This is a genomic window from Streptomyces sp. WAC03905, from assembly GCF_057371075.1.
Genome location: NZ_JBXYDZ010000003.1, coordinates 1,191,681 through 1,307,023, shown reverse-complemented (window position 1 = coordinate 1,307,023; position 115,343 = coordinate 1,191,681). Strand labels below are relative to the sequence as shown.

Here is a 115,343-nt window from a genome sequence, read left to right as displayed (position 1 = left end):
GTACTGGCGGAGCCGGCTGGACGGCGCCACCGGGCAGCTGTGGCCCGGCAGCGAGGACGTCCACGAACTGCCGCGCACGGTGGAGCGGGTCCTGCCGGACGCACCCGGACAGCTGCGCGCGGTCGCCGACGCGCTGGCCGTCCCGGTCAAGTCCGTTGCGCTGGCCGCCCACCTGCACGCGCTGGCCCGGATCACCGGCCGCCGCCGCGTCACCACCGGACTGGCGATGAACGGCCGGCTGGAACGGCTGGGCGGTACGGAGGTGTACGGGCTGTTCCTCAACACCGTTCCGCTCGTCGCGGAGCCCGACGGGGACGACCTGGCGGCGCTGGTACGGCACGTGCACCGCGAGGAGCTGGACATGATGCCGCACCGCCGGGTGCCGTTCGCCCGGCTGGCCCGGATGATGGCCGACACCGCCCTGGACAGCCAGTTCGGCTACCTGCGCTTCCACGCGCTGGGCCGGCTGAGCGCGGCCCGGATCGAGGACGGCCGGATCGGCTGCGAGCCGACGCTCAGGCACGAGCCCAACAGCTTCGCCTTCGGCGCCTCGCTGATCCAGGACCCGGTGTCGCAGCGGGTGCTGCTGGCGGTGGACCACCAGCGGACGCTGGTGGACGACGCCACCGCCGAGACCTTCATCGACGCGTACGCCGAAGCCCTGGCCCACCTCGCGTCCACCACCACCTGAACCCACCGCCGACCGAGACCCCCCGTGGCCCGGACGGGCTGCCCGCCGTGCGGCTCCGGCCTCCGCCGGACGGGCGGGGTCCCGGAACCGCCGGTCCCCTGCGGGCCGGGCGCCGTCCGGCGGAGGCCGGCCGTCGCGTCCGGGGCGCCGCCCCGGCGGGCCCGTACCGCCCGTCCCGGACCGGTCGGGCACGCCCGCCCCGCGGTGGCCCGCGGGGCGGCCCCGACAGATTGATCAGTCCGCGTCCATACCGATCGACACCCCAGGAGTGCCTCGCATGACCACCTTTGCCGAGCCGTCCGTCCCGACCGCCGTCACCACCGACCTGCTGGCGCGGCTGCGCGGGGTCGTCGAGGCCCATCCCGGGCGCGTGGCCGTGCGGGCCGTGGACGGGCGGCTCGACTTCGCCGAGCTGGACCGGCGGTCCGCCGGGCTGGCCCGTGCCCTGCGGGGGGCCGGAGTACGTCGGGGGGACCGGGTCGGGGTCCACCTCGCCCGGACCGCCGACCTGCCGGTCGCGCTGCTCGCCGTCTGGCGGGCCGGCGCCGCGTACGTTCCCCTGGACCCCGCCTACCCCGCCGAGCGGATCGCCTTCATGGCCGCCGACGCCCGCCTCGCGGCCGTGGTCAGCGCCGATGCCGAGCCTCCCGTACCGTGCGGCGTCCCCGTGCTCCGCCCGGACGCCGCCGCCGACGCCCCCACGGGCGCCGAGGTCCCGTTCACCCCGCACCGCCTCGACTCCGCCTACGTCATCTACACCTCCGGCTCCACCGGCCGTCCCAAGGGCGTGGAGGTCCCGCACGGCGCCGTGGCCGCCCTCGCCGCCGCCCTCGAACGCAGCGGCGCCTACCGCCCGGAGCCCGGCGTCGTCGCGTGGAACGCAAGTGTCTCCTTCGACGCCTCCGTCCAGCAGTGGATCCGGATCTGCCGGGGCGACACCCTGGTGGTCATCGACGACGCGCAGCGGGCCGAACCGGCCCGCCTGGTACGACTGCTCGCCGAGCACGGCGTCACCGACCTCGACCTGACCCCCTCGCACTGGCAGCTGCTCCGCGAGCCGCTGGCCGGCGCCCGCGTCCCGCGCCTGTTCATGGGCGGCGAGCCCGTCCCGTCCCGGACCTGGCGCGAGCTGGCCGACGCCCGGATCGACGCCCTGAACCTCTACGGCCCCACCGAGTGCACCGTCGACGCCATCACCGCCCCCGTCACCGGCCCCGGCCCGCACCTGGGCGAACCGCTGCCCGGCGTACGCGTCCACCTGCTGGACGCCCGCCTCGCCCCGGTGACGGCGCCCGGCGCGGTCGGCGAGCTGTACCTGGCCGGGCCCGGCCTCGCGCACGGCTACCCGGGTCACCCCGGCCCGACCGCGGGCCGGTTCCTCGCCGACCCCTTCGCGCCGGAGCCGGGCGCCCGCATGTACCGCACCGGTGACCAGGCGCGGCGCACCACCGACGGCCTGCTGGAGTACGTCGGCCGGGTGGACCGCCAGGTCAAGCTGCGCGGCTTCCGCGTCGAGCTCGGCGAGGTCGAGCACGCGCTGGGTTCCCTCGACGGGGTCACCGCCGCCGCGGTCACCCTGCACGAGGCCGCCCCCGGGGACCACCGCCTCGCCGGATACGTCACCGGAGCGGCCGCCCGCCCCGCCGACCTGCTGTCCGAGCTGCGCCGTACCCTGCCCGCCCACCTGGTGCCGTCCACCGTGACCGTCCTGGACGCGCTGCCGCTCACCCCCAACGGCAAGGTCGACCACAGCGCCCTGCCCGCCCCGGCGACGGCGCCCGCCGCAGCCGGACCGGCCGCGCGGGCCGGGACGGACGAGCCGGCGGGCGTGGACGAGCAGGTCGCCGAGGTCTGGCGCACCGTGCTCGGCGTCCCCGACGTCGAGCAGAGCGACGACTTCCTCTCCCTCGGCGGCCACTCGCTCGCCGCCCTGCGCGTCGTCCACCTGCTGCGCCGCAAGCTCAACGTCGAGCTCCAGCTGCGCGACCTGCTGGACGCCGCCGACCTGGCCGGCTTCACCGCCGCGGTCCGGCGCGCCGCCGCGGCGGGCCCGGCCGCCCCCCGTCCCACCCTCAGCGCCCGCCGCGAGGCCGTCCGATGACCACTGCCACCCCTTCCGCCGCGCGGACCGCGCGTCCCCGGGTCGAGGGCGACTGGCTGTTCGTCCCCGCGCCCCAGCCCCACCGCCCCGTCAGGCTGTTCTGCTTCCCGCACGCCGGCGGTGACGCCACCGCCTACGCACCGCTCGCCCGGGCCCTGGCTCCCGTGGCCGAGGTCTGGGCACTGCGCCCGCCGGCCCGGGGCGGTCGCAGCCGGCACCCCATGCCACCCGACTTCGACAGCCTGGTTGCCACCGTCAGCGAGGCGCTGACCCCGCACCTGACCGGCGGCGCGGGCGGCCGGTTCGCCTTCTACGGGCAGAGCTTCGGCGCCCTGCTCGCCTACGAGGTCGCCCGCGCCCTGCCCGCCGACCGCCGACCCGAGCTGGTGGTCGCCGTAGGCGCGCCCAGCCCCGCCGAATGGAGCGAGCGCGAGACCAAGGACCTGGACGCCTGCGAACTCCTCAGGCTGACCGGCCTGGACGAGTCGGTCCGGGCCCATCCGGACCTGGCCGAACTCGCCCTTGGCGCCATCCGCGCCGACCTCTCCGTGAGCGCCACCTACCACCACCGTCCGCACGCGCCCATCGCCTCCGCGATCCACGCACTGGCCGGCGCCGACGACCCGATGCTCGCCACCACCGGCCTGACCGGCTGGGCCGCCCACACCCGCGGCGCTTTCGGCCACCGGGTCGTCCCCGGCGGGCACCTGCTCGCCACCGTCGACCGGCCCGGTCCGGCCGAGCTGCTGACCGTGCTCCTGACCTCGCCCGGGACCTCGCCCCAGACGTTGCCCGGGACCTCGCTCCGGCCCTCGCCCCGGCCCTCGCCCCGGCTCTCGCTCCGGCCGTCCGTTCCGCCCGACGCCCCGCCCTCCGCCCCGACTTCCCTCCCGGCGGACCGCCCGGTACCCGCCGCGCCCCGCCTCGCCCCCAGGGAGCACTGATGCCGACCACCGCCACCATGACCACCGCGACCGCCACCGCCGCACCCGCCGGCACCGTCGACCTCACCGACCCCGACCTGTGGGCCCGCCCCGACACCCCCGCCCTGATCGCGGACCTGCGCCGCGAGGCGCCCGTCCACCGCACCGAGACCGTCGACGACGGCCCGGTCTGGTCGGTGCTGACCTACCGGGAGTCGGCGGACGTCCTGCGCAACGCGGCCGTGTTCAGCTCGGAGTCCGGCTCGCTGCTCGGCGCGGGCGAGGGCAACGTGCCGGTCGGTTCGGGCCGGATGATGGCCCTCACCGACCCGCCCCGGCACCGCGAACTACGCGCCCCCGCCAATCCGTTCTTCTCCAAGGGCGGCGTGCGCGGCGCCGCCCGGTCGATCACCGAACGGGCCGGCGAACTCTTCGACCGGGCCGTCGAGCAGGGCGACGTGGACCTCGTCGACGTGGTCTCGGCCCTCCCGCTCGCGGTCATGTGCGACCTGCTCGACGTCCCCGAGAAGGACCGCGACATGGTGGTCCGGGTCTGCGACGTGGCCTTCCTCGGCCGCACCCCGGAGGAACGGCGCGCAGGGCACCAGAAGTTGATCCCGTACCTGATGCACCAGGTGATGCTGCGCCGCTCCGACCCGCGCGACGACCTGATCTCCATGATGGCCACGTACAAGGTCGGCGGACGGCTGCTGCCGATCGAGGACGTCGTGCTCAACCTCGACAACATCGTGGTGGGCGGCGTCCAGACCGTCCGTCACACCGCCGCCATGGGCCTGCACACCCTGGTCCGGCGCCCCGACCTGTGGCGGCAGCTGCAACAGGGCGAGGTGTCCATGGACTCCGCCGTGGACGAACTCCTGCGCTGGACCTCGGTGGGGCTGCACACGCTGCGCACCGCCACGCGGGACATCGAGCTCGGCGGGCGGCAGATCCGCCGCGGCGACCGCGTCGCCGTGTGGGTGTGGTCCGCCGACCGGGACCCGGAGGCCTTCGACCGGCCCGAGGAGATCCGGCTCGACCGCTCGCCCAACAAGCACCTCGCGCTGGGCCTCGGCGCCCACTACTGCATCGGCGCCCCGCTGGCCAAGGCCGAACTGAGCGCACTGTACTCCGCCGCGCTGGAGAAGGCCGCCGTCATCGAGCCGACCGGGCCCGTCACCTACAACCGCTCGATCATCAACTTCGGCCTGGACCACTTCCCGGTCCGCATCACGGCCCGCTAGGCGGTCCGGCAGTGCCGCAACTGCCGCTCACCTGCCGGAGCTTGTGCCGCTCGGGCCGGGACGGCGCCCATACCTTCGAATCGCACCCCAGAGCACCTCTCACTCTACGGAGACCACCATGAGCAACCCGTTCGAGGACGACAACTCCGGCTACCTGGTCCTGGTCAACGACGAGAACCAGCACTCGCTCTGGCCGGTCTGGATCGACGTGCCGGCCGGCTGGACCACCGTCCACGGCGAGGCCCCGCGCCAGGAGTGCCTCGACTGGATCGAGGCCAACTGGACCGACATCCGCCCCGCGAGCCTCCTCGCCACCCTCGACCAGCGGTGAGCGCCGCCATGCCGAACTGGGAACTGAACCCCGGCCGCCCCGCCCTCACCCGCGTACCGGCCACCACCGACCTCGCCGAGGCCTGCGCCTGGCTGCGCGAGAACGAGACCGCGCTGACCGCCGCCCTGCACGAGCACGGCACGATCTTCCTGCGCGGACTGCCCGTGACCCGGGCCGCCGACGTCGCCGCCGTCCGCGACGTGCTCATCCCCGAGCCCACCCCGTACCGGGAGAAGGCCACCCCGCGCAGCGACTTCGGCGACGGCGTCTTCTCCTCCACCGACCTGCCGCCCGCCCAGTCGATCCGCATGCACAACGAGAACAGCTACACCCTGACCTTCCCCGGCCGGCTGCTGTTCGCCTGCCTGACCGCCCCGGAGACGGGCGGCGCCACCCCCACCGCCGATGTCCGCAAGGTCCTCGCCGCGCTCCCCGCCCACCTGGCCGAGCGCGGCCGCTCCTCCGGCTGGACGCTCACCCGCAGCTACTCGGACTACCTCTCGCTCGGCTGGCGCACCGCCTTCGGCACCGAGGACCCCGCCGACGTCGAGCGGTACTGCCGGGAGAACGGCATCGCCTGGGAGTGGCAGCCGGACGGCAACCTGCGGACCAGCCAGCTGCGTTCGGCCACGATCCACCACCCGCAGACCGGCGAGGAGGTCTGGTTCAACCACCTGGCCTTCTGGAACGAGTGGTCCCTCGACCCGGACATCCGCGAGGCCATGGTCGAGGAGTTCGGGCCCGAGGGCCTGCCCTTCAACACCGGCTTCGGCGACGGCGAACCGCTCTCCCGCGAGGACGTGGACGCCCTCAACGCGGCCTACGAAGCCGCCACCGTCCGCGAGACGTGGCAGGCCGGCGACGTGATGCTGGTCGACAACGTGCTCTGCGCCCACGGCCGCGACCCCTTCGGCGGCGACCGGAAGATCGCCGTCGCGATGGGCCGTCCCGTCGACCTCGCCGACTGCCGTCCCACGGTGCGCCCGACGACCGCAGTCCCCGCCTGACCATCCCCACGCCGTGACGTGAGCAGAGGAAGCACCGTGATCCCGGTTTCGTACGCACAACAGCGTCTCTGGCTGATCGACCAGATCGAAGGGCCGACCGCGCTCTACAACCTGCCGTTCGCGGTCCGCCTGCGCGGCACGCTCGACACCGACGCGCTGCGCGCCGCGACGGCGGACGTCGTCGCCCGGCACGAGGCCCTGCGCACGGTGTTCCCGGTGGCCGGGGGAGTCCCGGTGCAGCGGATCCTGCCGTCGGCGGAGGCGGAGATCGCCTTCGAGACGGTGGACTGCGCGCCGGACGAGTACCCCGCCCTGCGGGACCGGGCAGCGGCCCGCACCTTCGACCTGAGCGCCGAACTGCCCATCCGGGTCACGGTCTTCTCCCTCACTCCCGACCGGCTCACAGCCGACCGGCTCACAGCCGACCCGCTCACCCCCGGCCCGCCCGCCACCGGGCCGGCCGGCGAGCACGTGCTGCTCGTCGTGCTCCACCACATCGCCGGCGACGGCTGGTCGCTCGGCCCGCTGTTGCGCGACCTCGCCACCGCCTACGCGGCCCGCCGCACCGGCCGCGCCCCCGACTGGGAGCCGCTGCCGGTCCAGTACGCCGACTACGCGCTGTGGCAGCGCGACCTGCTCGGCGACGAGAGCGACCCCGGCAGCGTGCTGAGCCGGCAGCTCGACCACTGGCGCGAGGCCCTGGCCGGCCTGCCGGAGGAACTGGAACTCCCGACGGACCGCCCCCGCCCGCCCGTCCCGACCGGCGCCGCCGACGCCGTCGCCTTCGACTACGGCCCTGAACTGCACGCCGCGCTGGCGGGTCTGGCCCGACGGCACCGCGCCACCCTGTTCTCCGTCCTCCAGGCCGGACTCGCCGCCCTGTTCTCCCGGCTCGGAGCGGGCACCGACATCCCCCTCGGCACCGGTGTCGCCGGCCGCTCCGACGAGGCGCTGAACGACCTGGTCGGCTTCTTCGTCAACACCCTCGTCCTGCGCACCGACACCTCCGGCGACCCGTCCTTCACCGAACTCCTCGGCCGTGCCAGGGAGGCCCAGCTCGACGCCTTCGCACACCAGGACGTGCCGTTCGAACGGCTGGTCGAGGAGGTCAACCCGGCCCGTTCCCTCGGCCGCCACCCGCTCTTCCAGACCCTCCTGGTGCTCCAGAACCACGAGGAGGGCGAACTGACCCTGCCCGGGCTGCAGACGCGGCCCGAGGAACTCGGCCTGCGGGTGGCCAAGTTCGACCTGAACATCGGCATCACCGAGCGCCGCACCCCCGACGGCGCACCCGCCGGCCTCACCGGATCCGTCGAATACGCGGCCGACCTCTACGACCGCGCCACCGTCACCACCCTGTTCGAGCGCCTGGGCCGGCTGCTGGCCGCCGCGGCCGCCGACCCCGAGGCACCGATCGGCGCCCTCGACATCCTCGCCCCCGAGGAACGCGGCCGCCTGCGCGACGAGTGGAACGCCACCGCCGCGCCCGTCCCCACCGGCTCGCTGCCGGAACTGTTCGAAGCCCGCGCCGCCCGCACCCCGGACGCCGTCGCGCTCGCCCACGACGGCGGCGCCGTCTCCTACGCCGAGCTCGACGCCCGCGCCAACCGGATGGCGCACCACCTCACCGCATGCGGTGTCGGCCCCGAGTCCCCGGTCGCCCTGCTGATGGAGCGCTCGGTCGACCTGGTCGTCGCCACCCTGGCCGTGCTCAAGGCCGGCGGCGTCTACGTCCCGATGCACGCCGGCCTGCCCCCGGAGCGGATGGCGGCACTCCTCGCCGACACCGGCGCCCCCGTCCTGCTCACCGACCGCACCGACCCGGGCTTCGCGCACGACGCCGTCGTGGTCCGCCCCGGCGACGAGAAGGACGCCCCGGAGCACGCCCCCGGCCTCCCCGTCCACCCCGACCGGCTCGCCTACGTGATGTTCACCTCGGGCTCCACCGGCACCCCCAAGGGCGTCGCCGTCCGCCACCGCGACGTCGTCGACCTCGCCGCCGACCGCCGCTGGCAGGACGGCCGGCACCGGCGGATCCTGCTGCACTCCCCGCACGCCTTCGACGCCGCCACCTACGAGCTGTGGACACCGCTGCTGGCCGGCGGCACCGTGGTCGTCGCCCCGCCCGGCAACCTGGACGCCGACGCCCTGCACGCGCTCGTCACCCGGCACGAGGTCACCGCCGTCTTCCTCACCAAGGCCCTCTTCGACCTCGTCGCCGAACAGGCCCCGGAAACCTTCCGCGCCCTGCGGACCGTCTGCACCGGCGGCGAGGCCGCCTCCGCCACCCTCATGCGGCGCGTCCTCGACCACTGCCCCGACCTGCTGCTCGCCCACGTCTACGGGCCGACCGAAGCCACCACCTTCGCCACCCACCACCCCCTCACCGCCGCAGACCTGACCGGCCCCCGGCCACCGATCGGCGCCCCGCTCGACAACATGCGCGCCCACGTCCTCGACACCCGGCTGCAGCCCGTACCGCCCGGTGTCCCCGGCGAGCTCTACGTCGCCGGAGCCGGCCTGGCCCGCGGCTACTGGCGGCGGCCCGCGCTGACCGCCGAGCGGTTCGTCGCCGACCCCCGCACCCCCGGCGAGCGCATGTACCGCACCGGCGACCTGGTACGCCGCCGGACCGACGGCGCGATCGAGTTCCTCGGCAGGATCGACGGCCAGGTCAAGCTGCGCGGCTTCCGCATCGAGCTGGGCGAGATCGAGGCCGCGCTCTCCCGCCACCCCGCCGTCCGCCAGGTCATCGTGGTCCCCCGGGAGGACCGCCCCGGCGACACCCGGCTCGTCGGCTACTGCGCGGTGCTCCCCGCCCCCCTCGACGAGAACCCTCAACTCGACGTCGAAATCAAGCAGTTCGCCGCCACCACCCTCCCCGGTTACATGGTCCCCTCGGCCGTCGTCGTCCTGCCCGCCCTGCCGCTCAACGCCAACGGCAAGGTCGACCGGCGCGCCCTGCCCGCCCCCGAACTCGCCGCGGACACCACCGGCCGCGCCCCGCGCGACGAGCGCGAACGCGCCCTGTGCACCCTCTTCGGCGAGATCCTCGGCATCGACGACATCACCATCGACGACGACTTCTTCGAGCTCGGCGGCCACTCCCTGCTGGCGACCCGCCTGGTCGGCCGGGCCCGCACCGAACTGGGCGCCGAACTCGCCATCGGCGACCTCTTCCAGGCCCCCACCGTCGCCGCCCTCACCGACCGGCTCGCCGCCGGCCCGGCCCGGCCCGCCCTCCTCCCCGAGCCCCGGCCCGAGCACCTGCCCCTCTCCTTCGCCCAGCGCCGCCTGTGGTTCCTCGGCCAGGCCGAGGGCCCCGCCGCCACCTACAACGTCACCCTCGCCCTCCGCCTCACCGGCCCGCTCGACGCGGCCGCCCTCGAAGGCGCCCTCGGCGACGTCGTCACCCGCCACGAGAGCCTGCGTACGGTCTTCGGCGCCGACGACGGCGTCCCGTACCAGCGGATCCTGCCCGCGCCGCCCGGCCCGCTGCTCACCGTCACCGACCGGCCCGCGCAGGAGCTGACCGGGCACACCTTCGACCTCGCGGCCGACGTACCCCTGCACGCGTACCTGCGTCCCGAAGCGCCCGACGAGCACGTCCTGCTCCTCGTGATGCACCACATCGCCAGCGACGGCTGGTCCCTGCGGCCGCTCTTCCGCGACCTCGCCGACGCCTACACCGCCCGGCTCGGCGGCGAGGCACCGGTGTGGGAGCCGCTGCCGGTCCAGTACGCCGACTACACCCTCTGGCAGTACCGGCTGCTCGGCGCCGACACCGACCCGCAGTCCGCGCTCTCCCGCCAGCTCGACCACTGGAGGCAGGCACTCGCCGGCCTGCCGGACGAGCTGCCGCTCCCGCTGGACCGCCCCCGCCCGGCCACCCCCAGCCACCGCGGCGACGTCATCCCCCTGGCACTCGACGCGGACCTGCACGCACGGCTCACCGAGCTGGCCGGCGCCCACGGAGCGACCCTCTTCATGCTGCTCCAGGCCGCCTACGCCACCCTGCTGCACCGCTTCGGCGCCGGCGAGGACCTGCCGATCGGCACGCCGCTGGCCGGCCGCCTGGACCCGGCCCTCGACGACCTGGTCGGCTTCTTCGCCAACACCCTCGTCCTGCGCACCGACCTCACGGGCCGGCCCACCTTCGCCGAACTGCTGGCCCGCGTACGGGAAGCCGACCTGGCCGCCTACGCCCACCAGGACGTGCCCTTCGAGCGGCTCGTCGAGGAGCTCAACCCGGCCCGCACCCTCGCCCGGCACCCGCTCTTCCAGGTGATGATCGCCTTCGACAACACCGCCGGCGGCGAACCCGAGTTCCCCGGGACCCGCGCCGCCCACGAGCCGCTCGGGCTGCCCACCACCGCTTTCGACCTCACCCTGAACCTCTCCGAGCGCCACCACCCGGACGGCGCCCCCGCCGGCATCGAGGGCGGTCTGGAGTTCGCCACCGACCTGTTCGACCGGGCCACCGCCGAACGCCTCGCCGACGCGCTGCCGGCCCTGCTGGCCCAGGTGGCCGCGGACCCGCACCGCCCCGTGGCCGACCTCGACGTACTGGGCGAGGCCGGTCGGACCGAGCTCGCCGGATGGCACGGCACCGACCGGCCGGGCGCGGGGGACGTCCTCGTCCCGCAGGCCTTCGCCGCGCAGGTCGCCGCCACCCCCGACGCCACCGCGGTCGTCTTCGGGGAGACCCGGCTCACGTACGCCGAGCTCGACGCCCGGGCCGACCGCCTGGCCCACGGCCTGGCCGCCGCCGGAGCGGGCCCCGAGGACGTGGTCGCGCTCGCCCTGCCCCGCTCGGCCGAGTCCCTGGTCGCCGTCCTCGCCGTCCTCAAGGCCGGGGCCGCCTTCCTCCCGCTGGACGCCGACTACCCGCGCGAGCGGATCGCCCACATGCTCGCCGACGCCCGCCCCGCGGCCGTCCTCACCGACGCCGGATGGCCGCTGCCCGACGTCCTCGACGGGCTCACCGGTACCACCGTCCTGGACATCGGCGAGCAGAGCCGGGCCGAGCGGCCCGCCGGAGCCCCGCCCGTCCGCGTCACCGCCGCCCACGCCGCCTACGTCATCTACACCTCGGGCTCCACGGGGCGCCCCAAGGGCGTCGTGGTCCGCCACGGCGGGCTCGCCAACCTGCTCGCCTTCCACCGCGACGAGACCATCGCCGCCGCCCGACAGGCCCACCCGGGACGCAGGTTCAGGTTCGCCCAGGCCGCCTCGCTCTCCTTCGACACCGCCCTCGAAGCGCTGCTGTGGATGGTCGCCGGCCACGAACTCCACCTCCTCGACGACGACGTGCGCCGCGACGCCGCCGCCATCGTCCGCCACGCCGAGCGGACCGGCGCCGACGTCCTCGACGTCACCCCCGGCCAGGCCGAGCGGCTGGTCGAGGAGGGCCTGCTCGACCGCTGCCCGCCGGCCCTGCTGATGGTCGGCGGCGAAGCCCTCGGCCAGAGCCTCTCGGCCGCCCTCACCGCCGCCGCGGACACCGTCGTGCTCAACATGTACGGCCCCACCGAGTGCACCGTCGACGCGTTGTACCACCGCCTCTCCGGCGACCCGCGCCCGCTCATCGGCCGCCCGTTGCCCAACCTCCGCGCGCACGTCCTGGACCCCGGCCTGCGGCCCGTACCCCCCGGCGTCCCCGGCGAGCTGTACCTCAGCGGCGCCGGCCTCGCCCGCGGCTACCTGGGCCGGCCCGCGCTGACCGCCGAGCGGTTCGTCGCCGACCCGTTCGCGGCGGGGGAGCGGATGTACCGCACCGGCGACCTCGCCCGGCGCCGCCCCGACGGCCGCGTCGAGTACCTGGGCCGCACCGACCACCAGGTCAAGGTCCGCGGCTTCCGCGTCGAACCCGGCGAGATCGAGACCGTCCTGGCCGCCCACCCCGACGTCCTCCAGGCCGCCGTCCTGCCCTACCGGGACCCCGCGGACGACACGGCCGGGACCCGGCTGGTCGCCCACCTCGTGGTGCGGACCCCGCTCGAAACGGCCGCGCTGCGCGCCCACGTGGCCGCGGCCCTGCCCGACTACATGGTCCCGGCGGCCTTCACCACCCTCGACGCGCTGCCGCTCAACGTCAACGGCAAGCTCGACCGGTCCGCGCTGCCCGCCCCCGACTTCGCGGCGGCCACCGGCGGCCGGGCCGCCCGTACGGCCCGCGAGGAAATCCTCTGCGGTCTGTTCGGCGAGGTCCTGGGACTGACCGGACCGGTCTCGGCCGACGACGACTTCTTCGCCCTGGGCGGGCACTCCCTGCTCGCCACCCGGCTGCTCAGCCGCGTCCGGGCGGTGCTCGGGGCCGAACTCGGCATCCGGGACGTCTTCGAGGCGCCGACGGTGGCGGGCCTCGCCCAGCGGCTGGACGGCGCCACGGCCCGCCCCGCGCTGACCGCGGGCGAGCGCCCCGCACGCCTGCCGCTGTCCTCCGCCCAGCAGCGGCTCTGGCTGATCGACCGGATGGAGGGCCCCAGCGCGCTCTACAACATGCCGCTGGCCCTGCGCGTGACCGGTCCGCTCGACACGGCCGCCCTGGAAGGCGCCCTCGGCGACCTCGTGGCCCGCCACGAGATCCTGCGCACGCTGATCGCCGAGCACGACGGCGAACCCCACCAGCTGGTCCTGCCGCCGTCCGGTGCGGGGCTCCCGGTCGAACGGCGCGACTGCGCACCGGAGGCGGTGCACGCCGAGGTGGACCGGGCCGCCCGCCGCCCCTTCGACCTGGCCGCCGAACCGCCCGTACGCGTGACCCTCCTGCGGACCGGCCCCGAGGAGCACGTCCTCGTCGTCGCACTCCACCACATCGTCGGCGACGGCTGGTCCATGGGCCCGCTGCTGCGCGACCTGAGCGACGCCTACGCGGCCCGCCTGGGCGGCTCGGCCCCCGACCGGCAGCCGCTGCCGGTCCAGTACGCGGACTACGCGCTCTGGCAGCGGGAGCTGCTCGGCGACGAGGCCGACCCCGACAGCCTGGTCGCACGCCAGCTCACCTACTGGCGCGACACCCTCGCCGGCCTCCCGGAGGAGCTCACCCTCCCCGTCGACCGGCCGCGCGGAGCCCGCGCCGACCACCGCGGCGACCGGGTCGCCCTGCCCGTCGACGCGGCCCTGCACCGCGCGCTGACCGACCTGTCCCGCGAGCACCGCGTCACCATGTTCATGACCTTCCAGGCGGCGCTGGCGGCGCTGCTGACCCGGCTCGGGGCCGGCACCGACGTGCCGATCGGCTCGGTGGTCGCCGGCCGCTCGGACGAAGCCCTCGACGACCTGGTCGGCTTCTTCGTCAACACCCTCGTCCTGCGCACCGACACCTCCGGCGACCCGACCTTCACCGAACTCCTCGGCCGGGTCAGGGAGACGGGTCTCGGCGCCTACGCCCACCAGGACGTCCCCTTCGAGCGGCTCGTCGAGGAGCTCAACCCGGCCCGCTCCCTCGCCCGCCACCCCCTCTTCCAGGTGGCGATGGTCCTTCAGTCCAACACCGGAGGCGAGCCGGAGCTGTCCGGCCTGCGCGTCGAGGCGCTGCCGGCCGACACCGGGGTCGCCAAGTTCGACCTCAACGTGACGCTGGAGGAGTTCTTCGGACCGGACGGCGAGCCCGCCGGCCTGGACTGCGCCATCGACTACGCCACCGACCTGTTCGACCGCGAGACCGTCGAGGCCGTCGCCGCCCGCTTCGGCCGGCTCCTGACCGAGATGACGGCCCGGCCCGGGCAGCGGATCGGCCGCGCCGACCTGCTCGCCGACGGCGAGCGCGCCGCCCTCCTCGGCGGCCACCGGCCGCTGCCGGCCGAACTGCCCCTGGTACCGGACGCCTTCGCCGCCCAGGCGGCGGCCACCCCCGGCCTGACCGCCCTCGTCTCCGGGGGGACCCGGCTCACGTACGCCGAACTCGACGCCCGCGCGAACCGCCTTGCCCACGGCCTGGCCGCCGTCGGCATCGGCCCCGAGGACGTGGTCGCGCTCGCCCTGCCCCGCTCGGCGGAGACGGTCGTCTCCCAGCTCGCCGTCCTCAAGGCCGGCGCGGCCTTCCTGCCGCTGGACGCCGAGTACCCGCTGGAGCGCACCGCCCACATGCTGGCCGACGCCCGGCCCGCGGCCGTCCTCACCGACCCCGCGTGGCCGCTGCCCGAAGCGCTGGACGGCCTCGCCGGGACCACCGTCCTCGACGCCCGCGCACAGCACTGGGCCGACCGGCCCGCCGGAGCCCCGCCCGTCCGCCTCACACCGGGCCACGCCGCCTACGTCATCTACACCTCCGGCTCCACCGGCCGCCCCAAGGGCGTCGTGGTCAGCCACGGCTCGATCGCCGGCCTGCTGGCCGCCCACCGGGCCGAGACCTTCGCCGTGCCCGAGCGGGCCCACGGCCGGATGCGCGCCGCGCTGACCGCCTCGCTCTGCTTCGACGCCTCCTGGAACGGCCTGCTGTGGATGGTCGCCGGCCACGAGCTGCACCTGATCGGCGACGACCTGCGCCGCGACCCCGCCGCCCTGGTACGGCACCTGCGCACCGCCGCCGTCGACGCCGTCCAGTTCACCCCCACCTACGCCGAACAGCTCATCGCCGAAGGACTCCTGGACGCCCCCGCCCCGCGTGTGGTGCTCCTCGGCGGCGAACCGATCGGGCAGGCCCTGTGGACCCGCCTGCGCGAGGCCCCCGCCACCACCGGCCACAACCTCTACGGCCCCACCGAGTGCACCGTCGACACCCTGCTCCAGGCGTACGCCGACGCGGAACGCCCCACCATGGGCCACACCGTCCTCGGCACCCGCGCCCACGTCCTCGACGCCTGCCTGAACCCGGTCCCCGCCGGCGTCCCCGGCGAGCTGTACCTGTCCGGGGACAGCCTGGCCCGCGGCTACCTGGGCCGGCCCGCGCTCACCGCGGAACGGTTCGTCGCCGACCCGTTCGCGCCGGGGGAGCGGATGTACCGCACCGGCGACCTGGTCCGCCGCACCCGCGAGGGCAGGATCGACTACCTGGGCCGCACCGACCACCAGCTCAAGATCCGCGGCTTCCGCATCGAACCCGGCGAGATCGAGCAGGCGCTGGCCCTGCACCCGGCCGTCCGCCAGGCCGTCGTCACCCCGCAGGAGAGCGCCGACGGCGACCGCCGCCTGGTCGCCCACTGCGCGGTCGGCGCACCCAGTCCCGAACTCTCCCTCGAACTGAAGCGGTTCGTGGCGCAGTCGCTGCCCGCCCACATGGTCCCCGCCGCCGTCGTCACCCTCGACGCCCTGCCGCTGACCGGCAGCGGCAAGGTCGACCGGCGGGCCCTGCCCGCCCCCGACTTCCAGCTCTTCGCCGGCGGCCGGGCCGCCCGTACGGCGCGCGAGGAACTCCTCTGCGGCCTGTTCGGCGAAGTTCTCGGCGCGGCCGGACAGGTCTCGATCGACGACGACTTCTTCGCCCTCGGCGGTCACTCCCTGCTCGCCATGCAGCTCATCAGCCGGGTCCGTACGGTGTTCGCGGCCGAGATCGGCGTCCGGGACGTCTTCGAGGCGCCGACGGTGGCCGGCCTCGCCCAGCGGCTGGACGGCGCCGGCGCACGGCTCGCCCTGAGGGCCGGCGAACGTCCGGACGGCCTGCCGCTCTCCTTCGCCCAGCAGCGGCTGTGGCTGATCGACCGGATGGAGGGGCCCAGCGCCCTGTACAACCTCCCGCTGGCCCTGCGATTGACGGGTCCCCTCGACCCCGCCGCCCTCGAACGCGCCCTCGGCGACGTCGTCGCCCGGCACGAGATCCTGCGCACGCTCGTCACCGAACAGGACGGCGAGCCCCGGCAGCGGATCGTCCCGCCCACCGAGGCCCGGATCCCCTTCGACCACCACCCCGCCCTGCCCGCCGACCCGGCGGCCGCCCTCGCCGCATGCGCGGCCGTCCCCTTCGACCTCGCCCGCGAACTCCCCCTCCGCTCGCACTTGTTCCCGCTCGCCCCCGAGGAGCACCTCCTCGTGCTCGTCCTGCACCACATCGCCGGCGACGGCTGGTCGATGGACCCGCTGCTGCGCGACCTCTCCGCGGCCTACGCGGCCCGGCTGGGCGGCTCGGCCCCCGACTGGCAGCCGCTGCCGGTCCAGTACGCGGACTACGCGCTCTGGCAGCGGGAGCTGCTCGGCGACGAGGCCGACCCCGACAGCCTGGCGGCCCGTCAACTCGCCCACTGGCGCGCAGCCCTGGCCGACATGCCCGAGGAGCTGTCCCTCCCCGTCGACCGCCCCCGGCGGCCGGACAGCGGCCACCGCGGCGACCGCGTCGTCCTCCCCTTCGACGCGGCCCTGCACCGCGCGCTGACCGACCTGTCCCGCGAGCACCGCGTCACCATGTTCATGACCTTGCAGGCGGCGCTGGCGGCGCTGCTGACCCGGCTCGGGGCCGGCACCGACGTGCCGATCGGCTCGGTGGTCGCCGGCCGCTCGGACGAGGCCCTCGACGACCTGGTCGGCTTCTTCGTCAACACCCTCGTCCTGCGCACCGACACCTCCGGCGACCCGACCTTCACCGACCTGCTCCAGCGCGTCCGGGAGACCCAGCTCGACGCGCACGCCCACCAGGACGTGCCCTTCGAACGGCTCGTCGAGGAACTCAACCCGGCCCGCTCCCTCGCCCGCCACCCCCTCTTCCAGGTCATGCTGCTCCTCCAGGGCGCCGGCCGGGCCGGCAGCCCCGGCGGGACCCCGCTCGACCTGGCCGGCCTGCCGGCCGCCGTCGAACCGGTCGACGGGTGCGTCGCCAAGTTCGACCTCTCCGTCGCCATGGGGGAGTCCTTCGACGCCGACGGCGCACCCGCCGGGCTGGAATGCGCCATCGACTACGCCACCGACCTGTTCGACCGCGAGACCGTCGAAGCCGTCGCCGTCCGCTTCGGCCGGCTCCTGACGGCGGTCGCCGCCCACCCCGACCGGCCCATCGGCGGCGCCGACCTGCTCTCCGCCGCCGAGCGCGCCGAACTCCTCGGCGCGGGCGAGGCGCTGCCCCCGGACGTACCGCTGCTGCCCGCCGCCTTCGAGGCGCGGGCGGCCCGCACCCCCGACGCGACCGCGCTGGTCGCCGGTGACACCCGGCTCAGCTTCGCCGAGCTGAACGCCCGCGCCAACGGCCTCGCCCACCGCCTGACGGCCGCCGGCGCCGGACCGGAGACCCTGGTCGCCCTGGCCCTGCCGCGCTCCGCGGAGAGCGTGATCGCCCTGCTCGCCGTCCTCAAGGCGGGCGCCGCCTCCCTGCCGCTGGACGCCGCACACCCGGCCGACCGCATCGCGGCCGTGCTGGCCGACGCCTCACCCGCCCTGGCGGTGACCGCCGAGGGCTGGCCCCTGCCCGAACTCCTCACCGGCCTCCCCGTCCTGGCCGCGGCCCCCGCCGACGGCCACGACGGGGCCGCGGACAACCCGCCGCCCCGCGCCGCCGCCGACGACGCCGCCTACGTCATCCACACCTCCGGCTCCACCGGCCGCCCCAAGGGCGTCGTGGTCAGCCACGGCTCGATCGCCGCGCTGCTCGCCTCGCACCGCTCCGCGACCGGCCCGATCGGCGCCACCGAATCCCGGCACGGCCGCAGCCGCGTCGCGCTCACCGCCTCGCTCTGCTTCGACGCCTCGTGGGACGGGCTGCTCTGGCTGATCGCCGGACACGAACTGCACCTCATCGGCGACGAGGTCCGCCGGGACGCCGCCGCCCTGGTCCGCCACCTGAGGACGCGGTCCGTCGACGTCATCGAGGTCACCCCCTCCTACGCCGAACAGCTCCTCGACGAAGGTCTGCTGGACGCGCCCGCCCCGCGGGTGGTGCTGCTCGGCGGCGAGGCCGTCGGCCAGGGCCTGTGGGACCGGCTGCGCGACGCCCCCGCGACCACCGCCCACAACCTCTACGGCCCCACCGAGTCCACCGTCGACGCGCTCACCCAGCCCCTCACCGCCACCGGACGCCCCAGCCTCGGCCGCAGCGTCCTCGGCACCCGCGCCCACGTCCTCGACGAGCACCTGAGCCCCGTCCCGCCCGGCGTCCCCGGCGAGCTGTACCTGGCCGGCGCCGGTCTCGCCCGCGGCTACCTCGGCCGCCCCGCGCTCACCGCCGAACGGTTCGTCGCCGACCCGTACGCACCGGGGCAGCGGATGTACCGCACCGGCGACCTGGTCCGCCGCACCCGCGACGGTGAGCTGTATACCTCGGCCGCACCGACGACCAGGTCAAGATCCGCGGCTTCCGCATCGAACCCGGCGAGATCGAGCACGTGCTCACCCGCCACCCCCGGGTCCTCGCCGCGACCGTCACGGTCCACGAGGACCCGGCCACCGGCCCCCGGCTCGTCGCCCACGTCGTCCCCGACGGCCCGCTGGACCCGGCCGAACTGCGCGCCTTCGCCGCCGAGTCGCTGCCCGGCCACATGGTCCCGGCGGCCCTCGTCCCGCTCGACGCGCTCCCGCTGACCGCCAGCGGAAAGGTCGACCGGCGCGCGCTGCCCGCCCCCGACTTCACCGCCGCGTCCACCGGCCGGCCCCCCGGGACCCCGCGGGAAGAACTGCTCAGCGGCCTCTTCGCCGAGGTACTGGGCCTGCCCGGACCGGTCTCCGTCGACGACGGCTTCTTCGACCTCGGCGGCCACTCCCTCCTCGCCATGAAACTCCTCGGCCGGATCCGCACCGCACTCGGCGCCGACCTCGGCATGCGGGCGCTCTTCGAAGCCCCCACCGTGGCCGCGCTCAGCCGGCGCCTCGCCCGCCACCCCGACCCGGCCGCCGCACCCCCGGCCGACGCCGCGCACTCCGCCCGCGGCGCTCTGGACGTACTCCTCCCCCTGCGCACGGGCGGTACCCGGGCCCCGCTCTTCTGCGTCCACCCCGCCGCGGGCATCAGCTGGGTCTACTCCGGGCTGCTGCGCCACCTCGACCCCGACCGCCCCGTCCACGGCCTTCAGGCACGGGGCCTGCGCGGGGGCTCCCCGGCCTCCGTGACCGAGATCGCCGACGACTACGTACGCCAGATCCGCGCCGTCCAGCCCGAGGGCCCGTACCACCTGCTCGGCTGGTCCTTCGGCGCGGTCGTCGCCCAGGCCATGGCCGTGGCCCTCCAGACGGAGGGCCAGGAGGTCGCCCTGCTGGCCCTCCTCGACGGACTGCCGGCCGACCCCGCCCGGTCCGCCGCCGACGGAGCCCCGGCCACCGGCGACCCGGCCGACACCCTCGCGGCGCTGCTCGCCTCGCTCGGCCACGACCCGGCCGACGGCCGCGTCCGGGCCGACCTGAGCGCACTCCTCGGCGAGGCCGCGGCCGTCCTGCCCGACGTCTTCGAGCAGAACGCCAAGCTGATGGCCGAGCACGTCCCCGACCGTTACCGGGGCGACGCCGTCTTCTTCGGCGCCACCCTCGACAAGCCCGCCGACTGGCCCTACGGGCAGGCCTGGGAGCCGTACGTGGACGGCCGCGTCGAGCAGCACCGCGTCCCCTGCACGCACGGCGCCATGACGCAGCCGGAGCCCGCCGCACGGATCGCCGCCGTGCTCGCCGACAAGCTTGGAGCGTGACCCGCCATGACCACAGCCTCCGTGAAGCCGCCGTCGCCCCCGGAGGGCGACGCGCCGCCCAAGAGCCGCTGGGGCCTCTGGGCGCAGGGCAACTTCCGCAAGCTATGGATCGGTGAGACGACCAGCGGCCTCGGCACGGCCGTCGGCAACGTCGCCCTCGCCCTGGTGGCCGTCGTCACCCTGGAGGCCTCGCCGTTCATGGTCGGCCTGCTGACCGCCTCCGCGTGGGTCCCGTGGCTCTTCCTCGGCCTGCTGGCCGGCGCCTGGGTGGACCGCTGGCCCCGGCTGAAGGTGATGCTGATCTGCGACCTCCTGCTGCTGGTGCTGTTCGGCAGCGTGCCGGTGGCCGGCTGGCTGGGCCTGCTGACCATGGCGCAGCTGGTGGTGGTCGCCCTGCTGGCCGGCGCGGTCAAGGTGTTCCTGTCCACCGCGAACAGCGCCGTGCTGCCCGCCCTGGTCGCCAAGCCCGACCTGCTGGAGGCCAACGTCAAACTGCGTTCCGGCGACGCGGCCGCCGAGATCGCCGGCCCCGGCCTGGCCGGTCTGCTCTCCCAGGCCTTCGGCGCCGTCAGCGGCCTGCTCGCCGACGCGGTCACCTACCTGGTGGCGGCGGTCTGCGTCGGGTCCATCCGGGTCGAGGAGAAGCCGCCGCCGGTCTCCGAACGGCGCGGCATCCTCCGCGAGATCGGCGAGGGCGTCCGGTTCCTGGCCCGCGACCCGTACCTGCGCACCCTGGCGAGCTTCGCGGCCGTCGGCAACCTCGGCCTCAACGGCATCCAGGCCGTGCAGACCGTCTTCCTCGTCCGCAGCGTGGGCGTGACGCCCGGCGGTGTCGGAGCCGTCTTCGCGGTGGTCTCCGTCGGCGGTCTGGCCGGCGCCGCGCTCGCCGGACGGATCGCCCGCCGGTTCGGCACGGCCCGCGGCCTGCTGCTCTGCGAGCTGGTGGGGGCGCCGTTCATCCTGCTGCTGCCGATGGCCGGGGACCGGCTGCCGCTGGCGGTCAGCGCGGTCGCCTGGTCGGTCGCGGTCTGCGGGGTGATCGCCGGCAACGTCATCGCCGGCAGCTTCTACCAGGCCTACTGCCCGCCCGCGATGATCGGCCGGATCCGGGCCAGCGCCTCCACCGTCAACTTCAGCGCCATCCCGGTGGGCGCCCTGCTCGGCGGCTGGCTGGGCGAGGTGCTCGGCGCCCGCACCACCCTCTGGATCATGGCGAGCGTACTGCTGTCCGCCGGACTGGTCCTGCTGGCGAGCCCCCTGCGCCGCCTGCGCAACTTCCCCGAGCGCCCGTCGCTCTCCTGACCGGCGCCGCCCGCCGCCCCGTGCACCCTTCCGCCCCGCCCGTACGCCTCCCGGAGCCTTCGATGACCCGCACCGCCCGCCCGCGCCGCTTCCTGATGTGCCGTCCGACCCACTTCGAGGTCTCCTACGCGATCAACCCGTGGATGGACCCGGCCAAGCCGGTCGACACCGGCCTCGCCGTCGCCCAGTGGGAGCGGCTGTACGAGCTGTACGTCGACCTCGGCCACCGCGTCGACCTGATCGACCCGCTCCCGGGCCTGCCCGACATGGTCTACGCGGCGAACGGCGCCACCGTCATCGACGGCAGGGTGCTCGGCGCCCGGTTCCGCAACGCCGAGCGCGCCGCCGAGGGGCCCGCCTACCTGGAGTGGTTCCGGGCCAACGGATTCACCACGCACGACCCCGTCCACGTCAACGAGGGCGAGGGGGACCTCCTGCTGGCGGGCCGTCATCTGCTCGCGGGCCGCGGCTTCCGCAGCGTCAGCGCCGGCCACGCCGAGGCGCAGGAGTTCCTCGGCCGCCCGGTGATCGGCCTGGACCTCGTCGACCCGCGCTTCTACCACCTCGACACCGCGCTCAGCGTGCTCGACGACGACGAGGTCATGTACTACCCCGGGGCCTTCTCCGCGGGCAGCCGGGAGGTGCTGCGCCGGCTCTTCCCGGACGCGGTGCTGGTGGAGGAGGCCGACGCGGCGGTGTTCGGGCTCAACGTGATGAGCGACGGGCTGAACGTGGTGCTGCCGGAGGCGGCGACCGGGGTCGCGGCGAAACTGCGCCGGAGGGGCTTCCGGCCGCTCGGGGTGGACCTCTCCGAGCTGTTCAAGGGCGGCGGCAGCGTGAAGTGCTGCACCCTGCACGTCCGCGAGGCCGTCTGATCACCGGCGACCGTCGGCGGACCCGGTCCACACCCCGGCGGCGCGACACCCGGTCCACGCCCCGGCGGCGCGACACCCGGTCCACGCCCCGTCGACGGCCCGATCAACGGAGCCGATCGACGCACGGTGCTCGTGCGTCGATCGGCTGTTGAACGCGCCTTGCGATGCTTGTCCCATCAGCCCGGAACACGCCGGGAAGAACCGGCCCACCCCCCTTCCCGCCAGGGAAGACGTCCTCAGGAGCAGTCATGGCGAACCCCGCGAACCACACCGTTGCCACCCGGGTCTGCCTGGCCGTCGCGGGCCTCGGTCTCGGCACGCTGATCGCCCTGGGCGCGGCCGGCGCGGCGATGGCCGACGACACCACGGGCACCGGCCAGGGCGGCGGCGGGACCGTCAGCACCAACCAGGCCCCCTCGCCGTCCCCGACCCCGTCCGACGACAAGGACTGGAACAGCACCGGTTCCTGAGCCCCGCCCCCGCCCCCGCCCCTACGCCTCCAGCCCGCAGCTCTCCACCAGGGCCAGCGCCGGCTCCTCCAGCAGACAGGCCACCTCGGCGGCCTCCGGAAGTCCGAGCCGGCAGAAGATCTCGTACGCCTGCCGCAAGCGCGTCCCCGCCTCGGCCCCGCGCCCGAGGTCCGCCAGCGAGCGGCCCAGCACCACCAGCGCCAGGGCCTGGTCCCGCTCGGCCCCCAGCTCCTCGCACAGGGCGAGCGCCTGCCCGGCGTGATCGAGGGCCTCGTCGGCCCGGCCGAGCGAACGCAGACTGTCCGCCAGCCGGTAACGGGCGTGGGCGGCCCGGTCCCGCAGCCCGGCCCCCGTCGCCACCGTCAGGCACTCCCGGAACCAGGTCACGGCCTCCTCGTGCCGCCCCAGCCCGTGCAGCGCCAGACCCAGTACGTACAAGGTGTACGCCCGCCCCGGATCGTCCTGCCGCGTCCGCAGTTCGGCGAGCGCCGCGTGGCAGATCTCCACCGCCTCCTCCGCCCGCCCGCTGCGCACCCGCGCCAGCGCCGCGTTCACGGTCGTCACCAGGGCCCCGGAGCGGTGCCCCAGCGCCTTGGCCAGCACCAGCGCCTCGTCGTAGTGGTCCACCGCCTCGTCGTAGCGGCTGAGGAACTGGCAGATCAGACCGAGGTCGTTGAGCGCCTGACGGAGGATCACCGAGTCACCGGCGGTCCGTGCCGCGTCCACCGCCTGGCGGGCGGCCGCCTCGGCCGCGTCCAGCCGGGTCGCCGCCAGGGCCACGTTCCCCCGCAGGAAGTGCGCGCGCCCGGCAGCCCGTACGTCGCCGTGCCGCACCGCCGCCTCGGCCAGCGCGTCCGCGGTGGTGGCGAGTTGGCGGCTCGGCGGGGTCAGGACGAACGGCGTGAGCGCGATCAGCAGGTCGATCGCGGCCCGCAGTGCCGTCCCCGGTCCGCCGTCGGCCGGGACCGGCCCGCCGGCCGCGCCGCCCGCCGACCCCGCGGCCGCGTCCGCGGCGACCTGGGCCGCCAGCGCCACGGCGCCGGCCCGCTCCGTCGCCGTCCACTCCCGGGCCGCGTCCCACCCGGTCAGCGCCACACCGGGGGAGCGGGCCGGACCCAGCGCGCCCGCCGCCGGGTCGCCCGGCACCGCGTGCTGGAAGGCGGAGCAGGCCGTGGCCAGCAGGTGGTCCAGCAGCCGGTCCCGGGCCGCCACCGCCGCCTCGTTCTCCGCCGCGCCGCAGGCGGGACCCGCCCCTTCGGCCGGACGCCGCCGGGCGAAGGAGCGCAGCAGGTCGTGGTAGCGGTAGCGCCCCGGGAAGGGCGACTCCACCATCGCCACGTCCACCAGGGCTTCCAGCAGGTCCTCGGCGTCGTACTCGTCGAGGTCGAGCAGCGCGGCCGCGGCCGGCAGCCCGATGTCCGGCCCGTCCACCGAGGCGACCAGCCGGAACGCCCGGGCCTGGTCGTCGCTGAGCTGCCGATAACTCAGTTCGAAGGCCGCCGCCACGGCGAGGTCGCCGATCCGCAGCTCGTCGATCCGGCGTCGCTCCACCTGGAGCCGCCGGCTGAGCGTCTCCACGGTCCAGCCCGGCCGGGCCGCGAGCCGGGCCGCGACGATCCGGACGGCCAGCGGCAGGTACCCGCAGGCCACCACCAGCTCCAGCGCCGCGTCGCGCTCGGCGTCGAGCCGGTCCGCGCCGATGGTGCGGCCGAGCAGGTCGAGGGCCTCGGAGGGGTGGAACACGTCCAGGTCGACGTGGACGGTGGCCGGCAGTCCGGCGGGCCGGGTGCGCCCGGTGGTGAGGACCGCGCAGCCGACCGTGCCCGGCAGCAGCGGCCGGATCTGCGCCGTGTCCTTGGCGTTGTCGAGCACCAGCAGCAGGCGCCGTCCGTCGACGACGGACCGGAAGAGCGCCGACCGGGCGTCCAGGCCGTCGGGCACCGCGTCACCGGGCACGCCGAGGGCGACGAGGAAGCAGCTGAGCACCGCTTCCGGATCGGCCGGCACCGGGTCGGAGCCGCGCAGGTCCACGTAGAGCTGGCCGTCCGGGTAGGACTCCCGGACGCGGTGGGCCACGTGCAGGGCGAGCGCCGTCTTGCCGACGCCGCCCATCCCGACGACGGTGGCGATCACCAGCGCCTGCGCGGAGGGGGCGCCGAGTGCCTCGTCCAGCACCCGGACCGGGACCGAACGCCCGGTGAAGTCGGCGGCGTCCGGTGGGAGCTGGGCCGGTCTTGGCGGAGCCGCCGCCGGTCTGGAGGGCGCCTCCCGTCCCGTGTCCTCCTCGTCCCGGTCCAGTTCGGGCGCCGCGGGGGCGGATCCCCGCCCGGCGTCGTGGCCGGAGCCCGTGACCGCGGGCGTCTCGCGCGGCTCGTCCGCGGGCGGCGACGCCGGAGGGATCGGTTCCGGCGCGGCCAGCGCCGGATCGCCCTCCAGGATCCTGCGGTGCAACTGCTCCAGGTCCGACCCCGGGGCGACGCCCAGCTCAGCGAGGAACAGCTGCCGCACGCCGCGGTACACCGCCAGCGCGTCCGCCTGCCGCCCGGCCTGGTACAGCGCCCGCATCAGCAGCCCGTACGCACGTTCGTGCAGCGGGTGCTCGGTGGTGAGGGCGGTCAGCTCCGGGATGCAGCGGGAGTGACGGCCGAGGGCGAGGTCCAGGCCGATCCGCTCCTCCAGCAGCGTCAGCCGCAGTTCCTCCAGCCGCTGGCGGTGCCGCTCCGCGAACGGTCCGGGCACGCCGGCCAGCGGCTCGCCCTGCCAGAGCTCCAGCGCCTGGTTGAGCAGGTCGCGTGCGCGCAGCGGATCGGTCCGCGCGGTGCGTTCGGCCTCGGCGGCCAGCGACTCCGCCTCGGCGGAGTCGACGGCGAGCTTCGGCAGGACCAGCCGGTAGCCGTCGCCCATGGAGACCAGCACGCTCGACGCGGGCCGGTCGCCCGCGGACGCCGCCTCGCCGGCCTCCCCCTTGCCGCCCGCGTCCAGCACCTTGCGCCACCGCCACGCGTAGGTGCGCACGGTGGTCATCGCGGCGCTCGGCGGTTCCTCCCCCCACAGTGCGGTGATGAGGTCGGTCGCGCTCGCCGCGTGCCCCGGCCGCAGCAGGAGGACGGCCAGCATCGCCTGCTGTTGCGGGCTTCCGATCTTGAGCGCGGTGGCGCCCCGATGAGCCCGCATCAGACCGAGTAACGAGAAACGGAGATCGCCCAAGTCCTGCCCCCAGCCCCCAGAACACGGTGCCCGCCCCCGCTGGGCGCCCATGTCTCGATTTGTGTCACCTTTTTAACCACAGCGTCGCACTCGGTGTCGAGAGTCCGTTGAGTCTGTGGTGATCAGGTGTTGAACCTTGCGGTACAGAATCACACCGTGCCGCGGGCACGCCGGAGACCGTCCGGGCTCGCGCCCGCCCCCTCGGTCGCCGGTGGCGCCGGGCCCGACCATACATTCGGAGGCGGACGTCCGTGAACACCCCATTGCTGTACCGGTTGCTCGGCACCGACCCCGCCGCCGGGCCGGCGGAACTGCTGCACCGCGCCCGGTCGGACCGCCATCTGCCCCATCTGGTGCTCTCCGCGCTGGCGGGGGACGGCGTCCGGATGGGCGAGGCGGCCCGGGCCGAGCTCGGCCGCGCGGGCGACCGCGTCGCCCGGTACGCGGACCTGGCGGAGGCACTCGCCCGGTCCACCGGCGTCCGCGCCATCCGCGGCCTGCCGCTCGCCGGGTACTACCCGGCCGGACTGCTGCGTCCGATGGAGGCCCTCGATCTGGTCGCGCCCGACGAGGCGGCCCTGTGGCAGGCCGTGATCCGGCTGGTCACCGACCACCCGGTGGAGCACATCGACGTCTGCCTGCTCGGCGAACGGCCCCACCACACCGCCGTCACCCTCCACTGGCCCGCCGAGGACCCCCTCGCCGACCCCTGGTACCGCGTCCAGGTCTCCACCGCGGCGCTGCCCGGGGACGGGCGGGGCGTGCCCGTCCGGCCCTTCCTGGCCGCCGACGAGCACGTGGAGTGCCTCATCGCGCTGGCCGAGGCCCGACTCATGGGCGGGCCGGACCGGCCGCTCTGTCCGCTGACCGTCCTCGACGTCGCCGCCCTCGCCCGCAGGCCCTTCGAGGCCGCCGAGACCGCCGCGGTCGTGGCCGCCTACCGGCTGGCCCCGGAGGTCGCGGCCCTCCTCGACGTCGCCGCCGAGCACGTGCCGCTGGGGCCGCTCGCCGCCGTCCGCGCCGCCCTCGCCCCGGAACTGGCCGCCGAGCACCGCCGGCGCGGCCGGGCCGCCACCGTCCGGCGCGTCCCGGCCCGTCACGGGGCCCTGCTCCGCCGCACCGTCATCCGCCACAGCTGGGGCGAGGCCCGCCTGGTGGGCCACACCCCTGACACCTGCCTCCTGCTCACCCCCGTCGCGGACTACCTCCTCGCCCCGGCCGCCGCCGACGCAGTCGCCACCCCGGCCACCCGTACCGCCGCCCTCGACGCGCTGCACCGCTGGGACACCCTCTGCTGAGGTGAGGGAATTCCGTATTCCGCCCGCATTTCCGAACCCGCCCAGCAGCTCCGCTAACATGTTCGAGCGAACAATGATCAGGTTGAAATATGAACATCGGCTGAAAAATTGATATCTGCGGTTTTGCGAGTGTTTTCGCGAAAGGGTGACGGAGCCGAGTCCGCCGGGTGGCGCCGGCCGCGCGTCGTGCTGTGGGTCGCGGTGAGCGCGGTGGCCCTCGGGTTCCTCGTCGCGCTGGAGATCGCCGCGCGCGGCTACGGCGTGCGGGGACCGATCACCGACCAGGCGCGCGAGGTGGTCTTCGCCCCCAAGTCGGGCACGGTGCTGTACGCCAGCATGGCCCTGATGCTCGTGGTGCTCACCTGGCGGCAGCGGTTCGTCGCGATCGGCGCCGCGGTCGGCATCGACCTCGTCCTCTGGCTCGTGCGGTGGGTGGCCGGCGCCGAGATGATGTACGGCAGCGGGGCCCTGATCGTCACCCTGGCCTGCGCCGTCATCGCGCTCACGCGCCGCTCCGGCCGCGAGCGGATGCTCCTGCTCCAGGGCGTCGGCCTGGCCCTGCTGCTCGTGACCGGCCGCAAGACCGGCTACACCTGGCTGCTGATCACGTCCAAGACCCGTCCGACGGTGCTCGACCAGTACGTCGCGACCGCCGACCAGGCCCTGGGCAACCCGTCGTGGGTGGCCGGCCGGATCGTCGAGGCCACCGGGACCGCCGGATTCCGCGTCCTCGAGTTCGTCTACATCCAGCTCGCCGTGATGGCGGTCGTCGTGGCGCTGTACCAGCTGCGCAACGTCGCGGCCGAGCGCCGCTTCCCGCGCCACCACCTGGTGCGCACCTTCCTGGCGATCGGTCTGCTCGGGCCGGGCATCTACATGGTCTTCCCGGTGGTCGGACCGATCTTCGCCTACGGCGCCGACGGCGGCCAGTGGGCGCTCGCCGAACTCTGGCCGAACACCCCGCCGCCCGTCACGGCCCCGCAGCCGATGCCCTTCGACGAGTTCACCCCGCGCAATTGCATGCCCAGCCTGCACACGGCGTGGGCCACCGCGATCTTCATCCATTCCCGCAAGGCCCCGCGGGCCCTGCGGTGGGCGGGAACGTTCTGGCTGATCGCGACGCTCGGCGCGACGCTCGGATTCGGCTACCACTACGGCGCGGACATCGTCGCCGGCGTCGTCTTCACCCTCACCATCGACCTCGCGCTGCGCACCCTCGACCACGGCTGGGACCGCCAGGGGGTCCGGCTCGTCGCCCACGGCGCCACGGTGTTCGTCGCGCTGCTGCTGTCGTACCGCTTCCTGTCCGTGCAGATGGCGGACCTCCCGTGGGTCTTCGGGCCGCTGGTCGTGGCCTCCATGGTCTCCGTGATCTGGGGCTACGTACGGATCACCCGGCGGTGGGACCGCCGTACCGAGGCGGTCCCCGTACCGCGGCCCCGCCGGGAACAGCAGCCAGAACTGGTCTGAAACGGCACGCGCGCCCCGGTAGGACGGGGCGCGCGTGGCGGGACGGACGGGCCCGCGGGACGGGGCGGCCGCGGGGTCAGACGATGCCCTCGGCGATCTCCGCCTGCTCCCGGGCGTTGCCGTACGCGGACGGGGTCCCGTACGAGCGCCGCGCCGCGTACCACCAGGCGCTGGCCAGGACCAGGACCACGGCCAGGGCGATCACCGCGTAGTTCATCGAGTCGATGGTCACCGGTGACTTCTGCGGCAGGCAGAACAGCACGGTGACGACCGCCACCCACACGACGGCGGTCCAGCCGATCGGCCTGCTCCAGCGGCCCAGGTTCCACGGACCGGGCTGGAACCGGTTCCCGGCGCGCAGCCGCAGGTAGATCGGGATCGCGTAGGCCGGGGTGATGCCGATGACGTTGATGGCGGTCACCGCGCCGTAGGCCGTCGCGGAGTAGAGCGACGGGAGGGCCAGCACGGCCGCCACGGCGACGGAGAGCCACACGGCGGGGACCGGCGTCTGCGTACGGCTGCTCACCTTGCGCCACACGGCGGAGCCGGGGAGGGCGTTGTCGCGGCTGAAGGCGAAGACCATCCGGCTCGCCGCGGCCACCTCGGCGTTGCCGCAGAAGAGCTGCGCCACGATGACGACGAGGAGCAGGGCGGTGGCGCCGCCGGAGCCCAGCGCGTCGATGAAGATCTGCGCGGGCGGGACGCCGGTGGCGGTGCCCCGCACGGCCGCGTAGTCCTGGATGGCGAAGGTCAGGCCCGCGAGCAGCGCGAAACCGGCGAGCCAGGAGACCCAGATGGCCCGGACGATGCCCTTGGCGGCGGACACGGAGGCGTTGGAGGTCTCCTCCGAGAGGTGCGCGGAGGCGTCGTACCCGGAGAAGGTGTACTGGGCGAGGAGCAGGCCGACCGCGGCCACGTAGAACGGGTTGGCCCAGCCGGTGTCGTTGACGAACTCGGTGAAGACGAACGACGGCGACTGGTGCTGGTCGGGTATGAAGGCCAGCGCGCCCACGATCAGGGCGACGCCGCCCAGGTGCCACCAGACGCTGACGGAGTTGAGCACGCTGACCAGGCGGACGCCGAAGAGGTTGAGCGCGGCGTGCAGCAGCAGGATGCAGAGGAAGATCACGAACGTCAGGCCGGGGGTGGGCACGACGCCGTACTGGAGGTTGAGGAAGGCGCCGGTGAACAGGGCGGCGCCGTAGTCGATGCCCGCGATGGCGCCCAGCAGGCCGAGCAGGTTCAGCCAGCCCGTGTACCAGCCCCAGCGGCGCCCGCCGAGCCGGTCGGCCATGTAGTAGAGCGCTCCCGAGGTCGGGTAGGCGCTGGTCACCTCGGCCAGGGCGAGACCCACGCAGAGCACGAACAGGCCGACGCCGGCCCAGCCCCACAGCATCACGGCCGGACCGCCGGTGCCCAGGCCGAAGCCGTAGAGGGTCATGCAGCCGGACAGGACGGAGATGACCGAGAAGCTGATGGCGAAGTTGCCGAAGCCGCCCATCCGGCGGGCGAGGACCGGCTGGTAGCCGAGCTCCCTGAGCCGTTCCTCCTCGTCCTGCCGGGGCGGGGCCTTGCTGTCCGGGCGGACGGTCGGCGCGGTGCGGGACATGGGGGAGTACCTCCGGGGGTGAGGAGCGGGGGACGGTGGGCGGGGGTGACGTGCGGCAGCGGCGGGCGGGGGCGGCCTGCGGAGACGGTGGGGCGGCGCGGGGGTCGCGGGCCCGGCACGGTGGGCGCGGGCGCCGTCAGTCCCGGGCCGCCAGGCTGCGGGCCCTGGCCCGCAGGAAGACCTCCATGGCCAGTTCCTGGTCGGCCGGGTCGCGGGTCCGGTAGGCCCACGGCAGGGTGGTCCAGTACCGGTCGATCGCGTCGAAGACCTGGGCGGCCTCGCCGAACCGGTGGGCTCCCCACAGTGCGTGGGCGAGGTGGTTCAGGTCGAGCTGCGAGGCCCGCCGCAGATCGCTGTAGCGGAACCAGGTGTCCAGGGCGCGGCCCGCGTCGCGGACGGCGTCCTCGGCGACCCAGTGGAGGTCGAGCGCCTTCTCCTGGCCGCGCTCCCGGCGGTACCGCTCGATGCTCAGGTACAGCGGCAGGAGGTGGACGGGCGACTCCGGCGGGGCCGAACCGGACGCCCAGTGGACGAAGTTGGCCGCCTCGGTCAGCGGGCCGGGCGTGCCCGCGCAGACGAACTGGAGCATCCGGTGGTACGCCTCGCGGTTGTGCGGGTCGCGCTTGTCGACCTGGGCGAGGATGCCCCAGGGACCGCGGGGCAGCATCAGCGCGGGCGGCGGCTGCCGGTGCTCGTCCATCGAACGGTGCTCGTCGAGGAGGGCCAGTGCGAGCAGGCAGACCCACGGCACGGGGTCGGCGGGGCTCAGCTCGGCGGCGTCGCGGCAGGCGGCCCACGCCTCCTGCCACAGTTCGCGCGTACGGGGGTGGCGCGCGCGGTGGGCGCGGACGGCGCGTTCGACGACGACACGGGTGTGCATGACGGACGCGGCGACGCTGCGCGGTTCCTCGGCGCGCCACGCCTGGACCACGTCCGATCCGGCGGCGACCGCGGCGAGCACCTGGGTCCGCTGGGTCCACAGCCCCCAGCCGTCCGTCCGGTCCAGCAGGTGCGCCATCGCCAGCCAGCGGCCGGTGCGCAGGTCCTGCACGGCCACCCGTAAGTCGTTGTCGTGGCCGGCGGGGTGGTAGACGGGCCGGAAGTCGCTGCCCGCCATCACCTCGCCCCGGTCGAACGGTAGCCGGAACGGGCGCGTCTTGCGGTGGTCGTCGTCATCGGTCCTCGCATCGCATGGCCTTCGCGCCTGGTGATCGGCGATCACTATAGAGTGACTATGAGCGTTCGAGTCATGAATCTTTTTCGAATGCAAGTATCAAGCCACATACAAGAGATGAATTCGCGTCAGGCCCGACTCCGCCCCCGTCGATGGATCTTGACGGGGCCGCGTCCGCTGGTGAAGGCTTCCGCAAGACGATCGCGCATGCCGACACCAGGGACGGAGTGGTGATGACGGGCCCGGTGCTCGCTGTGGACCAGGGCACCTCGGGAACCAAGGCCCTCGTCGTCTGTCCCGAACGCGGCGTCATCGGCTCCGCATCCGCCGCCGTACGGCCCCGGTACCTGCCGGGCGGCCGTGTGGAGGTCGACCCCCGCGAGCTGCTGGCATCGGTCCTCGACGCCGGACGCGCCGCCCTGGCCGCGGCCGGTGAACCGGTCGCCGCGGTCGGCCTGGCCAACCAGGGCGAGACCGTCCTCGCCTGGGACCCCGCCAACGGCGAGCCGCTGACCGCAGCGATCGTCTGGCAGGACCGCCGCGCCGAGCAGCTGTGCGCCGAACTGGCCCCGCACGCCGACGCCTTGCAGGAGCGCACGGGACTGCCCCTCGACCCGTATTTCGCCGCGCCGAAGATGGCCTGGATACGCCGTCACCTCACCCGGCGGGGCGTGGTGACGACCAGCGACGCATGGCTGGTGCACCGGCTCACCGGCGCCTTCGTCACCGACGCGGCGACCGCCGGCCGCACCCAGCTCCTCGACCTCGACACCGTCGACTGGTCGCCCGCCGCCCTGGACGCCTTCGGCCTCACCGGAGAACCCCTGCCGGACGTCGTCGGCGCGGACACCCGGGTCGGCACCACCACCGCGTTCGGCCTCCCGCTGCCGCTGACGGGACTGCTCGTCGACCAGCAGGCCGCCCTGCTGGCCCAGCGCGTCACCGACCCCGGAACCGCCAAGTGCACCTACGGCACGGGGGCGTTCCTCCTCGCACAGACCGGCCCCCGCCCCCGCCGCAGCGCCACCGGGCTCGTCGGCTGCGTCGCCTGGCGGCTCGGCGGCGAGACCAGCTACTGCCTGGACGGCCAGGTCTACACGGCCGCTTCCGCCGTCCGCTGGCTCACTGACCTCGGCGTGATCGCCGGCGCCCAGGACATCGACACCGTGGGCGGGACCACCCCCGACGCGGGCGGCGTCACCTTCGTCCCCGCGCTCGCCGGCCTCGCCGCCCCCTGGTGGCGCGGCGACCTGCGCGGCTCGGTCACGGGCCTCGGCCTCGACACCACCGCCGGGCACCTCGTGCACGCGCTGTGCGACGGCATCGCCGCACAAGTGGCCGAACTCGCCGACGCCGTCGCCACCGACCTGGGCGCACCGCTGGCCACCCTCCGCGTCGACGGCGGACTCACCCGGTCCGCCCTGCTCATGCAGGCGCAGGCCGACCTGCTGCAGATCCCCGTCGAGGTGTCCGCGCTCCCGGACGCCACCGCGCTCGGCGTGGGCGCCGTCGCACGCCTCGGGCTCGACCCCTCCCTCACCGTGCCCGAGGCCGTCCCGGAGTGGAAGCCGTCGGCCGTCTACGAACCGAGGGCCGACGCCGCGCAGGCCGCCGAGCGCCGCACCCGGTTCCGGACGGCGGTGTCCGCGCTGCTCGACGGAACCGCATGACCGTCACCCGGCGCGGCCCCCTCCCCGACGGCGCCGAACCCTACGACGTGACGGTCGTCGGCGCCGGCGCGGTGGGCTGCGCCATCGCCCGCGAACTGGCCCGCCTCCCCCTGCGCACCGCCCTCGTCGACGCGTCCGACGACGTCGGCAACGGCACCTCCAAGGCCAACACCGCACTCCTGCACACCGGTTTCGACGCCGTGCCCGGATCCCTGGAAGCCCGGCTCGTCCGGGACGGACACCGACTGCTCACCTCCTACGCCGCCGCCTGCGGCATCCCCGTCGAACCGGTCGGGGCCCTGCTCGTGGCCTGGACCGGGGAACAGCTCGCCGCCCTGCCGGGCCTCGCCGACAAGGCCGCCCGCAACGGCTACCGCGCGGCCCGGATCCTTACCGCCGCCGAGGTACGCGCCCGCGAACCGCACCTCGGCCCCGGCGCCCTCGGCGCCCTCCACGTCCCGGACGAATCCCTCGTCTGCCCCTGGACGACCACCCTCGCCCACGCCACGCAGGCCGTCCGCGCCGGCGTCGACCTGCACCTCAACTGCCCGGTCCGGGCGGTCACTCCGGGGGCACCGCACACCCTCACCACCGGCCGGGGCCCGCTGCGCACCCGCCACCTGGTCAACGCGGCCGGCCTGTACGCCGACGTGATCGACCGGTTCCTCGGCCACGCCGACTTCACCGTCACGCCCCGCCGCGGCCAGCTCATCGTCTTCGACGAACTCGCGCGCGGCCTCGTCCGCCACGTCCTGCTGCCGGTGCCGGACGCCCGCGGCAAGGGCGTGCTGGTCACCCCGACCGTCTACGGGAACGTCATGCTCGGGCCCACCGCCGAGGACCTGGACGACAAGGCGGACACCGCCTCGACCGCCGCAGGGCTCGCCCTGCTGCGGGAGAAGGGCCGGCGGATCCTGCCCGCGCTCCTCGACGAGGAGGTCACCGCCGTCTACGCGGGACTGCGCGCGGCCACCGGGCAGGAGGACTACGCCATCCGGGCGCACCCCGCCCAGCGGTACGTGAGCGTCGGCGGCATCCGGTCCACCGGCCTGAGCGCCTCGATGGCGATCGCCGCCCACGTCGTGGAGCTGCTCGCCGACGGCGGACTCCCCGTCACCGGCGCCCGCGAGCCGGACCCGGTGCGCATGCCCAACCTCGGCGAGGCCTTCCCCCGCCCGTACCGGGACGCCGCGATGATCGCGGCCGACCCGGAGTACGGCCGGATCGTCTGCCACTGCGAGCGCGTGACCCGCGGCGAGATCCGTGACGCGCTCGCCTCGACCGTGCCGCCCGTGTCTCCCGACGGCCTGCGGCGGCGCACCCGGGCCCGGGGCGGCCGCTGCCAGGGCTTCCACTGCGGCGCCGCCGTCCGCGCCCTGTTCGAGGAGGCCCGCCGGTGACCGGTGCGGACGCGCGGGACGACGCACGCCCGACGGGGGACGGCGTGCGCGACGTACGGGCGGACGTCCTGGTCGTCGGCGCCGGCCCGGCCGGACTGGCCCTGGCCACCCGGCTGGCGGAGGCGGGCGCCGGCCGGGTCGAGGTCCTCGACCGCGAGCCCCGGGCGGGCGGCATGCCGCTCCACCTCCGCCACGGGGGCTTCGGCCGCCCGCCGCGCCCCTGGCTGCACGGGCCCCGGTACGCGCAGCGGGCGGTGACGGCGGCCCTCGCCGCCGGCGCGGTGGTCCGTACCGGCGTCACCGCCACCGGCTGGGCCGGCCCGCTCCGTCTGGAGACCACCGGCCCGGCGGGCCTGGAGAGGATCACGGCCCGGGCCGTCGTCCTCGCCACCGGCGCCCGGGAACGCCCGCGCAGCGCCCGGCTCGTCCCCGGCTCCCGCCCGCAGGGCGTGTTCACCACGGGAGAGCTGCTGCGGTCCGTCCACGAGCACGGACTGCCCGTCGGCCGGCGGGCCGTCGTGGTGGGCGCCGAGCCCGTGGCCCGCCACGCGGTGGCCGTGCTGCGCGGGGCGGGCACCGACGTGGTGGCGATGCTCACCGAAGTCCCGCGCGCCGCCGCCGTACCGGGAGTCCCGCTGCTCACGGAGACGACCGTCGGCGCCCTGCGCGGCCGCGGCCGGCTGAGCGGCCTGGCCGTCCACCACCGCGACGGCCGCACGGGCCTGCTCACCTGTGACACCGTGGTGTTCACCGGCGACTGGATCCCCGACCACGAACTGGCCCGCCGCGGCGCGGTCCCCCTCGACCCGGGCACCCGCGGCCCCGGCGTGGACGCCGCCTTCCGCACGGCCGTGCCCGGCGTCTTCGCCGTCGGCAACGCCCTCCGCGGCATCGAAGGCGCGGCCACCGCCGCCGGGGAGGGCGCCGCCGCGGCGGCCCCCGTATTCGCCCACCTCGCGGGCGCAGCCTGGCCCGAGCCCGGGCCGCCGCTGGAGGTCCGGGCGCCGCTCCTGTGGGTGACCCCCAACCGGATCACGGGCCCCGCCGGACGGCCCCTGCTGCTGCGCTCCGGCCGAGCCGTCACCGCCCCCGTGGTCACGGCGACCCAGGACGGCCGGACACTGTGGCGGCGCCGCCTGCCGGGACAGGCGTCCCCGTCCCGTTCGCTGCGCCTCCCCCCGCACTGGACGGCCCGCGTCGACCTCACCGGCGGACCGGTCGTACTGGCCCTCGGCTGACCCGCACAGACCGGCGGTGCCCGATTTCTGTCTGTTCCTCCGAAGGTCACTCCGTGCCCGGATGGTTCGCCGAGCCGGGGGCAGGCGCCCACTGCCGTCACACGCCGCGACTCGGCCCCGCGGGCCCCACGCACAACGGGAGGCAGCACATGGTGTCCAGTACGACATTCACCCCGGGCGCGCTCCCTCCGGGTCTGATCGCCCTCCCGGGTGTGTACCGGCCACAGGCGGACACCCGGTTCCTCGCCGAGGCGCTCGCCCACGAGGACCTGGGTCCCGGCCGGGACGTGCTGGAGATCGGTACCGGTACCGGCGCGCTCGCCCTGCACGCGGCGGACCGGGGCGCACAGGTCACCGCGGTGGACGTCTCCTGGCCCGCCCTGCTCACGGCCCGCCTGAACGCCCTGCGCCGGCGACTTCCCCTGCGCCTGCTGCACGGCGACTTCGCCGCACGCACCGACGGCCACCGCTTCGACGTGGTCTTCGCGAACCCGCCGTACGTCCCCGCACCCGGGGCCGGGCTCCCCGCGCACGGGCCGGAGCGGGCCTGGGACGCCGGCCCCGACGGCCGCGCCGTCATCGACCGGATCTGCGCCAGGGCACCGGCGCTGCTGCGGGCCGGCGGCTCCCTGCTCATGGTGCACTCGGGCATGTGCGGGGCCCAGGAGACCGTCGACCGGCTGTCCGCGGCCGGCCTCACCGCCGGGGTCACCGCGAGGACCGCCGTGCCCTGGGGTCCCGTCCTGCGCGGACGGCGGGCCTGGCTGGAGCGGCGGGGCATCGCGGCCCCGCACGAGGAATGGGAAGAGCTGGTGATCGTCCGTGCCGTGTCCGTCTGACAGCGCCCCGCCCCCCGCCCGCCGGGTGTCCGTGGACCCGCAGGGCCCCGTCCTGGTCGAGGGCCCCGTCGAGATCGCCCTCGACGACGGCACCGTCGTGCGGTCCGACCGGTTCGTCGTCGCGGTGTGCACCTGCCGGCGCAGCCGCGCGTACCCGTGGTGCGACACCAGCCACCGACCCCGCGAACGAGCCGCTTCGCCGAACGAGGACGGGAACCCCCGATGACAGCAGGCAACCACCCGAACACGACGGCGACGGCCACGGCGACCGCCGCGCGCCCGGAGCCCCGCCCCGCCCTGGCCGAGGCGCGGGGCGAGCTGTCCGGCGCGGTGATCCGGGCCCTGCGGTCGGGCGGCCCGCCGGAGTACGCCGCCGGTTCCGTGCTGCGCGCCGACCCGTGGGGCGAGGACCTGCACCTCGCCCTGTACCTCCTCTACGAACTGCACTACGCCGGGTTCGACCGGGTCGACGACGCCCGGGAATGGGACCCCGACCTGCTGCGGCTGCGACAGGACATGGAAGCCCGCTTCCTGCACGCCCTGCGCACCGAGCTGGCCGACGGACCCCGGACCGTCGAGGAGGCCTTCGCCCCGCTCCTCGTCGAGCCCGTGGACCTCTCCGGAAGCCTCAGCCACCGGCTGCAGACCGACGGCGAGCTGTGGCAGCTGCGCGAGTACGCCGCCCTGCGCTCCCTCTACCACCTCAAGGAGGCCGACCCGCACGCCTGGGTCATCCCCCGGCTGACCGGCCGCGCCAAGGCCGCCATGGTCGCCATCGAGTACGACGAGTTCGGCGCGGGCCGCGCCGACCGCATCCACGCGCGGCTCTTCGCCGACCTGATGACCGACCTCGGGCTGGACCCGGCCTACGGCCGGTACCTGGACCGGGCGCCGGCCCCGCTGCTCGCGACCGTCAATCTGATGTCCCTCTTCGGCCTCCACCGGGCGCTGCGCGGAGCCCTCGTCGGCCACTTCGCCTGCGTCGAGGTCACCTCCTCACCCGGCTCCCGCCGCCTGGCCAAGGCCATGCGGCGGTGCGGCGCGGGAGCCGCGGCGGAACACTTCTACGCCGAGCACGTCGAGGCGGACGCCGTCCACGAACAGGTCGTGCGGCACGAGGTCATCGGCGGTCTGCTCGCCGACGAACCGGACCTGGAGGCCGACGTCGCCTTCGGCTGCGCGGCCACCGTCCTCGTGGAGGACCGGCTCGCCGACCACATCGGGCGGGCCTGGGACCGGGGCGACAGCGCCCTGCGCTCCCCGCTGCCGGCACGGTGACCGACCGGGAAGGGGCGCCGGCCGAGACCGGACCGCGTGTGACCGGCCACCCGGCGAACCGACGAGGGGAGAAGACATGTCCGCCTACGGGAACGGATTCGCGTGCGAGGCCGGCGCGGAGGACTTCACCGCCACGGTCCACGGGGGCGACGGGGGCGGCGGCCGCCGGGTCACGGTGAAGGGCACCTGCGCGTGCCGCACCCCGGGCCACCTGCTCCGGCTGGACCCGGCACCACCGCGAACCGTGCCGGTCCCCGGGGAACTCCACCTGGAGCTGACCGAGGTCGCACCGACCGGGACCGTCATCCAGGTCCTCACACCCACGGACGTGGAGGGCGAGTTCGAGATCGGCGACGAGGTCGAACGGGTCCTCATCCGCAACCGGAACATCACCGTGCCGGTCAAGGAGGGCTGAGCCCCCAGCACCTCCCGGGCCCGCCCGCACCGCTGACATCCGGTCAGACCGCACGGCCACTTCGCCTCACTGGGTACCGAATTCACCCGCACGGGTGAAAATGGGGTCCGGGCGCGGACGTGTTGGGGGGCGGCATGCCGGTGTTGCTCGTGCGGGAGGACGGCCGGTTGCGCGACTGGCCCGTCCACGTGGGCGCGGTCGGCCTGGGCGCGGCCGCCCTGGCCATGGCCTCGGTCTGGACCGGCGGGGTGTGGGCCACCGGCATCGGCGCGGCCGTCACCACCCTCTCCTGGCTTGTCGCCGAGCGGCTGCAACCACGACGCCGGGCACCCGAGGGGGAGGACACCGCCCGAACCGGGCCCGGCGCACTGCTGCGCACCGCGTCGGGCCGGATCCCCACGCTGCGGCAGGTGGACCGCCCCGAGCCGGCCGGCGCCCACCACGCGGACGGGCATCCCGCCGACGGCGGCCGGACGCCGGGCGCGGCCCCCGCGTACATCCGCCGCGACGTCGAACCCCGGCTGCGCGACGCCCTCGGCCGGGCCGGATTCGTACTGCTGGTGGGGGAGTCCACCGCCGGCAAGTCCCGGCTCGCGTACGAAGTGGCCCGGGCGCTCTTCCCCCGGCACGCCTTCGTCCGCCCGCTGGGCCGGCCCGCCCTCCCGCAGGCGCTGCGTGTGGCCGGCGGCCGGCGGCGGGCCGTGCTGTGGCTGGACGACCTGGAGGAGTTCCTCGGCGCGGGCGGCCTCACGACGGCCATGCTGGCCGCCCTGTCGGTACCGGTGCCGGGCCGCCGGGTGGTGCTGGCGACTCTGCGCACCCAGGAGTTCCGGCGCTTCGACGCCCGCGAGGAGAGCCGTCTGACGGGCTCCGACCGGGACGCCTGGCGCACCCAGCGCGACGTGCTCGGGCAGGCGGAGGTGGTACGGCTGGACCGGCACTGGTCGGAGGGGGAGCGCCGGCGGGCCGCCGCCCACGCCCAGGACCCGAGGATCGTCGCGGCGCTGCGGGCCGGCGAGCGCTTCGGCATCGCCGAGGTCCTGGCGGCCGGACCGGAGTTGCTCGCGACCTGGCACAACGCCTGGGCACCCGGCGCCAATCCGCGCGGCGCCGCCGTCGTCGCGGCCGCCGTGGACTGCCGGCGAGCCGGACTGCGCGGCCCGGTCAGCCGCGACCGGCTGCGCGAACTGCACCGGCCCTACCTGGTGGAGCGCGGCGGCGGTGACCTCCGGCCGGAACCCTTCGACGACGCCTTGAGCTGGGCCCGCACCGCCGTCCACGCCACCGGCGGCCTGCTCCTCGGCAGCCACACCCAGGGATACACGGCCCTCGACTACCTGCTGGACGCCCCCGGCCTGGCCCCCGTCCCGCAGCACCTGTGGCGGTCCCTCCTTGCCCGAGCCAACGCCGCCGAGGCCTACGACATGGGCCTGCTGGCCCACCAGGAGGGGCGGCCCGGGCGGGCCGCCGAGGCGCTCGCCAAGGCCCGGCTGGGCAGGGTCCCCGGTGCCGACTTCCTGCTCGCCCTGACGATCGGGGACGCGGGCCGGCCGCGCCGGGCCGCGGCCGACCTCGCCGGCATCACCCGGCGGCGCGAGGACCGGCTGGGACCCGGCCACCCCGAGACCCTCGCCGCCCGCCACCAGCTGGCCTTCTTCACCGGCGAGGCCGGCAACCCGCACGCCGCCGCGGGGCGGTTCGCCGCCCTGGCCGCCGACGCGGCGTCCCTTCTCGGCCCCGACCACCCCGACACCCTCGCCGCCCGTCACGAACTGGCCTACTTCACCGGCGAGTCGGGCGCCCCCGCCGAGGCGGCCCGGCAGCTGGCCCGGCTGCTCGCCGACCGGCTGCGGGTACAGGGCCCCGACGACCCCCAGGTGCTGGCCACCCGGCGCGGCCTGATCTGGTACCGGGCCGGTGACCCCGCCCGCACAGACGCCGAGCTGGCCGGGCTGCTCGCCGACTCCGAACGCTGCCTCGGCCCCGACGACCCGCACACCCTCGCCGTCCGCAGCAGCCGCGCCGCCGTCGCGGCCCGGGCCGGCCGCGCCGCGGAGGCGGCGGCCGCCTGGGAGTCGCTGGTCGCCGACCGCACCCGGGTCATGGGCCCCGGCCACCCGCACACCCTCTACGCCCGGCTGGAGTGGGCCCGCGCCCTGCCCTCCTCCGGCCGCCCCGAGGCCGCCCGCGCCCTGCTGGCCCGGACCCTCGGCGACGCGCAGGCCCTGCTGGAGCCGGGGCACCGCCATCTGCGCCTGGCCAGGGAGCTGCTGGCCGGCCTCACCCCGCCGGACAGCCCATGACGCACCCCCGCGCACGGATCACCGTACGATGATCCGGTGACCCACACCCGCCGGCCGGCACACCGACGCCCCACGGCGCGCGGTGCGGCCCTGCCGGTGCTGGTGCTCGCGGTGCTGGCCGGGATCCTCGGCATGCACGCGCTGGGGCCGGCCCCGGCGCGTGCCGCCGTACCCCCGGCCGCCCACCACGCGACGGCCGCGGACCACGCGGTTCCCGCCGCCGGGCCGGCGGGCGAGCACTGCGCGCACCCCGACGGCGGCGGTTCGGGCCATGCCGAGCACGCGGACGCCACGTGCGCCGCCGCCGGCATCGCCTCGGCGTACACGCCGCCGGCGCTCGCCGAGTCGTCGGCCGGCGCACCCGCGGCGTCCCCGGCGGACCCCGCCGCGCCGGTGGGCGCGACGGCCGCCCGGGCCCCGCCCGATCTCGCCGAACTGCAGCTGCTGCGGATCTAGAGGCATCGCTCCCCGATCCCTCTCCATCCGTTCTTCCCGCACGCCCGAGAACCGGGCCGCGGAGCAAGGAGCAGCACCACCATGACCAGCAAGCGTTCCCTCGTCCGCCGCGCCGCCGTCGTCGTCTGCGCGGGTGCGGCCGCCGTCGTGCTCGTCGCCTGCGGCGGCGGCGACGCGGCGGGCGGCCACGACGGCCACACCACCGCCCCGCCCACCGCGACCCCGTCGGCCCCCGTCGGCCCGGGGCAGCACAACGGCGACGACGTCGCCTTCGCCACGGGGATGATCCCCCACCACCGCCAGGCCGTGGAGATGGCCGAACTGGCCCCCGCCCGCGCCGGTTCGGCCGAGGTGAAGAAGCTCGCCGAGGACATCAGGAAGGCCCAGGACCCCGAGATCCGGACCCTCTCCGGATGGCTGACCTCCTGGGGTGCGCAGGTCCCCGCCGCGGGCGCCGGGGACCACTCCGCACACGGCACGGCCGGGATGATGACCGCGGAGCAGATGGACCGGCTCAAGGCGGCCTCCGGCGCGGCGTTCGACACCGCCTTCATGGAGCTGATGATCGAGCACCACGAGGGCGCGGTGGCGATGGCGAAGACGGAGCAGGCCCAGGGCGCCTTCCCCGGGGCCAGGACGATGGCGGAGGCGATCGTCACCTCCCAGTCCGCCGAGATCGCGCAGATGAACGAACTCCTCGGCCGCGGCTGACCCACCGGTCCGGCCGGGGCGCACGACCGCCCCGGCCGGGCCCCCGGGGACGCCAGACCTCTTCCCGACCCCGTTCCCTCCCCGGGCGTGGGGCACGGACGCAAACGAACGGGATCCTGGTGGTCCCCGGGGAGGGCGCCTCCGCCCGAACGTCCCGTGGCCGGCGGCGGGCTGTCGCCCGCCGTGCCCGCTCCCCTACAGTGCGTGATGCCGAAACCGGTCCGTGAGGACCCACCCGCGCACGGCCGTCGACAGCCGCCGAACAGGAGCAGATCCGTGGCCACCCACGCCCGCCCCGGCCCCCTCCCGGTCCCGTCCCGGGGCGCCCGCCCGGTCCCCGAGCTGGATCCCGCCCTCGTCCGGGACTGGCGGGCCGGGGGAGGGGGAGCTCATCGACCTGTTCGCCCAGGCCCGCGCACGGCTCGGCGGGGTCGCCGCGTTCCGGCTCGGTCCGCGCCCGACCGTCCTGGTCACCGCACCCGACGCCGTCCAGCACGTCCTCGCGCTGCGGCCCGACCTGTACGTGAAACGCTCGCACCGGGCCCGGCTGCTGCTCGGCGACGGCGTCCTGTCCGCGACCGGCGACGCCTGGCAGCGCCAACGGCGGCTCCTGCAGTCCCAGTTCACCGGCCGTGGGATGCGCCGCTACGAGCAGCGCATCTCCGGGGCGGCGCAGACGACCGCCGCCCGCTGGGCGGAGTACGCCCGCAGCGGGCAGGTCCTCGACATCGGCGAGGAGATGCGCCGGTTCGCGCTGGACACCATCTGGCGCTCCCTCACCGGACATCCCCTCGACCCGGCCACGGAACGGGAACTGGCCGCCGTACCGGCCGTCGTGGCCGCCCTGCCCAGCCTGCCCGCCGACGGCGTCACCGCCCGGGGTGCCGTGGCCGGTGAACTGGCCCGCATCGACGCCGTGTCGAGCCGCGCCATCGACACCGCCCGCTCCGCCGGCGCGGGACCGCACGGCCCGGGCCTGCTGCAGGTCCTGCTGGACGCCGCCGGGACCTCGCCGGAGTACACCGACCGGCTGATCCGGGACGAGCTGGTCACCCTGCTGGTCGCCGGTCACGAGACCACGGCCGGCACCCTGACCTGGCTCCACCTCCTGCTCGACCGCCACCCGCGGGCGCGCGAACGGGCCCTCGCCGCAGGCACGGACGGCTCACCCGAACGGAGCCGGGCGGTACGGGCCCTCGTCCACGAAACCCTGCGCTTCTACCCCTCCGCGTGGATCCTGCCCCGCCACGCCGACGGCGACGACGTCCTCGCCGGGTACGCGATCGAAGCCGGCACCGAGGTCCTGGTCTGCCCGTATCTCACCCACCGCGACCCGGGCGTCTGGGAGGATCCGGGCCGTTTCGACCCCGACCGCTTCCTCACCCCCGGCCGGCGCCCCGACCGCCCGGGCGCCTACGCCCCGTTCGGCCTCGGCCCGAGGGCCTGCCTGGGCCTGCGGTTCGCCCTGCGGGAGTCCACCGTCCTCCTCGAGCACCTGCTGCCCGCCCACGTCCCGCGCTTGCGCTCGGCGCCGCCCGGGGCCTCCTACGGCCTCACCGTCCGCCCCGCCGGCCCGACCCCCGCCACCCTCGACGCCGTAGCGTGACCGGCCACGTCGGCACGGCGGCAGCGGGGCCACCAGCCGGAAAACACGTGGACCGCCGCGGCGCCCGTACGGGACACTCCGACTCCTGTCCTGCCGGTCCGACTGCACAGGGTTTGGGATGGGATCGCCAACAACGCCCGAAAGCATGCCGAGCAAGGGCTCGGTACTCCTCGCACTCCGCTACTACGGACGGGAACTGGCGCGCCTGCGCCTGGTCACCGCTCCCGCCATGCTGCTCCCGGCGCTGGGCAACATCGGCATCTTCTACGTCGCGCCACTGGTCGTGGCGAAGCTCGTCGGCCGGGTCGCCGAGGACGGCGGCGCCGGCCTCGACACGATGCTCCCCCACGTCCTGGCCTTCGCCGGGGTCCTGCTGCTCGCGGAGACGCTGTGGCGGATCGGCCTGCACTGCCTCAACCGCCTCGACGCCCGCGGCATCGAGCACCTGTACGTCATCGGCATGGACGAACTCTTCGCGAAGGACGCGGCGTTCTTCCACGACAACTTCGCCGGATCGCTCACCAAGCGGGTCCTCAGCTTCGCCTCCCGCTTCGAGGAGTTCGTCGACACGCTGACCTTCTCGGTCATGGGCAGCTTCGTACCGCTGCTGTTCGCGTCGGTGGTGCTGTGGCAGTACGAGCCGATGCTCGTGGTCGGCCTGCTCACGCTGATCGCCCTGACCGCGCTGTGCGTCACCCCGCTCATCCGACGCCGCCAGACCCTCGTCGCCCGGCGCGAGGAGGCGATCGCCCGGGTCTCGGGACACGTCGCCGACAGCCTGATGAACATGGACACGGTGCGGGCGTTCGCCGCCGAGGACCGCGAGGCCGCCGAACACCGCTCCCGCGTCGCCGAGTCGCGCCGGCTGACGCTGCGCTCGTGGGACTACGGCAACCTGCGCATCGACACGCTGGTCGCGCCGCTGTCCGTACTGACCAACGTGCTGGGCCTGCTGCTGGCCATCGCCCTGGGAGCCGGGGAGCACGGGGTGGAGGCGATCATCGTCACCTTCACCTACTACGCCAACGCGACCCGCATCATGTTCGAGTTCAACCAGATCTACCGCCGCCTGGAGAGCTCGATGACGGAGGCCGCGCAGTTCACCGAACTGCTGCTGCGGCCGCCGACGGTGCTCGACCCGGTGACCCCGGAGCCGCTGCGGACCGAGGGCGCCGACGTGCGCTTCGAACGGGTGAACTTCTCCCACGGCGGCGGACGGCCGCTCTTCGAGGGCCTCGACCTGATCGTGCCCGGAGGGTCGAAGATCGGCCTCGTCGGCCGGTCCGGCGGCGGCAAGACCACGCTCACCCGGCTGCTGCTGCGGATGACGGACGTGGACGGCGGCCGGATCCTGATCGGGGGTCAGGACATCAGCCGCCTGCGCCAGGCGGACCTGCGCAGCCGGCTCGCCTACGTCCCGCAGGACCCGGCGATGTTCCACCGCACCCTGCGCGAGAACATCGCCTTCGCCCGGCCGGGGGCCACCGAGGCCGAGATCCGGCGGGCCGCCGAGGCGGCGCACGTCACGGAGTTCGCGGACGCGCTGCCCGACGGCTTCGACACCATGGTCGGCGAACGCGGCGTCAAGCTGTCCGGCGGACAGCGCCAGAGGGTCGCCCTCGCCCGGGCCATCCTGCGCGACGCGCCGATCCTGCTGCTCGACGAGGCGACCAGCGCCCTGGACTCGGAGAGCGAGATCCTCGTCCAGGAGGCGCTGTGGCGGCTGATGGAGGGCCGGACGGCGCTGGTGGTGGCGCACCGGCTGAGCACGGTGGCCACCATGGACCAACTCGTCGTCCTCGACCGCGGCCGGATCGTGGAGCAGGGCACGCACCAGGACCTCCTCACGACCGGGGGCGCCTACGCCAAGCTGTGGAAGCACCAGTCGGGCGGCTTCCTGCACGACACCGACGCCGACGCCGACGCCGACGCCGACGAGGACACCGACACCGGCGCCGGCGAGGACCGCGGCACCGGCGCCGAGGCGGCCGCGGGGGTCCGCGCACCCTCCGAGCCGGGGTGAAACCCGGCCGTGTCCTGGAGGACCCAGCGGTCGCAAATGAATAGTTTGTCCCGATGTGAAGGTCGAAGCTGAAGGTGAAGCAGTCCCGGGCCGGCGGCGGCTGGCCCGGCTGGTCCTGACGGGCGCGGCCGCCGCGGGCGCCGGCCTGGTGGCCGGCTCCGCCCGCGTGCCCATGGCGCCGCCCGTCGGGGGAGGGGCCGGATCGCGGCCCACCACCCCCGAGTCGGCGCTCCGCGAGCTGGTCGCGGGCAACGGGCGCTGGCGGACCTACCACGAGCGCCACCCCGACCAGACGCGGACCGTGCGCCGCACACTCGTCGCCGGCCAGCACCCGTTCGCCGTCGTCCTCGGCTGCGTCGACTCCCGGGTTCCGCCGGAACTGGTCTTCGACCAGGGCCTCGGCGACCTGCTGACCGTACGGTCGGCGGGTGAGGTCCTGGATGAGGCGGTCCTCGGCAGCATCGCCTACGGGGTGCTCGAACTGCGCATCCCGCTGGTCGTCGTCCTGGGACACCAGTCGTGCGGCGCCGTCGCCGCGGCCGTTTCGGCCGCCGAGGGCGGACCGCCGCTCCCGGGCCACATGCAGTACCTGGTCGACCAGATCCGCCCCGCCATCGACCGCGGACTGCGGGGCGCCGCACGGATCGACGCCGCGATCACCGCCAACGTACGGCTGGTGCGCGAGCGGCTGGCCGCCGAGCCCGAGATGGCCGCCAAGATCGTCGCCGGTGCGCTCGCCGTGGTGGGGGCCCGGTACGAACTCACCAACCAGCGGGTACGGCTGGTCCGCTGAGCGCCGCACGACGGAGCCACCCGAATCCCCGTTCGTCAACCGGGAGGGGGTCGCTGCGCACGTCCAGGTGATAGTTCCCCGCGCGGGCCCCTTTCGGCGATCAAGGTGCCCGCGTGACGCGAGAGTTGGTTCATGATCATCGATGCTTCCCCCAGCCCCGAAGCCACCCCCGACCCGGCGGACGGGCACGCTCCGGACCCCGCCCGCCGGCCCTCGCGCCGCACCCTCATCGCCGGGGCGGCCGCGGTCGCGGGAGCCGGCGCCCTCACCGCCGCCTCCGCGTCCGCCGGGACCCCGCAGGCGCCGTCCGGCTCCGCCCGCCCCGACTGGGAGACCTGCCTCACCGTCGCCCGGGCCGTCCTCGTACGGGACGACGACGACCGGCCCCTGGTGCCCGGCTACGCGGACGTCCTCCTCCGCAACGGGCTGCCGCGCTCCCGGATGCCCCGCAGGAAGGTGCTGGTCGTCGGCGCCGGGCCGGCCGGACTGACCGCCGCCCACCTGCTGCGCGAGGCCGGGCACACGGTCACCGTCATCGAGGCCAACGGCAACCGAGTCGGCGGCCGGATCAAGACCTTCCGCACCGGCGGACACGAGAAGTCCGCCGCGGCCTTCGCCGACCCCAAGCAGTACGCCGAAGCCGGTGCCATGCGGATCCCCGACAGCCACCCGCTGGTCACCGGCCTGATCGACAGCCTCGGTCTCCGGCGCAGGCGCTTCCACCTGGTCGACGTCGACGGCTCCGGCCGCCCCGCCCACCGCACCTGGATCTTCGTCAACGGCATCCGGGTCCGCCGCGCCGACTACGCGCGCAGCCCGCAGACCCTCAACCGCTCCTTCGGTGTGCCCGCCGCCTACGAGGGGATCCCCGCCGCACAGATCGTCCGGAGCGCCTTCGCCCCCGTACGCGAGGAGATCGACGGCAAGAAGGACAGGGCGCTCGTCGAGGGCTGGGCGCGCGTCATCCAGCGCTACGGCCACATGTCGATGTACCGCTACCTCACCGAGGAGGCGAAGCTCGACGACCGCACGATCGACCTGATCGGAACCGTCGAGAACCTCACCTCCCGCCTCCACCTCGCCTTCGTGCACAGCTTCATCGGATCCTCGCTGATCAGCCCCGACACCGCCTTCTTCGAACTGCCCGGCGGCACCGCCACCCTCGCCGACGCGCTCTACGCCCGCGTCCGGGACATCGTGCGGCTCGACCGGCGAGCCACCCGGATCACCCACACGGAGGGCGGGGTCACCGTCGACACGGTCTCCGAGGGCCGCGGCGGCCGCCCCGTGCAGCGCGAGACCTTCACCGCCGACGCCGCGATCATCACGGTCCCCTTCTCGGGGCTGCGCCACATCCCGGTCACCCCCGCGCTCTCCTACGGCAAGCGGCGCGCGATCACCGAGATGCACTACGACGCGGCCACCAAGGTGCTGCTGGAGTTCAGCCGCCGCTGGTGGGAGTTCGACGAAGCGGACTGGAAGCGCGAACTGGAGGCCGTGCGGCCCGGCCTGTACCGCGCGTACCAGCTCGGACGGACCCCGGAGGACGGCACGCTGCTGGGCGCCCACTCCTCCGTGGCGCGCAGCGGCATCTCCGGCGCCCAGCGGGCCCACTACGCGGCCTGCCGCAGCCTCAGCCGGGACCAGCCCGAGGCCGCGGGGGTCATCGGCGGCGGCTCGGCCACCGACAACCCCAACCGCTTCATGTTCCAGCCCTCCCACCCCGTCGAGGGCAGTCGGGGCGGAGTCGTGCTCGCCTCGTACAGCTGGGCAGACGACGCCCTGAAATGGGACTCCCTGGACGACGAGGAGCGCTACCCCCGCGCCCTGGCCGGGGTCCAGGAGGTGTTCGGGCAGCGGATCGAGGTGTTCTACACCGGCGTCGGGCGCACCCAGTCCTGGATGCGCGACCCGTACGCCTACGGAGAGGCCTCCGTCCTGCTGCCCGGCCAGCACACCGAACTCCTTCCGCACGTGCGCGGGCCGGAGGGGAACCTGCACTTCGCGGGCTGCCACACCTCCGTCAAGCCGGCATGGATCGAGGGCGCCCTGGAATCCGCGGTGCGCACCGCCCTGGAGGTCCACGCGTCGGTGTGAGCGGCCGCCGGGCCGCCGGGCCGCCCGCCAGGGCCCCGGTGCCTCAGTTCTGGGCGAGCACGACCACCCAGTCGTGCTCGCCGAACCGGATCCGCTGCCGCTTGTCGGGATTGAGCCGGACGCCGTACGCGGGTGCCGTCCCGGTCCCGGCGCGCAGCCGGTAGCCGACGGCGCACTCCCGGCGGCGGCGGGCCGACTCGACCACCGTGGCGAACGCCACCTCCCGGCCGGTCCGGACGTAGTCCGCCACCGGCCGCAGGTAGAACTCGCTCCCCTCGGCCCGGAACAACTCCTCGAAGACGTCCGCGAGATATCCGCTCTCGGAGATCTGCGTCATCAGCAGACTGATCAGACGGCCGCTGACGATGAAGTCGGCGCCGGCCCGGGCGGGCGCGAGCAGCCGGTTGCCGTCGTCGGACATCTCGGTGGTCAGCGGGATCTCGCAGCCCGCCGCCTCCCCGATGGCCCGCAGGTGCAGGAGCGTCACCAGGGTCCTGTCGTCCGTGCCGCTCCCGGTCTGCGGAGCGGAGCCGGGCACGTCCGCGCCGTGGGGCGGGGCGGCCCGGGGCGGGTCCTCGCGGTCCGTCTCCCCGATCACGATCACGCTGTCGTAGGAGGGCACGTCCAGCTTGGCCAGCACGTCCGGGTCGGTGATGTCCCCACCGTGGAAGGCCACTTCGAGACGGCGGCGTCCCGCCGCGACCTCGGTGGCGGACTGCCGCGTCGCGGCGTCGCCGAGCGCCACGACGTCCAGGGTGGTGCCGGGGCTGACGAACTCGTCGAGCTGCTCGACGACGAGCGGAGCGCGCCGGTTCCAGCCGAGGAGGAGCAGCCGTTCGGCGTAGCGGGACCGGGGGCGGGCGGTGACGACGGCGTCCTCGTCGACCCAGGGCCCGGCCGGTTCGGGCACGGCCGTGTCGTCGTCCGCGGAGATCACGATGATCCGGTCGCCCGCGTCGATCCCCGCGCCGGGGTCCGGATTGAGCACGACGCGGCCGTCGGCGCGCAGCAGGCCGACCACCGAGGACGTGGTGAACGCGAGCAGGGCCTCGCCGAAGGTCGCGCCGGCGAGGTCCGGGGCGGTGACGGTGTAGAACTCGTCGCCGTCGAAGTCCAGTAACTCCTGGTAGACGAGGGAGAGCCCGGGCTGCCGGGCGGTCTGCACGAGGAGCCGGGCGATGATGTCGTCGGCGCACAGCACGTGTCCGCCGGGTCCGGCCGCCAGCTTGGCCGTGAGGTGGTTGCGGGCGTCACGGACCGCGGCGACCACCACCGCGTCGCGCGGCCGGGGGAGCGCCGCGTCGAGGGCGAGCAGGGTCTTCACCACGTGGGCGTCACCCGCGTCCCCGTCCGGGGGGAGCACCAGGACCGCCTTCGACGTCCGCGGGCTCACCCGGGCCAGTACGGCCGGGTCGGTGGTGGCGCCGCTGCGGCAGATGATCCGGGTGGCGCCGGTCCCCGTACGCGTTCCCGCGCCGCCGGGGCCGGTACGCGTTCCGGTGCCGCCGGGGCCCGTGCGCGCGGCCGTACCGCCCAGGCCGGTGGCGATCTCGTCCTCCATGTCCACCTTGTCCTTCGGGGCGAGGACGGCGATGGCGGACCGGCGCTGGTTGGCGTTGGCCGCGACGAGCTCGGCGACCACCGGGAGGATCTGGTCGGACCAGCCCAGGACGACGGTGTGCCCGGCCTCCACGACCGTGGAGTGTCCGCGCCGCAGCGCCAGGATGCGCTGGTTGATGCCGGTGGTGATCAGACTGACCAGGGTCGACACGAACAGCAGGGCCACCAGCGCGAGCGTCACCGAGGCCAGCACGTAGAGCGGGGAGCCGACCGCGCCCCCGACCTTGAGGGTCTGCCCGACGCTGACCCATACGGCCGTGAGCCGCCCCGAGAGGGTCCTGGGGGCCGCCCGGTCGGCCCAGACGAGCACCGCGCTCGCCGGGACGACGACCGCCAGACAGGCCACCGCGAGCCAGCCGATGAGCGCGGCGGTGCCGCCCGCCACGAGCCGGTCGAACCGATACCGCAGGCGCAGCCGCAGGGACGTGGTGTGCTGCTGTGCCATGCCCGCTCCTCGTCTCCCCGCGCTGCTAACCCGCCAGGGCCCCGGGAGTTACGGCCTGAACCGGCCTGAACCGGCCGGAAGCGGTCACGGGCGCAGGGCCGCGACCACCTCGTCGGTGGTGGCGACCCTGCCGATGCGGGGGAAGATCTTGCCGAAGGTGTGGGCGTGGGACGCGGCGTCGGTGTCGGCGCAGGCGTCCTCCGGGAAGACCAGGTCGTAGCTCAGCTCCCAGGCCGTGCGGGCGGTGGACTCGACCCCGACGCTGGTGGAGATGCCCGCCAGGACGATGCGGTGGATCCCGCGGCGGCGCAGCTGGAGGTCCAGCTCGGTACCGGTGAAGGCGCCCCAGTGGCGTTTGGTGACGACCACGTCCGCGAGGGCGGCGAGTTCGGCGGGGATCTCGGAGAACGCGGCGGGCGGCGCCGCGGCCGGCCCCGGCCGGTCCACATTGGCGGTGGGGAGGTCCCCGCCGTCCGGCGACCAGGCCACCTTGACCAGGACCACGGGCAGTCGGCGGGCGCGGAACGCCGCGGCCAGCGCGGTGCCCCGCCCCAGGACCTCGGCGGAGGGCCTGGTGGTGGGCAGGGCCAGGATGCCGTTCTGCAGGTCGATGAGGACGAGGGCGGTGTCCTCGCCGAGGACGAGGCCGGTCGGGTCGGCGGGCATGCGCTCTCCTTCGGAGCCGGGTGCGCAGGCACGCCCCGGCGCTCGGGCTGAGGGGAAAGCCTGTCAGACGCGCCCGGCCCCGCCACGGCTGAGCACCGGCATGTCGCCCATGACCGTGCTGCGAGGCCGCCCGGGCCGGCGAAGCCCGTAGAATTCCGAACGTGAGTACGAATGGATCGGAGGCGCGCCCCCTCCTGTCGACGGCGCTGACCGGCGCGGAGCTGCTGCGCTGGTACTGGACCCTGGCCGAACTGAGCGCGCTGGCACGGCAGATGGGCGTGCCGGTGCGGGGCGGCAAGGCGGCCGTCACCGCGCGGCTCGCGGCCGCGCTCGACGGCCGTCCGGAGCCCGCGGCCGCGGCGCCCGCCGCACCGCGCCGCGCGGGCCGGCAGCTCACCGCCCCCGTCGACGGCACCACGGTGATCCCGTCGGGCCAGCGCTGCAGCCAGGTACTGCGGGAGTACTTCGTCCGCGAGGTCGGGCCCGGCTTCCACTTCGACGCCTTCATGCGGGACTACGTCGCCGGACACGCGGGGCACACCCTCGCCGAGGCCGTCGCGCACTGGCACGCGACCCGGGACCGGGCGGCCGAACCCCAGGAGGTCGGCCCCCAGTTCGAGTTCAACCGGTTCCTGCGCGACTGGCACGCCCGTCACCCCGGCGGCCCCCGGACGGAAGCCCTGGCCGCCTGGCGCGCCCACCGCTCCCGCCCCCGAAGCTAGGTCCTGTCGGCAAAGTGGCGCCGGTCAGGCCCGCGGTGTCCGGTGCCGTGCATCGCAAGGCGGAGGGGCGCCCGAGTACTGGACGTACGTGGGCGCCCCGACAACGCGGCGAGGTGCGGTGCCGGGCGCCGCGGGCCAGGTGCAACTTTGACGACAGGGCCTAGGGGCGCCCGTAGCGCAGCTCGACGACCCCGTTGCCGAAGGTGCGGGTGCTTTCCAGGCGCAGGGGCACCACACCGCTGTCGGCCGGCGGGAAGAGGGGTTTGCCGCGGCCGATGCGGACCGGGTGCACCAGGATCCGGTAGCCGTCCACGAGGTCGTGGCGCAGGAACGAGGCGGCGAGGTCCGCGCCGCCCAGTACGAGGTCGCCCCCGGGGGCCGCCTTGAGCGCGGCGACCTCCTGCGGCACCACGTCCCGTACGACGGTGGTGTTCCAGTCGGCGTGCTCCAGCGTGCGCGAGTAGACGTACTTCGGCATGGACCGCCAGATCTCGGCGAACTCCGCCTCCGGACCGGTGCTCTCGGGGTCGGCGTCGGCCGTGGGCCAGTAGTCCGCCATCAGCTCGTGGGTGACGCGGCCGGACAGGAAGCCGCCCATCCGGCGGAGTTCGTCGTTCAGGTACTGGTGGAGTTCGTCGTCGACGACGTGCCAGTCGATCTGCCGTTCGGGGCCCTCGATGTAGCCGTCAAGGGACACCGTGCTCATGAGGATGATCTTCCGCATACCGCCCCACCCTACGTCGCGGACATACTGATCGCCGTGAAGAGCGAACCCGAAACCGACACCGGCGCCCCCTCCGGCGACGACACCGTCCTGATCCACGTCGACGGCCGGACCGGTGTGATCACCCTCAACCGCCCCCGGGCCCTCAACGCCCTCACCCGCCCCATGGTGCTGCGGATCGCCGAGGCCCTCGACGGCTGGGCGCGGGACCCCGCCGTCGGACAGGTCCTGATCCGCGGAGCCGGCGAACGCGGGCTGTGCGCGGGCGGCGACATCCGCGCCATCCACGACGACGCCAAGGCCGGCCGCACCGCCTCCGCCGGCTTCTGGCGCGACGAGTACCGGCTCAACGCCCGCATCGCCCGCTACCCCAAGCCGTACGTCGCCCTCATGGACGGCATCGTCATGGGCGGCGGCGTCGGCGTCTCCTCCCACGGCAGCGTCCGCGTCGTCACCGAACGCTCCCGCGTCGCCATGCCGGAGACCGGCATCGGCTTCGTCCCGGACGTCGGCGGGACCTGGCTGCTCGGCCGCGCCCCGGGCCTGCTCGGGACGCATCTCGCCCTCACCGGTACCGCCGTGGGCGCCGCGGACGCGCTGCTCTGCGGACTCGCCGACCACTGCGTACCCGCAGACCGGCTGCCGGAGCTGACCGCCGCCCTCGCCACCGCCCCCGCCGACGAGGTGCTGCCGCGGTACGCCACCACCCCCGCCGCCGGGGTGCTCGCCGGCGCGCGCCCCTGGATCGACCACTGCTACGCGGCCGGCACGGTCGAGGAGATCGTCGAGCGGCTGCTCGGGCACGGCGAGCCGGCCGCCAAGGAGGCCGCCGAGACCCTCCTGGCCAAATCCCCGACCGCACTGAAGGTCACCCTCGCCGCCGTGCGCCGGGCCGCGGCCCTCGACACGCTGGAGCAGGCGCTGGCCCAGGAGTTCCGCGTCTCCTGCAACGCGCTCACCGCACCCGACCTGGTGGAGGGCATCCGGGCCCAGGTCGTCGACAAGGACCGCACCCCGCACTGGTCCCCACCGACCCTCGCCGAGGTCACCGAAGCCGACGTGGAACGCTTCTTCGCCCCCCTCGGCGAGGACCGCGAGCTGCGTCTGCCCTGACTGCTGTCCACGGGGGCCGCCACGCGCACCGGGTGCGGTCCGTGGCCGCCCCGCTACGCGTCGGCGCCCACGTACTCCCGCAGATGACGGGCGGTCAGCGTGTCCGCCCCGGCCACCAGGGCCGCCGGAGTGCCCTCGAAGACGACCTGGCCGCCGGAGTGGCCGCCGCCCGGGCCGATGTCGATCAGCCAGTCGGCGTGCGCCATCACCGCCTGGTGGTGCTCGATGACGATCACCGAGTTGCCGTCGTCGACGAGCCGGTCCAGCAGGGCCAGCAGTTTGTCGACATCGGCCAGGTGCAGGCCGGTCGTCGGCTCGTCCAGGATGTACGTCGATGACTTCTCCGCCATGCTGATCGCGAGCTTCAGCCGCTGCCGCTCGCCGCCCGAGAGGGTGTTGAGGGGCTGGCCGAGCCGTACGTACGAGAGGCCGACGTCGGCGAGCCGGCCGAGCACGGCCCGGGCCTGGCCGGTGGAGAAGAACGCGTGCGCCTCCGCCACCGACATGTTCAGCACCTCGCTGATGTTCTTGCCGCGCAGCCGGTACGTCAGCACTTCGGGTGTGAACCGCTTGCCGTCGCACTCCTCGCACACCGTGGCCACCCCGGCCATCATCGCGAGGTCCGTGTAGACGAGCCCTAGGCCGTTGCACTTCGGGCAGGCACCCTCCGAGTTGGCACTGAACAGCGCCGCCTTGACGCCGTTGGCCTTGGCGAAGGCGGTGCGGATCGGGCCCAGCAGACCGGTGTAGGTGGCCGGATTGGACCGGCGCGAACCGCGGATCGGCGACTGGTCGGCCACCACGACCCCCTCCCGCCCGGACAGGTAACCGTGGATCAGCGAACTCTTCCCGGATCCCGCGACGCCCGTCACCACCGTGAGCACGCCGAGCGGCACCTCCACGCTGACGTCCTTCAGGTTGTGCAGGTCGGCGCCCTTCACCGACAGGTGGCCGCGCGGGGTGCGCACCGACTCCCGCAGCCGCGCCCGGTGGCCGAGATGGCGACCGGTGAGGGTGCCGGAGGTGCGCAGCCCGGCCACGTCGCCGCTGTAGCAGAGCTGCCCGCCCGCCGTGCCGGCGCCCGGGCCGAGGTCGACGACGTGGTCGGCGATGGCGATGACCTCGGGCTTGTGCTCCACGACCAGCACCGTGTTGCCCTTGTCGCGCAGCCGCAGCAGCAGGTCGTTCATGCGCCGGATGTCGTGGGGGTGCAGGCCGGTGGTGGGCTCGTCGAAGACGTAGGTGACGTCCGTGAGGGAGGAGCCCAGGTGGCGCACCATCTTCACGCGCTGGGCCTCGCCGCCGGACAGCGTGCCCGAGGGGCGGTCCAGGCTGAGGTAGCCCAGGCCGATCTCGACGAGGGAGTCGAGCAGACCCCGCAGGTTGGCCAGCATCGGGGCCACGCCGGGGTCGTCGATCCGGCGTACGAAGCCGGCCAGCTCGCTGATCTGCATCGACGCGCACTCGGCGATGTTCACGCCGTGGATGCGCGAGGACAGGGCGGCCGCGGACAGGCGGGTGCCCCCGCAGTCCGGGCACGCCGTGAAGATCACCGCACGGTCCACGAAGGACCGGATGTGGGGCTGCATGGACTCGCGGTCCTTGGCCAGGTAGAGGCGGGTGATCTTGGTGATCAACCCCTCGTAGGTGAAGCCGTTGGAGCCCGCCTTCACCTTCACGGCGCTCTTGTGCAGGAAGTCGGCCCACTCCTGCTCGGTGAAGTCCTTGAGCCTGGTGTCGGGGGAGTAGAAACCGGAGTTGGCCATGTTCTGCCAGTACCAGGAGTCCACGGCGAAGCCGGGGACGGTGATCGCGCCCTGGTTGAGGGAGAGTTCGCGGTCGACCAGCTGGTCCACGTCGATGTCGGAGACCTCGCCGACGCCCTCGCAGCGCGGACACATGCCCTCGGGGTTGTTGAAGCTGAAGGCGCTGGACGTGCCGATGTGGGGCGTGCCGACGCGGGAGTAGATGATCCGCAGCATGGTGTAGGCGTCGGTCGCGGTGCCCACGGTGGAGCGGGAGCCCGCGCCCATCCGCTCCTGGTCGACCACGATGGCGGCGCTCAGGTTGTGCAGACCGTCCACGTCCGGCCGGCCGAGGCTCGGCATGAAGGACTGGACGAAGGCCGTGTACGTCTCGTTGATCATCCGCTGCGACTCGGCGGCGATGGTGCCGAAGACGAGGGAGGACTTCCCGGAGCCGGAGACGCCGGTGAAGACGGTCAGGCGGCGCTTGGGTATGTCCAGCGAGATGTCGGCGAGGTTGTTCTCGCGGGCTCCCCGGACCTGGATGACCTGGTGGTTGTCTGCGGCGATGTGCACGGAACTCCTCGGATGCGGCGTTTCGGCTTACTCTCTACGCTGTATTTTATACGCAGTACTCTATACGGTGTAGCCAATTAGTGACGAGAAGCTCGGAGGCCGGGACATGGTGAGGGACCGCAGCGGCGCCGGAGACCCCGTCCGCACGCTGGAGCTGCTGTGGCGCGAACCCGGGCAGTCGGCGCAGCCCGTCCGGCGCGGCCCGCGGCAGGGCCTCAGCGTGGACGCCGTCGTCCGGGCCGCGACCGCGCTCGCCGACGAGGAGGGCCTGGCAGCGCTGACCATGCGCGCCCTGGCGCAGCGGCTCGGCGTGACGCCGATGACCGTCTACACGTACGTGCCCGGCAAGGCGGAGCTGCTCGACCTGATGCTCGACGACGCCTACCTCCACATGGAACGCCGGCCGGCCGGTCCGCGGGAACCCTGGCAGAGCCGCGTCACGCGGGTGGCCGAGGACAACCGGGACCTCATGGTCCGCCACCCCTGGATCGCGGACCTGGCCGTCACCCGCCCGCCCCTGGGCCCCGGAGTGATCGGGAAGTACGAACACGAGCTGGCCGCCTTCGAGGGAATCGGCCTCACCGACACCGAGATGGACGCGGCCCTCACTCACCTGCTCGGCTTCGTCCACGCCAACGCCCTGGCCGCGGCCGACGACGCCGACCACAACAGCCGCCAGAGCCAGGAGGACTGGTGGGCCGTCAGCGCACCCCTGCTGGAACGGGTCCTGGACCCCGGGCGCCACCCCCTCGCCGACCGCGTGGGCACCGCGGTCGCCGGATACCACCCCCAGGCCATCTGGTCCTTCGGCCTCCAGTGCGTCCTGGACGGCCTCACCCACCGCCTGGCCTCCCGGCCCGGTCCCGCCGGCGGGTCTTCCTAGGCCCTGTCGTCAAAGTTGCACCTGGCCCGCGGCGCCCGGCACCGCACCTCGCCGCGTTGTCGGGGCGCCCACGTACGTCCAGTACTCGGGCGCCCCTCCGCCTTGCGATGCACGGCACCGGACACCGCGGGCCCGACCGGCGCCTCCTTGACGACAGGACCTAGCGGTAGCCGGTGGTGTCCGCCGGCAGGCCGGGGTCCTGGACCTCGACCAGGTAGCGCCAGGCGTCCGGGCGGCTGCCGTCCAGGTCCGTGAAACCGTAGACCTGCGCCAGCTGTCCACTGGAGAGGGAGCCGCCGTTCCAGCGGGAGACCTCCGGGTCCGCGGCGAGTGCGGCCACCGCGCGGCCCACGTACGCGGGGGTCTCGGAGATCGCGAAGTGCGGGGTCCGCGCCAGCGCGTCCCGCCAGGTCTCCTCCGTCACGCCGTAGGCGTCGAGCATCATCTCCGAGCGCAGCCAGCCCGGCGTCAGTGCCACCGCCGTCGCGCCGCGCGGGCCCAGTTCGTGGCCGAGCGCGAAGGCCATGCGCAGCACCGAGGACTTGGCGATGTCGTAGAAGAAGGACACCCGGTAGCGGGTCGTGTTGTAGTCGGCGGTGCCGTCGGTCATCTCCACCACCAGGCCGCCCGGCGCGCGCAGCAGCAACGGCACCGCGTAATGGCTGGTGATCGCGTGCGTCTCCACCGCCAGCCGCATCAGCCGCAGCCCCTTGTCCAGGTCGTGCTCCCACACCGTGCTGTCCCACTCGAAGAGCAGCTCCCCGCCCCAGATGTCGTTGACCAGGACGTCAAGACGGCCCTGCTCCGCGTCGATCCGCCCCACCAGGGCCTCGACCTCCGCCGGCACCAGATGGTCGGCGGCCACCGCGATCCCCCGGCCGCCCGCCGCGGTGACCAGCTCGGCGGTCTCCTCGATCGTCTCGGGCCGGTCGTAGTCCGAACGCCGGCCCCGCGTGCTGCGCCCCGACACGTACACGGTGGCACCCTGCGCCCCCAACTGGACCGCGATGCCGCGGCCCGCGCCCCGCGTCGCCCCCGCGACGAGGGCCACCCTGCCTTCGAGAGTCATACGGCCGACCCTACGACGGCCCACCCCCGCGCAGTCCGCCGGACACGGCGACCGCCGCCAGCGCCAGCAGCAGTCCGCCCGCGGCCACCCCCAGCGCCGGTCCCGGACCCCACAGCGTCCACGCCGCCCCGAACAGCAGGGACCCCGCGAACCGGGCCAGCGCCTGCGCCGTCTGGAGCACCGCCAGCCCCGTCGTACGCAGCCCCGCCGGAAGCAGCGGCGCCGCCGCGGCCATCAGCACCCCGTCGGTGGCCGCGTAGAACAGGCCGAGCGCCGCCGGCACACCCACGACCAGCGGCACCCCGGCCGGCAGCGGGGCCAGGAGCAGCAGGCAGGCGCCGAGCAGCAGCACGTGACCGGCCAGGAAGACCCGGCCGCGCCCGACCCGGTCGGCGAGCCGGCCCACCGGTACCGCGGCCGCCAGGAACACGGCCGCCGTACCGACGGGCAGCAGCGGGAACCACACGGCCGACAGGTCCAGCCTGCGCTGCAGCAGGAGGTAGAGGAAGGCGTCGCCGACGGTGAACAGGCCGAGCACGCCGGCCGTGAGGCACAGCCGGCGCAGGCCGGCGACCCGCAGGAGGGAGCGGACGGGCGGCGCCGGAGCCCGGCGGGCGGCGGGCTGCGCGGGCGTCCCCCGCACGAACAGGGCGAGCATCACCACGCCCAGGACGGCGACGCAGCAGCTCACGGTGAACACCGCCGCGTACCCGTCCACCGCCACCCACAGCACTCCGAAGGCCGCCAGCGGTCCCAGCAGCGCGCCCGCGGTGTCGAGCGCCCGGTGCACCCCGAAGGCGCGCCCCTGCATCCCGGACGGCACCGACAGCGAGATCAGCGCGTCGCGGGGCGCGGTGCGCAGCCCCTTGCCGGTCCGGTCGGCCGCGAGCACCACCGCCACCGACCACGGGGCGGTGACGGCGAGCAGGGCCGCCTTGCACGCCGCCGAGAGCGCGTACCCGGTGCCGGCGACGAGCTTGTGGCGGTGGGTCCGGTCGGAGATCCGGCCGCCGGCGATGCGCAGCAGAGCGGTGGCGCCCTGGTGGAGACCGTCCAGGGCGCCGAAGGCGAGCGGGGACATGCCGAGTCCGGCCATCAGGTACAGCGGCAGGACGGCGGTGACCATCTCCGCGGAGACGTCCGTGACCAGGCTGACCAGTCCGAGCGCGAACACCGTGCCGGGGACGGCCCGCACGGGGCCCTTGGCGGCCGGGGTGCCCGCGGAGACGTCCGCGGCCCGGCTGGTCGACAGGTACACGGATGCCTCCGGGGCCGGGGTCAGAACCAGGTGACGGTGAGCGGGAAGGGGACGGTGACGGTCGTGCCCGTGGAGTCGGTCGCCGTCGCGGTGACCCGCACCGTGCCGACGGACCAGGGCTTGCCGCTGATCCGGCCGGTGGTCGCGTCGACGCTCAGGCCCCAGGGCAGACCGGTGGCCGCGTACCGGACCGGCGGTCTTCCGCCGGTGGCGCTGAGCTGGACGGTGCAGGACTGGTTGAACTTGCACGTCCGCGGGCCCGGATCGGCGAGCTTCAGATCACCCGCGGTCGGCGTCGGCGTCGGCGTGGGGGTCGGGGTCGGGGTGGGCTCCGTCGAGGTGTCGAACACCTCGCTGATCGGCTGGACGTTGGCCGCGTTGCCGGCGTGCGTGGCCGTACCGAAGAGGTCCTCGAACGTGCGCAGCAGGTGGTGGTGGTTGAAGGCCGTGGCGTACTTGCCCGTCCTGACCTTCGCACCGTGGAAGACGGTCGCGATCTGGTTCGACCCCAGGTAGTTGTCCTCGTCCCAGGTGAGCACCAACAGGCTGTTGTTGGCCTTCGCCCACTGCGCGTAGGCGTCGAGGTTGTTCCTCGTCCACGTGTCCCCGGTGCCGACGGAGCACGAGTGCATGTCGTTGCACTGGTTGGGGACCACGAAGGACAGGTGGGGCAGCGCCGCGAAGTTGTTCTGCGGGAACTGCGTCCACGTCCTGCCCGTGTTCAGCGGTACGTTCCTGAAGGCGAACCACGGGTTGTGCTTCTGCGCGTACTGGCCGTTGGTGCAGGCCGTGGACCCCTCGGCCGGCAGGTCCTCGTTGTACGTCGCGAAGGTCTTGCCGGCGGCGATCAGCTCCTGGCCGAGGTTCGCAGCCGTCATGGACTGCGGGGTGTAGCAGCCGTCGCCCGTGATGCCCTGCGTGGACCCGGAGAAGAGGTTGAAGTAGTTCGGCTGGCTGGGGTGGGTGAGCGCCTTCATGCCGGTCAGGCTCGCGCCGCCGTTCGCCAGCTGGTTGATGTACGGGGCGTTCGCGCTGCCGATGATCTCCCCGTACTGCTTGTTCTCGTACACGACCACCACGACGTGGTCGTAGGAGGGCAGGGCGGCGACCGCCGCGGCCGCCGGAGCGGCCGAACCGTGCTCGGCCGCCTGCGAGTTGACCACGGTGAAGGCGCCGAGCAGGCCGAGCGTGCCGAGGCCGGCGACGGCCGCGGACCACAGGGCGCGGCGTCTCGTGCGCGCGGCCGGTGAGGGTGGACGCGAGGGCATGGGTTCTCCTTGTCGCTGTCGGTGGTGTAGCGGCCGCAGGGGCCGACGGGTCGAGCAGTCCGGTCATTCCTCGCGGCGGGCCGGGCCGGCAACGGCGATGTTCAGGAACCGCGGTACGGGCCGCCCCCGGTCGCGGAAGTCCTCCGCGACCGCGGACCGCACCGCCGCCAGCCGCGCCCGGGGCAGCAGCACCAACAGGCTCCGCCCCGGCCGCTGCCCCGGCGGCCACGCGCTCAGCGCCCCGGCCCGGCGTGCGCAGGACACCGCACGTGCCAGCTCCGACGGGCGGTCCGCGGCCTCGCCACGCACGACCATCAGCACCAGCCGAGCCCCCGACGCCGCCGGGTCGAAGACGACGTACCGCTGCCGTCGGCGCGGCTGCGCGCCCAGCAGCAGGGCCCGGCCGGGCCGGGCGAAGAACACCGCCCGGCGCAGTCCTTCGTCGCCCTGCGGCAACGCCTCGGCCAGCAGCCGGGCGAGCAGGGCCCGGTCCGGACGCCCGCCCGCCGCGTGGACGTCGGCCGCCGCCAGCGCCACCGCGCAGTCGGCCGGCTCCGCCGTGGCCAGTCCGGCGGCCCCCGTGAGCGAGCCCTGCACGTGCAGGTCCGTCCCGCCGCGGCCGTACCCGGCGCGCGCCAGGGCCCGCAGCACGGTGTACGGCCGGACGGCCCAGGCGGGCACGTCGGGCACCGGCCCGGACAGGGTCAGCGGCAGGTCGCAGCTGTCCGCCGGATGCCCGAGGGAACTGAGCCGTACCAGGCCGTCGTCGCGGGGCGCCGCGGCTGCGGCCGTCGGCCAGCCGGCCGCGGCGACGAGCCCGGGGGAGCCGAGCCGGAAGGCGTACGGGGCGCTCCACACCGCGGCCGGGGGCCGGCCGTGTGCGGCCTCCAGGGCGTAGGCGACCAGGCGGAACAGCGGGTCGGCGGTGGCCCGCCGGGCCAGGTCGCCTCCGGCGCGGCCGGCCGGCCCACCCGCGGCGGGGCCGGCGGAAGGGCCCGGTGCCCCCGGCTCCGCCCGGTCCGTGGTCGCGTGGCCGGTGGCGGCGGGGCGGCCGGTCATGGCGTGTCCTTCCGGGCCAGCAGCCGGTAGGCGTTGCCGCCGTCCGTGCGGCGGGCGGCCGCCGTGCGCAGGGTGTCCAGTGCCGCCGCCGCCGCGAAGCACGGCAGCGCGGCCAGCCGTACGGCGTGGGCCCGGGCACGCGTCCGCCGGGTGGCGGGCGGCCCCCACGGCCGGTCCGGGTCGGGTGCCAGGCGCGACGCCGTGAGGGCCACCGCGCCGAAGAAGTCGTTGCCCTGGTGGGCCGGCCCGTGTTCCTCGGCGACGACCGTGAACCCCCGGTCGGCCAGCGCCTCGCGCAGGTTCGCGGCGGGGGCGAGGTGCTGGTGCTGCGGCTGGAACCAGGGCAGCCAGGCCGGACCGAGCAGCCGCGCCATGCGCGACTCCGGGTCGGGCAGCTCGATCGCCAGGAACCCGCCGGGGCCCAGGACGGTCGCCGCCGCGTCCAGTTCGGCGAGCGGTTCCCGGGTGTGCTCCAGGTAGTGGTACATGCTGACCACCTCGTACTGGCCCGCCAGCTTCGGGGCGAACTCCGGGAACTGGCCCTGGTACCCGGTCTCCACCCAGCCGCGCCGCTCCGCCTCCCGGACCCCGTCGCCCATGTCCAGCCCGTCGAACCGGGTCCGCGGCCACACCGCCCGCGCCGCGTTGCAGAAGTGGCCGTGGCCGGTGCCGACGTCGAGCCAGGACACCGGCTCCGCGTGCGGGAGCAGCATCTCGGCGCGCCCGCGGTAGGCGGCGCCCAGCCGGCCGAAGACCGTGCCGGCGCCCTCGCCGCCGCGCCCGTCGTAGAAGTCGCGGTAGTAGAACTCCAGCCCCTCCGGAGTCAGCCGGGGGTTCTGGAACACGTGCCCGCAGTCCCCGCACCGCTCCAGGGTGAACCGGCCGGGCTTGCCCTGGAGCAGGTCCGGCACCCGGACGCGGACCGACAACCGGGCGGAGCCGCACCACGGACAGTCCGGACGGCGTGCCTCCAGGAACCGGTCGGTGCCCGCGGCCAGCTCCTCCCGGTAGGCGGCGGCCCCCGCGCCGTCGGGCGCGCCGTCCCGCGGGGCCGTCCGGGCCGCCCGGGCCGTCCGCAGACCCTGAGCGAGGGAACGCACCGGCCTGGCGGCGGTGGCCCGGGCGAGATCGGCCGGCCGCAGCGGCGATCCGGAGCCGCCCAGCACCAGGTACGGCTGGAGCCAGTACAGCCCGGCGGCGGCCGCACCCCACCGGCCCTGGCGCACGGCGGCACCGGCCAGCAGTGCCAGCCCGCCCAGCTGGGCGGCGGCCAGCGCGCCCGGCGGCAGACCCTGGGCCCGCAGCTCCGCGGCGCGCGCCGGGCCGCCGGAGTCCCCGGAGGCCGCGCAGCTCAGCCCGGGGGCGACGGCCAGCCCCGTCGCGTCGGCGGCGTACTCCTTCAAACGGCGGGTCAGCGCCAGCAGTTCCGCCGGCTCCGGGTGCGGGCCGGCCGGATCCACCCCGGCGCGCTCCAGCACCTCCTCGGTGACCAGGACGGCGAACCCGGCACCGCGCCCCTGGGCCAGCCGGTCCCACCGGTAACGGGCGGGGTCGACCAGACGCAGCAGCCCCAGCGCCCGCTCGGCGGCCAGGTCCGCGGGCAACAGGTCCAGCACCCGCAGTCCCTCCCCCTCCGCGTACGCGCAGGCGGCGAGGAAGGCCGCCGGGTCGGGATCGACCCCGCGAGCGGTCAGCAGCCGCCACCCCGCGGCCCGCGGCACCCCGGCCGGCGTGGGAGGGACGACCGGCAGCACGGGCAGCGCCCGCAGCCGGAGCGCGGCGCGTACGGTGCCCGCGCCGAGGGCGGCCAGTAACACCGCGGAGGTCCAGCGGACCCCCGGGAGCGGAGGGTGCGTCATGTCAGCTTCTCCAAACGGTCGGCCGCGGCGGCGGCCCCGCCCGCCGCGGCGAATGAGGCCTGTATCCGCCGGGCGGCCCGGCGGTGGCCGGGATCGTCCAGTACGGCGGTGAGCGCGTCGCGCAGTTCCTCGGCCCGGGTCCGGCCGAACCGCACCCGGATCCCCGCCCCGGCCTCGACGACCTGGCGGGCCACGATCGGCTGGTCGTCCCGGATGGGCGCGACGACCAGCGGCAGCCCGTGCGCGAGCGCCTCGCAGACGGTGTTGTGGCCGGCGTGGCAGACCACCGCGTCCAGGTGCGGCAGCAGTTCCAGCTGCGGCACGCTCTCCTGGAGCAGCACGTGGTCCGGTACGTCCCCGACCAGGGCGGCGGGAGCCGCCAGCACCAACTGGACCTCGTCGGCCAGTCGTTCGGCTGCGCCCAGGACGGCGGCGTAGAACCGGGCCCCGGCCTCCTGGTTGAGGGTGCCGAGGGAGACCAGCACCCGCCGGCGCCCCGGGTCCAGACGATGCCAGGGGAAGCCGGGCGGGGCCGGGCGGGCCCCGAACGCCGGACCGACGTAGGCGTGGTGCGCGGGGAGATCCCCGCCCGTCCCCACCAGCTCGGGGGTGGAGAAGACCAGCACCAGCCGCTCGGAGAACCGCGGGTCCCACCCCTGCCCTCCGCGCCCGGCGCCGTACTCGGCGAGCAGGCCCGCGATCTGCCCGGCCACCCATTCCCCGACCTTGGGGAAGTCCGCGAAGGGGCGGGTCAGTTCGGCCGAGGTGCTGGCGGACGTCGCCCACGGGACACCGAGCCGCCGGGCGACCAGCGGTCCGGCCAGCGCCTGCTGGTCGGCGACCACCACATCCGGGCCGAAGGTACGCACGGCCCGCTCCACGCCGGGCACCATCGCCCGGGCGAGCGGCACCAGCGCCTCTTCCCACAGGAACCGCAGGGCGCCCACCCCGCGCAGGTCGCGCCACCGCTCGTGGAGTTCCGTGTACGCGCCGCCCGCCTCCTCGCCGGCGGGCAGGATCCGGGCCTGCGCGGGCAGCAGCCGGCCGAGCGCGCCGGCCGGGCCGGTCCAGGCGATCTCGTGGCCCCGGGCGGCGAGTTCGGCGCCCACGGCCACGGTCGGATTGACGTGGCCCGCCAGCGGCGGGACGGTGAACAGCACCCTCACCGGACCAGAGCTCCCACCCGCGACCGGGCCGCGGCGGCGGGTGGTGTCGCCGCCGCCGTCGCCGCGATGTGGGCGAGCACGGCTTCCCGCAGGGACCCGCTGCTCTCCTTGAGGACGTCGTGCCCCAGGCCCGGCAGGATCCGCAGCTCGCCGCGGGGTGCGTGAGCGACCAGTTCGCGCGCCCCGGGCACCAGCTCGGAGTGCTCGCCGCAGACGACCAGGGCCGGGCAGTCCAGCCGGGCGTGGTCGGCGGGGGTGAAAGGGCGGCTCGCGGCGACGTCGTCGATGAGCGACGTCCGGTTGAGGAGCGCGTCGGCGATGGCCGTGAGGTTGGCGGCCTTGCGCAGGCGCAGACCGCGCAGCTCGTCGGGGACGGGGCTGTCCTCCAGGCTGAGGGCGGCGGCCGACAGGGTGTCGACCATGTTCTCCACCCACGCTCCGCCGAGCGGGGGTTCGAGCAGGGTGAGCCCGCTGACCCGGCCGGGCCGCGCCAGCGCCGCGTGCAGGGCGAGGGTGCCGCCGTAGCTGTTCCCGACCAGGTGCACGCGGCGGCGCCCCAGGCCGAGGGCGGCGAGCAGGGCGAACAGGTCCCGCACGGCGGAGCGGCTGTCGTAGCCGGCGCCGGGCCGTTCGGTACGGCCGTGGCCGCGCAGGTCGTAGAGGACGACCTCGTGCCCGGCCCGGGCCACCGGTACGGCCAGGGGGCAGTAGAAGGAGGACAGGTTGTCGACGACCAGGCCGTGCAGGAACACCACGACGGGGCGGTCGGGCGCGTCGGCGCCGGCCGGGGCCGGGAGCCGCTGGACGTGGAAGCGGAGGGAGTTCGCGAGGACGACGGCCATGGCGGGCTCAGCCGGCCGACGCGGACGGTCCGCCCGCCGAGACCCGGGCCAGGGACGTCCGCGTGATCCGGCCGATGTGGGAGACGAGTTCCCCGACGGACATGGCCAGGATGGCGTCCATGTCCTTCTCCGCGAGGAAGCCCATCAGGTCCACGTCGGCGCCGTAGCGGTGGTGGAGCAGCTCGGCGAGCGCGACGAACTCCACGCTCTCCAGGGCGAGGTCCTCGTTGAAGGTCGTCTTCATCGTGACCTCCTCCGCGAGGAGGCACTCGTCGCCGACGATCTCCACGAGCATGCCGGTGATCTCGGCGAGGATGTCAGTTGCCATGACGGGTCTCCGTGAGGGTGAAGGGGACGGCGGGCGGCGCCGCCGCCGCGGTGTGGGGGGTCCAGGCGACGACGTGGACGGGGGGTGCGTCGGCGAGCGGAGCCGAGAGGCCGGGCAGGAGGGTGGTGCGGACCGGGTACGGGATGCCGTCGGGGGACGTCACGACCAGCCCGCCGGGATCCGGGTCGCCGGCCACCCGCCAGTCCCGCGGCCGGCCGGCCAGCCCGGTGCCGGCCGCCTTCGCGGCGGCCTCCTTGGCGCACCACAGCGCGGTCAGCGCGACCGGCAGGCCGGTGTCCCCGTGGACGGCCCGCTCCCCGGCGAGGTGTGCGGCGAGGCGTTCGGCCAGGCGGAGTTCGTCCGGACCGAGGGCGATCCGTACCAGCGCGCCCGGATCGGCGGTCACCGACTCGACGTCGATGCCGACCGGGCGGGTGGGGTGGGCGAGGGCGACCGCGATCCGGTCCTTGTGGGAGAGCGACAGCCGGAAGCCGCGGGTCAGCGGCCCCTCGGCCACCGGCCGGCCGGCGGGGTCGTTGCCGACGGGCACCTCGGCCGGGAACACCGGCCCGGCCCCGCCGTCCCACAGCAGCCCGCGCAGTGCGTCCTTCGCCGCGATCCGGCCCAGCAGCCAGGGCGCCCGGGCCCGCGGCGCGAGCCGCTCGTAGACCTCCCGTTCGGCGGCCCCGAGGTAGCGGCGCATCACCAACTCCTGGGAGGCGGGATCGCTCCAGCGGCGCCGGGCCAGGCACCAGCCCTCGGGCCGGGGCTCTCCGATGCCGCAGACCTCCGGGGTGAACTTCATCGGCCAGACCCGCTCGTCGGCGCCGAACCGGCGGTACGTCCACCCCTCGATCCGCGCCCACACCCCGCCGCCGGGTCGGCTCAGCTCGACGTCCCCGCGCACGCTGAGGTCCTGCACGGCACGGACCCGGGCGGTCGCGGCGAGCAGCGTCCGCGGGGCCGGTGGCGGGCCGTAGAACCGGATGCGGTCCACGGTGGCCGGGAACACCAGCCGGTCCACCGGGAGCCGCAGCTGCATCCAGTGCCCGAAGAGCTGCCCGGCGGCGTCCAGGAGCGCACCCGGGTCGGGCAGGGCCCGCAGCACGCCCCGGATGCCGTCCGAACCGACGGTCCGGACCTCGTGGACCCCGGCGAAACGCGGCCCGTGGAACATCCACCGGTCCCGGTAGAGGGCCGCGGCGCTCACGGGGGCCGGCCCGGCGTCGCGCAGCGGCGTGCCGTCGGGGGCGGGCGGCGGCCCGTACGCCTCGCCGAACAGCACGACCGCGGTGGCGTACGCGCCGAGCGCGACGCGCATCCGTCCGGGCCCGTCGGGACGGACGGAGACCGGGAGGTCGACGGCCGGTTCGACGGCGAGCCAGCGCAAGGCGCGGACGTCCTCGTAGCCGATGACGGCGGAGCCGGGCGCGGCGTGGCGCCGGGCGGCCTCGGCGGCCAGCTCCAGCATGGTCGTCATGGGCACCACGGGGAACCGGTCGGAGTCCTCGGCCCAGCCGTCGGGCTGCAGGTACACGCAGTGGTCCCGTACGTAGGGCAGGGCGGCGAGCGAGTACCGCACCGTCCGCGTCGCCGATCCGGCCTCCGGCCCGGGCCGCCGGCCCGCTCCCGGACCGGTACCCGCGCCGGAGACGGAGGCCGCCCAGGCATCGGTGACGGCGCGGGCGGCCGCGCCGGTGTCGGCGAGTACGGCGTCCAGCGCGGACAGCAGCACCGGCCGGTCCGCACGGGGCTCTGCCGCGGCCGGGGCCGGGCCGAGGAGCCCGGCCAGGGAGGCCCGGGCCGGTTCGCCGAGCCGGACCAAGGGCGATCCCAGGTCCAGGGCCGAGGCCCGGCCCCGCCCGGCGCCCGCGGCGCTCCGCCCGGCCGCCGCCGGGACCGGGGCCGGGCCGGTCCCGCACCCCGCCGGGCCTCCCGCGGGGAACACCGCGTGGCCCTCCGTCCAGAGCGCGGCGCGCGCGCGGTCGAGGGCCGCGAGTCCGCCGAGCCGGGGCGAAGAGGTGGACACCGACAGGTGGGGGCGGTCGCGGAGGGTGTCCTCCACGAAGCCCGGCAGGCTCCCCGGCCCCAGGGTGACGAAGGTCCGCACGCCCTGCTGCTCGTACAGCGCCACGGTGAGCTCGCGGAAACGGACCGGCTCCAGCAGGTGCCGCACCACCAGGTCCCGCACGTCCTGCGGGGCCGACGGGAACGGCGCGCACGTCGTCGCCGACCACACGGGTACGGAGCCCGGCGCGAGCGGCAGCCGGCCGAAGGCGGCACGGACCTGGCCGAGGTAGGGCTCCCACATCGGGGTGTGGAAACCGGAGCGGAACGGCAGCTCCTGCCCCAGGACCCCGTCGGCCCGCAGGCGGGCGACCACGGCCGCCACCTGGCCCGGATCACCGCACACCACCGACTGGTGCGGGCAGTTGTCGTGGCTGACCACCACCCGGTCCAAGCCGTGCAGCGCCGCCCGCGCCCGCGGCGCGCCGCAGCCCAGCGCCGCGTACACGAGGTCCGGGACCTTCAGGTCGCCCGGGCCCAGTGAGTCCAGGAAGGTGTCGGCCGCCTCCTGCGGATACATCCCGGCGGCCACCATCGCCGCCCACTCGCCCAGGCTGTGACCCGCCAGCACGTCGGCCTCGACGCCGAGGGCCGGCAGGACCCGGGCGAAGAACCGGCCGGTCGCCAGGGCGTCCAGGGCCCGTTCCACGAGCGACTCGCCGCGGGTGAGACGGGGCGGCGCCAGCGCGAACCGTTCCGCGACGTCATCGACCACCGGAGCGAACTCCGGCTCCAGGCCCGGGAACAGGAACGCCACCCGCCCGCCCAGCGGCTCCGGCGCGAACCACACGTCGCCGCGCCCGCGCCACGGGCGGCCGCGCGCCACCGCCTTGCCCGCCAGGGCGAGCCGCTGCGGCGTCGGCCCGACCACCGCGACCCGGCAGGGGCCCTCGCCCCCGGACACCGGGGAGGCGGCCGCCAGCCGCGCCGACAGCTCCTCCGGGGTGTCCGCCCCGATCAGGAGCACGTCACCGGGCGCGGCCGGGCCCACCGGCGCGGCCGCGCCGCCCAGCGGCAGGAACCGCCGCACCGGCAGCCGGGGCCGCGCCGACGCCGGGGCCTCCTCCAGGACCACGTGCGCGTTGATCCCGCCGAAGCCGAAGGCGTTGACCCCGGCCCGGCGGGGCGCCCGACCGCGCTCCCAGGGCTGCGCCGCGGTCACCGGCCGCATCCGGGTCCGGACCAGGTCCGGGTGCGGCTCCTCCAGGTGCAGCGTCGGCGGCAGCACCCCCTCGTGCACCGCGAGCGCGGCCTTGATCAGCCCGGCCATACCGGAGGCCTGCATGGTGTGGCCGAGCATCGACTTCACCGAACCGAAGCCGATCCCGGGCCCGCCGTGCGGCCCGGGTGGTCCGAACACCTGGGCCAGGGTGTCCAGTTCGGCGGCGTCGCCGACCGGGGTGCCCGTACCGTGCGCCTCCAGCAGCCCCAGCGCGCCCGGCTCCCGCGGGTCCAGGCCGGCCTCGCGCCAGGCCCGTTCGAGCGCCCGTACCTGGCCCGCGACCAGCGGGCTCATCAGGCTCGCCGCCCGGCCGTCCCCGGCCACGCCCGTCCCGCGGACCACCGCGTACACGCGGTCGCCGTCCCGCTCGGCGTCCGCCAGCCGCTTGAGGAGGACCACTCCCGTGCCTTCGGACAACAGGGTCCCGTCGGCCCTGCGGTCGAAGGGCCGGATGCGTTCGCTGGGGCTGAGCGCCCGCAACTGGGTGAAGACGCTCCACAGCGTCGCGATGTGGCAGTGGTGCACCGCCCCCGCGACCACCGCGTCACAGCGTCCCGTCGCCAGCAGCCCCACGGCCTGGTCCACCGCCAGCAGGGAGGAGGCACAGGCGGCGTCGAGGGTGTAGGCGGGCCCGCGCAGGTCCAGCCGGTTCGCGGTCCGGGCCGCGGTGAAGCTGGGGACCAGCCCGATCGACGCCTCGGGCCGCTCGGGGCCCAGCGCCTCCTGGAACGCCGACCGCACCGCCGCGATCCGCCGCTCGTCCAGCTCCGGCGCCAGCTCCCGCAGGGTCTGCGCCAACTGGTGCGCGGTGCGCACGCGTTGGTCGAGCCGTGCGGTGGCCACCCCCATGAACCCGCCCCGGCCCAGCACCACCCCGATGCGTGCGCGGTCGGCCGGCAGCCGGTCCTCGCCGCCGGCGTCGGCGATCGCCTCGGCCGTCGCGTGCAGGGCCAGCATCTGGTCGGGTTCGGCGCCCTCCACGGCGGCCGGCATGATCCCGAACCGGGTCGGGTCGAAGGCGGCGAGGCCGTCGACGAAGCCGCCGCGCCGGCAGTAGAAACGGTCGCCCGCCGCGGGCCCGGTGGCCGCCTCCGGATCGAAGTAGACCTCCGGGTCCCAGCGTTCCGGCGGGACCTCGCCGATGGAGTCCGTACCCGCGAGGAGGTTGCGGCGGTAGGAGGCCAGGTCGGCGGCTCCCGGGAACACCGCGCCCATCCCGACGATCGCGGCGTCGGTCGGGCGGGGTCCGGTGCCGGTCCGTCGCTCACTCATCGGCGCCGACCTCCACCGCGGGCCCGGCCATCAGGACGACCTGTACGTCGTTCCCGCGGGCCAGTTCGTCGAGGAAGGCGGCCGTGCCCGCCTCCGGCGCGAGGAGCGGGACACCGCGCCGGGTGTAGGCGCGCTCCAGTTCGGGGGTGACCATCCCGCCGGCCTCGGCCGCCCAGGGGCCCCAGTCGACGGACAGCACCCGCCCGGGGAAGGACTCCGCCCAGGTGTGCGCGAAGCCGTCGAGGGCGTCGTTGGCCGCGGCGTAGTCGCTCTGCCCGCGGTTGCCGTACACCCCCGCGACGCTCCCGAACAGGGCGAGGAAGCGGGGTGCCGGCCAGGAGCCGTGCTCGGCGGCCGCGGCGGCCAGGTGCCGGGCGCCGGCCACCTTCGTCGTGAACACCTCGGCGAAGTCCTCGGGCCGCTTGTCGCGCAGCAGCCCGTCGCGCAGGACGCCGGCGCCGTGCACGATGCCGTCCAGCCGTCCGTGGCGCTCCCGTACGTCGGCCACGACCGTCCGTACGGCGCGCTCGTCGGTGACGTCGGCGCAGTGGTAGCGGACGGAGGCGGCCACCCGGGCCAGCGCGGTCAGGGTGGTGCGCACCTCGCGCCCGGCGAGGATCCGCGAGGCGGCGGCCTCGATCTCCGCGGGCCTGCGCAGGCCGGAGGCGATCAGGGCGGCGCGCAGCGCGACGCGGTCCTGGGCCTGGCCGAACGGGTCGTCGGCGGACTCCGGCCGGGGCGTGCGCCCCACGAGTTCGATGTGGCATCCGGTGGCGCGGGCCAGGGCGAGCGCGGTACGGGCGGTGATCCCGCGGGCCCCGCCCGTGAGGAGGACCACCGAGCCCGGGTCCAGGAGGGCGGGGGACGCCGACCGGGCCGGCAGGGGCGCCGGTACGGGCCGGCGCGTGACGCGGGTGCCCTCGGGCGTGTAGCCGACGGAGGCGGGCGCTCCGCCGGCGGCCGCGGCGGCCGGGGCCGGGCCGGCCAGTTCCGCGACGAGCTGGGCCGCGACGCGCTCCGGGTCCTCCTTGGGGTGGACGTCCACCGCGCGCACCAGGGTGGCCGGGAATTCGAGGGCGGCGCTGCGGGCGAATCCGTGCAGGCCGGCTCCGGCGGGGGAGCCGGGGCCGGCCGGGCCGCCGGTGTGGCCGGAGGCGGTCACCAGGAGGAGGCGTGCCACACCGGCGGTCAGGGCGCTCCGCAGCCCGGTGAAGGCGCCGGGCAGGACGGGCCCGGCCCCGGCCCGCAGGGGGGACAGGTCGACGATGCCGTCCAATCCGGTTCCGGTTCCGGTGTCGGCCGCGGCCCCGGCCTCCGGCACGGTCCGCGGCTCGGCGCCCAGCGCCTCCAGGGCTGCGGCGAGGGCGGGCGCGAGGCCCTGGTCGTCCTCGACGATGCCGATGCGGCTGCCGCGCAGGCACGCCGGGTCGCTGTCGGGCGCGGGGAGCGGGGACAGGCCCACCCGGAGCCGGGCGGCGGATGGGGCGCCGGGCGCCGCGGCCGGAGCCGGTGCCGGGGCGGCGGCCGGGGCCGCAGCGGCGGCCGGGGTGAGCTCGGGTGCGGGTGCGGGTGCGGGCCTGGGGGCCGGCACGGGTGTCGGGGGCGTGGTGGGGTCGGTGCCGGGGGCCGCTCCGGCCGCCGGGGCGCCGCCGCCGTGGGCGGTGACCCAGTCCACGATGCCGCGCAGGGTCTTCAGCCGGGACAGCTCCTCGACCGCGGACTCGGCGGAGCCGCCCGGGTCCTGGGGGAGGCCGATCCGGTCGGCGAGGGCTCCGATGATCTCCACGCGCTTGATGGAGTCGATGGAGAGGTCGGCCTCCAGGTCCAGCTCGGGGTCGAGCATGTCCAGGGGGTAGCCCGTCCGGATGTGGACGATCTCCAGGACCACGTCCATGACGTCGGCGGCGGAGCGGACGGCGGGAGCACCGGCGGGGGCGGGGGTGTCGGCGGCGTCGGTGCCCGCCGGGCCGGGCGCGTGCCGGGCCGTCTCCTCCGGCGCCGGACGGTGCTCGGGGCCGGATATCCCGGCGGGGCCGCGTTCGGTGTCCTGCGGGGAGCGTCCCGGGCCGCTCCCCGTCCCGCCGGAAACACCGTGCACCGCGGCCGGGGGCGAGGCTCCCAGGTAGGTGACCAGGACGTCCCGTTGGGCCTCGACCAGTGCGCGGACGCCGCGCAGGTACTCCAGTACCGCCTCCTCGCGGCCCTTGCCTTCGTCGGCCATCGTCGTCTCCTTCTCCGGGGCCGGGTGGGCCCGGACTCGTCGGGCCGGGCGCAGGCCGCCCGGGACCGGGGTGCCGTCCGAGGTGCGGACCAGGTGTCCGTCGACGAGCCAGCCGGGGCGCCGCGGGGCCCGGTCGGGGAGGCGGACGGTGCGGCCCCGGAAGAGCGCGTCCGGCGCCACCGGGACGCCCGCCGCCGTCAGTTCGGCCAGTGCCGTGACCAGCCGGACCAGCCCGTGCTCGCCCGGCACGTCCAGGGGGACCACCGTGTGCGGGCGCTCGTGGAGGATCCGGCCGACGAGTCCGCTCAGGACCCGGCCGGGCCCCGACTCCACGAAGGTCCGGACGCCGGCCGCGTACATGGCCTCCACCTGTTCCACGAACCGGACCGGCTCCGCGAGCTGGCGTGCGGCCAGGTCCCGTACCCCTTCGGCCGTCGCCGGATACGGCCCGGCCGTCGTGTTCGACCAGACGGGGATACCCGGGACGGCCACCGCCGTCCCGGCCAGTTCGCGGGCCAGGTCGGCCGCGGCCCCCGCCACCACCTCGCTGTGGAACGCGCACGCCACCGGGATCGGCTCGGCCGACAGGCCCGCCTCCCGCAGCGCCGTCACCGCCGCTGCGACCGCCGGGGAGGGGCCCGAGATCACGCACTGCCGGGGGGCGTTGTGGTTCGCGACCGCGCAACCCGCGCGGGCGGCGAGGTCCCGTACCTCGTCCGGCGCCGCCGAGACCGCCGCCATCGTCCCCGGATCCCTGCCGGCCGCCGCCAGGATCGCCCCGGCGCGGCGCTCGCTCAGCCGCAGCAGGCTCGCCGTGTCGTAGGCGCCGGCCGCCCACAGCGCGGTGAGCTCCCCGTACGAGTGCCCGGCCACGGAGTCGGGCCGTACGCCGAGTTCACCGAGCAGCAGGTGCGCCGCGGCCCCGGCCAGGCCGAGGGCCGGCTGCGCCACCCGGGTGTCCGTGACCGCGGCCCGCTGCGCGGCCCGCCCCTCGGCGGTGAACGCGGCGGGCGGGAACATCGCCGACACCACCCGCGGGGGAGCCGTGTCCAGCAGGCCGCGCAGGCCGGGGAAGGCGGTGAACCACGGGGCGCACATGCCGGGTCGCTGGCTGCCCTGGCCGGGGAAGAGGAACGCCACCCCGCCCGGCTCCGTTCCGTCCGCCCGTACGTGGACCCCGTCGCCCGCCGTGAACGCCCGGGCCCGTTCCAGCCGGACCGCCAGCTCGTCGAGGTCCGCGGCCACGACCGCCACCGTCACCGGGCCGGTCCCGTCGGCGGCGGTCTCGGCCGCCAGGTCCCGCAGGGCCCAGGGGCGTCCGGCGGTGTCGTTCTGCTCCAGGCGCGCCGCGAGCCGTGCCATGGCGCGGGCCGCGGACCGGCGGTCCGTGCCGCGGAAGCAGAACAGCTCGGCCGGCCACTCCTCCAGGCCGTGCCGCGGCTCGTCCGCACCCCCGTAACCGGCGAGCACCGCGTGGTAGTTGGTTCCGCCGAAGCCGAACGCACTCACCCCGGCGACGCGCCGCCGCGCGGGCACGGCCCAGGGGCGCGGCCGCGTGTCGAAGGAGAAGGGGCTGGTCTCCGGCCGCCAGGCGGGGTTGGGGGTGTCGATGTGGAGGGTGGGCGGCCGGACACCGGTGTGCACGGCCCGGGCCGCCTTGATCAGTCCGGCGAGCCCGGCCGCGCACTTGGTGTGCCCGAGCTGTGATTTCACCGAGCCCAGCGCACAGGCTCCGACGGGGGCGCCGGACGCGGTGAACAGCTCGCTCAGCACGGTCAGTTCGGTGCTGTCGCCCACCACCGTTCCGGTGCCGTGCGCCTCGATCAGGCCGACGTCGGCCGGGGAGACGCCCGCTCGCGCGTAGGCCCGTTCCAGGGCCCGTCGCTGGCCCTCGGGCCGGGGGGCGGTCAGGCCGAGGGACCTCCCGTCGCTGGCGGCCCCCACCGCCTTGATCACGGCGTACACCCGGTCGCCGTCGCGTTCGGCGTCCGCCAGCCGCTTCAGTACGACCGCGCCGACGCCCTCACCGAGGGCGATCCCGTCGGCGGAGGCGTCGAAGGGCCGGCAGCGGCCTCCGGGGGACAGGGCGCGCACGGAGGCGAACATCAGGTAGTCGTTGATGCCGTTGTGCACGTCGGCGCCGCCGCACAGCACCATGTCGCTGTCACCGTCGCGCAGTTGCCGGCAGGCCAGGTCGAGCGCGGCGAGGGAGGAGGCGCATGCGGCGTCGACGGTGCAGTTCGCTCCGCCCAGGTCGAGGCGGTTGGCGACCCGGCCGGCGATGACGTTGGCGAGGATGCCGGGGAAGGAGTCCTCGGTGAGCCGTGGAAGCTGCTCGTCCAGGGCGTCGGGGAGCTCCCCGAGGTAGGCCGGGTGCAGGGCCCGCAGCCCGTAGGCTCCGGCCAGTTCGGTACCGGCCTCCGCACCGAAGACGACCGAGGTCCGGGAGCGGTCGAAGGCGCGGTCCCGGCCGTAGCCCGCGTCGCCGAGGGCCCGTGCGGAGATCTCCAGGGCCAGCAGCTGCACCGGTTCGATCGCGGAGAGGGAGGCGGGCGGAATGCCGTGCGCGAGCGCGTCGAAGGTCACCGGGCCGAGGAAGCCGCCCCAGCGGGAGGGCGTGCGCTCCCCGGCCCGGGCCGGATCGGCGTCGTAGTAGAGCTCCGGGTCCCAGCGGTCGGCCGGTACCTCCGTGACGGCGTCGGTCCCGGCGAGGACCATCGCCCAGTAGGCGGCGAGGTCCGGCGCGCCAGGGTAGGCGCAGGCCATGCCCACGATGGCGACGTCGAGCGGGTCGGCCTCCTCGCGCGGCCGCCCGGCGGTCGTCGGCTCCTCGCCCGTCAGCTCCTCGGCCCGCCGCGCCAGCCACGCGGTGGCCCCCTCGGTGACCTGGCCGTGCAGGGCCGCGACCGTGGTGGTCCGCGTGCGCAGGGTCGCCGCCTGCCCGAGCATGAACAGCCCGTCCGCCGCCTGCCGTTCCTCGGAGACGGGTTCCGGCGCGCCGCCGCCCGGCGGCCGCCGCAGGCCCTTGCTCGCGATCCGCAGCCGGCCCAGGTTGAGTCGTTCCAGCTCTTCCCACACCTCCCGCGGTTCGACGCCGCCGTCCGTGAGCCGCCGCCGGGTCGCCTCGAACGTCGCGGCGTACGGGGTGGCCGCGCAGCGGGTCGCGTGGCCGGGCGCGGTGTGCAGCAGCACGGTGTCCGTGCACTCCACCGCCGTCCGCTGGAAGCCCGGCAGCACCGCGCCGGCCGCCACGGCCTCCTCCGTGAACAGGTACGCGGTGCCCATGAGCACCCCGACCCGGGCGCCCTGCGCGGCCAGCGGGGCGGCGGCCGCCACCGCCATCGCGGCCGACCGGTCGTCGTGGATCCCGCCCGCGAACAGCACGTCCAGGGCCGCCGGGTCGGGGCAGGAACACAGCAGCAGTTCGATCTGCTCCTCCCACAGGGGGAAGGAGGCGCGCGGTCCGACGTGCCCGCCGCACTCCAGGCCCTCGAAGACGAACCGCCGCGCTCCTTCCGCGAGGTACCGCTCCAGCAGGCCGGGCGAGGGCACGTGCAGGTGGGTGCGGATCCCGGCGGCCTCCAGCGGGGCGGCCTGCGCCGGAGTGCCTCCGGCGACGATCGCGTGCGGGGGCCGGGCCGCGGTGACGGCCGCGAGCTGCTCGCGCCGCAGCTCGGGCGGGGCGAAGCCGAGCAGGCCCACGCCCCACGGGAGGTCCCCGAGCCGCTCGGCGGTCTCGGCGAGGAGCCGGCGTACCTCCGGGCCCCGCATCACGGCCAGGGCGAGGTACGGGATCCCACCCCCGGCGGCGACCGCCTCGGCGAAGGCCGCCTGGTCGCTCACCCGGGTCATCGGTCCCTGCGCGACGGGCAGCGGCCGCCGGAGGGGTGCGGCCCGTACGGCGTCCGCCAGGTGCCCGGTGACGGCCGCCCGTACGGCCTGCAGCACGCCGCCGGTGGTCCGGTGGCGGGCGGCCAGCCGGGCCGCGGACGCCCCGTCCTGCCCGACGGGCAGGAGCTGCGCGCGCAGGTCCCGGGCACCCAGCAGCGTGGGCACCGCGCCCTCGGGCGGGGTCAGGTCGGGTCGGGCGAACACCCGGTGACCGTCCAGGATCCTGGTCTGCGAACCGTCCATCGCGCGCAGGGCCGAGGCCACTTCGTCCGGCAGGTCGGTCTCGCCCTCGACGGTAAGGGCCAGTTGGACGTCGAGCAGCACCCCGGCGGCCCCGCCCGCGACGGCCGCTGCGGCCGTGTGTGGACCGATCCCGCCGAAGGCCAGCACGGGCAGGGTGACGGCCGGGTCCCCGAGGAGCTGCTGCAGCAGGACGAAGGTGGTCGTCCCGCCGATCCGGCCGCCGGCCTCGTGCCCCTTGGCGACGAGGGCCCGCACGCCCGCGGCCACCGCGGCGGCCGCCTCCGCCGGGCCGGTGACCTCGGCCCAGACGCGGGGCCGGCCCGCGGCTCCGGCCCAGGCCGCCACCCGCCCGGGAGTGAGCGAGGCGGGGTCGGCGAGCAGCACCGTGTCCACCTGCGCGGGGAGGTTCCCGGGGGCGACGGGGCAGTGTGCGGGGATCCGCACCCCGTGCCGGCCCGCGCTCGCGCCGGGGGCCCGGGAGGCGCCGGCGAGCCGGCGGCCCGTCTCGGCGAGGGCACGGCGGGCGGCGCCGGCGTCCCGTCCGAGATCGAGCAGCCCGAGGGCCCCGGCCCGCTCGGCGGCGGTCACGATCCCCGGGCGGGGCTCCTCGAAGGGGCACACCGCGACGACGAGGTCGCGGACGGCGGGTGACGGTGGGGGATGGGGGATCACAAGCGCTCCTCTTCCAGTGCTGTGTGACATGACGCATGGCAGGACGGAAGAACGGGAGAACGAGCGGGCGGGCGGCGGTCGGCGAGCGGGGGGAGCGGCACGGCCGGGAGACGCGGCGGGCTTGAACGGTGGTCAAACGCCCGGACGCCGCGTTGCATCGTGCGGGGCCCGCAGTGCACTGTCAACAGCCGTGCGGAGCGCGGAGCTTCGCATTATCGGTACCCCGTGCCCGCCGGGCGCGTTCCGAGGGCGGACCGGCCTCCCACCCCCGCCGCGCCGGTGACCTGCGGCGATCGGCGCCCCGCCGCGACCGGCCCGGCCCCGCGGGCCGGCGCAGGGCGCACGCGGGGGCATGCCGCACCGGTATGCCTGGCCGCCCACCGGGCATGAACGTCACGCCCACCGCGGGAAGTTGTTCACGGGACGAGCCCTTACAGGTACGGCCCCGCGCGGTTACCGTCCGGTCATGACGCCGACCCTCGCACAGCTCCGGTACCTCGTCGCCGTCGCGGACTGCCGGTCCATCACCGGCGCCGCGGCCTCGGTCTTCGTCGCCCAGTCCGCCCTGTCGCGGGCCGTCCAGGCCATGGAACGGGACCTGGGCGTCGAACTCCTCGCCCGCCGGGGAAGGGGGGTGGACCTCACGCCGGAGGGGGCCCGGGTCGTCCGGTTGGCCCGTACCGTGCTCAACGCGGTGGAGGCCATCGACGACATCGGGATCTCCCACGGCAAGGACACCGGGTCGGTGCTCACGCTCGTCAGCACGCCCACCCTCGCCCTGGACCTGGCCGCCGACCTGATCGTCGCCTTCACCGAACGCCATCCGAACGTCGACGTGCGGCTCCAGCAGCACGGCAGCCGCGAGGCACTGGTCGAGGCCCTGACCCAGGGACGCTCCGAACTGGCCCTGGTCGACCTGCCCGTCGACAAGGAACTCTCCACCCACTTCATCCAGGAACGCGAGGTCGTGCTGATCTCGCCGAACGGCTCCCGGCTGCCCGACCCGGTGCCGTTCCGCATGCTCGACGGCCTGCCGATGGTGCTGCCCACCCCGGGGACCGGCCGGCGCACCGAGATGGAGGCCATGTTCAGCTGCCTCGGGGTGCGGCCCGTGCCCTCCCTGGAGGTCGACGAACGCCTGGCCTGGGTGACCGGCGTGACGGACGGCCGCGGTTCCCTCATCTGGTACCGGGACGTGGTGCTGCGGGCGTTCGGGAACCGGGCCGAGATCCGCTCCTTCACCCCGCCCCTGCTGCGCCCCGTGGGCATCGCCCACGCCCGGCGGCCGCTGAGCCGCGCCGCCCGCGCGTTCATCGCGCAGGCCGGGCACAAGGCCCCGGTCCGCGAGCCCGTGCGCTGAGCCATGCACGCGCGGCATGGTGCGGGGCATGCCGCCACGGCATGGGCCGGGCCGTGCGCGGGCCGCACGACCGGCCGGCGTGGCGCGGCACATGCGCCCGCGGCATTGAACGATGCTCGAACGGCGCGCGGTCGGGCCTGGCACCGCACCGTGCCCGCCCCCACATTGTCCGCATGTCCCCACGCCTGACAGCCCCGCGCGCCGCCGGCCTCGCGACCGCGGCCCTCGCCACGCTCCTGACCGCGGTCGCCCGGACGGCCGCCGCCACCGCCCGGCCCGGCGGCCGCCGCCGTCGTGTCCCCGGCGCCGGAGAAGCAGTGCACCCTGCCCGGCGGACTGGCCGAGCTCAGCGGCCTCGCCATGAGCCGCAGGCACCCCGGTGTCTTCTACGCCGTCAACGACAGCGGCAACAGCAACCAGGTCTTCGCCGTCGACTGCAGCACCACGACCGGCCGACTGGCCGCGACCCTCAGCCTCGCCGGGGTCGGCAACACCGACTGGGAGGGCCTGGCGCTCGGCAAGGACGCCTCCGGCGGCCCGGCGATCCTCGTCGGCGACATCGGGGACAACGTCAGCGGGCGCGCCGAGATCTCCGTCCACGGCTTCCCCGAGCCGGAGCGGCTCACCGACGCCGTCGTCACACCGGTGACGTACCGCTTCTCCTACGCCGACGGCCGGCACGACGCCGAGTCCCTGCTCGCCGACCCCGTCTCCGGCCGGATGTACGTCGCGAGCAAGCTCATCGGCGCCGCCGGACGTCTCTACCGGGCCCCGCTGCCGCCGCTCACCGGACAGGTCAACACCCTCACGGCCGTCGGAGCCGCGCCGGTGTTCGCCACCGACGGTGCCTTCTCCCCGTCCGGCGCCTCCTACGTCCTGCGCAGCGGCGGGCCGCTCGGCGCGCACACCGCCTCCGTCCACGACGCGACCGGGGCCAAGCTCGCCGACGTCGCCCTCCCGGCGCAGTCGCAGGGTGAGACGGTGACGTACGCCGACTGCGCGAACCTGCTGGTCGGGTCGGAGAACGACACCCGGATCTGGCGGGTGCCGCTGCCGCCGCAGGCCACCCCCGGCTGCGGAACCACCCCGGCGCCGACCCCCACCCCCACACCGACCCCGACGCCCACCTCCGGCGGCCTACGGTTCACCGACCCCGGGCCGCAGACCTGCACGTTCAACCAGCCCTGCACCATCCGGCTCGCCGCCACCGGCGGCAAACCGCCGGTCCGGTACGCCGCCACCGGCCTGCCCTGGGGAAGCGGTACGACCCGCGTCACCGCCACCGCCACCGCCACCGCCACCGACTCCACCGGAGCCACCGCGGGCGCGACCTTCCCCCTGACCCTCAACTGGTTCTGAGACGGGACGGGAGCGGGCTTGTCCAACCCGCCCGCCGAGCCGCACTGTTGACCGAGTTCCGTCCACCACGTCAGGAGATCCGGCTTGTCGTCGCACACCGCACCCGTCCCGCCCACCCCGGGCGGCGGCCCGGCCGTCCCGTACGTGATCGACCCCGCCGGCGGCTGCCCCCACGCCCTCAACGCCCGGCTGCGCACCGAGCACGGAGCCGTCGCGCGGGTCGTGCTCCCCGGCGGGGTGCCCGGAGCGGTCGTCCTCGGCCACGACGCGCTGAAGGAGTTCCTCGCCCACCCCGAAGTGGCGAAAGACGCCCGCCACTTCCCCGCCCTGCACGACGGCGGCATCCCCCGCGACTGGCCCCTGCGGGCCTTCGCCAACGCCCAGGGCATGCACACCGCCGACGAGGACGACCACCGGCGCCTGCGCGCCCTCGTCGGCAGGGCCTTCACCGCCCGCCAGGTGGCACGCCTCCGCCCGCGCGTCGAGGCGCTCACCGCCGAACTCCTCGACGACCTGGACCGGGCGGCGGCCGGTTCCCCCGACGGGACCGCCGATCTGCGTGAGCACTTCGCGCTCCCGCTCCCGATGAGCGTCATCTGCGAGCTGCTCGGTGTGAACCCGGAGCACCGCGGACGCCTGCACCACCTGTCCCACAAAGTGATCATCGACACCGACACCGCCCCGGCCGAGGCGATGGCCGCCGTGCGGGAACTCGTCGAGCTCATGGGCACCATCGCCGCGACCCGCCGCGCGGACCCCGGCGAGGACCTCACCAGCGCCCTGATCGCCGCCCGCGAGGACGACGGGGACCGGCTCAGCGAGGCCGAACTCATCGGCACCATGAGACTGATGCTCGTCGCGGGCCACGAGACCACCCTCAACCTCATCAGCAACGCCGTCCGTGCCCTGTGCATGCACCGCGACCAGCTCGCCCTGGTCCTGGACGGCAAGGCGACCTGGTCGGACGTCGTGGACGAGACGCTGCGCTGGGACGGCCCCGTCAGCTGGTTCCCCTTCCGCTATCCCACGCGTGACCTCATCCTCGACGGCACCGTCGTCCCGCAGGGCACCCCCGTCCTCGCCGGGTACACCGCGGCCGGCCGCGACCAGGGCTTCCACGGACCGGACGCCGACCGCTTCGACATCACGCGTCCCACGGCCGCCCGCCACCTCTCCTTCGGGCACGGCGCCCACTACTGCGTGGGCGCCCCGCTCGCCCGGCTGGAGGCCACCACCGCCCTGGAACGGCTCTTCACCCGCTTCCCCGACCTCGACCTCGCCACCCCCGAGGCCGAACTCCCGCACCAGCGCAGCTTCATCGGAAACAGCGTCGAGACGCTGCCCGTCCGGCTGCGCCGCGCCTGAAGCCACCCCGGAGGACGCCCCTTCAGCCCAGGCCGAGGGGGCGCTCCGGGGCCAGGTGGCCGGCGATCGCCCGGAGCACGTTCGTGCTGGCGTTCTGGACGGTGCTGCCGAGGCCCTGCGTCGCCACCGTCGCGATGGCGAGCTTCCGGGACGGCAGGTAGGCGACCGTGCCCGCGTAACCGGCGAAGGACGGGTTCTGCAGGATCCATGTGTTGACCACCGGCAGCCCGAGGGCGAAGGAGGCGTCCCCCGCGACCTTGACGACGGGCGTGAGCTGGAGCTCGTGCGACGCGGGCGTCAGCAGCCTCCCCTCGCCGATCGCCGCGAAGGACTTCGCCATGTCCTCCAGGGTCCCGGTCATCACCGCGCCCTCCGCCAGCGTCCACGAGGGATCCCAGTAGGTGGAGTCCTCGAACACCCCGCGCTCGTTGTCGAAGCCGTGCAGCACCGGAGCGGGGATGTCGGCCTCGGAGGAGATGGCGGTCTGCTCCAGCCCCATCGGCTCCAGGACGTTCTCGCGCATCACCTCGGCCAGCGGACGCTGCTCCACCCTGGAGATGACGTCGCCCAGGAGCACCCAGTTCGCGTGGGAGTAGGCGAAGCCCGTACCGGGCGGCCGGGCCATGGGCCGGGACACGGCGATCCGTACGAGCTCCTCCCCGGTCCAGTGCCGGAACGGGTTCTTGTACAGAGCGGCGATGAATGCCTTGTCCGTCACGTAGTCCGCGTATCCGGAGGAGGCGGACGCCAGCATCTTCAGCGTGATCTCGTCCGCGTGCGGGAGGTCCGGGCGCCAGCGGGAGAGCTTGTCGTCGAGACCGACCCTGCCCTCGTCGACGAGCCTCAGCAGCTCGGTGGTCATGTAGGGGATGGCGACCGAACCGATGCGGAAGCGCATGTCCGTCGTCGCGGGGAAGCCCGTCATCGACTCCCCGGCCGCGGCCGTCGCCACCCGCTGCCCGTCGACCCACACGCCCGCCATCGCGGCGGTCAGCCTGTACGTCTTCAGAGCGTCCGCGACCTGCCGCGCGGTGAACTCCTGCGTGTCGTCCGGCAGGCACGTGCCGCCCCGGGAGACCTGGCCCGCAGGGCACTGCCGGGTGACGCTCCCGGCGCTCCCCGGGCTCCCGGCGGCCCCGCCGGCCGCCAGCGAGGCGGCCAGCATGAGGCCGCCCAGGCAGCTGAGGGTGAAGGTCCTGGAGTGTCGCACGGGCGTGCCTCCATGCGGTCGAGGGCGAACGTCCCCACCGCGTGATCGCCGGACAACCCCCTGGGCCCTGTCGGACCTTGTCCGGCAGGCTAACCGGCGGCCCCGGCCCAGCGCATGCGGGAGGCGCTGCACGGGTGACCCCGCGCGGGTTCAGCCCAGGGCCCGGACGTGCACCTCCACCGCGTGCCAGCCGGTCGCCCCGTCCGGCACGGTCCCGGCACGGACCCCCGTCTGCACGGCGCCCGTCCCGTCCGTCGCGCGGACCTCCAGCGTGTGCGCCCCGGCCGTCGCCTCCCACGCCCACACCCACTGCCGCCACGTGTCCACGCCGTCCGCGTCCCCGAGCCGCGCCTCCTGCCAGGGGCCGCCGTCCACCCGTACCTCGACCCGGCGGATCCCCCGGTGCTGCGCCCACGCCACGCCCGCGACGGCCACCCGGCCGGGCCGCACGGGGGCGTAGGGCCGCGGGGTGTCGATCCTCGACTGCGTCTTGACCGGGGCCTGCTGCGCCCAGTCCCGGCGGACCCAGTACGCGTCGTACGCGTCGAAGCCGGTCAGCCGCAGCTCGGTCAGCCATTTGCAGGCCGAGACGTAGCCGTAGAGCCCCGGTACGACCATCCGGACGGGGAAGCCGTGCGCGAAGGGGAGCGGAGCCCCGTTCATGCCCACCGCCAGCAGCGCCTCCCGGCCGTCCATCACCGTCTCGACGGGCGTGCCCAGTGTCATGCCGTCGACCGAACGGGCCACGAGCTGGTCGGCGGGACCTCCCCGGGACGGCGGTCGCACCCCGGCGTCCCGGAGCAGGTCCGCGAGGCGGACGCCGAGCCAGCGGGCGTTGCCCGCGTACGGCCCCCCGACCTCGTTCGACACGCAGCACAGGGTGATGTCGTGTTCCACCAGGGGCCGGGCGAGCAGCTCGCGCAGGCTGAGGGTCAGGGGCCGGGTCACCCCCGCGCCGTGGATCCGCAGCCGCCAGGTGTCGGCGTCCACACGGGGCACGACCAGGGCGGTGTCCACCCGGTAGAAGTCCTTGGCCGGGGTGATGAAGGGGGCGAGCCCGGGCACCCGCAGGTTCGCGCCGGCCGGGACCGGCGGCGCGGGCACGGCGGGCGGAGGGAGGACCAGCCCCGCCCTGGAAGCCGTGGCCCCGGCCGAGCCGTGGGCGCCGAGACGCCGTCCGGCGAGACCGGCCGCGGACGACACCGCCAGTACGCCGACGACCAGCCGGACGAAGCGGCGCCGGTCCATCGACCGGGCGTCGCCGGGCGGCGCCCGGTCCGGCCGGGGCCGGGCGGCCGCCGTGACCAGCAGCGCCAGCGCACCGGCCGAGGCCAGGCCGCCGGCGAGCGAGGGCAGCGCGTCCGGCCAGGAAGCCTCCGGCCGGCCGAGCGCGGCCGCCGCCCCCAGCAGTCCGAAGCCGCCCGCGACCGCGACCCCGGCGCGCGGACTGCGTACGGCGAGCAGCCCGGCCACGGCGGCCACCGCGGCGAGGACGGCGACGACACCGGTCGTCAGCACCGCCTTGTCCGCGGCGCCGAACACGTCGATGGCCCACTCCCGGACCGCCTGCGGCGTCAGGTCGACCACCACCGCGCCGACGGCGGCCACCGGGGAGGCCTCGGGCCGGACCGCCGCCGTGACCAGCTCCGCCACGGCGAGACCGGCGAACGCGGCGACGATCCCGCAGACGGCACCCACCGCACGGCGCGGTCTCCGGGGACCGCTCGGGTCTGCCTTCACACCGCCAGTGTGCCCCCGGCCCCGGCGCGGCGGGCGGAGCCACGGGGGCACGGCGCCGCCGCGGGTGCCGGCGCCGCTCGGTACGGACTCCGCCCGGTACGGACTCCGCCCGGTACGGACTCCGCCCGGTACGGACTCCGCCCGGCACGGGCGCCGGTCGGCACGGACTCCGTCAGTGCACGGGCGCCGTTCAGTGCACGGGCGCCGGCGGCACCCAGCGCCCGGTGCGCGGCGCCTTCACCCCGTAGTCGTCCTTCAGCTCCGCCGGGATGGCGTGGTGCATCACCCGGCCCCGGGTCAGGGAGGCCAGCTCGAAGCCGGAGAGCAGCGAGCCCGCCTTGTCGAGCGCCCATTCCGCGTACGGGCTGCTGTCCTCGATGGTCTCCAGCAGCCCGAGGACCACCGGCACCGCCTTGGCCGCCGTGTCCCAGGCGGTGCGCGGGATCTCCAGCCAGTCGCCGATGGTGTCGCCGACGAGGAACCGGACGGTGGCCGGGACCATCGGGTCGAAGAGGGTGCCCGGGACCACGTCCTCGTACATGCGCATCAGCTGCGCGTTGAGGCGGACCCCCTCGGGGGAGGGGCCGAGGTTGCGCAGGAGGTAGAGGTCGCAGTAGTCGCGGGCCTCGGCGAGGTTCCGCGGCACCGCCGACATGTCGCAGCCGAGCATGGCGCCCACGACCCGCCAGGCGTAGAAGTAGGCCTCGGCGCCCTCCTCGCTCATGTGGATGCCGAGCCGGTGCATCGCGTCGAGGACGAGGAGCGAGAAGCAGATCTGGCCCCCGATCATGTCCTCCTGGCAGATGGGCACCCCGTCCTTCTCGACGTCCCAGTGGCCGCCGTGGCGCAGGTGGTGGCGGACCGCCGCGTGCAGCAGCCGCACCTTCTGCGCTGCCGGGATGAACTTGCTGCCCTCCGCGAAGGAGTTGGTCTGCATCAGGTAGGTGACGAACTGGCCGGTGTTGGCCATCCGCCGGGAGGGGTACGCCATGGAGTGCGTCGCGGCCAGCAGCCGGGACAACCGGGGGACCGCGTAGGTCGCGGGCATGGCGGCGAAGGACAGGCCGGTGTTGATGTGGGCCGCGTTGTCCATGAAGAACAGCCGGGCCTGCTCCATCACGTCCCAGTCGACCCACCCGGGAGGCATCGCCGTCGCCTCGAAGTAGGCGCGGGCGGACTGCGGGAGCTGTTCGGGGAGCTTGTCGCCGGCGGTGGTGAAGAACCGCATGAGGGTGTTGAGGTCACCGACCTCCTTGCGGCGGAACATCTCGGCGACGGTCTCGTCGGCGAGCGGATCGCCCTGCGTGCTCAGGGCGTCGAGCGCGGCGTGGTCGTAGCGGGGGCGCGCCGGGGCGGTCTGGGTGGCGTTGGTGTTCACGTCGGTCGTCCTTGTCGTGTGCGGAGGGGAGGCGAACGGCGGGGGTGCGGCCGAGGGGGTCCGGCCCCGATCCGCCGGACGCCCCTCAGAGGGAGCGGTCGGCGGCGGTCGCGGCCAGCCCGCTCAGCGCGGACCGGGCCTCCGCGGGCATCGCCGCGAGGTCCAGCGCGGCCCCGGCCCGGCCGATGCGCTCCCGGATCATGTCCTCGACCTGCTGCCTGGCCCCGCACCGCTCCATCAGTTCGCGGACCGACGAGGCCTCCGCCTCGCCCAGTTCCGGGTTGCCGACCAGCTTCGTCAGGAGCCGGCGGTCGTCGGGTCCGGCCGCCGCCACGGTCAGTGCGAGCAGCGCCGTCGGTTTGGCGTCCCGCAGGTCGTCCAGGTTCGACTTGCCGGTGCGCGCGGGGTCGCCGAAGGTCCCCAGCAGGTCGTCGCGCAGCTGGAAGGCCTCGCCGAGCGGGAGGCCGTAGCCGGAGAAGGCGTCCAGCAGGGCGCGGGAGCCGCCGCCGAGGGTGGCCCCCAGGTGCAGCGGCCGCTCCACCGTGTACTTGGCCGTCTTGAAGCGGGCGACCTCCAGGGACTCCGCCACCAGCGGTTCCCGGTCCGCCCCCGCCTCGGTGCGCAGCACCTCCAGGAACTCGCCCGCCATCGTCTCGCGCAGCAGGGTGGACCAGAGCGGGACGGTGCGGGCGAGGTAGGCGCCGGGCAGCCCGCAGGAGGTGAAGACGTGCCCGGCGTACCCCATCAGCAGATCGCCGAGGATCATGGCGAGGGCGGTGGAGCGCAGCCCGTTCGCGGCGAAGGCGGCGTGCGCGGTGAGCTGCCCGTGCCGCATCCGGCTGTCGTCGATGATGTCGTCGTGGGTGCAGGCCGCCGCGTGGACCAACTCCATCGCGGCCGCGGCCCGGATCACGCCCTCGCAGTCCGGCTGGCCGGCCGCCCGCCACCCCCAGTACAGGAACGCGGCCCGGATCCGCTTGCCGCGGGCCAGGGACCGGCGTAACTGCTCGGACAGCGGCGTGAGTTCGGCGTGCAGGCCGAGCAGGGCCCGCTCCTCCTCGTCGGCCAGCCGGACCAGCACCTCGTCGATGCGTTCCTTGAAGCCGGTGTGGTCATGCACAGGGGCGGCCCTCGGAGGTGTGCTGCTCGGCGGCGCGCCGGGCCATGGTCTCCAGGTAGTTCTCGTTGCCCGCGCCCACCCGGCGGGTGGCCAGCTCGCCGCGTTTGCGCAGCTCCACCACCCCCTCGGTGAGCAGCTCGCGCAGATCGGCGCGGCGCAGCGCGTCCTGCGCGCGGTCGGCGGTCTGCCGCAGCTGGTCGAGGGCCAGGTCGGCCACCCCGGCGGCGAGCAGCGTCAGGAGTTCCAGGGACGCCGACGCGGAGCCGGCGCTCGCGGGGCGTTCCTGCTGCCGACGCTCCCGTTCCTCCTGGTGCGCGGTCTGGTCGTGTTCGGTCTGGGACATGCTCGGGTGCTCTCCTGGTCGCGTCGCGCCACGTGGCATCGGAAGGGGCGGCCACCGGATCGATCGCTCCGGTGGCCGCCCCTGCTCATCTGCGCGCCAGTCAACCGAGTGACGTGCCCGTGCGGCGAACCGCGGCAGGGCATCTCCCTCGCACGAGCGCCGACTTTCCTCCTGGCGGGTGATCATCGCCGCATCGGACGACCCGTGCCGCCCCCGTGGTGTAGGCGTGGCCGCCGGTCAGCCGGAAGCCGCCGGGAGGGCCGCCGCCACCGCCGTGGCCAGCCGGTACGGGTCCCCGCTCGGCCGGTCCGGGTGCCGGGTGGTCCGCCCCGCCCATTCCTCCTCGAAGGCGTGCCAGTCGATCTCCCGGGGTGCGGCCCCGGTGACCAGCGCCCCGTCGAGGGCCGAGAAGTACGCCGTCCACCGGCGGGCGTACAACTCCGAGACCAGACCGCTCCACTCGCGGTTGGCGTAGTCGTGCAGGAAGCCCCCTTCGCTGGTGCTGCGCCGCCCCCACACGCTCAGCAGCGAGCGGGCGTCGTACTCGTAGCGGTCCTGCTCGGCCCGGTCGGCGCCCTGGGAGCGGGCCCGCGAGAGCCACGTCCCGAGGAGGAGGTTCGGATCGGATCCGGTCACCCGGTCCAACAGCCGCATCGCCTCCTGCCATTCGGCCGTCAGCGTGCGGAAGCGGGACAGGTCCTTGGCGTCGTAGGCCGCCTTGATCTTCGGCAGGAGGACCCGCGAATGGTTGGCGAGGGCCTGCCGCGCGGTGTCCACGAGGTCGAAGCGGTAGGCGCTGGTGCCGCGCAGCGCCGGATCCACCCGCAGCAGGTGGTCCAGCGCCCTGCGCACCGAACCGGCCGGGTAGCGCATGGACTTGGGGCTCCAGTACGCCGCTCCCGCCGCGGACAGGCTCGGCCGGGCGCCGAACAGGCTGTCCTGCGACTCCGACCACAGCCCCGACGAGGTGCTGTACGGGCCCTTGCGCAGCTCCTCCCAGGCGGCGGCGGCCTCGGCGTCGGGGCGGCCGTAGCGGCGGGCCGCGAAACCGGCGAACCAGGCGCGCTGGTCGATCGGACCGGGGTCCCAGGCGAGGTCGGTGAAGAGGTCGAACGCCGCCGGATTGGTCCCGGTGGCCTCCGGCAGGTAGGCGATCCCCGCCAGCGCGCTGTTGCTCTTGGCCCGCCAGGGGCCGAAGCGCTCCAGCCACACCGAGGTGTTCGCGCCGATCGTGGTGTGTCCGCCGAAGTTGTAGATCGTGCCCATCGCGTACGGGACGCCGCCCCAACGGGCCTCGCGGTCGAGCCGGTTGTACCGGTCGGACAGCCCGTCCAGGATCAGCAGCTTCGAGGTGTCCACCCCGGCCAGCAGTTCCGCCGTCGGATCGTCCTGCCAGCCCAGCACGGCCCACAGCGCCCCCGGGTGCGCGGCGTGCAGCGCGTCCTGGATCGCCCCTGCCGCGGTGCGGACGTCGACGGAGCCGGTCAGGCCGCCCTCGTGCAGGGGGCTCATCCGGTACATCGTGCTGTCCCCGAACACCGCGCGCTGCTCCGCGTAGTAGGCGGCGGCCAGCTTCGCGAAGACCGGCGAGGCGGGGTCCAGCCAGTCCGGGCGGTCGAAGCCCGCCCAGTCGCCCTGGGCGACCGTGGCCGCGCCGCCGTTGCGCGCGGCGAAGCCGGCCGGGACGGTGCCGAAGTAGCCGGGCAGCACCGGGGTCATGCCCAGGCCGCGCAGCTGCTCGGCGATCCGGCCCCCGAGTGCGGCCCGTTCGCGCATCAGCCGTTCGGTGACGGGGCCGCCGAAGCCGCTGAGGTTCTGCAGCAGCCACCAGCTCTGGTGGCCGGGGCCGGGGATCCACTCCCGCAGCTCCTGCGCGGAGTACCCGAACCGCTGGAGCGCCCGGTAGTACGGGTACTCCGCTCCCACCTGCACGAACACCTCGTTGATGCCGTGCAGGGCGAGCAGGTCGATCTGCCGCTGGTGTTCCTCGAAGGTGCGGTACGGGCCCGAGTACCCGTCGTCGGTGTCGTTGAGCGCGTAGCGGTGGGGGACCTGGGCGCTGCGGGTGACCGGGGCCGGCACGGCCGGCAGCCGGGCGGGCAGCATGCCGATGCTGTCGCCTGGCCAGCCGATGTCGGCGCCGGCGACGTGCTGGAGGTACCAGCCGACGCCCGTGAGCAGGGTGGCGCCGGTGCTGCCGCGCACCGTGACGGCCCCCGCGGTGCCGGACACGGTGAAGGTGTCGGCGCCGGCGGCCGGGTCGGCCACCAGGGTGAACTGCCCTGCGTGCCGCGGGAGCAGCCGTCGCAGGGCGGCGCGCGCGGGCGCGGTGTCGAAGGCCGCGGCGCGGGGGACACCGGCGGGAGCCCGAGCCCCTTCCAGGGGCCGTACGTCGGCACGTGCGGGCGATCCCGCGCCCGGGGCCGTGGCCCCGGGCGCGGGTCCCGCGCAGACCACGGCCAGCAGCACCGCGGGGAGCGCGGCGAGGACGGCCGGGCGGGTGGCGGGCCGGCGGCGCCCGCTTCGTGGCATCGGGTTCCTCATCCGTTCGCCCGCGCTCAGACCGGCAACGACCAGGTCTGGTCGACCCGGTGCTCGCCGCAGGGGGTCAGCCGCAGCCGCTCGGCCGGGGCGTCGGGAGTGGCGGCGCGCGCGGGTGCGGTCAGGCACAGACCGCTCTCCTCCGACACGAGGGTGCCGTCCCGGTGGTGGGACCAGCTCTGGCCGGGCCGTGCGTCGCGCCGGGGCGCGCAGTCGGCCAGTTCCACGAGGCCGTTCGCGCCCTCCGTCAGGCATTCGCCGGCCAGCCGCAGGCGGGCGTCGTCGCCCAGGAACCACCGCTGGTCGGGCGCCCCGGTGCAGCCCGCCATCACGACGGCGCCGACCCCGGTGGTGTTCGCCCCGTCGGCGCACCGGACGCCGTCACCGACGATCTGCCCGGTCGGGACGGCTTCGGCGCAGCCGCGCGGGCTCAGCCGCCAGACGGCGGTGTCGTGTCCGGCCAGCCTGCCCGTCAGCGCGTCGGCGACCTCGCTGCGCGCACCGCTCCACAGGTCCTGCGCGTCCGCCGTGCAGTCGTTCAGGCCGATCTCGTCCAGCGGAACCCTGATGTCCCGGGTGTTCGCGGAGCGGTTGAGCACGGCCACCGCGCGGTCGCCGTTCGCGAGGGGACGGACGAGGATCTCGAAGGTCGCGTTGGAGGAGACCACGGTGCCCTGACGGCCCATCGGGTCCTGGTCGAGCTCGATCATCCGCGTGTTGCCGAGGGCGGCGAGCCCGGCGGGGGTCAGCTTCGAGACGTCCGAGGACAGGATGAAGGGGGAGGCCATCATGGCCCAGAGCGCGACCTGGCTGCGGCTCTCGGCGGCCGTGAGGCCGGGGGCGCCCGCGATCAGGAAGTCGGGGTCGTTCCAGTTGCCGGGGCCGGCGTACCGGGCGAGCCAGCGGTTGTACCCGTAGTTGCCCAGAACCGCGCTCCACCGCGAAGTGGCGGGCGCGACCGGGTTGTAGACCTTGATGTCCTTGCCCTCGCGCCACAGCTGGCCGGTCTCGCCGACCCAGCCGAGCACCCTGTGCCAGTCGGGGCCGCCCCACTCGCCCTGCTGGAAGTAGGCGGGCGCGGACGCCGACAGGACCATGTCCCGGCCGCCGTCGCGCAGTGCCTGCGCGACGGCGTTGTAGGCGTCCCGGTAGGCCTGCTCCTTGGTGCGCCCCTCCGGCACCCACAGGTTGCAGCCGTCCATCTTGACGTAGTCGACCTTCCAGGACGCGAACTGCCGTGCGTCCCGGGCGTAGTGGTCGGGCCCGCCGCCCTCGGGGGCACCGCTGCCGGGGTACTTCTCGCACGTGAGGGAGCCGGCGTCCTGGTAGATGCCGAACTTCAGGCCCTTGGCGTGCAGGTACTCGCCGAGCCAGGCCATGCCGTGCGGGAACTTGGCGGTGTCTACCACGAGGTTGCCCCGCGCGTCGCGGCTCCTGGTCATCCAGCAGTCGTCCACGGTCACCGTGTCGTAGCCCTTGGCGGCGAGCCCCGTCGACACGAGGGCGTCGGCATTGGCGACCACCGTGGCCTCGTCGATGTCGCACATGTAGTGCGCCCAGTTGTTCCAGCCCATGGGAGGCGTGAGCGCGAGCGGGGTGTCCGAGGTCGCCCGGGGCTCGGCCGCCACCGGGGCGGGGGAGAGCGCGAGGGCGAACAGGGCGGCCGCGGTCAGACAGGGGAGCGTTGCGCGCAAGCGAGGCGGCACGGGGTCTCCTTGACGGATGGACAGTCGTGCGACCAGTGCAGCGAGGTGGCTACGCAGTGTCAACGCAAGTCGCTGGTTGTCGTGTGATGACCAGCAATATGGCTGCAATGGATGTCACACGAAAGAGAAGATACGTCGTATGATACGGTGTATCTATGCCGAGGACATCCGATGCCCTGGACCGGGCCACCCCGGGAGCCATCGCCGTCGCCGCCCTGCGGATCCTCGACGAGGAGGGGCCGCACCGCCTCAGCTTCCGCACCCTCGCCGACCGGCTCGACGTCTCCCACGCCACCGTCCAGCGGCGCTGCGGTGACCTCGCCGGACTGCTCGACCTGTGCACCGAGCACCTGGCCGCACAGCTCCCCGACGTCCCCGCCGGCACGGACTGGGCCGACGCCACCGAGCAGCGGTTCCGCGCGCTGTACCTGCTGCTCACCGCCCACCCCGGGCTGCTCGTACTGCGCGGCGGCCGGCCCTGGCTCGGCCGGCAGCTGCTGGCCCGGCTCGTCGAGCCCGTCCTGGCCGACGGCGTCGCCGCGGGGATGACCGTCACCGGGGCGATCACCGCATACCGCCGCATGTACCTGCTCACCCTGGGCAGCGCGGCCTTCGTGGACCACCGGGATCCGGCCGCGGCCGCCTCCGCCTCGCGGGCCGCCCTCGCCGCGCTCGACCCCGAGGAGTTCCCGGTGCTCTCCGGCGGACTGCCGGACGTCCTGCCGGCCCTGACGGACCACGAGGTGTACTACGGCGCCCTGCGCCAGCTGATCGAAGCCGCCCGGCCCGCCGCCTGAGGGGAAGACCGACCATGGAACGACCGCAGCAGCCCCGACGCCCGCAGCGGCTCGACTACGCCGCCGTCCGCGCCGCCGCCGCGCGCATCGCCGGCGGAGTCCGGCCCGTCACGGTGGCGCCCGCGGCCGACGGCGTCTGGTACGCCCTGGAGTACCTCCAGCACACCGGCACCTTCAAGGCGCGCGGAGCCCGCAACTTCCTCGCCGCCCACCACGAGGCCGGCGCCCTCCCCGCCGCCGGGGTCACCATCGCCTCCGGGGGCAACGCCGGCCTCGCCTGCGCCTGGGCGGCCCGGGCACTGGACGTGCCCGCCACGGTCTTCCTGCCCGCCAACGCCCCGCGCGTGAAGGTGGAGCGGCTGCGCGGCTACGGGGCGGACGTCCGGCTCGTCGGCGACCGGTACGCCGAAGCGGCGGCGGCCTGCCAGGAGTTCGCCGCCGTGAGCGGTGCCCTGAGCAGCCACGCGTACGACCACCCGCTCATCGCGGCCGGCGCCGGGACCCTGCTCGACGAGATCCGCGCGTCCCTGCCCGGGCTGGACACCGTGGTCGTCGCGGTGGGCGGCGGCGGACTGTTCGCGGGCGTGGCGACGGCCGCGCGCGAGCACGGCGTACGGGTCGTCGCGGCCGAACCGGAGAACTGCCGGGCCCTGAACGCGGCCCTGGAGGCGGGCCGCGTCGTCGACGTCGCCGTCGACTCGGTGGCGGCCGACTCCCTGGGAGCGACCCGCGTCTCGGCCGACGCGCTGGCGGCCGCCCAGGACAAGAACGTGAGCTCCGTCCTGGTGCCGGACGGGGCGATCACGGCCGCGCGGCGCACCGTGTGGGAGGAGCACCGGATCGTGGTCGAGGCGGGGGCGGCCACCGCCCTGGCGGCGCTGTACGGTGCGCCGGAGCCGCTGGGGGAGCGGGTGGCCGTCATCCTCTGCGGGGCCAACACCGACCCCGGGGACCTGACGGCGCCCGCCGTCTGAAGCCCCGCGCCCGAGGCCGCTGTTCGGGGGCCCGCGCCCGAGGCCGGGGCGTCCGGCGGGCCGGCCGTAATCCTCGGGCGGCGTCTGCCGGAGCCCTCAGGCGCCGTCCGAGGCGGTGCCCTCTCCCGTGTCCCCGCCCGCGTCCCCGCCGTCCCGTACGACGACGACCGTGCTGCCGGAGTACTGCACGACCTGCTGGCTCACCGATCCCAGCAACGCGCCCTTGAAACCTCCGTACCCACGGGTCCCGACCACCGTCAGGGCCGCCTCCTTCGAGGCGTCCACCAGGACCCGCGCCGGCGGCCCCTGCTCGACGCGGCGGAAGACCGGCACGCCCGGGGAGGCGCCCACGGCCGCGGTGACCGTGTCCGCGAGCTTCCGGCGGGCCGCCTCCTCGGCCGTCGCCGCCTCCTGCCCGGCGAACTGGGCCTCCGCCATGCCGATGGCGAAGGGATTGCGGTTCCACTCCCAGGCCATGACGGCGTGCACACGCCCGCCGATCAGCCGGGCCTGCTCCACGGCCCAGCGCACGGCCTCCCTGGAGTGGTCGGAACCGTCCACGCCGACGACGATCAGGGGCTCGACGGGTTGCTCGCTCACGATGGGTTCCTCTCGCTCCGCCCGGAAGGTCGATCTTCTCCCTGTATACACGGAACGCAGGGCCGACCCCGAACGACGATCGTTGCGGCGGGTGACGACTTTCGAGGACAGCCGCGGCCCCCCGCCCCTTGCGAGGGTGTGGGCGTCCAGGCGATCGACGCCGGACGCGAAGCGACTTGGAGGAACGGGCGTGGCTCAGCGCAAGGGTTGTCTGATCGGCTGCGGAGTGGCGCTGGTGCTGGGCATCGGCGTCCTCGTCGCGCTGGTCTTCGGCATGGGCAAGTTCCTCGACATGGCCGAGAAGACCGTGGTCGACCCCGCGGTCTACGAGGGCGTGCAGGCCGGGGACGCGGAGAGCGACGTCCGGGGGAAGCTCCCGTCGGGGGAGAGCTTCGTCAAGGAGGCCCTGAAGGAGGGCGGCCCGGTCGAGCCCGAAGGCAGCACCTGCGCCTGGTACGTATCCGGCGGCGACACCGAGCTGGGCAAGGAGACGGTGCTCCGGTTCTGCTTCAAGGACGGCCGGCTCGCGGAGAAGACCATGTACGCCATGAAGTGACCGCGCCCCGCCGGGCTGCCGGACGGCGCCACGGCATCCCGGAACGGCGGCATGGCACGTCAGTCGCCACCCGGGGCGGGCGCGGCGGGTGCCGCCGCGTTGCGGACCTCGCGGGGCGCCCGCCCGTCCCACCGCCGTACCGCCCGGCGCAGCGCGCGCAGGTCGCTGTACCCGACCTGCGCCGCGATCGTCCGGAGCGGCTGATCGGTGGTGCGCAGCAGCTCCATCGTCCGTTCCTGGCGCACCGATTCGACCTCCTCGCGCCAGGTCGTACCGAGCTCCCGCAGCCGCCGCTGGAGCGTGCGCGGGCTCATCGCGAGCCGCCCCGCCACGTGCTCCAGGTTCACGCAGTCCTCACGGAAGGCCCCGGTGAGGACCATCCGGAAGCTGTCCTGCCACAGCATCACCGGCTGGGCCGCCGCCAGGGTCAGGCGGGCCTGGTGCGCCAGCAGGCGGTCCAGGCCCGCCTGCGCCTTGGGCAGCGGCGCGCGTACGTCGTCGTCGTGGAAGGTGATCGAGTTGTACGGCGCCCCGTACTCGATGCGGGTGGTGCCGAACAGCTCCGCCAGCCGGCGGTGCGCGCGGGGCGGCCCGTGCGTGACACGGACGCGCAGCGGGGAGAGCGGCCGGCCGGTGGCGGCCCGTGCCCGGGTCAGCAACATCGCCAGCGCGAACCAGTCGATGGCCTCCACCACCTCCGGACCCCAACTGCCGGTCGCATGGCGAATGGTGAAGGTGCGGCCGTCCTCCTCGACGAGGAGCTTCTCGTTGGCCGGATCACCGACGAGGGCGTTGTACTCCACCACCTGCCTGAGGGACTCCCGCAGACTGGGCCCGCTGGTGACCAGGTAGTCCCACAGACCGAAGGTGCCGATCGGCGCCTCGTCCGTGAGCAGCGCGCCGACCGCCGTCCCCGCCTCCGAGAGCGTCAGCTCCTCCCACACGGCGAGTGCCGACGGCGTCGAGACCCGGGCCAGGTCGTTGTCCAGCACCTCGGGGCCCAGGTCGTGGAACCGGGCGAACCTGTCCGTGCCCGCGCCGGACCGGCGCAGGGCGTCGAGGACGAACCGGGCGAGGTGCACGGAGATGGTTCCGTGGGCGTTGTGAGACTGCATGGGGCGGGTGACGCTACCAGCCGCCCGTCCGAACGTCCCCGCCCCACCCCCGGCTTGGCGCAGCCGCGCACCCCCGGTGGCGCGAAACCTCCCCTCCCAGGCGGAAAACCGGTCCGCCGGGTGGCGCCGGGGGTCCCCTCGCTGACGCGTGCGGGTCCTTCTGGCCGACCGTGCGACCTGCCTACGGTGGCGTCGACCCCGGCATGACCGACCGAGTCGAAGGATCCGACGTGACGTTCTCCCCTGCCCGCTGGCAGAGCCGCCTCGACGCGTTGCGCGTCGCCCACCGCGTACCCGGCGCCACCCTCGCGGTGTTCGCCGACGGGCGGATCCACGAGCTGGCGAGCGGCCTGCTGCACCGCGGAACGGGGGTGGAGGCCACCACCGACTCGGTGTTCCAGATCGGGTCCATGGCCAAGATCTACACCGCCACCCTGGTCATGCAGCTCGTCGACGCCGGCCAACTGGACCTCGACACGCCCGTCTGCGAGATCCTGCCGGATTTCTCCCCGGCCGGCGCCCCCGGCGCCGAGAAGGAGATCACCGTACGCCGGCTGCTCAGCCACACCAGCGGCCTCACCGGTGACTTCACCTACGACAGCGGGCGCGGCGACGACTGCCTGGCCGCCTACGTGCGGGCCGCCCGGAACGTGGCGCTCGACTGCCCGCCCGGCACCGCCGTCTCCTACAGCAGCGTCGGCTACAACGTCCTCGGCCGCATCGTCGAGGTCGTCACCGGACGGACCTGGGACCAGGCCCTGAAGGAGCGGATCGCCGCCCCCCTGGGTCTGACCCGTACCATGACCCTCCCCGAGGAGGCGCTGGCGTTCCGTACGGCGATGGGCCACCTGCCGGGCGAGGGCCCGGAGCCCGAACCGGCGCCGGCCTGGGACATGATGCCCCGCTCGGCGGGGCCCCACGGGCGCGTCCTGGCGAGCGCCGCCGACGTGCTGCGGCTGGCCAAGATGCACCTCGACGGCGGCGCCACCGCGGACGGCACCCAGGTCCTGGGCGCCCGCGCCGTCGCCGCCATGCAGCGGTGGGAGGTGGACGTCCCCGACCGGTGGACGATGAGCGCGGACGGCTGGGGGCTGGGCTGGGCGCTGTACGACTGGAACGGCGTCCCGGGCTACGGTCACGACGGCGCCGCCACCGGCCAGTACGCGTACCTGCGCGTCGTACCCGGCGCCGACGCCATCGTCGTCCTGCTCACCAACGGCGGCGGCGCCCGCCGCCTCGCCGCCGACCTGTTCCGCGAACTCCTCGCGGACCTCGCCGAGGTCCGCACGCCGCCCTCCTTCGCACCGCCCGCCCACCCGCCGGCCGTCGACATGACCCCGCTGCTCGGCACCTACCGCCGTGAGGGCGTCGTCATCACGGTCGGCGCCACCCCCGGCGGCTCCCCGTACCTGCGCCACGAGTTCGTCGACGGCATGCGGGACTTCGCACCGCCCCTGGAGATGAGCCTCGTCCCGCTCAGTGCCACGGTGTTCGCCGTGCCCCGCCCCGGCCCCGCCTTCGGCGAGGACTGGATGCCGGTCGTCTTCGCCGCCCTCGTCGACGGCACGCCCTGCTGCTACATCGGCATGCGCTGCGCCCCCCGCACCTCCCCGCACTGACCGGGTGGGCCGGTGCGGGCGTCCGCCGGAAACCCTTTCCGCGAGGGCGGAGGCACAGCGCATGAGTGGGGCCGGGGAAAGGGGCGGCAAGGAGTCGGAAAAGGAGTCAGAAGCGGGCGGGGGCGGGGAAAGCCGGTAAAGGGGGAGCAGAGGGCGGAGGATTCGGCACTAAAGCGCATCAGTCCAGTTCACGGCAGCTGAGAAGCGGACGCCTCGGGGATTTCTTCGCCGTCGTGCGCGGGGCGGTCACCCGTGCGGCGTCGGCCAATGCCGAGGGGGGCGTCGTTGACGACGTCCTGCTCCCCCGCGACCGTGGGCACCGCCTCCGGCGACGAGGCCGGACTTCTGCGAAGGCGGCGACCATGACCCGTTCCCAACCGATCCGTACGGCCGTGGCCGCGCTGGCGGCCGGCGCGCTGATGTCGACCACCGCGTGCGGACTCGGCGGTACCGGCACCCGGGATGCCGGGGAGGCCGGCAGAACGGGCAGGGTGGCCGGGGAGATCACCTTCCGGACCCTCCAGCTGAAACCCACCTTCACGGGATACGTGCAGGCCGTCATCGACGCCTTCGAGGAGAAGTACCCCGAGGTGGAGGTCAAGTGGGAGGACGTGCCGGGCGCCGGCTACAACGAGAAGCTCGTCGCCGACGCCCAGGCCGGAGCCCTCCCGGACGTGGTGAACCTCTCCACCGACTCCTTCCAGCTCCTCGGCGACCGGGGCCTGCTCGCCGACGTCGCCGGGCTCGACGGGGCCTCGGCCGGCGAGTACGTACCGGGCGCCTGGGAGCAGTTCAAGCTGCCCGGGAAGGGCGACAGCGTCTACGCCTACCCCTGGTACGTGACCCCGGAGATCCTCACCTACAACAAGGAGCTCTTCGAGAGGTCCGGCCTGGACCCGGCCGCCCCGCCCACCACCGTGGAGCAGTTCTTCGACTACGCCGAACAGATCGCCGCCCGGTCCGGCGGCCGGTACTCCGCCTTCATGGCCGACCCCAAGGGGCGGTTGCCGGGCGACTGGCAGAAGATGGGCGTCCCCCTCCTCAACCCGGGCAAGGACCGGTTCACCTTCGGCACCGACCAGGCCGTCGCATGGGTGGAGCGGATGAAGGACCTGTACGCCAAGGGCGCCATGCCCAAGGAGTCCCTCCTCACGTCCGACGACATCAACCAGCTCTACGGCAGCGGCAAACTCGTCTTCGGGCCGGGCTCGCCGGGATTCGTCAAGGACATCAAGCGGAACGCCCCGCAGGTCTACGCCACGACGCAGGTGGCGGGAGCCGTCACCGGCCGGCTCGGCCACATCGGCATCTACGCCCAGTCGCTCGGCATCAGGAAGGACACCGGACACCCGGACGCGGCCACGGCGTTCGCCCAATGGGTCACCAACGGCCCGAACCAGGTGGAGTTCTCCCGGAAGGCCACCATCTACCCCTCGAACGCCCGAGGCCTGGCCGACCCGTTCTTCTCCGACCGGGGCGACGGCAAGGACGCCGAGACGCTCGCCCGCGCGGTGGGCGCCGACCAGCTGAAGACCGCCGCGCTCGACGCCAACACCCCCGTCCAGTGGACCAACCAGGTCGGGGACGCCGTCGTGCGCGAGGTGCAGAAGGCCATCACGGGCGAGCAGGACGCCCGGACGGCGGTGAAGAAGGCCGAGGAAGCGGCGAACCGGCTCCTCGCCGCCGCGGCCCGCCCGTGACCCGCGGCGGCGGTGACACCGGGCTGCCCCACCGCACCTGGTGGACCCCGTACCTCTTCCTCGCCCCCGGCCTGGTGATGGTGGTGCTGTTCAGCCTGTGGCCGTTCGTCAACACCGTCGTCCTCTCCCTCACCGACGCCCGCATCCTGCGCGGCGGCGGCTTCGTCGGCCTCGACAACTACCGGCGCGCCTTCGCCGACCCCGACTTCTGGGTCGCCACCGGCAACAGCGTGCTCTACCTGCTGGTGGTCGTCCCCTGCCTGGTCCTCCTGCCGCTGGCCCTGGCCGTCCTCGTCCAGGACAGGATCCCCGGCATCGGCTTCTTCCGCTCCGCCTTCTACACCCCGGTGATCGCCTCCGCCGTGGTCGTCGGGCTGATCTGGCAGTGGGTCCTGCGCAGCGACGGCCTCGTCAACACCGTCTTCCGGCGGCTCCACCTGGTCTCCGAGCCGGTCCCGTTCCTGACGGACAGCACGATGCTGCTCGTCTCCGCGATGATCGTGACGGTCTGGAAGGGCCTCGGCTACTACATGGTCTTCTACCTCGCGGCCCTCGGGAACGTCCCCGCCTCCCTGCACGAGGCCGCCGCGATCGACGGCGCCGGCCCGGTCAGGCGCTTCTTCAGCATCACCGTCCCCCAGGTGAAGCCGATGATGCTGCTCGTCGGCACCCTCTCCGCCATCTCGGCGCTGCGCGTCTTCACCGAGATCTACATCCTCGGCGGGGAGAGCGGCGGGCCCGGCGGCGGAGCCCGCACCCTGCCGTTCCTCATCCGCCAGGTCGGCCTCGGCTTCGCCGGCGAGACCGGCTACGCCTCCGCCGTGTCGATCCTGCTGTTCCTCCTCACCCTGGTCTTCAGCCTGCTGGGCCGCCGCCTGACGAAGGGGGACGAGGCATGACCACGACCTCCTCACCGCCCGGCCGCGCGCGCCGCCGGCTCGGCCGGGCCGCCCGGTACGGCACGCTGCTGCTGATGCTCGTGGTCATGCTGGGCCCGATCGTCTGGCAGTTCCTGACCTCGATCCGCGGCCGCACCGAGAACGTGTACGACGGCGTCCTGCCCACGCGGCCCACCCTCGACAACTACGTCCGCGTCGCCGAGTCCTTCCCGCTGCTGCAGTACGTCGGCAACACGCTCGTCGTCGCGGTCCTCGCGGTCACCTCGAACCTGCTCTTCGCCGCGATGGGCGGCTACGCCCTCTCCCGCGCCGGCTGGAAGGGCCGCGGGGCCGTCCGCACCCTCCTCGTGGCCACGCTGATGTTCCCCTTCGAGTCCGTGATGATCTCCATGTTCCTCACGGTCCGTGAGATGGGCCTGGTCGACACCCTCGTCGGGGTCTGGCTGCCCGGCGCGGTCTCCGTCCTCAACATCATGATCATGCGTGCGGCCTTCCTCGCCGTGCCCAGGGAGATCGAGGAGGCAGCCGTCCTGGACGGCGCCGGCGAATGGACCCGCTTCACCCGGGTCTTCGTCCCTTCCGCCAAGGGCGCCCTGGCCGTCGTCTGCATCACCAGCTTCATGGGCGCCTGGGACGACTTCCTCTGGCCGCTGCTCGTGCTCACCGACAGCGACCACTACACCCTCCAGCTGGGCCTGAAGACCCTGGCCGGCGCCACCACGGTCAATGACCAGCGGCTCGTCGCCGCGGGCGCGATGGCCGCGCTGCTGCCGATGATGCTGCTCTTCTTCGCCCTCCAGCGTTTCTTCTTCAAGGGCGTGGGCGAAGGAGCCGTCAAGCTGTGAGCCGGACCGTCCGACCGGGCCGCAGGCCCTCCGTACCGACCGCCCACCACCTCCGGGAGCAGGAGCAGCTGTCATGCATGACGACCGCAGCATCACCGAGCACCGCCTCCGCCGGGTCCTCCACGAACGCATCAGGCCCGCCGTCCACTCCGGCCCGCTCCCCCTGACCGTGGAGCGCTGGGACGCCCCGGGCGAGCCCGTCCCCGTCGCCGAGGCCCTGGCGGCTCCCTACGCGCCCTGCGCGCCCGGCGATGCATGGGGCCCGGCCTGGGGCACCACCTGGTTCAAGGTCACCGGAGCCGTCCCCGCCGCCTGGGCCGGCCGCACCGTGGAGGCCGTCCTCGACCTCGGCTTCGACCGGATGATGCCCGGCTTCCAGTGCGAGGGCCTGGTCCACCGGGCCGACGGCGGCGAGATCAAGGCGCTCAACCCGTACAACGACTGGGTGCGCGTGGCCGACCGCGCCGAGGGCGGCGAGCGGATCGAATGGTACGTCGAGGCCGCCGCCAACCCGGTCCTCGTCGATCACCGCCCCACCTACGAGGGCGACCTGCGCACCAGCGGCGACCAGCCCCTCTACCGCCTCGTCCGGACGGACCTCACCCTCTTCGAGACAGAGGTCTGGGAGCTGGTCCAGGACCTCGACGTGCTGTACGAGCTGATGACGCAGCTCGCCGCCGACGACGCCCGCCGGTACGGGATCCTGCGCGCCCTCGACGCCGCCCTGGACGCCGTCGACCTCACCGACGTACCCGGCACGGCGGCCGCCGCCCGCGCCCGCCTCGCCGGGGTCCTGGCCGCCCCCGCCCACGCCTCCGCGCACCGCATCAGCGCGGTCGGCCACGCCCACATCGACTCCGCGTGGCTGTGGCCGCTGCGCGAGACGGTGCGCAAGGTCGCGCGCACCGCTTCCAACATGGTCAACCTGATGGACGAGCACCCCGAGTTCGTCTTCGCGATGTCGCAGGCGCAGCAGCTCGACTGGATCAAGACCCACCGGCCCGAGCTGTTCGAACGGGTCAAGAAGAAGGTCGCGGACGGGCAGTTCGTACCGGTCGGCGGCATGTGGGTGGAGTCCGACACCAACATGGTCGGCGGCGAGGCGATGGCCCGCCAGTTCCTCTACGGCAAGAAGTTCTTCCTCGACGAGTTCGGCATCGACACGCAGGGCGTCTGGCTGCCCGACTCCTTCGGCTACACCGCCGCCCTGCCGCAGATCGTCAGGCTCTCCGGCTCGCGGTGGTTCCTGACCCAGAAGATCTGCTGGTCCCAGGTGAACAGGTTCCCGCACCACACCTTCTGGTGGGAGGGCATCGACGGCAGCCGCGTCTTCACGCACTTCCCGCCCGTCGACACCTACAACTCCGACCTCGGCGGCGCCCAGATGGCGCACGCCGCCCGCAACTACCGCGAGAAGGGCCGCGGCACCCGCTCCCTGACCCCGTTCGGATGGGGCGACGGCGGCGGCGGCCCCACCCGCGAGCACCTCGCCCGCGCCCGTCGCCAGCGCGACCTCGAAGGCGCCCCGCGCGTCGAGATCGAGCGGCCCGACGCCTTCTTCGAGAAGGCCCGCGCCGAGTACGAGGACGCGCCCGTCTGGGCGGGCGAGCTGTACCTGGAGCTGCACCGCGGCACCTACACCTCCCAGGCCGGGACCAAGCAGGGCAACCGGCGCAGCGAGTCCCTCCTGCGCGAGGCGGAGCTGTGGGCGGCGACCGCCGCCGTCCGGGTGCCGGGGTACGCCTACCCGTACGAGGACCTGGAGCGGATCTGGAAGACGGTCCTGCTCCACCAGTTCCACGACATCCTGCCGGGGTCCTCCATCGCCTGGGTGCACCGCGAGGCCCGCGCGACGTACGCGAAGGTCGCCGGCGAACTGAGCGGCATCACCCTCGCCGCCCAGCGGGCACTGGCGGGGGAGGGCACCGAGGAACTGGTCTTCAACTGCGCCCCGCACGCCCGCCACGGCGTCCCGGCCGGCGGAGCCGGCCGCCCCGAGCAGCCGTCGGAGCCGGTCACCGTGGAGGAGCGGCACGGCGGCGGACACGTGCTGGCCAACGGCCGGCTGCTGGTGGAGGTCGACGGCCGCGGCCTGATCGTCTCCGTGTACGACCTGGAGGCCCGCCGCGAGACGATCGCCCCGGGGGCCGCCGCGAACCTGCTCCAGCTCCATCCCGACTTCCCCAACATGTGGGACGCCTGGGACGTGGACGAGTTCTACCGCAACAACGTCACCGACCTCGACGGGACGGACGCCCTGGAGGTGGCGCAGAGCGGGCCGCACGCGGCGACCGTACGGGTCACCCGCTCCTTCGGCCGCTCCACGGCGGTCCAGCAGGTCACCCTGCGGGCCGGGGCCAGGACGGTCGACATCGTCACGGACGTCGACTGGCACGAGACGGAGAAGTTCCTCAAGGCCGCCTTCCCCTTGGACGTGAAGGCCGAACGGACCGCCTCCGAGACGCAGTTCGGGCACGTGTACCGGGCCACCCACACCAACACCTCCTGGGAGGCGGCCAAGTTCGAGATCTGCGCCCACCGCTGGATCCACGCGGAGGAGCCCGGCTGGGGGGTCGCCCTGCTCAACGACTCCACGTACGGGCACGACGTGACCCGCGACGTACGGTCCGACGGCGGTCAGACCACCACCGTACGGCTCTCCCTGCTGCGGGCCCCGCGCTACCCCGACCCGGAGACCGACCAGGGCGCCCACACCCTGAGGTTCTCGCTCGCGCCCGGCGCGGGGATCGGGGACGCCGTCCGGGAGGGCCACGCCCTGAACCTGCCCGAACGCACCGTGTCCGGTGCCGGGCCGGTCGCCCCGCTCCTGGCGGTGGACGCGGACGCGGTGGTGGTCGAGGCGGTGAAGCTGGCCGAGGACCGCAGCGGCGACGTGATCGTCCGTCTCTACGAGTCCCGCGGCGGCCGCGCCACGGCCACCCTCACGGCGAGCTTCCCGGTCAGCGGCGCGGTCGAGAGCGACCTGCTGGAGCGCCCCCTCGACGGCACGGCCGTCGCGCCGCCGACGGCCGACGGCGCGATCCGCCTGACCCTGCGCCCCTTCCAGATCGTCACGCTCCGCCTCCGCCGCCCCTGACGGCCGCCCGGCCCCCCGCCCGGCCCGCGCCCGGCCCGTACCCGGCCCGCGGCCCGGGCGACGGGGACGGGGCCGCGGCGTGAAGTCCGCCACAGCCGGGTTCCAGGGTGCCGGAAACGCGGGGGAGCGGGCACCTCCCCGGTTATGCACCTAGTTGCAAAACAGGCCCGGTCTCGCTAGAACAGGTCCATCACCCCCGCGCGAAAGGCACACCCCGATGAGCCCGCAGAGTTCCCAGAGCCGGTACCCGCACCTGCTGAGCCCCCTGGACCTCGGCTTCACCACCCTGCCGAACCGCGTGATCATGGGGTCGATGCACACCGGCCTCGAAGAGCACCAGGGCGGCTTCGAGCGGCTCGCGGCCTTCTACGCCGAGCGCGCCCGCGGTGGCGCCGGCCTGATCGTCACCGGCGGCATAGCCCCCAACGACGCCGGCCGCCCCTTCGAGGGCGGCTCCCGCCTCACCACCGAGGAAGAGGCCGCCGAGCACCGGGTGATCACCGACGCGGTGCACGCCGAGGGCGGGAAGATCGCGATGCAGATCCTCCACTTCGGCCGCTACGCCTACCACGAGGACCTGGTCGCCCCCAGCGCCGTCCAGGCCCCCATCAGCCCCTTCGTCCCCAACGAGCTCTCCGGCGACGAGGTCGAGCAGACGGTGGAGGACTTCGTCCGCGCCGCCCGCCTCGCCCGGCTCGCCGGCTACGACGGCGTCGAGATCATGGGCTCCGAGGGCTACCTGATCAACGAGTTCATCGCCGCCGCGACGAACCGGCGCACCGACCGCTGGGGCGGCTCCTACGAGAACCGCGTCCGCTTCCCGCTGGAGATCGTCCGCCGCACCCGCCAGGCCGTCGGCGAGGACTTCATCCTCGTCTACCGCCTCTCCATGCTCGACCTGATCCCCGGCGGCTCCACCCTCGACGAGGTGGTCCAGCTGGCCAAGGAGATCGAGGCGGCCGGCGCCACCATCATCAACACCGGCATCGGCTGGCACGAGGCCCGCATCCCCACCATCGCCACCTCCGTCCCGCGCGGCGCCTACACCTGGGTCACCAAGCGGCTGATGGGCGCGGTCTCCGTCCCCCTCGTCACCAGCAACCGCATCAACACCCCCGAGATCGCCGAGGAACTGCTCGCCGACGGCCGCGCCGACCTGGTCTCCCTGGCCCGCCCCTTCCTCGCCGACGCCGACTTCGTCGCCAAGGCCGCGGCCGGCCGCCCCGAGACCATCAACACCTGCATCGGCTGCAACCAGGCGTGCCTCGACCACACCTTCAGCGGCAAGATCACCAGCTGCCTGGTCAACCCGCGCGCCTGCCACGAGACCGAACTCGTGCTGTCGCCCACCCGCCTGGCCAAGCGCGTCGCCGTCGTCGGCGCCGGCCCCGCCGGCCTCGCCTGCGCGGTGTCCGCCGCCGAACGCGGCCACACCGTCACCCTCTTCGAGGCCTCGGGCCACATCGGCGGCCAGCTCGACATCGCCCGCCGCATCCCGGGCAAGGAGGAGTTCGAGGAGACCATCCGCTACTTCGGCACCCAGCTCGCCGCCCACGCCATCGACGTCCGCCTGGACACCCGCGCCGACGTCGAGACCCTCCGCGGCTACGACGAGGTCGTCGTCGCCACCGGCGTCACCCCCCGCACCCCCGACATCGAGGGCGTGGACCAGGCCAACGTCGTCACCTACCTCGACGTGCTGCGCGACGGCGCCCCCGTCGGAGAGCGCGTCGCCGTCGTCGGCGCCGGCGGCATCGGCTTCGACGTCGCCGAGTACCTCACCGACAGCGGCGAGGGCGCCTCCCAGGACCCGGACGTCTACTTCCGCCACTGGGGCGTGGACACGGCCTACACCGGACCCGGCGGACTCACCGCCCCCGAGCGGCCCGTGCCGCCGCGCCGGGTCCACCTCCTCCAGCGCAAGGCCACCAAGGTCGGCGCCGGCCTGGGCACCACCACCGGCTGGATCCACCGCGCGGAGCTCAAGCACCGCGGAGTTGTCTCCGTCGCCGGGGCCACGTACGACCGCATCGACGACGAGGGCCTGCACATCACGGTCGGCGACGAGCAGCGCCTCGTACCCGCCGACACCGTCGTCCTGTGCACCGGCCAGGAACCGCGCCGCGACCTGTACGAGGCGCTGCGCGCGGCCGGCGTCGAGGCCCACCTGATCGGCGGCGCCGACGTGGCGGCCGAGCTCGACGCCAAGCGGGCCATCCGCCAGGGCACGGAACTGGCCGCCAAGCTCTGACCGAAAGGGGATTGTGGCGGTCCGGGCGGACCGCCACAATCTCCCGGTGACGTTCTCTCCCGCAGACGCAGACAAGATCCTCGCCGACAACTTCGCCCCCTGGGTGCTCGCCCTCGGACTGACCGTCCAGGAGACCGGCGAGCGGCACGCCGTCCTGCGGCTGCCCTGGTCCGCGCAGCTCGCCCGCGACGGCGGCGGCCTCTGCGGGCAGGCCATGATGGCCGCCGCCGACACCGCCACCGTCATCGCGATCTCCGCGGCGCGCGGCGGGTACGGACCGATGACCACCGTCCAGCAGTCGACGAGCTTCCAGCGCCCGGTGGTGGACGCCGACGTGCTGATCCACGTACGGGTCACCAAGCTCGGCAAGCGCATGGCCTTCGCCGACATCACCCTGACCCCCGAGGGCGCCGACGAGCCGGCCGCCACGGCGTCCACGGTCTACGCCCTGCTCGGCTGACCGCCGCGCGTCCACGGGCCGGTCCGCCGCACGCAAGGACGCCCCCGGCTTCGGCCACCGAGGCGGCCGCGGAGGCGTCCCTCACGAACCGAACGACCGGCTCCGGTCGGACCGACCCGCGTCAGAACCGACCCGCGTCAGAACCGACCCGGGGACCCTGGGAACGGCACCGGCTTCGCCGGCCCGGACCGGCGCTCACCGGCGGCGGCCGCCGGCGGGTTCTGGCAGGTCACGTCCTGGGCGGGCAGCCGGCCCGTGGTCAGGTACGCGTCGACCGCGGCGTTGGCGCAGGAGGCCGGGTCGAAGAGGTACACGCCGTGGCCCTCACCGCCGCCCGCCAGTACCATCCGCGAGCCCTTCAGCGCCCGGTGCATGCCCTGGCCGCTGGTGAGCGGGGTCTGGGAGTCCCACTCGTTCTGCACCGTCAGCACGTTCGCCTTCTTGTGCATCGGCGTCGCCGCCTCCACCGGCCGGTCCCAGAAGGCGCACGGCTTGATGTTGGACGCGAAGTCCCCGTACAGCGGGTACTGCACCTTGTCCTTCGCCGCGTCGCGCTCGTACTGCTCCGTGTAGCGCGGCCAGCTGCCGGTGTCCCCGCAGACCACGGCCCAGAAGACGGCCGTGCTGTTGTCCGGGGCGGGCTCCTCGGCGGTCCGGCCCAGCAGCTTCAGCTTCAGCTCCCGCACGTCCGTGCCGGCCGGCACCGGCGTGCCCTCGGCGGCGGCCTTCAGGGCCGCGACGAGCGGGCTGGCCTGCGCCGGGTAGAAGAACACCCCGCGCGCCGAGCGGATCATGTCACCGGTGACCTTCGACCCCTCGAAGTCGATGGGCTCGCGGTCCGCGCGCTCCACCAGCTTCCAGAAGGTCTCGGAGACCGCCTTCGGGTCGTCGCCCAGCCCGAACTCGCCGGACCGCTCCGCGGCCCACCGCGTCCACCGGGCGAAGGCGGGCTCGGCCTCGGTGGCCCACACCTGGATCATCCCGCGCCAGATCCGCTGCGGGTCCACACCGCTGTCGAGCACGAAGCGGTCGGTGCGCTCGGGGTACATCTGCGAGTACACCGCGCCGAGGTAGGTCCCGTACGAGTAGCCCAGGTACGAGATCTTCCCCTCGCCCAGCACCGCGCGGATGGTGTCCATGTCGCGGGCGGTGTTGCGGGTGGTGATGTACGGCAGGACCGCGCCGGACTTCTCCCGGCACTTGTCGGCGACGGTGCGCGCCCACGCCACGTCGTCGGAGAAGGTCCCGGGACGGTAGGGGCGGTCGAAGTTCTGCTCGGCGTCCTCCAGCCCGCAGGTGAGGGGGCTGCTGGCACCGACCCCGCGCGGGTCGAAGCCGATCAGGTCGTAGCCCTCCCGCACCTCCTCGGGCATCAGACCGTTCATCAGCAGCGGCAGGTCGAGCCCCGAACCGCCCGGGCCGCCCGGGTTCAGCAGCATGACGCCGTGCCGCTTGGCGGGGTTCTCGCTCTTCATCCGGGATATCGCGATGTCGATCGTGCGTCCGTCGGGGCGCCTGTAGTCGAGCGGGACCTTGATCGTCGCGCACTCGTAGGAGGCCGGCTGCTCGGGGCTGCACCGCTGCCACGCGGGCTTCTGCCTCAGGTGTTCGGCCGCGGGGGCCGCGGCCGCCTGCGTCGAGGCCAGCAGGGGGACGGTGGTGGCGATGAGTCCGGCGGTGGCGAGCAGCGGTGCGAGGCGTTTCAGGCGCACGAAGCCGTTCCTTTCGGAGAAGTCGCTTACGCCTCAACCCTGTTGTATGCCGGGGCCCGGCGGAATCATCCCGAAGGGTCGTGCCCTGTGCTCCTCGCGAATGAGCCGTATCAGGACACTGGCCGACGCGCCGTCGGCCGGCCCGTCGCCGGATCAGCCGCCCGCGGCGGGAGCCGACCCGTGACCGGTGTGCTCGGAGGGGGCGGCGCCGGCGGGGGCGTCCGAAGGGGCGCCGGACGGGGTGCCGGAAGGGGTGCCGGACGGGGCGGTGTGTCCGGGGCCCGTGTGCCCGGAGGAGGCTCCGCCGTGATCGGTGCCGGTCTCCACGGTGCCGCCGAGGCGTTCGCGGAGCGCGTTCAGGGCGTCCGCCGACTGGGTGGTGACGACCCAGCGGTCGCCCACCAGATAGACGCCGCCGTACGCCCTGGCCTCGTCCAGCCAGGCGCGCAGCCCCTCCTGGGCGGCGAAGGTGGCCATACGGTAGGAGCCCTGCCCGGTCCCGCAGCCTCCCTGCCGCAACTCGTCCGCGTCCACGCTTACTTCGGCGGTGCAGCCGATGGCCGAGGCGATCTCCTCGATCGAGGTGCCCGGTGCGGCCGGAGCGGACGGAGGTGCCGCTTTCGCCGAGCCGGCGGGCTCGGTCGCGTGGCCGGCGCACCCTCCGCACAGCAGCACGGCGGCGCACGCCGCGGCGACGGCCGCCATGGACGGGCGGATCCGGTGGGCGGGGCGGGCGGTGGACGGCATGGGGACCTCACGGGCTGATCGGGAAAAAGGGGTCGTGGTGCCCGGGAGGGGAGGGCCCGGGCACCACGCGTTCTTCGGGGGTGTTGTGCCGTTCAGTGGAAGGAGAAGCCCATGGGGGCGGGCTCCACGCGTCAGCCGGTGATCGTCACCTTCTTGCCCTTGTCGGAGACCGCGAACCAGACGCCCTGCTTGCCCTGCCCGTTGATGTCACCCGGCTCCTTGTCACCGGTGAACGTGTAGACCGGCCAGCAGTCGATCGTCAGCTGTTCGGTGCCGTCGGGCCGCTTGAACGTACCCACCAATTCCGCGGGAATTCCCTTCACCAATTCCTTGTCGACGGCCTTGGCGGGCTTCCACGTATTGAGGCAGGCATCGAGGCAGTTCGTCTTCATCGGCCAGGCGCTGTCCTTGTCGAACCGGTAGAGCGTGCGCCCTTCCGCGTCCGAGAGAATGGGGCCGAGCTTGGTGTTCCGGTTGACGCTGATCGGGTCGGCCTTCGCCGGCTCCTGTTCCACCGCCCCACCCGCTCCGGCGCCCGCTCCGGCTTCCGCGCCGCCGCCCGCGCTCGGGTCGGCGCCGGATCCGGAGCCCGCGCCGCCGGCCTTGGCGGGCTTGCCGTCCGGAGCCAGGACGTGCCAGGTTCCGCCGACTCCCTCACCGAGGGTGTCGCCCGCCTTGGTGTCCTTCGCGTAGCGGTAGACCGGCCACCCGGCCAGCGTCAACTGCTTCGTCCCATCGGCCCGTTCGACCGAGCCGAGCAGGGACTTGTCGATGCCCTCACCCGCCGAGGCGTCGTCCGCGGAGACGGCCGGCCAGGCCTTGGCGCAGTCCCCCTCACAGGAGGACTTCGGGGGCTTGGGCGTGTCCTTGTCGAACCGGTAGAGCGTGAAGCCCGCGCTGTCGGTGACCGTCGGTCCCAGCTCCGCGGAGGCCTTCACCTTCAGCTCTCCGGCCGGTCCGGCCTTGACGGCGTCGGCCGCGGGGACTGCGCCCGACCCGCCCCCGTACCCGTCGTAGCCGGACCCCGCCTGTTTGCTGTCGCCCACCGGCTGGACCGTATCTCCCTTTCCCGCGGAGTTGTCGCCGCTTCCGCATGCGGCGGTCAGCATCAATACCGCGACGGCCGACCCGGCGAATACTCCACGACGCATTTTCTTCACGATCTCTCCTTCGAGTCAGGATTCGCGTTCTCGTGCCTTGGGTAATTTCTACGGGCCTGGTGGAGGAGAATGCGGATCTCCCTGAGAATTTGTCAGATCGCGCCAACATTGAACCCGGGGGGCTTGGTTCAGTCCTGCATGCGCAGCGCCAGCGCCGGACAGCGCCGCACCGCGCGCTGCGCCTTCTGCCGCAGCTGTGCGGGCACGGGCATGGACGCCTGGGACGGGTAGCCGTCCGCGTCCAGCCGTACGACGTCAGGAAGGATGTCCACGCACAGCCCGTGACCCCTGCACAGGGTCCAGTCGACGACCAGCCGCTCCTCGGGCGTCTCGTCCTCGGGCAGGGGCAGCGCCCCCACCACCCGCCGCCCGCAGCCGCTGCCGAGGGCGTGGTCGCGGAACTCGTCCGGGAAGGCGGCGAGCGCCGACGCCACGAAGGCCGCCGTGCCGTCCGGATGGCTGCAGGCGCCGCGGCGCCGTACGACCTTCATCCGGGCCTCGATGGTCTCCAGCGCGGTCCTGCCGCCGCCCCGGACCGCGTCCTCCAGTACGTCGGCCAGCGCGGGCAGGCCCCGGAAGCAGGGGCCGCACTGGCCGGCCGTCTCGTTCGCCATCCACCGCGCCACCCGTGACACCTCGCCGGCCGGACAGGTGTCGTGCGGCAGGGGCAGTACCGCCCCCGCGCCCAGTACCGCGTCGAAGGCCGCGAGGGAGCCCCGGGAGAGGTCGGCGATGCGCGCGGATCCCGGGTCGAGCCACTTGCCGTGGTAGCCGCCCACCAGGACGCCCTGGCCCGGATCCAGACCGCACAGCTCCAGCACGTACGCCAGCGGGGTCCCCAGCGGCGCCTCGACGACCGTGGAACCGGCGATGGTCAGCATGACGGTGCCGGGCTCGGACGGCAGACCGACCGAGCGGTAGTCCAGGGCGCCGAGCCGTGCCGCCATGGCGAGTTGGGCGTAGGTCTCGGTGTTCGAGAACAGGGTGGGCATGCCGCCCAGGCCCCGCTCGCTGGTCCGGATCTTCTGCCCCGAAGGCAGGGTCGGCCCCCCGTTCAGGCCGTTGACCATGGAGGTGCTCTCACCGGTCACGAAGCGCTCGGGCAGGGCCTGCACCCGCACCTGGCGACCGGCGGGGCCGCGCTCCGCCACGGCCGCGCGCAGCGACTGCTCCACGTCGGGCCGGGTGACACCGATGACGACGTCCTCGGCGCCGACCGCGGCGGCGGCCAGCAGGGCTCCGTCGAGCACCAGGTGCGGAACGTGCAGCAGCAGCGCCTTGTCCTTGAGGCAGCTGGGCTCGCCCTCACTGGCGTTGACGACGACGGCGGTCCCCGTGTCGCGGCCCTCGGCCGCGCGCATGACGGCGCGCAGTTTCCGGGCGAAGGGGAAACCGGCGCCGCCGCGGCCCCGCAGGTCGATGTTCTCGGCGAGGTCGACGAGCTCGTCCGGCCGGTAGCGCGGCATCGAGCCGTGCGTGGTCAGATGCCCCACCCGGTCCAGCCGGGGGGCCTGGTCGAGGCCGGCGAGCAGTCTGGGAGCGCCCACGCAGCCGAGGCTGGGGCGCGGGAACCCGCTCACAGTCGCCACTCCCGCGTGGCGAACTGGTCGCCGTCCACACCGTTGACGGCGCCCATGCCCAAGCCGGCGTCCATGTAGGCGCCGGCCGGGTCGGCCGCGTACACGGCCGTGAGAGCGGGACTGTCGTCCGGTGGCGGCGCGGTCGGCCCGGTGAACTTCTCCCGGGAACCGGCGGCCCGGGCCCGCGCCTCCCGGCGCGGCCGGGGTGCGGCGGCCACGACGGGCTGCTGCGGAACACCGATGGCCCCGGGAGGACCCGCGGGCTCCTCGGCCATCCTGGCCTTGAGCCGGAACGCGAGGACGCCGGCGACACCGAGCAGGCACAGCGCGTACGACACCGTGACGTAGAGGTCGGCGGCGCGTCCCGCCTTCAGCCCGTGGACCAGCGAGGCACCCCACGCCGGATAGGCGGCGAAGTGCAGGGCCCGCCACCACAGCGACCGGCCCTTGGTGGCGAACACGCTGCGCACGGCTCCGGAGACCGCGACGGCGACGAAGAGGTATCCGGCGAGGCTGCCGAGCCCGATCAGCACCGGCTGTTCGATGTCCGTGAACGGTACGGCCGCCGCGGACGCGCTCGTGCGCTGCTCCGCGACCTTGACCCAGATGTGCAGGGCGAGGAAGCCGAGACCGGACACGGCGAGACCGCGGTGCACGCCCTGGGCCAGCAGCCGGTGGCCCGACTTCAACAGCAGCCGGTCCGTGGAGACCACGCCCCACAGGACGGTCGCGGTCAGCGAGACGAGCGAGAGGACGCCCGCGCCGAAGTCGAGGAAGTCCCATATCTGGGAGAAGGCGCCCGCGCGGGCGGCCACGGTGAGGGAGACGATGGCCGCGCCGACGGCGCAGATCGCGCCCGGACTCATCCGTCCGGGCGTGGGCAGGAGCGAGGGCCGCCGGACGGCCCTCCGTCCGGCGGCGGGAGCCGATGCCGCATGTCGGCTCTTACGGCGGGCCCTGTGTGGGCGAGGCATGTGCGGCTGGGGCAAGGGCATCCAGGTCTCCTGTGCGCCTGGGTACCGAGCGATCCACCTGACGCTCGGGACCCCGGGGGTCGTTGTCGTCTCTGCCCGGCCGCGCTCTGAAACTCCGCGCCGGCCGAGGGAACTTGGGGCCGGAGTGCAGCAGCATCGTGGAGCTGCACATCAGCTCCACAGGATTTATCGAAACGTGATAATTTCTCGCAGCGCGTCTCCGGCGCATCGAACAACACCGGAAGATTCCCCTCCAGCGGAGGTTGCGACAGGCCACCGCGCCGCCCGCCACCTACGCGTCCCGGAGCGTAAAAAGAAGGCAAAGTCCCGGGACCGCGGGTGGTCGGACCTCTCCAGGAGGGAGTACGAGGGCCGCAACTCTCGTGTCGTACAGACAAGTTGACGCGAGACGCAACCTCGGCGGGTCTGCCGCTCTTCCCCGGGCAGGCCTCACCCCGGCACGAACGAGGAAAACGATGTGCGAACTTCTGAACCGCATCTGGTCCCGCCCCCGAGGCGAGTGGACGCGCGTCCTGCGCAGGGAACTTCCCGCACTGGCCGCCGAGATAGTGGAGGAGCTTCTGCATGGAATTCCGGAATTTTCCGCACTTATCGATGACAACGATGCCATTGATGCAGAGTTGCTCCGCCAGCGAGTGGAAGAGGCACTTCTCACCACTCTCGGCTACAAGGAGCAATCCCGGGAACAAACGGACGAGGAACGCGATCTGGCGGAGAACCAGGTCGAAACCGAGCTCACCCCCGAGCTCGAAACCGCGGGCCGGCTCACGGCCGGCAGCAGGGAGGCGGCGTACGAGTGTGAGGTCACGCACGAGGGCCGGCAGGACGTCGTCCGCGAGGAGGCCCGTCCCGGGTCCCGCGACGGGATCCGGGAAACGGCCCGGCCGCGCCTGCGGGTGAGCAGCCGTGAAGAAACCGAGGAGGAGGCCGTTGAAGGCAACCGGCCGGGCGACCGGGCCCGCCAGGAGCTGTTCAGGACCCTCACCGACGACCGCGTCGCGTCCGACAGCTCCCTCACCGAACTCGCCGAGGCGGCCGGATGGCCCCTCCCGCTGGCCGTACGGGCCATTGTGCCGGCCACGCCCGGCGAGGCGCAGCAGCTCGCCGGCGTCATGGAGGACGCCCTCGTCGGGATGTTCGCGGGCCGTCCCTGCCTGCTCGTCCCGAGCCCGGACCCTGAGGTCCGCGGACCGCTGGAGCACCTGCTGCGCGGCCGGTTCGCGGCCGTCGGCCACGCCGTCCCGCTGCGGGACACGGCCTCGTCCCTGCGGTGGGCGCTGCGTCTGGCGGCGCTGACGCCCAGCCGCCCGGGCCTTGAGGCCAGGGCCGTCTTCGTCGACGACCACCTCTCGACCCTGCTCCTGCTCCAGGACGAACCCCTCGCCCACGCGCTGGCCGCGCGTTGGCTGCGACCCCTCGCGGACCTCACTCCGCGCCAGAGCGAGCGGCTGGAGGTGACCCTGCTCGCCTGGCTCGAGGGCGGCGGGGCCCCCGAGGCCGCCAAGGCCCTCAGCGTGCACCCGCAGACCGTGCGGTACCGCATGCGCCAGCTGGAGAAGCTCTTCGGAACCGGACTGCGTGATCCGCGGACCCGGTTCGAGCTGGAAATGGCCCTGCGCAGCCGCCGCCTGATGGCCCAGGTCCGGCGCCAGCATTCACGCGTGACCCGCAGGACGGCGCGCGTGATCCAGGCGGACTTCACCCCGCTCGTCGTCGGCCGGATGGCCCGCGTCAACGGCCTCTGAGACAGCGCACGCCCGGCCCGGCCCCGTCGTCACGGGGCCGGGCCGGGCGCTTTCGTGTGCCCGTGCGCACCGCCCGCCCCCGCATCCGCTCCACCGTTCCCGGCTCCCGTCCGTCGCCGTGCACCGCCGGACCGGTCCCGCCCGGCCCCCTGACCGGTAGGCCGGGGGCCGTGCGGGCCGGGGGCGGAGCGGGCTGAGCGTGACCCGGCGGGTGCCGGTGCCCGCCGGTACGGGGCGGTGCCCGCCGGTACGGGGCGGTGCCGGACGGTGTCGAGCGGTGCGGTGCGGGCCGGCGGCGGGGCCGTCCGGTCCGGAAGGGCGCACGTGCCCCCGGTCCCGCCCTCCGTAACGGGGCCGAGGGCCTGGAACACGAAAGAGGTGCTGGTCCGAAGCAGGCTTCGGTCCAGCACCTTTCCCGGGGCGGGCGCGGGGTGAGGAAGGGGGAGCACCCGGCCCCGGGAGTCGATGGGGGAGATCACCCCCGCCACGGGCGTCAGCGGCAGCGGCGTCCGTCGTTGATGCAGCTCACGGCCTTGTTCATCAGGTTGTTGGACATCACGTTGATGAAGTCGCCGTGGTCGGTGACCGGCTTGTGGAGCTGCTCGGGGAAGCTGTCCACGGCGATGCGCGAGCCCGGCGCCACGCCGTACACGATGCGCTGCACCAGCTGCGGAATGGCCTTGAAGCCCTTCTGGCAGCGGCCGTTGCGGTCGGGGAAGGCCACGTGCGTACGGTGGTTGGCGCTGTCGGCGTTCCGCCCGTCCCAGCAGCTCTGGAAGGTGAAGGTGCGCACGACGTCACTGCCCTTGGGGCAGATCGGGTACTTGTCCTTCAGCTGCCGGTCCTCGAAACCGGTGCAGCTCCAGGAGGCGTTGGCGTTGGCGTTGCCGTTGGAGAAGGCCTTGGCGTCACCCGTGATGATGCGCATGAAGCGGGGCATCGCCGTGACCTTGCCGGTGGGGCTGCCCTTGAAGTCGATCGTCACCTGCTTGGGCTTGAGGATCGAGCCGACGTTGCCGTCCTGGCCGCCGCCGGGCGCCTTCGCGTCCCGCTCGACCTTGCCGTCGCGCAGGCGCAGCACGGGCCAGTAGTAGGTGGACTGGTCACCGTTGTTGCAGGTGGTGCCGGCCCTGGCCAGGCTGTCGTTGGTGGAGAAGGCGTCGGTGGACACGTTGCCCACGTAGTCGTGCATGTGGTGCGCGCCGTTCGAGACGCCCGGTGCGACGATGACGTTGTCGGGGTTGAAGTGGCCGTTGTCGTTGCGGCCGCACTGGACGCTGAAGCTGCCGTTGGAGGCGCCGCCCTGGGCCCTCGGCTTGTTCACGTTCGGCCGGACCTTGGTGATGTTCACGAAGTCGCTCTTCGCCGGCCC

The 115,343-nt window shown here is 74.7% G+C and carries 75 protein-coding genes and 2 pseudogenes (2 of these 77 cut by a window edge); 45 read left to right on the top strand and 32 right to left on the bottom strand.

Features of this window, described 5'->3' with window-relative positions; all coding sequences use genetic code 11:
- The 12 genes and pseudogenes from AC2RP6_RS08625 to AC2RP6_RS08570 all read left to right on the top strand — a co-directional run.
- On the top strand, positions 1 to 691 hold the final stretch of the coding sequence (locus AC2RP6_RS08625) for an amino acid adenylation domain-containing protein (protein WP_486445661.1). The gene continues 3,818 nt to the left of window position 1, outside the view; the window shows 691 of its 4,509 coding nt (coding positions 3,819-4,509); its start codon lies beyond the left edge, outside the window; it ends in the stop codon at positions 689 to 691.
- Between the two features lie 277 nt (positions 692 to 968).
- A complete protein-coding gene (locus tag AC2RP6_RS08620; RefSeq protein ID WP_486445660.1) occupies positions 969 to 2,792 on the top strand; it encodes a non-ribosomal peptide synthetase in 1,824 nt (607 codons plus the stop codon).
- Positions 2,789 to 3,736, top strand: coding sequence for a thioesterase II family protein (locus tag AC2RP6_RS08615; protein WP_486445659.1), 948 nt, complete (start codon positions 2,789 to 2,791; stop codon positions 3,734 to 3,736). Before AC2RP6_RS08620 ends, AC2RP6_RS08615 begins: the two co-directional genes overlap by 4 nt.
- Positions 3,736 to 4,959, top strand: a complete 1,224-nt coding sequence (locus tag AC2RP6_RS08610) for a cytochrome P450 (protein ID WP_486445658.1) — start codon at positions 3,736 to 3,738, stop codon at positions 4,957 to 4,959. Before AC2RP6_RS08615 ends, AC2RP6_RS08610 begins: the two co-directional genes overlap by 1 nt.
- A gap of 118 nt (positions 4,960 to 5,077) precedes the next feature.
- Positions 5,078 to 5,290 carry an MbtH family protein gene (locus AC2RP6_RS08605; protein WP_046776526.1) on the top strand — a complete coding sequence of 71 codons (213 nt, stop codon included), beginning with the start codon at positions 5,078 to 5,080 and terminating at the stop codon, positions 5,288 to 5,290.
- Between the two features lie 8 nt (positions 5,291 to 5,298).
- The gene (locus tag AC2RP6_RS08600; RefSeq protein ID WP_486445657.1) at positions 5,299 to 6,297 is read left to right on the top strand and encodes a TauD/TfdA family dioxygenase; all 999 of its coding nucleotides are present in this window, start codon (positions 5,299 to 5,301) and stop codon (positions 6,295 to 6,297) included.
- 18 nt (positions 6,298 to 6,315) lie between these two features.
- Positions 6,316 to 10,878, top strand: a pseudogene (locus AC2RP6_RS08595) (amino acid adenylation domain-containing protein); the annotation flags it as partial.
- Positions 10,864 to 18,408: pseudogene (locus tag AC2RP6_RS08590) on the top strand (non-ribosomal peptide synthetase); the annotation flags it as partial. The pseudogenes AC2RP6_RS08595 and AC2RP6_RS08590, both read left to right, overlap by 15 nt.
- Positions 18,409 to 18,542: 134 nt before the next feature.
- Positions 18,543 to 19,832 carry a thioesterase domain-containing protein gene (locus AC2RP6_RS08585; RefSeq protein WP_486445656.1) on the top strand — a complete coding sequence of 430 codons (1,290 nt, stop codon included), beginning with the start codon at positions 18,543 to 18,545 and terminating at the stop codon, positions 19,830 to 19,832.
- A gap of 6 nt (positions 19,833 to 19,838) precedes the next feature.
- Positions 19,839 to 21,134, top strand: a complete 1,296-nt coding sequence (locus AC2RP6_RS08580; RefSeq protein WP_486445655.1) for an MFS transporter — start codon at positions 19,839 to 19,841, stop codon at positions 21,132 to 21,134.
- A gap of 62 nt (positions 21,135 to 21,196) precedes the next feature.
- Positions 21,197 to 22,009 (top strand): dimethylargininase, encoded by an 813-nt coding sequence (gene ddaH, locus AC2RP6_RS08575; protein WP_486445654.1) that lies wholly within the window; start codon positions 21,197 to 21,199, stop codon positions 22,007 to 22,009.
- 248 nt (positions 22,010 to 22,257) lie between these two features.
- Complete coding sequence (locus AC2RP6_RS08570) at positions 22,258 to 22,479, top strand: hypothetical protein (protein WP_486445653.1); 222 nt, start codon at positions 22,258 to 22,260, stop codon at positions 22,477 to 22,479.
- Positions 22,480 to 22,500: 21 nt separating this feature from the next.
- On the opposite strand, the gene AC2RP6_RS08565 is transcribed toward AC2RP6_RS08570, so the two are convergent.
- Positions 22,501 to 25,653: an AfsR/SARP family transcriptional regulator gene (locus tag AC2RP6_RS08565; RefSeq protein ID WP_486445652.1), complete on the bottom strand. Its 3,153-nt coding sequence runs from the start codon at positions 25,651 to 25,653 to the stop codon at positions 22,501 to 22,503.
- 284 nt (positions 25,654 to 25,937) lie between these two features.
- Here AC2RP6_RS08565 and AC2RP6_RS08560 point away from each other — a divergent pair, with 284 nt between their 5' ends.
- Complete coding sequence (locus tag AC2RP6_RS08560; RefSeq protein ID WP_486445651.1) at positions 25,938 to 26,984, top strand: hypothetical protein; 1,047 nt, start codon at positions 25,938 to 25,940, stop codon at positions 26,982 to 26,984.
- A 129-nt stretch (positions 26,985 to 27,113) separates the two neighbouring features.
- On the top strand, positions 27,114 to 28,454 hold the full coding sequence (locus tag AC2RP6_RS08555; RefSeq protein WP_486445650.1) for a phosphatase PAP2 family protein: 1,341 nt from the start codon (positions 27,114 to 27,116) through the stop codon (positions 28,452 to 28,454).
- Positions 28,455 to 28,530: 76 nt separating this feature from the next.
- Here AC2RP6_RS08555 and AC2RP6_RS08550 read toward each other — a convergent pair whose 3' ends face one another.
- Together AC2RP6_RS08550 and AC2RP6_RS08545 are read right to left on the bottom strand one after the other, a co-directional pair.
- Positions 28,531 to 30,063: an amino acid permease gene (locus tag AC2RP6_RS08550; protein WP_486445649.1), complete on the bottom strand. Its 1,533-nt coding sequence runs from the start codon at positions 30,061 to 30,063 to the stop codon at positions 28,531 to 28,533.
- 136 nt (positions 30,064 to 30,199) lie between these two features.
- Positions 30,200 to 31,180 carry a hypothetical protein gene (locus AC2RP6_RS08545; RefSeq protein ID WP_486445648.1) on the bottom strand — a complete coding sequence of 327 codons (981 nt, stop codon included), beginning with the start codon at positions 31,178 to 31,180 and terminating at the stop codon, positions 30,200 to 30,202.
- Between the two features lie 290 nt (positions 31,181 to 31,470).
- Between AC2RP6_RS08545 and AC2RP6_RS08540 the strand changes: the two genes are divergently transcribed.
- The 14 genes from AC2RP6_RS08540 (at position 31,471) to AC2RP6_RS08475 (ending at position 48,066) form a co-directional block, all read left to right on the top strand.
- Positions 31,471 to 32,907 (top strand): FGGY family carbohydrate kinase, encoded by a 1,437-nt coding sequence (locus tag AC2RP6_RS08540; RefSeq protein WP_486450261.1) that lies wholly within the window; start codon positions 31,471 to 31,473, stop codon positions 32,905 to 32,907.
- Positions 32,904 to 34,307, top strand: coding sequence for an FAD-dependent oxidoreductase (locus AC2RP6_RS08535; RefSeq protein WP_486445647.1), 1,404 nt, complete (start codon positions 32,904 to 32,906; stop codon positions 34,305 to 34,307). The genes AC2RP6_RS08540 and AC2RP6_RS08535 overlap by 4 nt, the downstream gene beginning before the upstream one ends.
- Before the next feature lie 44 nt (positions 34,308 to 34,351).
- Positions 34,352 to 35,545: an NAD(P)/FAD-dependent oxidoreductase gene (locus AC2RP6_RS08530; protein ID WP_486450260.1), complete on the top strand. Its 1,194-nt coding sequence runs from the start codon at positions 34,352 to 34,354 to the stop codon at positions 35,543 to 35,545.
- Positions 35,546 to 35,694: 149 nt separating this feature from the next.
- Complete coding sequence (locus AC2RP6_RS08525; protein WP_486445646.1) at positions 35,695 to 36,384, top strand: HemK2/MTQ2 family protein methyltransferase; 690 nt, start codon at positions 35,695 to 35,697, stop codon at positions 36,382 to 36,384.
- Positions 36,368 to 36,610 carry a CDGSH iron-sulfur domain-containing protein gene (locus AC2RP6_RS08520; RefSeq protein ID WP_486445645.1) on the top strand — a complete coding sequence of 81 codons (243 nt, stop codon included), beginning with the start codon at positions 36,368 to 36,370 and terminating at the stop codon, positions 36,608 to 36,610. Before AC2RP6_RS08525 ends, AC2RP6_RS08520 begins: the two co-directional genes overlap by 17 nt.
- Complete coding sequence (locus AC2RP6_RS08515) at positions 36,607 to 37,662, top strand: iron-containing redox enzyme family protein (protein ID WP_486445644.1); 1,056 nt, start codon at positions 36,607 to 36,609, stop codon at positions 37,660 to 37,662. Before AC2RP6_RS08520 ends, AC2RP6_RS08515 begins: the two co-directional genes overlap by 4 nt.
- A gap of 76 nt (positions 37,663 to 37,738) precedes the next feature.
- Positions 37,739 to 38,077 carry a hypothetical protein gene (locus AC2RP6_RS08510; RefSeq protein WP_486445643.1) on the top strand — a complete coding sequence of 113 codons (339 nt, stop codon included), beginning with the start codon at positions 37,739 to 37,741 and terminating at the stop codon, positions 38,075 to 38,077.
- A 134-nt stretch (positions 38,078 to 38,211) separates the two neighbouring features.
- On the top strand, positions 38,212 to 40,380 hold the full coding sequence (locus tag AC2RP6_RS08505; protein ID WP_486445642.1) for a tetratricopeptide repeat protein: 2,169 nt from the start codon (positions 38,212 to 38,214) through the stop codon (positions 40,378 to 40,380).
- 36 nt (positions 40,381 to 40,416) lie between these two features.
- Entirely contained in the window at positions 40,417 to 40,836 is a 420-nt protein-coding gene (locus AC2RP6_RS08500; protein ID WP_486445641.1) for a DUF6153 family protein, read from the top strand.
- An 81-nt stretch (positions 40,837 to 40,917) separates the two neighbouring features.
- Positions 40,918 to 41,547 carry a DUF305 domain-containing protein gene (locus tag AC2RP6_RS08495; RefSeq protein ID WP_486445640.1) on the top strand — a complete coding sequence of 210 codons (630 nt, stop codon included), beginning with the start codon at positions 40,918 to 40,920 and terminating at the stop codon, positions 41,545 to 41,547.
- Between the two features lie 223 nt (positions 41,548 to 41,770).
- Positions 41,771 to 43,153 (top strand): cytochrome P450, encoded by a 1,383-nt coding sequence (locus AC2RP6_RS08490; RefSeq protein ID WP_486445639.1) that lies wholly within the window; start codon positions 41,771 to 41,773, stop codon positions 43,151 to 43,153.
- 118 nt (positions 43,154 to 43,271) lie between these two features.
- Positions 43,272 to 45,176, top strand: coding sequence for an ABC transporter ATP-binding protein (locus AC2RP6_RS08485; protein ID WP_486445638.1), 1,905 nt, complete (start codon positions 43,272 to 43,274; stop codon positions 45,174 to 45,176).
- 55 nt (positions 45,177 to 45,231) lie between these two features.
- Positions 45,232 to 45,969, top strand: a complete 738-nt coding sequence (locus tag AC2RP6_RS08480) for a carbonic anhydrase (protein ID WP_486445637.1) — start codon at positions 45,232 to 45,234, stop codon at positions 45,967 to 45,969.
- 132 nt (positions 45,970 to 46,101) lie between these two features.
- Positions 46,102 to 48,066, top strand: coding sequence for a flavin monoamine oxidase family protein (locus AC2RP6_RS08475; RefSeq protein WP_486445636.1), 1,965 nt, complete (start codon positions 46,102 to 46,104; stop codon positions 48,064 to 48,066).
- A gap of 43 nt (positions 48,067 to 48,109) precedes the next feature.
- Here AC2RP6_RS08475 and AC2RP6_RS08470 read toward each other — a convergent pair whose 3' ends face one another.
- Complete coding sequence (locus AC2RP6_RS08470) at positions 48,110 to 50,131, bottom strand: CASTOR/POLLUX-related putative ion channel (RefSeq protein WP_486445635.1); 2,022 nt, start codon at positions 50,129 to 50,131, stop codon at positions 48,110 to 48,112.
- 84 nt (positions 50,132 to 50,215) lie between these two features.
- Positions 50,216 to 50,797: a hydrolase gene (locus AC2RP6_RS08465; RefSeq protein ID WP_486445634.1), complete on the bottom strand. Its 582-nt coding sequence runs from the start codon at positions 50,795 to 50,797 to the stop codon at positions 50,216 to 50,218.
- Between the two features lie 161 nt (positions 50,798 to 50,958).
- On the opposite strand from AC2RP6_RS08465, the gene AC2RP6_RS08460 reads away from it, so the two are divergent.
- Entirely contained in the window at positions 50,959 to 51,519 is a 561-nt protein-coding gene (locus AC2RP6_RS08460) for a DUF6434 domain-containing protein (RefSeq protein ID WP_486445633.1), read from the top strand.
- A gap of 160 nt (positions 51,520 to 51,679) precedes the next feature.
- On the opposite strand, the gene AC2RP6_RS08455 is transcribed toward AC2RP6_RS08460, so the two are convergent.
- Positions 51,680 to 52,243 (bottom strand): dihydrofolate reductase family protein, encoded by a 564-nt coding sequence (locus AC2RP6_RS08455; RefSeq protein ID WP_486445632.1) that lies wholly within the window; start codon positions 52,241 to 52,243, stop codon positions 51,680 to 51,682.
- Between the two features lie 90 nt (positions 52,244 to 52,333).
- Here AC2RP6_RS08455 and AC2RP6_RS08450 point away from each other — a divergent pair, with 90 nt between their 5' ends.
- Positions 52,334 to 53,356, top strand: coding sequence for an enoyl-CoA hydratase/isomerase family protein (locus tag AC2RP6_RS08450; protein WP_486450259.1), 1,023 nt, complete (start codon positions 52,334 to 52,336; stop codon positions 53,354 to 53,356).
- Between the two features lie 53 nt (positions 53,357 to 53,409).
- On the opposite strand, the gene AC2RP6_RS08445 is transcribed toward AC2RP6_RS08450, so the two are convergent.
- Positions 53,410 to 55,677, bottom strand: coding sequence for an ATP-binding cassette domain-containing protein (locus AC2RP6_RS08445; RefSeq protein WP_486445631.1), 2,268 nt, complete (start codon positions 55,675 to 55,677; stop codon positions 53,410 to 53,412).
- 106 nt (positions 55,678 to 55,783) lie between these two features.
- Between AC2RP6_RS08445 and AC2RP6_RS08440 the strand changes: the two genes are divergently transcribed.
- Positions 55,784 to 56,560 (top strand): TetR/AcrR family transcriptional regulator, encoded by a 777-nt coding sequence (locus AC2RP6_RS08440; RefSeq protein WP_486445630.1) that lies wholly within the window; start codon positions 55,784 to 55,786, stop codon positions 56,558 to 56,560.
- A 160-nt stretch (positions 56,561 to 56,720) separates the two neighbouring features.
- On the opposite strand, the gene AC2RP6_RS08435 is transcribed toward AC2RP6_RS08440, so the two are convergent.
- The 10 genes from AC2RP6_RS08435 to AC2RP6_RS08390 form a co-directional block, all read right to left on the bottom strand.
- Positions 56,721 to 57,629 (bottom strand): SDR family oxidoreductase, encoded by a 909-nt coding sequence (locus AC2RP6_RS08435; RefSeq protein WP_486445629.1) that lies wholly within the window; start codon positions 57,627 to 57,629, stop codon positions 56,721 to 56,723.
- Positions 57,630 to 57,639: 10 nt separating this feature from the next.
- Positions 57,640 to 58,887 carry an MFS transporter gene (locus AC2RP6_RS08430; RefSeq protein WP_486445628.1) on the bottom strand — a complete coding sequence of 416 codons (1,248 nt, stop codon included), beginning with the start codon at positions 58,885 to 58,887 and terminating at the stop codon, positions 57,640 to 57,642.
- Between the two features lie 20 nt (positions 58,888 to 58,907).
- On the bottom strand, positions 58,908 to 60,155 hold the full coding sequence (locus AC2RP6_RS08425) for an alkaline phosphatase family protein (RefSeq protein WP_486445627.1): 1,248 nt from the start codon (positions 60,153 to 60,155) through the stop codon (positions 58,908 to 58,910).
- Positions 60,156 to 60,218: 63 nt separating this feature from the next.
- On the bottom strand, positions 60,219 to 61,214 hold the full coding sequence (locus AC2RP6_RS08420; protein ID WP_486445626.1) for a galactokinase: 996 nt from the start codon (positions 61,212 to 61,214) through the stop codon (positions 60,219 to 60,221).
- Positions 61,211 to 63,073 (bottom strand): methyltransferase domain-containing protein, encoded by a 1,863-nt coding sequence (locus AC2RP6_RS08415; protein WP_486445625.1) that lies wholly within the window; start codon positions 63,071 to 63,073, stop codon positions 61,211 to 61,213. The genes AC2RP6_RS08420 and AC2RP6_RS08415 overlap by 4 nt, the downstream gene beginning before the upstream one ends.
- Positions 63,070 to 64,233: a glycosyltransferase gene (locus AC2RP6_RS08410; RefSeq protein ID WP_486450258.1), complete on the bottom strand. Its 1,164-nt coding sequence runs from the start codon at positions 64,231 to 64,233 to the stop codon at positions 63,070 to 63,072. Before AC2RP6_RS08410 ends, AC2RP6_RS08415 begins: the two co-directional genes overlap by 4 nt.
- A 2-nt stretch (positions 64,234 to 64,235) precedes the next feature.
- Positions 64,236 to 65,081 (bottom strand): alpha/beta fold hydrolase, encoded by an 846-nt coding sequence (locus tag AC2RP6_RS08405; RefSeq protein WP_486445624.1) that lies wholly within the window; start codon positions 65,079 to 65,081, stop codon positions 64,236 to 64,238.
- A gap of 7 nt (positions 65,082 to 65,088) precedes the next feature.
- Entirely contained in the window at positions 65,089 to 65,409 is a 321-nt protein-coding gene (locus AC2RP6_RS08400) for an acyl carrier protein (protein ID WP_486445623.1), read from the bottom strand.
- Positions 65,399 to 69,970: a beta-ketoacyl synthase N-terminal-like domain-containing protein gene (locus tag AC2RP6_RS08395; protein WP_486445622.1), complete on the bottom strand. Its 4,572-nt coding sequence runs from the start codon at positions 69,968 to 69,970 to the stop codon at positions 65,399 to 65,401. The genes AC2RP6_RS08400 and AC2RP6_RS08395 overlap by 11 nt, the downstream gene beginning before the upstream one ends.
- On the bottom strand, positions 69,963 to 76,997 hold the full coding sequence (locus AC2RP6_RS08390) for an SDR family NAD(P)-dependent oxidoreductase (protein WP_486445621.1): 7,035 nt from the start codon (positions 76,995 to 76,997) through the stop codon (positions 69,963 to 69,965). Before AC2RP6_RS08390 ends, AC2RP6_RS08395 begins: the two co-directional genes overlap by 8 nt.
- Positions 76,998 to 77,463: 466 nt before the next feature.
- Here AC2RP6_RS08390 and AC2RP6_RS08385 point away from each other — a divergent pair, with 466 nt between their 5' ends.
- The 3 genes from AC2RP6_RS08385 (at position 77,464) to AC2RP6_RS08375 (ending at position 81,081) form a co-directional block, all read left to right on the top strand.
- Positions 77,464 to 78,357, top strand: a complete 894-nt coding sequence (locus AC2RP6_RS08385) for a LysR family transcriptional regulator (RefSeq protein ID WP_486445620.1) — start codon at positions 77,464 to 77,466, stop codon at positions 78,355 to 78,357.
- A 294-nt stretch (positions 78,358 to 78,651) separates the two neighbouring features.
- On the top strand, positions 78,652 to 79,716 hold the full coding sequence (locus tag AC2RP6_RS08380; protein ID WP_486445619.1) for a WD40 repeat domain-containing protein: 1,065 nt from the start codon (positions 78,652 to 78,654) through the stop codon (positions 79,714 to 79,716).
- Between the two features lie 84 nt (positions 79,717 to 79,800).
- Positions 79,801 to 81,081, top strand: coding sequence for a cytochrome P450 family protein (locus AC2RP6_RS08375; RefSeq protein WP_486445618.1), 1,281 nt, complete (start codon positions 79,801 to 79,803; stop codon positions 81,079 to 81,081).
- A 22-nt stretch (positions 81,082 to 81,103) separates the two neighbouring features.
- Here AC2RP6_RS08375 and AC2RP6_RS08370 read toward each other — a convergent pair whose 3' ends face one another.
- The 7 genes from AC2RP6_RS08370 to AC2RP6_RS08340 all read right to left on the bottom strand — a co-directional run bounded on the left by AC2RP6_RS08370 (position 81,104) and on the right by AC2RP6_RS08340 (position 91,119).
- A complete protein-coding gene (locus AC2RP6_RS08370; protein ID WP_486445617.1) occupies positions 81,104 to 82,291 on the bottom strand; it encodes a serine hydrolase domain-containing protein in 1,188 nt (395 codons plus the stop codon).
- Positions 82,292 to 82,441: 150 nt separating this feature from the next.
- Positions 82,442 to 84,031, bottom strand: coding sequence for a molybdopterin-dependent oxidoreductase (locus AC2RP6_RS08365; RefSeq protein ID WP_486445616.1), 1,590 nt, complete (start codon positions 84,029 to 84,031; stop codon positions 82,442 to 82,444).
- A gap of 190 nt (positions 84,032 to 84,221) precedes the next feature.
- Positions 84,222 to 85,409: an oxygenase MpaB family protein gene (locus AC2RP6_RS08360; RefSeq protein ID WP_486445615.1), complete on the bottom strand. Its 1,188-nt coding sequence runs from the start codon at positions 85,407 to 85,409 to the stop codon at positions 84,222 to 84,224.
- A gap of 85 nt (positions 85,410 to 85,494) precedes the next feature.
- The gene (locus tag AC2RP6_RS08355) at positions 85,495 to 86,529 is read right to left on the bottom strand and encodes a polyprenyl synthetase family protein (protein WP_486445614.1); all 1,035 of its coding nucleotides are present in this window, start codon (positions 86,527 to 86,529) and stop codon (positions 85,495 to 85,497) included.
- A complete protein-coding gene (locus tag AC2RP6_RS08350; RefSeq protein WP_486445613.1) occupies positions 86,522 to 86,872 on the bottom strand; it encodes a hypothetical protein in 351 nt (116 codons plus the stop codon). Before AC2RP6_RS08350 ends, AC2RP6_RS08355 begins: the two co-directional genes overlap by 8 nt.
- 237 nt (positions 86,873 to 87,109) lie before the next feature.
- On the bottom strand, positions 87,110 to 89,404 hold the full coding sequence (locus AC2RP6_RS08345) for an alpha-N-acetylglucosaminidase (RefSeq protein ID WP_486445612.1): 2,295 nt from the start codon (positions 89,402 to 89,404) through the stop codon (positions 87,110 to 87,112).
- 26 nt (positions 89,405 to 89,430) lie between these two features.
- Entirely contained in the window at positions 89,431 to 91,119 is a 1,689-nt protein-coding gene (locus AC2RP6_RS08340; protein WP_486445611.1) for a ricin-type beta-trefoil lectin domain protein, read from the bottom strand.
- A 155-nt stretch (positions 91,120 to 91,274) separates the two neighbouring features.
- On the opposite strand from AC2RP6_RS08340, the gene AC2RP6_RS08335 reads away from it, so the two are divergent.
- A complete protein-coding gene (locus tag AC2RP6_RS08335) occupies positions 91,275 to 91,916 on the top strand; it encodes a TetR/AcrR family transcriptional regulator (protein WP_486445610.1) in 642 nt (213 codons plus the stop codon).
- Positions 91,917 to 91,930: 14 nt separating this feature from the next.
- The gene (locus AC2RP6_RS08330; RefSeq protein WP_486445609.1) at positions 91,931 to 92,890 is read left to right on the top strand and encodes a serine/threonine dehydratase; all 960 of its coding nucleotides are present in this window, start codon (positions 91,931 to 91,933) and stop codon (positions 92,888 to 92,890) included.
- A 96-nt stretch (positions 92,891 to 92,986) separates the two neighbouring features.
- Here AC2RP6_RS08330 and AC2RP6_RS08325 read toward each other — a convergent pair whose 3' ends face one another.
- Complete coding sequence (locus AC2RP6_RS08325) at positions 92,987 to 93,490, bottom strand: universal stress protein (RefSeq protein WP_486445608.1); 504 nt, start codon at positions 93,488 to 93,490, stop codon at positions 92,987 to 92,989.
- Between the two features lie 190 nt (positions 93,491 to 93,680).
- Between AC2RP6_RS08325 and AC2RP6_RS08320 the strand changes: the two genes are divergently transcribed.
- Entirely contained in the window at positions 93,681 to 94,046 is a 366-nt protein-coding gene (locus AC2RP6_RS08320; RefSeq protein ID WP_486445607.1) for a hypothetical protein, read from the top strand.
- Between the two features lie 59 nt (positions 94,047 to 94,105).
- Here AC2RP6_RS08320 and AC2RP6_RS08315 read toward each other — a convergent pair whose 3' ends face one another.
- Positions 94,106 to 95,161: an AraC family transcriptional regulator ligand-binding domain-containing protein gene (locus AC2RP6_RS08315; protein ID WP_486445606.1), complete on the bottom strand. Its 1,056-nt coding sequence runs from the start codon at positions 95,159 to 95,161 to the stop codon at positions 94,106 to 94,108.
- Between the two features lie 230 nt (positions 95,162 to 95,391).
- Between AC2RP6_RS08315 and AC2RP6_RS08310 the strand changes: the two genes are divergently transcribed.
- The 7 genes from AC2RP6_RS08310 (at position 95,392) to AC2RP6_RS08280 (ending at position 106,032) form a co-directional block, all read left to right on the top strand.
- Positions 95,392 to 96,780 carry a serine hydrolase domain-containing protein gene (locus tag AC2RP6_RS08310; protein ID WP_486445605.1) on the top strand — a complete coding sequence of 463 codons (1,389 nt, stop codon included), beginning with the start codon at positions 95,392 to 95,394 and terminating at the stop codon, positions 96,778 to 96,780.
- 362 nt (positions 96,781 to 97,142) lie between these two features.
- Positions 97,143 to 98,480, top strand: coding sequence for an ABC transporter substrate-binding protein (locus tag AC2RP6_RS08305; RefSeq protein ID WP_486445604.1), 1,338 nt, complete (start codon positions 97,143 to 97,145; stop codon positions 98,478 to 98,480).
- Positions 98,481 to 98,503: 23 nt separating this feature from the next.
- Positions 98,504 to 99,379: a carbohydrate ABC transporter permease gene (locus AC2RP6_RS08300; RefSeq protein WP_486450257.1), complete on the top strand. Its 876-nt coding sequence runs from the start codon at positions 98,504 to 98,506 to the stop codon at positions 99,377 to 99,379.
- Positions 99,376 to 100,224, top strand: a complete 849-nt coding sequence (locus AC2RP6_RS08295; protein WP_486445603.1) for a carbohydrate ABC transporter permease — start codon at positions 99,376 to 99,378, stop codon at positions 100,222 to 100,224. The genes AC2RP6_RS08300 and AC2RP6_RS08295 overlap by 4 nt, the downstream gene beginning before the upstream one ends.
- Positions 100,225 to 100,297: 73 nt before the next feature.
- A complete protein-coding gene (locus tag AC2RP6_RS08290) occupies positions 100,298 to 103,321 on the top strand; it encodes an alpha-mannosidase (protein ID WP_486445602.1) in 3,024 nt (1,007 codons plus the stop codon).
- Positions 103,322 to 103,538: 217 nt separating this feature from the next.
- Positions 103,539 to 105,572, top strand: a complete 2,034-nt coding sequence (locus tag AC2RP6_RS08285; RefSeq protein ID WP_486445601.1) for an oxidoreductase — start codon at positions 103,539 to 103,541, stop codon at positions 105,570 to 105,572.
- A gap of 46 nt (positions 105,573 to 105,618) precedes the next feature.
- The gene (locus tag AC2RP6_RS08280; protein WP_486445600.1) at positions 105,619 to 106,032 is read left to right on the top strand and encodes a PaaI family thioesterase; all 414 of its coding nucleotides are present in this window, start codon (positions 105,619 to 105,621) and stop codon (positions 106,030 to 106,032) included.
- Between the two features lie 137 nt (positions 106,033 to 106,169).
- Here AC2RP6_RS08280 and AC2RP6_RS08275 read toward each other — a convergent pair whose 3' ends face one another.
- From AC2RP6_RS08275 to AC2RP6_RS08255, 5 genes are all read right to left on the bottom strand, one after another.
- Positions 106,170 to 107,744, bottom strand: a complete 1,575-nt coding sequence (locus AC2RP6_RS08275; RefSeq protein ID WP_486445599.1) for an alpha/beta hydrolase — start codon at positions 107,742 to 107,744, stop codon at positions 106,170 to 106,172.
- Positions 107,745 to 107,897: 153 nt separating this feature from the next.
- A complete protein-coding gene (locus tag AC2RP6_RS08270; RefSeq protein ID WP_486445598.1) occupies positions 107,898 to 108,491 on the bottom strand; it encodes a hypothetical protein in 594 nt (197 codons plus the stop codon).
- Between the two features lie 131 nt (positions 108,492 to 108,622).
- A complete protein-coding gene (locus AC2RP6_RS08265) occupies positions 108,623 to 109,642 on the bottom strand; it encodes an SCO0930 family lipoprotein (protein ID WP_486445597.1) in 1,020 nt (339 codons plus the stop codon).
- A 137-nt stretch (positions 109,643 to 109,779) separates the two neighbouring features.
- Complete coding sequence (locus AC2RP6_RS08260; protein WP_486445596.1) at positions 109,780 to 111,198, bottom strand: NADH-ubiquinone oxidoreductase-F iron-sulfur binding region domain-containing protein; 1,419 nt, start codon at positions 111,196 to 111,198, stop codon at positions 109,780 to 109,782.
- Positions 111,199 to 111,227: 29 nt separating this feature from the next.
- Complete coding sequence (locus AC2RP6_RS08255) at positions 111,228 to 112,097, bottom strand: hypothetical protein (protein ID WP_486445595.1); 870 nt, start codon at positions 112,095 to 112,097, stop codon at positions 111,228 to 111,230.
- A gap of 764 nt (positions 112,098 to 112,861) precedes the next feature.
- On the opposite strand from AC2RP6_RS08255, the gene AC2RP6_RS08250 reads away from it, so the two are divergent.
- Entirely contained in the window at positions 112,862 to 113,971 is a 1,110-nt protein-coding gene (locus AC2RP6_RS08250) for a PucR family transcriptional regulator (RefSeq protein ID WP_486445594.1), read from the top strand.
- Between the two features lie 493 nt (positions 113,972 to 114,464).
- Here the strand turns inward: AC2RP6_RS08250 and AC2RP6_RS08245 are convergent, their stop codons facing one another.
- Positions 114,465 to 115,343, bottom strand: the 3' portion of a protein-coding gene (locus AC2RP6_RS08245; RefSeq protein ID WP_486445593.1) for a DUF1996 domain-containing protein. Its footprint extends 501 nt past the window's final position; only the last 879 of its 1,380 coding nucleotides appear in the window; its start codon lies beyond the right edge, outside the window — the gene reads right to left on this strand; its stop codon occupies positions 114,465 to 114,467.

Coding starts and splice junctions, on each gene's coding strand:
- AC2RP6_RS08620 (WP_486445660.1), top strand. CDS start 969: ATGACCACCTTTGCCGAGCCGTCCGTCCCGACCGCCGTCACCACCGAC.
- AC2RP6_RS08495 (WP_486445640.1), top strand. CDS start 40,918: ATGACCAGCAAGCGTTCCCTCGTCCGCCGCGCCGCCGTCGTCGTCTGC.
- AC2RP6_RS08565 (WP_486445652.1), bottom strand. CDS start 25,653: ATGCGGGCTCATCGGGGCGCCACCGCGCTCAAGATCGGAAGCCCGCAA.
- AC2RP6_RS08405 (WP_486445624.1), bottom strand. CDS start 65,081: ATGGCCGTCGTCCTCGCGAACTCCCTCCGCTTCCACGTCCAGCGGCTC.
- AC2RP6_RS08345 (WP_486445612.1), bottom strand. CDS start 89,404: ATGCCACGAAGCGGGCGCCGCCGGCCCGCCACCCGCCCGGCCGTCCTC.
- AC2RP6_RS08330 (WP_486445609.1), top strand. CDS start 91,931: ATGGAACGACCGCAGCAGCCCCGACGCCCGCAGCGGCTCGACTACGCC.
- AC2RP6_RS08600 (WP_486445657.1), top strand. CDS start 5,299: ATGCCGAACTGGGAACTGAACCCCGGCCGCCCCGCCCTCACCCGCGTA.
- AC2RP6_RS08525 (WP_486445646.1), top strand. CDS start 35,695: ATGGTGTCCAGTACGACATTCACCCCGGGCGCGCTCCCTCCGGGTCTG.
- AC2RP6_RS08475 (WP_486445636.1), top strand. CDS start 46,102: ATGATCATCGATGCTTCCCCCAGCCCCGAAGCCACCCCCGACCCGGCG.
- AC2RP6_RS08535 (WP_486445647.1), top strand. CDS start 32,904: ATGACCGTCACCCGGCGCGGCCCCCTCCCCGACGGCGCCGAACCCTAC.
- AC2RP6_RS08350 (WP_486445613.1), bottom strand. CDS start 86,872: ATGTCCCAGACCGAACACGACCAGACCGCGCACCAGGAGGAACGGGAG.
- AC2RP6_RS08270 (WP_486445598.1), bottom strand. CDS start 108,491: ATGCCGTCCACCGCCCGCCCCGCCCACCGGATCCGCCCGTCCATGGCG.
- AC2RP6_RS08545 (WP_486445648.1), bottom strand. CDS start 31,180: ATGGCGGGCAGCGACTTCCGGCCCGTCTACCACCCCGCCGGCCACGAC.
- AC2RP6_RS08285 (WP_486445601.1), top strand. CDS start 103,539: ATGAGCCCGCAGAGTTCCCAGAGCCGGTACCCGCACCTGCTGAGCCCC.
- AC2RP6_RS08505 (WP_486445642.1), top strand. CDS start 38,212: ATGCCGGTGTTGCTCGTGCGGGAGGACGGCCGGTTGCGCGACTGGCCC.
- AC2RP6_RS08605 (WP_046776526.1), top strand. CDS start 5,078: ATGAGCAACCCGTTCGAGGACGACAACTCCGGCTACCTGGTCCTGGTC.
- AC2RP6_RS08400 (WP_486445623.1), bottom strand. CDS start 65,409: ATGGCAACTGACATCCTCGCCGAGATCACCGGCATGCTCGTGGAGATC.
- AC2RP6_RS08570 (WP_486445653.1), top strand. CDS start 22,258: ATGGCGAACCCCGCGAACCACACCGTTGCCACCCGGGTCTGCCTGGCC.
- AC2RP6_RS08540 (WP_486450261.1), top strand. CDS start 31,471: ATGACGGGCCCGGTGCTCGCTGTGGACCAGGGCACCTCGGGAACCAAG.
- AC2RP6_RS08425 (WP_486445627.1), bottom strand. CDS start 60,155: ATGCCCTCGCGTCCACCCTCACCGGCCGCGCGCACGAGACGCCGCGCC.
- AC2RP6_RS08485 (WP_486445638.1), top strand. CDS start 43,272: ATGGGATCGCCAACAACGCCCGAAAGCATGCCGAGCAAGGGCTCGGTA.
- AC2RP6_RS08455 (WP_486445632.1), bottom strand. CDS start 52,243: ATGCGGAAGATCATCCTCATGAGCACGGTGTCCCTTGACGGCTACATC.
- AC2RP6_RS08550 (WP_486445649.1), bottom strand. CDS start 30,063: ATGTCCCGCACCGCGCCGACCGTCCGCCCGGACAGCAAGGCCCCGCCC.
- AC2RP6_RS08580 (WP_486445655.1), top strand. CDS start 19,839: ATGACCACAGCCTCCGTGAAGCCGCCGTCGCCCCCGGAGGGCGACGCG.
- AC2RP6_RS08385 (WP_486445620.1), top strand. CDS start 77,464: ATGACGCCGACCCTCGCACAGCTCCGGTACCTCGTCGCCGTCGCGGAC.
- AC2RP6_RS08305 (WP_486445604.1), top strand. CDS start 97,143: ATGACCCGTTCCCAACCGATCCGTACGGCCGTGGCCGCGCTGGCGGCC.
- AC2RP6_RS08265 (WP_486445597.1), bottom strand. CDS start 109,642: ATGCGTCGTGGAGTATTCGCCGGGTCGGCCGTCGCGGTATTGATGCTG.
- AC2RP6_RS08615 (WP_486445659.1), top strand. CDS start 2,789: ATGACCACTGCCACCCCTTCCGCCGCGCGGACCGCGCGTCCCCGGGTC.
- AC2RP6_RS08415 (WP_486445625.1), bottom strand. CDS start 63,073: ATGACGCACCCTCCGCTCCCGGGGGTCCGCTGGACCTCCGCGGTGTTA.
- AC2RP6_RS08255 (WP_486445595.1), bottom strand. CDS start 112,097: ATGAGTCCGGGCGCGATCTGCGCCGTCGGCGCGGCCATCGTCTCCCTC.
- AC2RP6_RS08315 (WP_486445606.1), bottom strand. CDS start 95,161: ATGCAGTCTCACAACGCCCACGGAACCATCTCCGTGCACCTCGCCCGG.
- AC2RP6_RS08395 (WP_486445622.1), bottom strand. CDS start 69,970: ATGAGTGAGCGACGGACCGGCACCGGACCCCGCCCGACCGACGCCGCG.
- AC2RP6_RS08440 (WP_486445630.1), top strand. CDS start 55,784: ATGGTGAGGGACCGCAGCGGCGCCGGAGACCCCGTCCGCACGCTGGAG.
- AC2RP6_RS08335 (WP_486445610.1), top strand. CDS start 91,275: ATGCCGAGGACATCCGATGCCCTGGACCGGGCCACCCCGGGAGCCATC.
- AC2RP6_RS08290 (WP_486445602.1), top strand. CDS start 100,298: ATGCATGACGACCGCAGCATCACCGAGCACCGCCTCCGCCGGGTCCTC.
- AC2RP6_RS08510 (WP_486445643.1), top strand. CDS start 37,739: ATGTCCGCCTACGGGAACGGATTCGCGTGCGAGGCCGGCGCGGAGGAC.
- AC2RP6_RS08295 (WP_486445603.1), top strand. CDS start 99,376: ATGACCACGACCTCCTCACCGCCCGGCCGCGCGCGCCGCCGGCTCGGC.
- ddaH (WP_486445654.1), top strand. CDS start 21,197: ATGACCCGCACCGCCCGCCCGCGCCGCTTCCTGATGTGCCGTCCGACC.
- AC2RP6_RS08465 (WP_486445634.1), bottom strand. CDS start 50,797: ATGCCCGCCGACCCGACCGGCCTCGTCCTCGGCGAGGACACCGCCCTC.
- AC2RP6_RS08610 (WP_486445658.1), top strand. CDS start 3,736: ATGCCGACCACCGCCACCATGACCACCGCGACCGCCACCGCCGCACCC.
- AC2RP6_RS08435 (WP_486445629.1), bottom strand. CDS start 57,629: ATGACTCTCGAAGGCAGGGTGGCCCTCGTCGCGGGGGCGACGCGGGGC.
- AC2RP6_RS08470 (WP_486445635.1), bottom strand. CDS start 50,131: ATGGCACAGCAGCACACCACGTCCCTGCGGCTGCGCCTGCGGTATCGG.
- AC2RP6_RS08515 (WP_486445644.1), top strand. CDS start 36,607: ATGACAGCAGGCAACCACCCGAACACGACGGCGACGGCCACGGCGACC.
- AC2RP6_RS08420 (WP_486445626.1), bottom strand. CDS start 61,214: ATGACCGGCCGCCCCGCCGCCACCGGCCACGCGACCACGGACCGGGCG.